Source organism: Neobacillus vireti (genome assembly GCF_036962465.1).
GTDB lineage: Bacteria > Bacillota > Bacilli > Bacillales > Cytobacillaceae > Neobacillus > Neobacillus vireti_B.
In genome coordinates, this window is record NZ_JBALNF010000021.1 from 369 (window position 1) to 115711 (window position 115343).

The 115343-nt window shown below is 39.8% G+C and carries 109 protein-coding genes, 2 pseudogenes and 2 riboswitches (1 of these 113 only partly in view); of the genes and pseudogenes, 69 read left to right on the top strand and 42 right to left on the bottom strand.

Going from position 1 to position 115343, the window contains the following annotated elements; all coding sequences use genetic code 11:
- A partial coding sequence (locus V7077_RS08655) for an immunoglobulin-like domain-containing protein (protein ID WP_335500443.1) occupies positions 1-860 on the top strand: 860 nt, incomplete at its 5' end.
- 403 nt (positions 861-1263) lie between these two features.
- Here the strand turns inward: V7077_RS08655 and V7077_RS08660 are convergent.
- The gene (locus tag V7077_RS08660; protein ID WP_335500445.1) at positions 1264-1770 is read right to left on the bottom strand and encodes a hypothetical protein; all 507 of its coding nucleotides are present in this window, start codon (positions 1768-1770) and stop codon (positions 1264-1266) included.
- 465 nt (positions 1771-2235) lie between these two features.
- On the opposite strand from V7077_RS08660, the gene V7077_RS08665 reads away from it, so the two are divergent.
- From V7077_RS08665 to V7077_RS08675, 3 genes and pseudogenes are all read left to right on the top strand, one after another.
- Positions 2236-2814 carry a TerD family protein gene (locus V7077_RS08665; RefSeq protein ID WP_335500447.1) on the top strand — a complete coding sequence of 193 codons (579 nt, stop codon included), beginning with the start codon at positions 2236-2238 and terminating at the stop codon, positions 2812-2814.
- 65 nt (positions 2815-2879) lie between these two features.
- Positions 2880-3650, top strand: a complete 771-nt coding sequence (locus V7077_RS08670; protein WP_335500449.1) for a TerC family protein — start codon at positions 2880-2882, stop codon at positions 3648-3650.
- 92 nt (positions 3651-3742) lie between these two features.
- A pseudogene (locus V7077_RS08675) lies at positions 3743-4366 on the top strand (TerD family protein); the annotation flags it as partial.
- Positions 4367-4502: 136 nt separating this feature from the next.
- On the opposite strand, the gene V7077_RS08680 reads toward V7077_RS08675, so the two are convergent.
- The 12 genes from V7077_RS08680 to V7077_RS08735 form a co-directional block, all read right to left on the bottom strand.
- Positions 4503-5300 (bottom strand): AIM24 family protein, encoded by a 798-nt coding sequence (locus V7077_RS08680; RefSeq protein ID WP_335500452.1) that lies wholly within the window; start codon positions 5298-5300, stop codon positions 4503-4505.
- Positions 5301-5663: 363 nt separating this feature from the next.
- Positions 5664-6926 carry an O-antigen ligase family protein gene (locus tag V7077_RS08685; protein WP_335500454.1) on the bottom strand — a complete coding sequence of 421 codons (1263 nt, stop codon included), beginning with the start codon at positions 6924-6926 and terminating at the stop codon, positions 5664-5666.
- Positions 6927-6947: 21 nt separating this feature from the next.
- Positions 6948-7871 (bottom strand): type II secretion system F family protein, encoded by a 924-nt coding sequence (locus V7077_RS08690; protein ID WP_335500456.1) that lies wholly within the window; start codon positions 7869-7871, stop codon positions 6948-6950.
- 3 nt (positions 7872-7874) lie between these two features.
- Entirely contained in the window at positions 7875-8867 is a 993-nt protein-coding gene (locus V7077_RS08695) for a type II secretion system F family protein (protein ID WP_335500458.1), read from the bottom strand.
- Between the two features lie 5 nt (positions 8868-8872).
- The gene (locus tag V7077_RS08700) at positions 8873-10156 is read right to left on the bottom strand and encodes a CpaF family protein (protein WP_335500687.1); all 1284 of its coding nucleotides are present in this window, start codon (positions 10154-10156) and stop codon (positions 8873-8875) included.
- A gap of 319 nt (positions 10157-10475) precedes the next feature.
- On the bottom strand, positions 10476-11306 hold the full coding sequence (locus V7077_RS08705; protein ID WP_335500460.1) for an AAA family ATPase: 831 nt from the start codon (positions 11304-11306) through the stop codon (positions 10476-10478).
- Positions 11307-11978 carry a Flp pilus assembly protein CpaB gene (gene cpaB, locus V7077_RS08710; protein WP_335500462.1) on the bottom strand — a complete coding sequence of 224 codons (672 nt, stop codon included), beginning with the start codon at positions 11976-11978 and terminating at the stop codon, positions 11307-11309. It abuts the gene before it with no gap.
- 10 nt (positions 11979-11988) lie between these two features.
- Complete coding sequence (locus V7077_RS08715) at positions 11989-12894, bottom strand: TadE/TadG family type IV pilus assembly protein (protein ID WP_335500463.1); 906 nt, start codon at positions 12892-12894, stop codon at positions 11989-11991.
- Positions 12895-12929: 35 nt separating this feature from the next.
- Positions 12930-13325: a TadE/TadG family type IV pilus assembly protein gene (locus V7077_RS08720; RefSeq protein ID WP_335500465.1), complete on the bottom strand. Its 396-nt coding sequence runs from the start codon at positions 13323-13325 to the stop codon at positions 12930-12932.
- Positions 13319-13822 (bottom strand): A24 family peptidase, encoded by a 504-nt coding sequence (locus tag V7077_RS08725; RefSeq protein WP_335500467.1) that lies wholly within the window; start codon positions 13820-13822, stop codon positions 13319-13321. Before V7077_RS08725 ends, V7077_RS08720 begins: the two co-directional genes overlap by 7 nt.
- Before the next feature lie 102 nt (positions 13823-13924).
- A complete protein-coding gene (locus V7077_RS08730) occupies positions 13925-14098 on the bottom strand; it encodes a Flp family type IVb pilin (protein WP_335500470.1) in 174 nt (57 codons plus the stop codon).
- A gap of 21 nt (positions 14099-14119) precedes the next feature.
- Positions 14120-14470 (bottom strand): DUF192 domain-containing protein, encoded by a 351-nt coding sequence (locus V7077_RS08735; protein WP_335500472.1) that lies wholly within the window; start codon positions 14468-14470, stop codon positions 14120-14122.
- 93 nt (positions 14471-14563) lie between these two features.
- A riboswitch (cyclic di-GMP riboswitch) is annotated at positions 14564-14649 on the bottom strand.
- A 412-nt stretch (positions 14650-15061) separates the two neighbouring features.
- On the opposite strand from V7077_RS08735, the gene V7077_RS08740 reads away from it, so the two are divergent.
- Positions 15062-15205, top strand: coding sequence for a hypothetical protein (locus V7077_RS08740; RefSeq protein ID WP_335500474.1), 144 nt, complete (start codon positions 15062-15064; stop codon positions 15203-15205).
- A gap of 108 nt (positions 15206-15313) precedes the next feature.
- Here V7077_RS08740 and tagU read toward each other — a convergent pair whose 3' ends face one another.
- Positions 15314-16246 carry a polyisoprenyl-teichoic acid--peptidoglycan teichoic acid transferase TagU gene (gene tagU, locus V7077_RS08745; protein ID WP_335500477.1) on the bottom strand — a complete coding sequence of 311 codons (933 nt, stop codon included), beginning with the start codon at positions 16244-16246 and terminating at the stop codon, positions 15314-15316.
- Positions 16247-16528: 282 nt separating this feature from the next.
- Between tagU and V7077_RS08750 the strand changes: the two genes are divergently transcribed.
- Positions 16529-17059 carry a hypothetical protein gene (locus V7077_RS08750; RefSeq protein ID WP_335500479.1) on the top strand — a complete coding sequence of 177 codons (531 nt, stop codon included), beginning with the start codon at positions 16529-16531 and terminating at the stop codon, positions 17057-17059.
- A 207-nt stretch (positions 17060-17266) separates the two neighbouring features.
- Positions 17267-17413 (top strand): hypothetical protein, encoded by a 147-nt coding sequence (locus V7077_RS08755; protein WP_335500481.1) that lies wholly within the window; start codon positions 17267-17269, stop codon positions 17411-17413.
- A 311-nt stretch (positions 17414-17724) separates the two neighbouring features.
- On the opposite strand, the gene V7077_RS08760 is transcribed toward V7077_RS08755, so the two are convergent.
- From V7077_RS08760 to V7077_RS08780, 5 genes and pseudogenes are all read right to left on the bottom strand, one after another.
- The gene (locus V7077_RS08760; RefSeq protein ID WP_335500483.1) at positions 17725-18117 is read right to left on the bottom strand and encodes a GtrA family protein; all 393 of its coding nucleotides are present in this window, start codon (positions 18115-18117) and stop codon (positions 17725-17727) included.
- A complete protein-coding gene (locus V7077_RS08765) occupies positions 18110-19093 on the bottom strand; it encodes a glycosyltransferase family 2 protein (RefSeq protein ID WP_335500486.1) in 984 nt (327 codons plus the stop codon). Before V7077_RS08765 ends, V7077_RS08760 begins: the two co-directional genes overlap by 8 nt.
- A gap of 44 nt (positions 19094-19137) precedes the next feature.
- Positions 19138-20493 (bottom strand): DUF6056 family protein, encoded by a 1356-nt coding sequence (locus tag V7077_RS08770; RefSeq protein WP_335500487.1) that lies wholly within the window; start codon positions 20491-20493, stop codon positions 19138-19140.
- Positions 20494-20857: 364 nt separating this feature from the next.
- Positions 20858-22033 (bottom strand): N-acetylmuramoyl-L-alanine amidase, encoded by a 1176-nt coding sequence (locus V7077_RS08775; RefSeq protein ID WP_335500489.1) that lies wholly within the window; start codon positions 22031-22033, stop codon positions 20858-20860.
- A 514-nt stretch (positions 22034-22547) separates the two neighbouring features.
- A pseudogene (locus tag V7077_RS08780) lies at positions 22548-22863 on the bottom strand (family 1 glycosylhydrolase); the annotation flags it as partial.
- Between the two features lie 381 nt (positions 22864-23244).
- Between V7077_RS08780 and V7077_RS08785 the strand changes: the two are divergent.
- The 18 genes from V7077_RS08785 (at position 23245) to V7077_RS08870 (ending at position 43756) form a co-directional block, all read left to right on the top strand.
- Complete coding sequence (locus V7077_RS08785; protein WP_335500491.1) at positions 23245-24282, top strand: zinc-dependent dehydrogenase; 1038 nt, start codon at positions 23245-23247, stop codon at positions 24280-24282.
- A gap of 39 nt (positions 24283-24321) precedes the next feature.
- Complete coding sequence (locus tag V7077_RS08790) at positions 24322-25146, top strand: class I fructose-bisphosphate aldolase (protein WP_335500493.1); 825 nt, start codon at positions 24322-24324, stop codon at positions 25144-25146.
- A gap of 15 nt (positions 25147-25161) precedes the next feature.
- A complete protein-coding gene (locus tag V7077_RS08795; protein ID WP_335500494.1) occupies positions 25162-26697 on the top strand; it encodes a xylulokinase in 1536 nt (511 codons plus the stop codon).
- A gap of 48 nt (positions 26698-26745) precedes the next feature.
- Complete coding sequence (locus tag V7077_RS08800) at positions 26746-28083, top strand: MFS transporter (RefSeq protein ID WP_335500496.1); 1338 nt, start codon at positions 26746-26748, stop codon at positions 28081-28083.
- 143 nt (positions 28084-28226) lie between these two features.
- On the top strand, positions 28227-29186 hold the full coding sequence (locus V7077_RS08805) for a D-2-hydroxyacid dehydrogenase (protein ID WP_335500498.1): 960 nt from the start codon (positions 28227-28229) through the stop codon (positions 29184-29186).
- Between the two features lie 142 nt (positions 29187-29328).
- Entirely contained in the window at positions 29329-30195 is an 867-nt protein-coding gene (locus V7077_RS08810) for a MurR/RpiR family transcriptional regulator (RefSeq protein WP_335500499.1), read from the top strand.
- A gap of 146 nt (positions 30196-30341) precedes the next feature.
- Positions 30342-31262: a ribose-phosphate diphosphokinase gene (locus V7077_RS08815; RefSeq protein WP_335500689.1), complete on the top strand. Its 921-nt coding sequence runs from the start codon at positions 30342-30344 to the stop codon at positions 31260-31262.
- A gap of 67 nt (positions 31263-31329) precedes the next feature.
- Positions 31330-32478, top strand: a complete 1149-nt coding sequence (locus tag V7077_RS08820) for a glycerate kinase (protein ID WP_335500502.1) — start codon at positions 31330-31332, stop codon at positions 32476-32478.
- Positions 32479-33231: 753 nt separating this feature from the next.
- The gene (locus tag V7077_RS08825; RefSeq protein ID WP_335500504.1) at positions 33232-34533 is read left to right on the top strand and encodes a pyrimidine-nucleoside phosphorylase; all 1302 of its coding nucleotides are present in this window, start codon (positions 33232-33234) and stop codon (positions 34531-34533) included.
- A gap of 75 nt (positions 34534-34608) precedes the next feature.
- On the top strand, positions 34609-35007 hold the full coding sequence (locus tag V7077_RS08830) for a cytidine deaminase (protein WP_335500505.1): 399 nt from the start codon (positions 34609-34611) through the stop codon (positions 35005-35007).
- 62 nt (positions 35008-35069) lie between these two features.
- A complete protein-coding gene (locus V7077_RS08835) occupies positions 35070-36251 on the top strand; it encodes a NupC/NupG family nucleoside CNT transporter (protein ID WP_335500507.1) in 1182 nt (393 codons plus the stop codon).
- A 97-nt stretch (positions 36252-36348) separates the two neighbouring features.
- Complete coding sequence (locus tag V7077_RS08840) at positions 36349-36966, top strand: AmiS/UreI family transporter (protein WP_335500510.1); 618 nt, start codon at positions 36349-36351, stop codon at positions 36964-36966.
- Positions 36967-37048: 82 nt separating this feature from the next.
- A complete protein-coding gene (locus V7077_RS08845) occupies positions 37049-37723 on the top strand; it encodes an SDR family NAD(P)-dependent oxidoreductase (RefSeq protein WP_335500691.1) in 675 nt (224 codons plus the stop codon).
- A 347-nt stretch (positions 37724-38070) separates the two neighbouring features.
- Positions 38071-38946, top strand: coding sequence for an SH3 domain-containing protein (locus V7077_RS08850; protein ID WP_335500512.1), 876 nt, complete (start codon positions 38071-38073; stop codon positions 38944-38946).
- Positions 38947-39325: 379 nt separating this feature from the next.
- Entirely contained in the window at positions 39326-40072 is a 747-nt protein-coding gene (locus V7077_RS08855; RefSeq protein WP_335500514.1) for a hypothetical protein, read from the top strand.
- Between the two features lie 4 nt (positions 40073-40076).
- The gene (locus V7077_RS08860; protein WP_335500516.1) at positions 40077-40910 is read left to right on the top strand and encodes a hypothetical protein; all 834 of its coding nucleotides are present in this window, start codon (positions 40077-40079) and stop codon (positions 40908-40910) included.
- 170 nt (positions 40911-41080) lie between these two features.
- Complete coding sequence (locus V7077_RS08865; RefSeq protein ID WP_335500518.1) at positions 41081-41698, top strand: hypothetical protein; 618 nt, start codon at positions 41081-41083, stop codon at positions 41696-41698.
- Positions 41699-41845: 147 nt separating this feature from the next.
- A complete protein-coding gene (locus tag V7077_RS08870) occupies positions 41846-43756 on the top strand; it encodes an Ig-like domain-containing protein (protein ID WP_335500520.1) in 1911 nt (636 codons plus the stop codon).
- A 195-nt stretch (positions 43757-43951) separates the two neighbouring features.
- Here the strand turns inward: V7077_RS08870 and V7077_RS08875 are convergent, their stop codons facing one another.
- Positions 43952-44992: a YeiH family protein gene (locus V7077_RS08875; RefSeq protein WP_335500521.1), complete on the bottom strand. Its 1041-nt coding sequence runs from the start codon at positions 44990-44992 to the stop codon at positions 43952-43954.
- A 150-nt stretch (positions 44993-45142) separates the two neighbouring features.
- Here V7077_RS08875 and V7077_RS08880 point away from each other — a divergent pair, with 150 nt between their 5' ends.
- Complete coding sequence (locus V7077_RS08880; RefSeq protein WP_335500523.1) at positions 45143-46030, top strand: LysR family transcriptional regulator; 888 nt, start codon at positions 45143-45145, stop codon at positions 46028-46030.
- 269 nt (positions 46031-46299) lie between these two features.
- Here V7077_RS08880 and V7077_RS08885 read toward each other — a convergent pair whose 3' ends face one another.
- The 5 genes from V7077_RS08885 to V7077_RS08905 form a co-directional block, all read right to left on the bottom strand.
- Positions 46300-46524, bottom strand: a complete 225-nt coding sequence (locus V7077_RS08885; RefSeq protein ID WP_335500525.1) for a hypothetical protein — start codon at positions 46522-46524, stop codon at positions 46300-46302.
- Positions 46508-47227, bottom strand: a complete 720-nt coding sequence (gene tatC, locus V7077_RS08890; protein ID WP_335500527.1) for a twin-arginine translocase subunit TatC — start codon at positions 47225-47227, stop codon at positions 46508-46510. The genes V7077_RS08885 and tatC overlap by 17 nt, the downstream gene beginning before the upstream one ends.
- A gap of 12 nt (positions 47228-47239) precedes the next feature.
- Positions 47240-47452 (bottom strand): twin-arginine translocase TatA/TatE family subunit, encoded by a 213-nt coding sequence (gene tatA / locus V7077_RS08895; protein WP_335500529.1) that lies wholly within the window; start codon positions 47450-47452, stop codon positions 47240-47242.
- 260 nt (positions 47453-47712) lie between these two features.
- Entirely contained in the window at positions 47713-49422 is a 1710-nt protein-coding gene (locus tag V7077_RS08900) for a GMC family oxidoreductase (protein ID WP_335500531.1), read from the bottom strand.
- A 25-nt stretch (positions 49423-49447) separates the two neighbouring features.
- Complete coding sequence (locus tag V7077_RS08905; RefSeq protein WP_335500534.1) at positions 49448-50215, bottom strand: gluconate 2-dehydrogenase subunit 3 family protein; 768 nt, start codon at positions 50213-50215, stop codon at positions 49448-49450.
- 866 nt (positions 50216-51081) lie between these two features.
- Here V7077_RS08905 and V7077_RS08910 point away from each other — a divergent pair.
- The 8 genes from V7077_RS08910 to nrdG all read left to right on the top strand — a co-directional run bounded on the left by V7077_RS08910 (position 51082) and on the right by nrdG (position 61385).
- Positions 51082-51777, top strand: a complete 696-nt coding sequence (locus tag V7077_RS08910) for a hypothetical protein (RefSeq protein ID WP_335500535.1) — start codon at positions 51082-51084, stop codon at positions 51775-51777.
- 14 nt (positions 51778-51791) lie between these two features.
- Complete coding sequence (locus V7077_RS08915; protein WP_335500536.1) at positions 51792-52400, top strand: TetR family transcriptional regulator; 609 nt, start codon at positions 51792-51794, stop codon at positions 52398-52400.
- A gap of 145 nt (positions 52401-52545) precedes the next feature.
- Positions 52546-54159, top strand: a complete 1614-nt coding sequence (locus tag V7077_RS08920; RefSeq protein ID WP_335500538.1) for a sigma 54-interacting transcriptional regulator — start codon at positions 52546-52548, stop codon at positions 54157-54159.
- Between the two features lie 184 nt (positions 54160-54343).
- Positions 54344-55780: a tryptophanase gene (locus V7077_RS08925; protein WP_335500540.1), complete on the top strand. Its 1437-nt coding sequence runs from the start codon at positions 54344-54346 to the stop codon at positions 55778-55780.
- A 115-nt stretch (positions 55781-55895) separates the two neighbouring features.
- Entirely contained in the window at positions 55896-56264 is a 369-nt protein-coding gene (locus tag V7077_RS08930) for a RidA family protein (RefSeq protein ID WP_335500542.1), read from the top strand.
- Positions 56265-56473: 209 nt separating this feature from the next.
- Entirely contained in the window at positions 56474-57862 is a 1389-nt protein-coding gene (locus tag V7077_RS08935; protein ID WP_335500544.1) for an amino acid permease, read from the top strand.
- Positions 57863-58313: 451 nt separating this feature from the next.
- A riboswitch (cobalamin riboswitch) is annotated at positions 58314-58492 on the top strand.
- Positions 58493-58590: 98 nt separating this feature from the next.
- Entirely contained in the window at positions 58591-60870 is a 2280-nt protein-coding gene (locus V7077_RS08940) for an anaerobic ribonucleoside triphosphate reductase (protein WP_335500546.1), read from the top strand.
- A gap of 17 nt (positions 60871-60887) precedes the next feature.
- The gene (nrdG, locus tag V7077_RS08945; RefSeq protein ID WP_335500548.1) at positions 60888-61385 is read left to right on the top strand and encodes an anaerobic ribonucleoside-triphosphate reductase activating protein; all 498 of its coding nucleotides are present in this window, start codon (positions 60888-60890) and stop codon (positions 61383-61385) included.
- Positions 61386-61541: 156 nt separating this feature from the next.
- Here the strand turns inward: nrdG and V7077_RS08950 are convergent, their stop codons facing one another.
- Positions 61542-62513: an NAD(P)H-dependent flavin oxidoreductase gene (locus tag V7077_RS08950; RefSeq protein ID WP_335500549.1), complete on the bottom strand. Its 972-nt coding sequence runs from the start codon at positions 62511-62513 to the stop codon at positions 61542-61544.
- 325 nt (positions 62514-62838) lie between these two features.
- Here V7077_RS08950 and V7077_RS08955 point away from each other — a divergent pair, with 325 nt between their 5' ends.
- The 6 genes from V7077_RS08955 (at position 62839) to V7077_RS08980 (ending at position 71932) form a co-directional block, all read left to right on the top strand.
- Positions 62839-63294 carry a hypothetical protein gene (locus V7077_RS08955; RefSeq protein ID WP_335500551.1) on the top strand — a complete coding sequence of 152 codons (456 nt, stop codon included), beginning with the start codon at positions 62839-62841 and terminating at the stop codon, positions 63292-63294.
- A complete protein-coding gene (locus V7077_RS08960; protein ID WP_335500554.1) occupies positions 63291-64157 on the top strand; it encodes a tetratricopeptide repeat protein in 867 nt (288 codons plus the stop codon). The genes V7077_RS08955 and V7077_RS08960 overlap by 4 nt, the downstream gene beginning before the upstream one ends.
- A complete protein-coding gene (locus V7077_RS08965; RefSeq protein ID WP_335500556.1) occupies positions 64144-65331 on the top strand; it encodes an AAA family ATPase in 1188 nt (395 codons plus the stop codon). Before V7077_RS08960 ends, V7077_RS08965 begins: the two co-directional genes overlap by 14 nt.
- A 337-nt stretch (positions 65332-65668) precedes the next feature.
- Positions 65669-66877, top strand: coding sequence for a DUF3298 and DUF4163 domain-containing protein (locus V7077_RS08970; RefSeq protein WP_335500558.1), 1209 nt, complete (start codon positions 65669-65671; stop codon positions 66875-66877).
- Between the two features lie 458 nt (positions 66878-67335).
- Positions 67336-67620, top strand: a complete 285-nt coding sequence (locus tag V7077_RS08975; protein ID WP_335500560.1) for a hypothetical protein — start codon at positions 67336-67338, stop codon at positions 67618-67620.
- Positions 67621-68347: 727 nt separating this feature from the next.
- Positions 68348-71932 (top strand): Ig-like domain-containing protein, encoded by a 3585-nt coding sequence (locus V7077_RS08980; protein WP_335500562.1) that lies wholly within the window; start codon positions 68348-68350, stop codon positions 71930-71932.
- A gap of 345 nt (positions 71933-72277) precedes the next feature.
- On the opposite strand, the gene V7077_RS08985 is transcribed toward V7077_RS08980, so the two are convergent.
- The 4 genes from V7077_RS08985 to V7077_RS09000 form a co-directional block, all read right to left on the bottom strand.
- Complete coding sequence (locus V7077_RS08985) at positions 72278-72463, bottom strand: DUF2187 family protein (RefSeq protein ID WP_335500564.1); 186 nt, start codon at positions 72461-72463, stop codon at positions 72278-72280.
- A 161-nt stretch (positions 72464-72624) separates the two neighbouring features.
- Positions 72625-72762, bottom strand: a complete 138-nt coding sequence (locus V7077_RS08990; RefSeq protein WP_215041678.1) for a YjcZ family sporulation protein — start codon at positions 72760-72762, stop codon at positions 72625-72627.
- Between the two features lie 116 nt (positions 72763-72878).
- Complete coding sequence (locus V7077_RS08995) at positions 72879-73076, bottom strand: hypothetical protein (RefSeq protein ID WP_335500567.1); 198 nt, start codon at positions 73074-73076, stop codon at positions 72879-72881.
- A 75-nt stretch (positions 73077-73151) separates the two neighbouring features.
- Complete coding sequence (locus V7077_RS09000; protein WP_335500569.1) at positions 73152-73283, bottom strand: YjcZ family sporulation protein; 132 nt, start codon at positions 73281-73283, stop codon at positions 73152-73154.
- A 303-nt stretch (positions 73284-73586) separates the two neighbouring features.
- Here V7077_RS09000 and V7077_RS09005 point away from each other — a divergent pair, with 303 nt between their 5' ends.
- Both V7077_RS09005 and V7077_RS09010 read left to right on the top strand, forming a co-directional pair.
- Entirely contained in the window at positions 73587-74111 is a 525-nt protein-coding gene (locus V7077_RS09005) for a type 1 glutamine amidotransferase domain-containing protein (RefSeq protein WP_335500571.1), read from the top strand.
- A gap of 552 nt (positions 74112-74663) precedes the next feature.
- Complete coding sequence (locus V7077_RS09010; protein ID WP_335500573.1) at positions 74664-75026, top strand: putative zinc-binding protein; 363 nt, start codon at positions 74664-74666, stop codon at positions 75024-75026.
- 104 nt (positions 75027-75130) lie between these two features.
- Here V7077_RS09010 and V7077_RS09015 read toward each other — a convergent pair whose 3' ends face one another.
- Together V7077_RS09015 and V7077_RS09020 are read right to left on the bottom strand one after the other, a co-directional pair.
- Positions 75131-76552, bottom strand: coding sequence for a LysM peptidoglycan-binding domain-containing protein (locus V7077_RS09015; protein WP_335500575.1), 1422 nt, complete (start codon positions 76550-76552; stop codon positions 75131-75133).
- Between the two features lie 422 nt (positions 76553-76974).
- Positions 76975-77481 carry a hypothetical protein gene (locus tag V7077_RS09020; RefSeq protein ID WP_335500578.1) on the bottom strand — a complete coding sequence of 169 codons (507 nt, stop codon included), beginning with the start codon at positions 77479-77481 and terminating at the stop codon, positions 76975-76977.
- 216 nt (positions 77482-77697) lie between these two features.
- Here V7077_RS09020 and V7077_RS09025 point away from each other — a divergent pair, with 216 nt between their 5' ends.
- The 5 genes from V7077_RS09025 to V7077_RS09045 all read left to right on the top strand — a co-directional run bounded on the left by V7077_RS09025 (position 77698) and on the right by V7077_RS09045 (position 84478).
- Positions 77698-79212: a response regulator transcription factor gene (locus tag V7077_RS09025; protein WP_335500579.1), complete on the top strand. Its 1515-nt coding sequence runs from the start codon at positions 77698-77700 to the stop codon at positions 79210-79212.
- A 17-nt stretch (positions 79213-79229) separates the two neighbouring features.
- Positions 79230-80990: a sensor histidine kinase gene (locus tag V7077_RS27715; protein ID WP_420489623.1), complete on the top strand. Its 1761-nt coding sequence runs from the start codon at positions 79230-79232 to the stop codon at positions 80988-80990.
- Positions 80991-81166: 176 nt separating this feature from the next.
- Entirely contained in the window at positions 81167-82453 is a 1287-nt protein-coding gene (locus V7077_RS09035; RefSeq protein ID WP_335500581.1) for an ABC transporter substrate-binding protein, read from the top strand.
- A gap of 290 nt (positions 82454-82743) precedes the next feature.
- Positions 82744-83667, top strand: a complete 924-nt coding sequence (locus V7077_RS09040) for a carbohydrate ABC transporter permease (protein ID WP_335500583.1) — start codon at positions 82744-82746, stop codon at positions 83665-83667.
- Positions 83660-84478, top strand: a complete 819-nt coding sequence (locus V7077_RS09045) for a carbohydrate ABC transporter permease (RefSeq protein WP_420489624.1) — start codon at positions 83660-83662, stop codon at positions 84476-84478. Before V7077_RS09040 ends, V7077_RS09045 begins: the two co-directional genes overlap by 8 nt.
- A gap of 27 nt (positions 84479-84505) precedes the next feature.
- Here V7077_RS09045 and V7077_RS09050 read toward each other — a convergent pair whose 3' ends face one another.
- Complete coding sequence (locus V7077_RS09050) at positions 84506-84700, bottom strand: hypothetical protein (RefSeq protein WP_335500585.1); 195 nt, start codon at positions 84698-84700, stop codon at positions 84506-84508.
- An 89-nt stretch (positions 84701-84789) separates the two neighbouring features.
- On the opposite strand from V7077_RS09050, the gene V7077_RS09055 reads away from it, so the two are divergent.
- Both V7077_RS09055 and V7077_RS09060 read left to right on the top strand, forming a co-directional pair.
- On the top strand, positions 84790-87810 hold the full coding sequence (locus V7077_RS09055; RefSeq protein WP_335500587.1) for a glycoside hydrolase family 2 TIM barrel-domain containing protein: 3021 nt from the start codon (positions 84790-84792) through the stop codon (positions 87808-87810).
- Positions 87811-88008: 198 nt separating this feature from the next.
- Positions 88009-90231 carry an alpha-galactosidase gene (locus tag V7077_RS09060; RefSeq protein ID WP_335500589.1) on the top strand — a complete coding sequence of 741 codons (2223 nt, stop codon included), beginning with the start codon at positions 88009-88011 and terminating at the stop codon, positions 90229-90231.
- Between the two features lie 384 nt (positions 90232-90615).
- Here V7077_RS09060 and V7077_RS09065 read toward each other — a convergent pair whose 3' ends face one another.
- Entirely contained in the window at positions 90616-91044 is a 429-nt protein-coding gene (locus tag V7077_RS09065; RefSeq protein ID WP_335500591.1) for a MarR family winged helix-turn-helix transcriptional regulator, read from the bottom strand.
- A gap of 118 nt (positions 91045-91162) precedes the next feature.
- Here V7077_RS09065 and V7077_RS09070 point away from each other — a divergent pair, with 118 nt between their 5' ends.
- Positions 91163-91750, top strand: a complete 588-nt coding sequence (locus V7077_RS09070) for an NAD(P)H-dependent oxidoreductase (RefSeq protein WP_335500593.1) — start codon at positions 91163-91165, stop codon at positions 91748-91750.
- A gap of 57 nt (positions 91751-91807) precedes the next feature.
- On the opposite strand, the gene V7077_RS09075 is transcribed toward V7077_RS09070, so the two are convergent.
- Positions 91808-92374, bottom strand: a complete 567-nt coding sequence (locus V7077_RS09075; RefSeq protein ID WP_335500595.1) for a TIGR00730 family Rossman fold protein — start codon at positions 92372-92374, stop codon at positions 91808-91810.
- A 308-nt stretch (positions 92375-92682) separates the two neighbouring features.
- Between V7077_RS09075 and V7077_RS09080 the strand changes: the two genes are divergently transcribed.
- The 3 genes from V7077_RS09080 (at position 92683) to V7077_RS09090 (ending at position 95410) form a co-directional block, all read left to right on the top strand.
- Positions 92683-93489 (top strand): REP-associated tyrosine transposase, encoded by an 807-nt coding sequence (locus V7077_RS09080; protein WP_335500597.1) that lies wholly within the window; start codon positions 92683-92685, stop codon positions 93487-93489.
- Between the two features lie 53 nt (positions 93490-93542).
- On the top strand, positions 93543-94346 hold the full coding sequence (locus V7077_RS09085) for a prohibitin family protein (RefSeq protein WP_335500599.1): 804 nt from the start codon (positions 93543-93545) through the stop codon (positions 94344-94346).
- A gap of 140 nt (positions 94347-94486) precedes the next feature.
- A complete protein-coding gene (locus tag V7077_RS09090) occupies positions 94487-95410 on the top strand; it encodes a glycoside hydrolase domain-containing protein (protein WP_335500601.1) in 924 nt (307 codons plus the stop codon).
- Between the two features lie 160 nt (positions 95411-95570).
- On the opposite strand, the gene V7077_RS09095 is transcribed toward V7077_RS09090, so the two are convergent.
- Positions 95571-95924 carry a DUF898 family protein gene (locus tag V7077_RS09095; protein ID WP_335500603.1) on the bottom strand — a complete coding sequence of 118 codons (354 nt, stop codon included), beginning with the start codon at positions 95922-95924 and terminating at the stop codon, positions 95571-95573.
- A gap of 170 nt (positions 95925-96094) precedes the next feature.
- Complete coding sequence (locus tag V7077_RS09100; RefSeq protein WP_335500605.1) at positions 96095-96556, bottom strand: hypothetical protein; 462 nt, start codon at positions 96554-96556, stop codon at positions 96095-96097.
- A gap of 81 nt (positions 96557-96637) precedes the next feature.
- On the opposite strand from V7077_RS09100, the gene V7077_RS09105 reads away from it, so the two are divergent.
- Complete coding sequence (locus tag V7077_RS09105; protein ID WP_335500607.1) at positions 96638-97519, top strand: VanW family protein; 882 nt, start codon at positions 96638-96640, stop codon at positions 97517-97519.
- Between the two features lie 83 nt (positions 97520-97602).
- Positions 97603-98604: a DUF3231 family protein gene (locus tag V7077_RS09110; protein WP_335500609.1), complete on the top strand. Its 1002-nt coding sequence runs from the start codon at positions 97603-97605 to the stop codon at positions 98602-98604.
- 71 nt (positions 98605-98675) lie between these two features.
- Here V7077_RS09110 and V7077_RS09115 read toward each other — a convergent pair whose 3' ends face one another.
- Both V7077_RS09115 and V7077_RS09120 read right to left on the bottom strand, forming a co-directional pair.
- The gene (locus V7077_RS09115; RefSeq protein WP_335500612.1) at positions 98676-99383 is read right to left on the bottom strand and encodes a slipin family protein; all 708 of its coding nucleotides are present in this window, start codon (positions 99381-99383) and stop codon (positions 98676-98678) included.
- A gap of 294 nt (positions 99384-99677) precedes the next feature.
- The gene (locus V7077_RS09120) at positions 99678-100979 is read right to left on the bottom strand and encodes a hypothetical protein (RefSeq protein ID WP_335500614.1); all 1302 of its coding nucleotides are present in this window, start codon (positions 100977-100979) and stop codon (positions 99678-99680) included.
- Positions 100980-101178: 199 nt separating this feature from the next.
- Here V7077_RS09120 and V7077_RS09125 point away from each other — a divergent pair, with 199 nt between their 5' ends.
- Both V7077_RS09125 and V7077_RS09130 read left to right on the top strand, forming a co-directional pair.
- A complete protein-coding gene (locus tag V7077_RS09125; RefSeq protein ID WP_335500616.1) occupies positions 101179-101628 on the top strand; it encodes a VanZ family protein in 450 nt (149 codons plus the stop codon).
- Between the two features lie 257 nt (positions 101629-101885).
- Positions 101886-103508: a diguanylate cyclase domain-containing protein gene (locus tag V7077_RS09130; protein WP_335500618.1), complete on the top strand. Its 1623-nt coding sequence runs from the start codon at positions 101886-101888 to the stop codon at positions 103506-103508.
- Between the two features lie 385 nt (positions 103509-103893).
- Here V7077_RS09130 and V7077_RS09135 read toward each other — a convergent pair whose 3' ends face one another.
- Positions 103894-104706 (bottom strand): alpha/beta fold hydrolase, encoded by an 813-nt coding sequence (locus V7077_RS09135; RefSeq protein ID WP_335500620.1) that lies wholly within the window; start codon positions 104704-104706, stop codon positions 103894-103896.
- Between the two features lie 301 nt (positions 104707-105007).
- On the opposite strand from V7077_RS09135, the gene V7077_RS09140 reads away from it, so the two are divergent.
- From V7077_RS09140 to V7077_RS09190, 11 genes are all read left to right on the top strand, one after another.
- Complete coding sequence (locus V7077_RS09140; protein WP_335500622.1) at positions 105008-105142, top strand: hypothetical protein; 135 nt, start codon at positions 105008-105010, stop codon at positions 105140-105142.
- Between the two features lie 216 nt (positions 105143-105358).
- Positions 105359-106297, top strand: a complete 939-nt coding sequence (locus V7077_RS09145; protein WP_335500624.1) for a LysM peptidoglycan-binding domain-containing protein — start codon at positions 105359-105361, stop codon at positions 106295-106297.
- Between the two features lie 535 nt (positions 106298-106832).
- Positions 106833-107636, top strand: coding sequence for a hypothetical protein (locus V7077_RS09150; protein WP_335500626.1), 804 nt, complete (start codon positions 106833-106835; stop codon positions 107634-107636).
- 41 nt (positions 107637-107677) lie between these two features.
- Positions 107678-108037, top strand: a complete 360-nt coding sequence (locus V7077_RS09155) for a hypothetical protein (protein ID WP_335500628.1) — start codon at positions 107678-107680, stop codon at positions 108035-108037.
- A gap of 188 nt (positions 108038-108225) precedes the next feature.
- Entirely contained in the window at positions 108226-108561 is a 336-nt protein-coding gene (locus tag V7077_RS09160; protein WP_335500630.1) for a hypothetical protein, read from the top strand.
- Positions 108562-108619: 58 nt separating this feature from the next.
- The gene (locus V7077_RS09165) at positions 108620-109498 is read left to right on the top strand and encodes an FAD:protein FMN transferase (RefSeq protein WP_335500632.1); all 879 of its coding nucleotides are present in this window, start codon (positions 108620-108622) and stop codon (positions 109496-109498) included.
- 1 nt (position 109499) lies between these two features.
- Positions 109500-110036: a ferric reductase-like transmembrane domain-containing protein gene (locus tag V7077_RS09170; RefSeq protein ID WP_335500634.1), complete on the top strand. Its 537-nt coding sequence runs from the start codon at positions 109500-109502 to the stop codon at positions 110034-110036.
- A gap of 190 nt (positions 110037-110226) precedes the next feature.
- Entirely contained in the window at positions 110227-110766 is a 540-nt protein-coding gene (locus tag V7077_RS09175) for a CBO0543 family protein (protein WP_335500636.1), read from the top strand.
- A gap of 171 nt (positions 110767-110937) precedes the next feature.
- On the top strand, positions 110938-111150 hold the full coding sequence (locus V7077_RS09180; protein WP_335500637.1) for an aspartyl-phosphate phosphatase Spo0E family protein: 213 nt from the start codon (positions 110938-110940) through the stop codon (positions 111148-111150).
- Between the two features lie 136 nt (positions 111151-111286).
- Entirely contained in the window at positions 111287-112483 is a 1197-nt protein-coding gene (locus V7077_RS09185) for a class I SAM-dependent rRNA methyltransferase (RefSeq protein ID WP_335500638.1), read from the top strand.
- A gap of 93 nt (positions 112484-112576) precedes the next feature.
- Complete coding sequence (locus V7077_RS09190; RefSeq protein ID WP_335500640.1) at positions 112577-112768, top strand: hypothetical protein; 192 nt, start codon at positions 112577-112579, stop codon at positions 112766-112768.
- 59 nt (positions 112769-112827) lie between these two features.
- Here V7077_RS09190 and V7077_RS09195 read toward each other — a convergent pair whose 3' ends face one another.
- On the bottom strand, positions 112828-113931 hold the full coding sequence (locus V7077_RS09195) for a 5-methyltetrahydropteroyltriglutamate--homocysteine S-methyltransferase (RefSeq protein WP_335500642.1): 1104 nt from the start codon (positions 113929-113931) through the stop codon (positions 112828-112830).
- Positions 113932-114163: 232 nt separating this feature from the next.
- On the opposite strand from V7077_RS09195, the gene V7077_RS09200 reads away from it, so the two are divergent.
- Positions 114164-115126: a bile acid:sodium symporter family protein gene (locus V7077_RS09200; RefSeq protein ID WP_335500644.1), complete on the top strand. Its 963-nt coding sequence runs from the start codon at positions 114164-114166 to the stop codon at positions 115124-115126.
- 148 nt (positions 115127-115274) lie between these two features.
- Here the strand turns inward: V7077_RS09200 and V7077_RS09205 are convergent, their stop codons facing one another.
- On the bottom strand, positions 115275-115343 hold the final stretch of the coding sequence (locus V7077_RS09205; protein WP_335500646.1) for a hypothetical protein. Its footprint extends 258 nt past the window's final position; 69 of the gene's 327 nt are visible here — the last part of the coding sequence; its start codon lies beyond the right edge, outside the window — the gene reads right to left on this strand; it ends in the stop codon at positions 115275-115277.

Sequence of the window (115343 nt, forward strand, 5' to 3'; positions counted from 1 at the left end):
TAACAGCAACAGATAATGTGGATGGAAATATTACATCAAGTATTGTTGTAACAGGCACTGTAGATAATAAGAAACTAGGAGTCTATTTATTAACGTATAATGTTAGAGATAGCTCAGGAAATACGACAACGGTAACAAGAAAAATTACCGTAGTGGATACAGTAAAGCCTGTTATGGTTGGAGTGGCAGGTAAAGTTATTAACATAAATACAGGTTTTGATCCTAAACTCGGTGTTACAGCCAAGGATAACGTAGATGGAGACCTGACAAGTGCAATTAAAGTAACAGGCTCAGTTAACACAAGTAAAAAGGGTGTTTATACATTAACCTATACGGTTGCGGATAAATCGGGAAATGTAACATCAGCCACCAGGAAAATAACCGTCATCGATAACGTTAAACCAATCATTTTTGGAGCGACAAACAAGACAATTCTAATTAACTCATCGTTCAACCCATTATCAGGAGTAACGGCAAAGGATAATGTTGATGGGGACTTGACCAAGCTAATGAAAGTGACAGGCACCGTTAACACGAAGAAAACAGGAACTTACACCTTAATTTATACGGTCAAGGATTCATCAGGAAATGTAACGACAGTTACTAGAAAAATAACCGTCATCGATAATGTTAAACCAGTAATTTCAGGGGCAACAAATAAAACCATAAAGCTAAACTCTGGATTTAACGCTAGAACTGGTGTGACAGCAAAAGATAATGCTGATGGTAATTTAACAAATGCTATAAAAATAACTGGAATCGTAAACACAAAGAAAAAGGGAACGTACACATTGATCTATACTGTTACCGATAAATCTGGAAACAAAACAATGGTAACTAGAAAGATCACCGTTAAGTAACGTGAAAAAAAGCTGATTGGATAAAATATGCTCCCGATAAGGTAGACAGATGAAATCGTAAAAATCTGTTGCTTTATTGGGGGTTTTTTCTATTCTTTGGATATTGGTTCGTTTCCCACGTCATAATTATCACTTAAAGACGTACATTTCCTTGCTCGTCCGTGACTATCCAATTATAAAACATAAAATTACGAATGATAAAGCGGTAAGGGAATAACAGGAATTTCTAGAATCATAGTGCTTTTTTAGTAATGAACCTTACAACATTTGAGAAGATATTTGAAGATATAGGTTAAAGTAGAAGGGGTCAAATTTGGCCTCTTTGTTATCGATGTATTATTTATAAAATGCTTAACATAAATAAGCCCATTATCTCTGTATCAGAAGTAATGGGCTTATTATGTTAAGGTATATATTGTTCTGTAATTTTTGTTACAATCCCATTTGTTATCTCGAGATGAAAAGGAATCTGATGGTGCTTATCCCGCTGATTCAAGAAAGTAATAAACTGGCTTCTGGTTACCTTTTCATTCCATTTGATTTCGTATAAACTGCGTGTCTGTAAGATATATTGGGCATTATTTGAAATGGTAAAAGTGCGTATCTTAGGATTAACGTTTCGTATCCAGTACCCGTCTGGGGCACCATCCATTTCCTTCTGGCATTTACAATCCTTAAAAAACTCTCTATCAGCAGACTTGCCGAAATACCATTGGATATAATCAAATTTCCCCACCCATTTTCCATTTATCTGGTTGAAGGAAGTTATGTAGGCGGTAGCATTTTCAACTTTTGGGGGTTTTGTAATGTTCGTTTTTGCATATGTTTGTGAATTCTGTGAGGGCAGTAATAGCAATGTAAAAATCATTAATACAGGATAGAATAGCTTCATTAATCTTTGTAACTTCATACAAATTTCCCCCTCGTATCACATTTCCTATGATTTGAATGTAATAGATTTAATTTAAAAACGTTGTCGACATTGGGATACCCCGAAAATATTTACTTGAAACCAAAATCATTATTTTTTACTTTTATGTGTCAACACATAGATTAGACATAAACTAATCAGAAATGTGAAATAAAACCCATGTCTCATCAAAATGGAAAACTTTGTGACAAAGGCTATACATTTGACAAGAAACAACAAAAATTGACGGCTTTTTTGTAAAAAGCTGGTATACGCATGAGGTGTATTATAGCTAAAATGGAGCTAGATTTTTTCTTTTTACATATATGTGGTGGAAATCGACAAGCTGTCATCATATTCTCCAAAACGTTAAAAATTATCGTGATAGTTAATATTTTGTGGCTTGTTTGATTCTCAAAAAATTTCACTTTAGGTGATAACACAAGAGAAGGAGAAGGATAAAACATGGCAATTCAGTTAAGCAAAGGTCAACGAGTTGATTTAACAAAAAATAATCCAACCCTTACAAAGATTATTGTTGGTCTTGGTTGGGATGTAAAGCAGTATGACGGCGGTGCGGATTATGATCTGGATGCCTCTGCCTTCTTATTAAACGCAGCTAGTAAATGCCGTACGGAATTAGATTTTATTTTCTATAACAACCTTCAAAGTATAGATGGTTCTGTTATTCATACCGGGGATAACCGGACAGGTGAAGGAGACGGAGATGATGAACAAATCAAAATTGACCTAGCTAAAGTTCCGTATGATATTCAGAAGATAGCGATTACGGTAACGATTCATGATGCAGAGGCTCGCAGTCAAAACTTTGGTCAAATTGCAAATGCCTTTGTAAGACTTGTAAATGAGGATACAGGTGCGGAAGTTTTACGCTACGACCTTGGCGAGGATTTTAGTGTTGAAACAGCTGTTGTATTCTGTGAAATCTATCGATACGGAAACGATTGGAAGTTTAACGCTGTTGGTGCAGGCTATCAGGGTGGACTAGCATCACTTGTTAATTCGTATGGATTAAGTATATAACGATTTAATATCTAATTAGAGAGGAATCCAACTTCCTCTCTCCTACTGTTATTGGGGGAATTAAATTGGACATCATTCATCAAATTTTACATACCTACGGGTTATTTTTTGACCTAGGCATGTGGGGGAAGGTTTTAACTGATCCTGTTGCATGGGGGTTAGTTGGTTCACTTGTCGTACTAGAAGGATTATTATCAGCTGATAATGCTTTGGTATTAGCTGTTTTGGTAAAGCACCTTCCGAAAGAAAAGCGAAAGAAAGCCTTGATGTACGGTATGTTCGGCGCGTATTTCTTCCGTTTCATCTTTATCGGTATCGGTGTCTATTTAGTGAAATTCTGGTTCATTAAGGTGCTGGGCGCTCTTTATCTTGGCTGGATTGTATTCAAACATTTCCGTGGCGGGGAAGAGGAAGAGGAGGGGCCGGAGTTTAAGGGAAGCTGGGCGGTTCGAATTTTCGGCCTGTTTTGGGCGACGGTTATTTCTGTGGAGCTCATGGATCTAGCTTTCTCGGTAGATAGTATTCTCGCTGCTTTTGCCGTATCCAATGAGGTTTGGGTGTTGTTTTTGGGTGGAATACTAGGCATTTTAATGATGCGAACCGTAGCAGGTTTATTCCTCTCGTTAATTGAGCGAGTCCCAGAATTAGAAGATACCGCATTTGTTTTAATAGGGATCATTGCCGTAAAGATGTTTGTTAGTGTATTCGGTTATGAATTGCCGCATATGGCGTTCTTTGCGATCTTAATCGTGGCATTTTTAGCTACTTTTGTTATCCATGCAATCAACAAATCAAAAGCAGTAAAATCAGAAGTTGCTGCCACAAAGGAAAAATAAATGACGAATAAATGATGCCTCTCCGTAGTTAATAAGTGAAATAAGTTTAATAAACTAGTAAAAATTTTTGCTGGATGGGGGAATGTTGGATGGTCAATTTAAATAAAGTTGAATTAACAAAAAAAGGGCAATCGATCAATCTTACAAAAGGCAATACACAATCTATTGGACAAATCTTAGTTAATTTAAACTGGAACCAACAAACAAGAAACTCAGGAGGATTTTTTGCCTCTTTGCTTGGCGGGGGTTCTAAGGGCGTTGACTTAGATTTGGGATGCTTATATGAATTAAGAAATGGACAAAGGGGCTGCGTCCAAGCCTTAGGTAATTCCTTTGGTTCCTACCATTCTGCTCCTTTCATGGAGCTTGACGGAGATGACCGAACCGGTGCCGTATCGGGCGGTGAGAACTTACGGATCAATGGAAATAAGCTCTCTGATATCAAGCGTGTATTAGTATATTCTTTCATTTATGAAGGAGTGGCCAACTGGTCAGAGGCGGATGGTATTGTTACCCTAAAATATCCCAACGGTGCGGATATTGAGGTAAGATTAAACGAACACCGGAACGGAAAAATAATGTGTGCAATTGCGATGATTGAAAACGTTAGGAATGAAACCTTCAAAGTAGAGCGCTTAGTAGAATACTTTAACGGTCATCAACAAATGGATCGTGCTTATGGTTGGGGTATGAATTGGGTAGCTGGCAAAAAATAAGCTTTTTGTTGTAAGAGAAAAAAATAACTATCAAAAAGAACCTTGTTAAATTTAACAGGGTTCTTTTTAGTCGTTATTCTACGTGTGTAATTAATGATTGGTCCCATTTTCAGTAACCTTATGCAATAGATCCTTTTTATTTTGATGGCGGCAGCGGGTTTAATAGATGTCCTAACTTTTCATAAACAGGTAACGTTGGTGCGATAAAGACTTTCCCCGTTCCTCTAAATGTTTGAAGCAGACCTTCGCCGGATGTAACAGAACCGAAAATACTTTTTGTTGATTTTTCAACGGTAAAATCAATATTTCCCAACCGGAAAAGTGTAAAGTTTCCATCTACTTGAACCATTTCATTTTGCAGTTCAAACTCCACTAGTTCATCCTCTGGAACAGGAATTTCAAATACGCAATATCCGCTTCCAGATACTTTTGTTTGAAATAACCCTTCGCCTCCAGCAATGGCAGAAGAAATGTTTTTCATTGCTTGGACTGAAATCGAAACAGTCGATTCACAGCAATAAAATAGTCCTTTATCCGCAATGATTTCTTCGTTATTAAGTTCAACGATCATAAAGTGTTTAAAGCTTGGTTCTAAATAAATGATTCCGCTCCCTTGGTATTGTGGTTTAATCATGGATTCATTGGTTAAAACACTGGAGGCTAATCCTTTTAAAAAACCCTTTGCACTAGTTCCTCCTAAACTTTTTAACGAAATATTTCCTTTCATAAACTGTAGGGCACCTGATTCAGCGGTAAGGGAGCTGTTTTTAAGTGTAATCCTTACTTGTCTTAATTTAATGTTCGATTTTTGCGCAAAATATAACTTTTCAGCTACAGAAAAATTATCATTCCCGCCTAATTTTTGATACTCCAAAATCTCAATCTTTATATTTTGGTTTTCAACAAAACTTATCACTTGATATGCTTCAGACATTGCATTTCTCCTTTTTATGTTGAGACCTGATTTGAACTTGCTTACGGATAACCGTAAATTAGCTTAACTTCAACTGTTCACGTGCTTATTCGATTTGTTTAATGTGTGGTTGTTCATGTTAAGGAGCTGCTTCAATTCACTGGTACGTACTATACTCATTACTAACTCAATTATACGACAGTACACAAAATGAAAACATATCATGGTCACCTTTGAAGGTGATTTTTAATAATCTATTATTCTCGTGAAAATTTGTACCGTACCGAAAATTAACATTCGGAAAAAACACCAAAACACCGCAGAAATCTGCGGTGTTTTTAATAGTAGATTCAGGTTTAGCATAGGCAGGAAAAACCATTTAGCTCAATCCCACTCCTCTTTCAATCGATAAACTATCCCTAGTATGAACCAAAAATAAGGAGCAACAGGAACAACGCTGATGTTGAAGAAAGCTTGGATGACGTAAGCGAAAATCAAGGCAAACAAGCCTGATAGAATTAATTGTTTTTCTCCACTTGCTTTTTTTATCGCTTTCCAGACTCCCCAAAATATACAGCTCAAAAAGCTTAAATAGAATAACAATGCTGGGATGCCCATTGTAATGGCGATTTGTAAATATTCATTATGGGCTTTATCAACGGAGCAATTCTTCTCCTGGAAGTATTGACAGACAGCATCCTGATCAATGACATATCCCAACGTGTCTGGTCCCGAACCAAAAATTGGGTACTCGGCAACGAGTGGCAGGGCTGTCTTCCAAATTCCCCAGCGGCCTGATCCGGCGAACTCTGAATCGTCGGAACCTAATACTTGATCCGCACTTAGAAAAATACTAAATATCCTTTGCAAATAGGTGCTATTCTCTAAAGCATTCACGAAAGTAAAGATAAGGGCAAAACTAACAAGTAACATGGCAAATCGCTTACGTAATGCGGGGAACTTCAGCCAAATAAACGGACTATAAAACAACAGTCCAGCAATTGTTCCTAAAAAGGCACTGCGTGTTCCGGTGTATAACATATTCAGCAATAAAAAGTTGGCTGCAAAGGAAAACCATCCTATCTGTTTTCTCTCTTTGGAATGGAGTACCAGGATGATAGCCAAAAAGAGCATGACCACTAGGTAGCTTCCATAAAAATTGGCATTTCCAAAGAAGGATTCAATCCGACCGGTTCCATCGATATAAGGTAAAAGGGGGTGATGGAACTTTTGATATAACCCGAACAGACAAGCGATCATCGAGGCACCTACTAGACCTGAAAGGATGCTTCGAACCTTCCCCGCCGGCACAAGCCGAAAGGAGATGACGAAGACGGTAAAGTAAGAATAAAGTGCTAATAGCCCTTCATGTCGTGTCATTTCACCAAATATTGAAATATAAGGGTGCTTTGATAGAACAGTCGACAGCCCAATCCAAATGGCCCACAGCAATAGAAGTTTCTCAGGCCAAGTAGGTGCGCCTTGGAATACACGTTGCCTTTGCCGATAGCTTTTAATTAAGATGTAAAGCCAGAGCGCGAAGCAAAGGTATGCTAATAATCCCATTTTTACTGTGGTAATATACTGATTAAACGGAAACACAAAAAAAGGAAATAACCATAAAAATAGATAGAGAATACGAAACATACCTTCATTGCTCCCGTCTTCTTATTTCATAAAATCGTTGTATAACTGGATGGCGACAGGGCCAAGAATAACAATAAACAGGCTCGGGAAGATAAACAATACAAGAGGAAACAGTATTTTGATTGGCGCCTTCATGGCCGTTTCCTCTGCTTTCTGTCGCCTTTGATCCCGCATATCAACGGTGAGAATGCGTAGTACTTGCACCATTCCAACCCCGAGCTTTTCTGCCCGCAGAACATTATTAATAAAAGTCGATAGTTCGTCTACTTCCAGCCGGTCACGCAAGCCGGTCAACGCTTCACGGCGGGAGCGCCCGAGCCGGAGCTCCTCGAGGCAGCGGCGAAATTCCTTCGCCAATACCCCGTCCTGTTTACCAATTACCTTGCTGAGGGCCAAATCAAACCCCAAGCCCGCTTCCAAGCTGACCAACAATAAGTCGACAAAATCCGGCAATTCCAATGTAGCTTGCTTTTTTCGCTGTTTTATTTTGGCAGTTAAATAGTAACGGGGGATTAAGAGTCCGATTCCCAAACCGACGACGAAAAAGAGAACTAGTTGATTGCTTGGAAATTCAAGCAGCATGCCATAGCCGACTGAGAGGACAGGCATGGCGATCAAGAAAACGAATTGGCTGATTCGAAAATCAGTCCCGGTCATGCCAAAGGGGTTGCCCGCTTGCATTAACAGCTTGTCGAGCTTATCCATCTGCTTGCCGGGCATACGTTTGGCAAGCCCTTTTTTTGCTCGCATCCAAAGTGGCAAAAGGACCCTTTTTTGAAAGGATTCTTTTTTATCCTTTTCTTCCGGGGAAAAGGGAGCTGGTTTATCTCGTTCATCTAATAAAACTTGGACCCGCTTCTTTACTCGGCTTCTTTTCTCCATTGGGATTAGCAATAGGCCATATAGGAGTAAAAAAAGAGCCGCAAAAAATATAAGGTACATCATGTATTACACCTCTATTTTGGTTAGCTTTTGAATCAAAACGAATCCCAGTAAACTCATCCCGAGTGCCACGGAGAGGAGAAGGATGCCCATTTTGTCCGTAAACAAAATGGTTATATAATTCGGCTGGATGAAATAGATAAGCACTCCCAATACAAGGGGAAGGGCACCTATCACCGCTCCGGACATTCTGCCTTGAGCGGTAAGGGACTTGATTTGCGCCTGGATTTTTTGCCGTTCGCGGATGGTATCCACAATCATCGCTAAAACGGTTGCCAGGTTTCCGCCCACCTGTCTTTGAATGAGCACGGCTTGAATCATAATATCTAAATCCTTGCTCGGCACTCGTTCATATAAACGGTGAAGAGCGTCCTCCATGTTGATCCCGTACTGCAGTTCTTTTAAAAGCAGTTCGATTTCTTCCTTCATCGGGGAAGAGGATTCCTCTGCTACCGCTCGTAAGGCCTGGTTAAAGCTGTAACCCGCCCGCATAGAGCTGATAATGGTGGAAATCATATCCTGCAGCCCATCATTAAATTGCCGTATGCGTTTTTTTTGTTTAGCGCTTAACAGCAACTTGGGGTACAGAAAACCAACGATAAAGCCAATCAATAAAAGTAAGAGCTGACCAGACAGCATGTAGAGTATGCCGCCAAAGATTCCGCCAAAAATCCAGCGGAAAGCAATGTATTCCCCTGGTGTCCAGGAGGAGGCTGCACTTTGCAAAAACAATTCTATTTTTTTATTCGATTTGCGATGATTGACTTTCTTTTTTAGGCGGCTGTTGTACATTTTAAGTGAATGGAAAAAGCTGAACGTTTCTTTCTCAATCTTCTTTTCAGGCTGTATTTCCTCACTGTTCGAGGCTGTTTCCTTCAACAAATAATGATGCAGTCTATCTTTCAGGCCCTGTTTTTTTGGTAAAAACAGCTGTAACAGAAAATAAAACAGAAGGAACACCGACAGGAGAAAACCAAACAATATAGCTAGCTGGTACATGGCCGTTACTCCTCCTCATTTTCGAAGAAGACAGATGCGGGAATATGAATACCGGCGTTCTCTATCCGCTCGTAAAATGCCGGACGTACCCTCGTCGGCACTAGTTTCCCGATAATTTTTCCATTCGCATCGACGCCGCGTTGCTCAAAGACAAAGACGTCCTGCAGGACAATGACATCGCCCTCCATGGATTGCACTTCGGTAATATTAGTAATTCGCCGCGACCCATCCTTTAGCCGGGACTGTTGAATGATTAAATCGATGGCTCCGGCTATTTGTTCGCGAATCGCCTTGATGGGCAATTCCATTCCGGCCATTAGCACCATTGTTTCAAGCCGGGAAATCATATCGCGCGGGCTGTTCGCGTGTCCAGTGGCCAAGGAGCCGTCATGGCCGGTATTCATCGCCTGAAGCATATCGAGTGCCTCTCCGCCCCGGACCTCACCAATTACGATTCGTTCCGGCCGCATCCTTAGGGAGTTGCGGACCAGATCGCGGATGGTAATCGCACCTTTGCCTTCGATATTCGGCGGCCTCGTTTCAAGGGAGATAACATGATCCTGGCTGAGCTGGAGCTCGGCTGCATCCTCGATTGTTACGATCCGCTCATCATTTGGAATAAAGGAAGATAATACATTCAAGGTGGTCGTTTTCCCTGAGCCCGTTCCACCGCTGATAAAGATGTTGAGTCTGGCTTTTACGCATGCCTCGATAAACAGCGCCATTTCTGTCGTCAATGTGCCGAACTGGATTAAATTATTGACGGTTAACGGATTGGCGGCAAACTTACGAATCGTAATCGTCGGACCATTTAAGGCTAAGGGAGGAATAATTGCGTTGACCCGTGATCCATCGGGGAGACGCGCGTCCACCATCGGGCTGCTTTCATCGACCCGGCGCCCTAAAGGAGCGACAATTTTTTCAATAATGTTCATCACATGCTCATTGTCTCGGAACTGGACATCCGTTAATTCCAGTTTTCCTTTCCGCTCAGCATAGACCTGAAAGGGACCGTTCACCATTACTTCACTGATATCAGGGTCGGCCAAGAGCGGGTTGATGGGACCGAAGCCGGAAATATCATTGTACAGTTCGTTAATGACGAGCCTGCGATCAATGTTCCCCTGAAGTGATTCCTCTTCCTGGATAATTTCAAGTGCCATTCCTTCCAGCTTGGAGGGAATTTCCTCCGGGGTATCATATTGAAAATTGGACAAAATCCGCTTTTGCAGCTCTTCTTTTAACTTTTGGTTTTTTTCGTTCATCTGGTGCTGATTTTTCTCGGTCATCGTATTGACACGTTTTTCTTTCCATGCTGAGGTTGATGATTTTTCTTTTTTCAAAAGATCAGAGGCCGCAGCCACTTCTTCGTTTGCTTTTTCCATCAACTGGCTCGGTTCATTTTTTCTCACCTCAGGCTTTTCAAATGAGGGGATCTGTTCTACTGGAACTTCAGTCAGGATCTGCATGGGTGGCGTCTTTTCTAAAGGCGGTTTAGAGGGTGCTTTATCCCTGCGGCTTGGCAGGATAGTCCCGACAGGCACTGGTTTCGAACCCGTTGTTGAATGCTTCGTTTTTTCGTTAATTCTGTCTAATAGTCCCATCAGGTTATCCTCTCCTTTTCTTCCTTGACATTGGCAGCAGTGTTTCTAGCAGTGACGGCTTTTTGACCGGCAAGTGGTTCGGATTGTCGGAGTCCAAATGTTGAGCGATTTGAAAGACCGCTTTGGCAATGTCGGAACTGGAATGACTTGCGACAAACGGATTTCCGATATTCAATGCTTTGGAGGCAATCGAAAAATTATTAGGAATATAAAAGGGATTTTCGATTTGCAAGATTTGCAGGACCTCATTGGCCTGAACCACGCTATCGATTGTCGAGCGATTGATGACGACTTTTACCTTTTCGATCATTTCTAATAATCGAAGTGTACGGAGCAATAATTTGGTATTTTTGATCGATACCAGCTCTAATGTGGTCATGAGCAAAATTTGATCGGCTTTTTCCATTAGGGTAAGGGTTTGATCGTTTAAACCAGTTCCTGTATCCACAAGCAGATAGTCATATTCTTCTAAAAGTAAATCTGTAATATAGGTAATCACCTCTGGGGTAATCAAATCAGCAAGTTCTGGTCTATCGGGAGCAGGCAGTACACGGACCCCGCTTGTATGGGTTGACATCAGACGGTTCAGACTGAAGGTATCCAAGGTTTGAAGGCTTTCGAGGGCATCATAGATGGAGAAGGAAGAGCCCAAATCCATGGCAATATCCACGTCACCAAATTGGAAATCCCCGTCGAGCAAGGCGACCTGTACATTCTTTTTCCTCAGGGCCATCGAGAGGTTGACGGACAAGGTAGTCTTACCGATTCCGCCCTTTGCGCTGCAAATGACCACCATTTTCCCTTTCCGGTTCTGGTTTGGTTCTGGGCCATTCATTTACGATCCCTCCACCTTTGTTTTACGTTTACTGTGCAAAATATATTGCAGGCTTCCTTTTTTGGAGGCCTTGATGAACTTGATTGCCTCTTCAGGTGTTGCTTCCACTGTGATCGAATCGTATTCGGCAAAGGCTTCTTTTGTTTGGATGCGCCTTCCGACCGCCAATACACGAACATTTGCCTGAAGCACAACGGTGTTTGATCCTGGTACTGGTTTGGGGTCCAATGAAGGGCCCGTATAGATGATATCGATCGTATCCTCAGGCTCAATCATATTGGCGAGGGATTCGACCGCTCCTGCCGACAGGGTGACAGCGCGGTGATCAGGCTGGATTTTATCTTCTAATTTGGTTGATTCCTCCAAGGACTGAAGGTGGTGGTCTAAGATGATTTCACCTGAGGCGATCTCGGCCGCGGCAAATTGGCCGACAATCTTAGACGGATCTGTAACAGCACCAGGATAAACGCTGTCTGCTGGTACCTCGACTGTTTTAATCATGTTCTCGGTTATTTCTTGATCGTTTTGAATGTCTGCGGCAGCGGCGATAACGGTTTTAACCTGTTCCGTGCTGGATGCTTCCTGGGATAATTGATTGGTATATTGATAGAATAGAAACGTTGCAATTCCTGCCAAGAAGATCGAAATGAGAAAAATGGTCCGTTTGTTCATGTTGATTCTCCTATTCTGTAAGCCGAGCCATATAGGCCCCGCGGTCTAGACTTCCAGGTCCATAGGTCCCGGTATCGACCCGCTTAATAAAGGTTCCCATAATGGTGGTGTCTGTGTTGCTCATCTGCTGCTGGATATAAAAGTAGGCAAATCCAGTGACTTTAATTTGGCTGCTACTATAGGTTTTATAGACAATAACGGTAATAATCCGGGCGCATTCCCTTATGGTCCAGTCTCCACTCGGATTTGGACACTGGCTTATCCGATAATTCACCGCGTTTTGGGTGGCTCCGGAAATATTACCGGTTTGGACGCCGATAATGTCACCAACGGAAACTTGGAGTTTGGCACCAACTTTTAGCGTTTCCTCATAGGTACTGGCCCCCTTTCCTTCTAAGGCGAGAATACCAAAAGATCCGGTATTGGCGTCGCCGGCGCCGACCTTGAGCGCAACAGTTTGACCGTAAGTGATGGGAGTCGATTCCGGTATCCCTAAGGGAGTGGCCCCGTAAAGTCCGCTAATTGGAAAAACCTTTGCCGTAGACTGCGCTTGTACTGTCATGCTGTTCAAACCGAAGATTTTAGCAAATCGTAAGGGAACTTGTTTTTTTAAGATGACCTTCACTTGCTGGTTCAAATCTGTTTGCAGGCTATTCAGGCTCGATTGTGCCTGATAAGAGGCCAGCACTTTGTTGACGACAGCTTGCACACGTGCCGCATCTCCATTGGTCAATTCCTGGGCGCCGGAGAGGACAGCGGTCGTTGCCGCTTTTTTTAAGTCGCTTTTTTCTTTGTAAACAAGACCCATATCCACGACAAGTCCGACGAGTCCAAGGAAGAATACCATAGAAAAGGCAAAAACTACCATAATATTTCCCTGTTCACTCCTTAGGAGGGAGTTGATTTTCCGTTTCATTGCTGTTCAGCCCTTTACAGATTCTTTTAAATGACTTACTCTACTCGAACCGTCGATGCTGCCTTTAGCTGATATGGAGAGAGCAGCTTGTCAAAAATCGGCGTGATCTCAGCGATTGGATAGGAGAGGGTTACGGTCACATAATCCCCTGATTTCCGGACGGTGGGAGAAACTGTTACGCTCATCTTATCGAATTTCGTTAAGGTTGTATGATCTTTTACATATGTGCTAATTTCTGTATCTGTTTTCCCTAAACCTGCCAGGCGGGAAGCCTCTTGAGCAGTCATGTTCAGATTTAAATAATGGAAAAGGATAATGCCGATGTTGATCATGCCGGCCACCATCAACAAAAAAATCGGTACAATCATCGCAAACTCGACCATCGACTGTCCTTCCTCTTGTTTAAGCAGTTTTCTTGAACCAGTTACCATAGGTTAACTCTTCCTTCAAGAAACAGGGCGAGGATGGCACCGGCTGCAATGGCCACACCATAAGGATAGGTGGTCTTCCGGTTAAACTGATTGGACCAGTTTTGCTTGTTTTTGATTCCATTAAGGAAGATGACTAGTTTTTTGAACATCCCTTTTCCGAACGCCAAAAGGAAGAGGGCAATTAGAGCGCCGAAGAAGGCCATGTAAATACCGGTATAAATGGCAAACACCCAGCCTTTACATGCTCCTACTAATGCTAGAAGCTTTACATCTCCTGCGCCGATTCCGCCCATGAAGAAGGGGATGATTAACAGCCCTAATCCAACCGCAAAGCCGCCAAGTGAAGTTAGTATTCCGTCCCAGCCTTGTAAGATGAGATGGGTGATAACAGCCATCAAAAGGGCTGGATAGATGACCTTGTTGTAAATTTTTCTGCTTTTTAAATCGGTGTATACGGAAATAGCTAAAGTGACTAGTAGGATTATGATGAGAAACATCTTAACCATCTCCTTTATTTGGAAAAGTGATTGTCTTTAAAATAGCTCTGCAACACCAGGTTGCAGAGCTAGGTTTCTAGTTATTTAAAAACTAGGATTATATTATTTACTAGAAGTTAATTTATCGCCAGCATTTGTGAATAGATCTTTAATTTTTCCACCCATAGTCGTTAATGCCACAACTGCAGCCAATGCTACAAGTCCTAAAATTAGTCCGTATTCTGTCATACCTTGTCCTTGTTCTTCTACTACTAGGGCTTTGAATTTGTTCATCATTTTGATTTCCTCCTCAAAATTTTAGGTTTCTGATAGTTTTATTAACTGTCCTTCTGTTATTTCGAAGGCCTTGATGCTGTTGATAGGTAGTTCAATTACTGCTGCAGCGCCTGGGAATCGTTTTCCTATCTTCCCTGGCTCAAGCTGCTCCTCGATTCCGACAATCTTCCCATGGTCGTTGATGTAGAGCACGTCAATGGGGAACTTCATAAAAAAAGTATGGATGGAATTGCAAGGACGTAAATAGAGTCCCGAATTTGGAGATAAATTTTTGCGAAACATTAAACCTTTGAATCTCTTAAAAAAAGTTTCTGCTGGTTCAATCGATTCGGCGATCACTTGTCCAGTACCCAAGTTAACCAATCGCAACAAAGATCCACCTCCTTAAAGAATACAAAAAACCCGAGCCTCTACCGAAGCCCGGGTGGAAAATTGCACAATAAAAATGCAACTATATGCCCATCTTTCGGTAGCTGGCTGACTTAGCGCATGGCGCTTTAGTCCCTGTAGCTTTGCGTCGCTGGTTTTCACCAGGTTTGCCGTTATCGAGATTTTCTTGTTTATTTCTACAAAAATTAACAATAATTGAAGAACTTACCCATATTTTATTATCGCTGTCGACAAATGTCAAAGACTTTTTTAGTATTTTTTTAAGAAATTTTATTTTGATAGTCAGTACGATTATCCTAGATGTTCTAAATTAAGGGGGACTTAATAAGGGTGACGTTTATAGAGTAATAGTCCTGCTAGAACGATATGGAATAATCTTTAATCGAATTCTTTCTATTCATCTATGGACACTTTCACACTCCATCAGTGGATAATAGGATGCCAGAAGGAATTTCCACAACTTCTTTAATGCTAATTTAATTCAATTTTAGTAGTTTTTAATCTGTTAGTAATAATTTGATAACATTCCACCACTATGCTTAATAAAGAGCAATCAAAGGAGGAATGATTCATATGATTAAAACCAAACTAATGGGACTAATTTGTTATTTCCGTAAACATCATAAATATAGCTACTACACAGACAAGTGCGTCACCTGTGGAAAGAAAAAAGAAAAGCCGGAGCAAGGGGACGGTTCTCATGCTTCCATTAATTAATTAATGGAACTATTTGCAAGCATCTGGTAATATTAACGTTTTGCTAAACAATTAGATGATTATAAAAAGCAAATGCTGGTTGGAATTAATCCAATCAGCATTTGCTTTTTATTTATTTAATTCTAACTGAGCTTTCAACTCATTTTGAACTCGTTGCTTCTCTGCATCAGATACTAACCCGTAATAAATGCCACCGATTTTAGTACCTGTCTCTTTGATCTCCATTTGGGTAATGTTGGACCCGGCAGATTTATAATTTTTTTGAATATCGATCATTTGATCAAAGGTAAGGTTGGTTTTAACGTTTTTACCAAGGGCATTAAAGATATCGGAGTAATTGGTCAAGCTTGAAACGCTTGCTCCTTCTTTAATAACAGCCTGAATAATTTGGCGTTGTCTTGATTGACGGCCAAAGTCACCTCTTGGGTCATCATTTCTCATTCTTGTATAACTTAGTGCTTTATCTCCGTTTAAAGTTACCTGCCCTATTGGGAAATGGTAGCCTCCATTGGAGAAATCTAAATCGTTTTGAACAGTGATACCTCCAACTGCATTTACAATGTCCCTGAATCCTTCCATGTTCACCTTCATATAATAATCAATCGGTATGTCTAAGAAGTTTTCAACGGTGTTAATCGACATTTGGACTCCGCCAAAGGCATAAGCATGATTAATTTTATCAACTTTCCCTTTACCAACAATTTCGGTACGGGTATCACGAGGAATGCTGAGCATCTTCACTGAATTGTTGTTTGGGTTAACGGTTAAAACGATCATCGTATCGGAGCGGCCTCTGTCGCCTGCTCGTTCATCGACACCAAGCATTAAGACTGAAAATGGATCTTTATCCGTTAAGGCAACCGGTTCCTGACGTTTATCTGACTGTTTTACGGCGTTTGGCTCATGCATTGTTGTGACAGCCGTTTTTAAGGAACTATATACACTATATGCGTAAACTCCTACACCAATAACAAGGACTAGAAGAATAATACCTGTGACTTTCAACCAAGTTCTCTTTTTCTTCGTCTTTTGAGACCTCATTCGAGTATACCTCCAAAAATTTGACAAATATTTTACACTCGTTTAATAGAATACCAAATATATAGGAAAATAGATATAAAAAAATTATGGGTTTATATTGAAAGAGGTTTATGAGATTTTTTTCGACAATCGTTGTTTACGAGGGAGTTTCTATCAGTGTATGATACGGAGAAATTTAGACGTTAAATCAGGACTTATCTACTAAAATATGTAAAAAAGAAGGGATTAATCATCATTACAGCGAAATTATAGCAATATATTTCAGGTAAGGGAGAGACCTCCATGAGAAGTAGCCGGCCCTATAAATCCCCTTTAGCTGCCATGTTATGGTCAGTGGTTCTTCCAGGATTTGGACAACTATACAATAGGGATTATTATATTGGTACTATACTGTTAGTACTAGAATTCTTAATCAACTTAAAATCACATTTAAATATAGTTTTATTAGATACTTTAACCGGAGACCTCCTGCGTGCGCATGATTCGGTTAATTACAATTGGGGGCTTTTCTATCCTTCTATCTATGGGTTTTCTCTTTGGCAGGCTTTGAATATGGCAATATCAAATAATAATAGATTAGAGGGAAACGTTGTTGAAAAACGAACCTACTTATCAGGATTCTTTATCGGTTTTGTTATCGGAATGGACTTCGGCTTATTCTGGCACGATACAGGCATAATCCAAAGATTTCCGTTTCTTGATTATCCCGTTTATAATGGACTAGTTTTTGGGCTGCTGCTTGGCTTTTTGTCCCATTTGGCCGAAATAAAAATATATCGAAGAAAACTAAAAAAACTGCTCTTTGAAGATTAAATCTAGATATAACACAAACCACCGCTTACGTTATGAAAGCGGTGGTTTGTGTTTTTGGCTAAGTGGGTATATAAATATGCAAATCAATTAAAACTTTTATCTATTACATCAAGATGTCACAATTTTCTATCAGAACTACATTTACAATTGTCGAAATTGATAGTAAAATGTAGGCTTACTAGATAAAGAGGAGGGAGAAATAGGAAATTGAACCTAGACGCAAAGCAGAGTCTTGTCGACTTTTCACAAATTGTCAAAAAAGCCTATGAAAAAGGCGAAAATGAAACCGAAATCACACTTGAAAAATTGATTGAAGAATTAGAAACTGACTTAAAACAACTAGTGATCTGCTAATAAATATAATAGATGGAAGCAAGGGGACGGTTCTCTTGCTTCTTTTTTGTGGAACCTTTGTGATTAAAATAGATTGAACAGTCGCATACGGAACCTCATCTATGGTTGTTTGAGAGGTCTAGGATTAGCATTCTCTGCTATGGCAAGCGTTATATTTAATCACAAAGCATAAAAAAAATCCAGCGCGATGGGCTGGATCTCCTCTTTTGATACGGGTACCCCTTCGTAATGATCACTTAAAGACGTACATTTCCTTGCTCGTCCAAGGCGATGCAGCTTTTCCTCTATTACGAGACCTATTGGAGTCATCATTATTCATATGATTTTTTAAAAACAGCATATTTGCTGGCAAAATAATTAGCAATTACGACAAATATATTAGTAATGATTTTTGCTATCGTACTATCAACATGAATGACTTCTACAAGTAAAACCATACCGGCTAAATCTAAAATATACGATAGTCCTCGGAAAAAGAAGAAACTAATCAACTCTTTGCGAACAGATTGACCTCCTGAAGATTTCCGGTTAAATACATATTTTTTGTTTGTTATAAATGCAAAGATAACCGATAAAAACCAGGCAAGGGTAGTGGCAATCTTATAATCAACACCAAATAACCCGTTTAAAACCCAAAAGCTCAATATATTAATGAACGTAGTTAAAATTCCAAAGAACAGGTATAAGACAACTTCCTTATTCATTTTTCGCCCCTACCGTAATTTTTTGTGAAGTTCCGTTATTCATGACCTTTTCTCTATTATACTCATCAACAAAATAGAGAGGGCGGTTTTTGGTTTCATTAAATATACGTCCCAGGTACTCACCAATAATTCCGAGTGAAATCAATTGAATCCCGCCTAAAAACAGCATAACGGTCATTAAAGAGGGATAGCCGGCAACATCTTTTCCGAACAGTAATGTTTTGGTAACAATCCAAATAATATAGATGAAACTAAAGAAAGAGATAATAAAGCCGAACAACGAAGAGATCCGTAATGGAGCAATTGTAAACGAAGTAATCCCTTCAATGGCCAGATTGATTAAATTTCGGTAATTCCACTTTGTTTCCCCTGCGGCTCTTGGATCACGATCAAATAATAATTCCTTTTTATTATAGCCGATCCAGCTGAACATCCCTTTTGTATACCGTTGTGTTTCGCGTAATTGTTTCAATGCCTCGATACAGCGGCGATCTAGAAGGCGGAAGTCTCCTGTATTTTCTTGTATATCGATCTTCGTGAATTTCTGAAGCAGTTTATAAAAGAACGAGGAGGTTGATTTTTTCAACCACGATTCTCCTGCCCGGCTTCTCCTTTTGGCATACACATCATCATATCCCAGTTCCCAATACTTGATCATTTCGGGTACTAACTCTGGTGGATCCTGCAAATCTGCATCCATAATAATAACAGCGTCGCCTGTTGCGTAATCCAGTCCTGCAATCATCGATATTTCTTTTCCAAAGTTTCGTGAAAGATTCACATAGGAAACTCTTTCATCTTTTGCACGTAAATCCTTAATCATCGATAATGACTGATCCGTGCTTCCATCATTGATAAATAAGATTTCAAAATCATATGAATCAATTTGGTTAATGACTTCGTTTATACGTAAATATAAATGATTCAGCACTTCTTCCTCATTATAAGTAGGTATAAGAATGGTGATCCTTACCAAGTTTTTTTATCTCCCTCAGTTTATGAATGTATTAAAAAGATAACTTATCTTAATGTATAAAACGTATTAAAAAACGATAATATAGCTAAAAATACAACGGTATTTATACTAAGAGCTTTAAAAATCTTGCTCTTTGAATCTAAAATAATTTGAAATAGAAGAAAGGTTAGCATGATAAACGCAACATACATAAATAAAAAAGTTCTAGGTCCGGAAGCCCATATGGTTGGAGAAAACGACATAATCATTCGAGAGCCGAAACCCAGTAATAAAATAAATAATGCGATTAGGGAAGTTTTCTTGTTTTTAAATAAGAAATACAAAGAAATGAGAACAGCTAATGAAATTATCACTAATAATAGATCAGGAACCCAGCTGGTGACAGAATTCATCCTAATACCTGTCCCGAATTTTGTCATTGAATTTTTTGCTTTTGTAATGGCATAAAAAGTTCCGCCTAGTTCATTACTAAAGATACCAAAAACTAAGCTTGCAGCAAATGGAATCCCAGCGATAAAGCGAAGGATTTTTTTATGATGGGTAAGCAGTACGCATAAAAGTAATAAAAAACTAAATAACGTAAAGATCAGATTGGGTTTCATCACAAATTCAAATAAAGAAGAGGAAAATCCCATCTCAATTTTTCTAGGAAGGGAAATCGTATTGAATTCCGGAAACCATCGGTTTACTTCCTTTACATTTCTAGCTGCATTTCCAGGACAAGTTAAAATAAATAGAAAGCTGAAAATAGAAATAATCGTTTGTACAATCATGAACCAGTTTACTTTTTTGATAAGGGCGGAATAAACGGTAAAGACCCCATATACCGATAAAAGGATCACACATAATTGCTCTTGATTGGCAGCGAAGATTAATGCAGGGATATAAAATAAAAACTCGAACCAGTGGACTTTTTCACTGCAGAGATACTTTTTGATAGGAATCATGGCAAATAATCCACAGGCTAACGGCCATATATAATTGAGAGTAGTGGCGATCCATCCGGCTGAAGCCATATGAACAAAGGGATACATAAATAAAAGGGCTGTAATGAGCCAATTTTTCTCTCTATTTTTCGCAGTTGGGATTAATTTTGACATACTGACCGCTATTAACACCATCATAACAGTATCCAGTAACCGCCAAACCGCGGGAAAATGGACGACAAAAATAAGTATAAATTCAATTAAGACCCTCGATGACCAGGTATGGTATCGCTCGGTGAGATAGGACAACGGGATCAAATGATCCTTACCTAAAACCTTCATGAAGGCTTTATCATCACCTGGGTGGTCTAAATTAAGCATGAAATGAAGCAGTAACATTCCTATTAATAAGATCATAAATGGAAAATAACTCGATTTATAAATGGTAAGCAGTTTACTTTCTAGAAACTTCATATCTGGTCTATATCTCCTCATGTGGAAATCTGTAAATCCATTATATCCCCGTCAAATCATAACAAACTTTGTATTCGTCAATCAAGTTCTGGAAGCGGAGGGACGGTTCTTTTGCTTCCTACTTTACCTTTTGTGGAAGTGAGTGGGAGCACAGGGACGGTTCTTCTGCTTCCCATCATACCTTTAAATCAGTGGATGGGATTCGTGGAACAAATCATAACACAGAGTGGCGAGCAGGATTCGTCCTTTTATCTGTTTTACCGGATTGAGTATAAGTTAATCCTAGTGGTTCTCAATCCGAAATCTGTGCCACCAAATGAAGCGGAAATAAATAAAAGAAGCATGAGAACCGTCCCCATGCTTCTTATTGAAAGTAATCTAGTAATCCAAGGTAGATTCCTTGGGCGACGTTGTTGCGGAATTGAGGGCTTTCAACGATGGTGTCATCTTGTTGGTTGGATAGGAAGCCGAGTTCTATTAGAGTGGCTGGTTGTTTGTTGTTTCGGAGAACATCTAGGTTGTTGAATCTTGTGCCAAGGTTTGTTAAGTTTGTTTCTTTTGCCACTTGATTTAGGATAGCGGTGGCTAGTGGGTTACTGGATTTTTGGTAGTAAAAGTCAGTTATGCCATTAACCGATGGATTATTGGACCAATTGTAATGAAAACTAATAAACGCATCCGCCTGGTTTAGGTTGGAGATTTGTGCACGTTGCTCTAAGGGGATATAGGTATCATCCGTTCGAGTCAAGATGACTTGGGCGCCTGCATTTTCAAGCTTTTGTTTAACAGCCTCGGCTGTTGGTAAGTTCAAAGATTTTTCAGGTGTGCGGGCAATACTGGTTGTTCCTCTATCTTTCCCTCCATGTCCCGGGTCCAGCACAATCGTTTTTCCTTTCAGCGGTGTCTGACTAATGGACATAACTACGGATTTTTCGGGTGGGGTAGTCATGAGGGCATCTGCTGCCTTGGCTACCTTCAATTCCGTTGTATCATTAGCCTTCTTCTTTGGTGTTGGAGCTGCAGTTTGTGTGTGTTGACTGCTAGGTGAATCTTTATCGATGTAGGTTTCGTTCACCCACCCGCTTACACCAGAAGAAGAGACAATTTTGGCCCATCCAGCTTGGTTCTTATGGATGGTTATTTTTGTTCCCGATTTTAAATAACCCACGACATTACTGGAGGTACTGGGACGTTCACGGACGTTTAGAGAATAGGTATTTATGGTTCCCCCGATTTTTTCAGTCGGGTTTAGATAGGCGTCGTAAACCCAGCCAGTTTGATTGTTTACTAGCTTAATTTGATCCCAATCATCTCGCTTTTGGATGATTTCAAATGTTTCTCCTTGATGAACGCGGCCAATTACCTTACTTGAAATATCAGCAGACTCCCGAACATTAAGCGTCGGAACCGTGACCGTGACCTGGGGAGAAGGCTTATCGGCATTCGCTGACTGCTGAAGATTCCATAACGGAACAGTAATCGCACTAAGAATCGTCAGAATTTTAAATAGACCATCATTCCGAATTTTAAATAGTACCATGTTAGCAACCTCCCTGTTTTAAAAACTCTAAAACTAGCATGGACAGAATTGGAACAAATCATAATCAATTTTCAAAATAAATTTGAGAAGCATTGGGACGGTTCTCATGCCTCTAAGAAAGGTGCCTGCATTAGGGAAGCTTTCGACAATTTATTTAGATCAATGGAATGTGAAAATCTGCAACCACGCGGATAGTGGCGTTTTTAAACAAACGTTTGATTACTTGCGAGATATGGGGAAAGTAAGGGAAAGGTCTTAGCTGAGTCGATAATTATAAAATTTTCTGGGAAATTGGAGAGATTTCTGTATATTATCCTAACCTGGCTCGACAGTATTTTTACTAGTTTTCAAGAGAATGACCTTTAAGAACAAAGTATACTGCTTTTTTAATTAAATGTTTGATTAGTAAAGTATAGAGAGAATATAGTCGAAATCAGGTTGTGAGTTAGCTTGAATTTAGGACCTTTTTAATTTTTATCACCGTGATCACCTTCGAATAAGAGAAGGTGGCTATCTATTCCAAATCTTCTCCATTGCTTTCAATTACTTTTTTCCCAAGTAGAAGGATCTTTTCGGCTGCGATTTATTGTGCCATTCCCTTCATCATCCTGATCTACATAAATAAAACAGTATCGTTTGGACATCTGAGATGTTCCTGCACCAATCAGGTCAATTGGTCCCCAGCTTGTATAATCAAACAGGTCGATCCCTTCTTCAATAGCTGCTTTCATTTTTTTGAAGTGTTCTCTAAAAAAATCATTCAATAATCATCATGGATGGATCCATCCATCACTTTCAACTGTATCAAAAGCACCCATACCATTTTCTAAAGTAGGGGGGAGCCACCTCCTAACTTTTCATAAACAAATCTTATTTTTTAATTATTATGGAAGCAGAAGAACCGTCCCTGTGCATTCTTTGAAAAAAATATTCATTTTTTATCAAATAAATATTGAAGGAAATTACCACCATATGATATGATGTGTTCATGGAAGAGTTGTTTGAAAATTCTTTAAGTAAATGGTATTTACACTGTTTACAAGAAAAAAAGCACAATCATTCTCTGGTTTAGCGAGGTGGTGGATTGAAAAAGGCAGATTAAGGAGATTTAATGGTGCTTCGAAAAAAAGTTACGCTATTTACAATCTTTTTATGAAGAAAATTTCCGCCACTGTAAATGTAATTAATTATATAAGGAAGGAGTGAAAGTAATGAAAGCAGCAATATTCTATGGACCCAATGACCTTAAGCTTGAAGTAGTAAACAACCCGACAATCAATGAATATGAGGTACTAGTCAGGGTTAAAGCAAGTGCAGTATGTGGTACCGATGTTCGTATTTATGAAGGAAAAAAGACAAAGGGTGTGAGAACCCCTTCAATCATAGGTCATGAACTTGTTGGGACGATTGAAGAAGTCGGGGCAAAGGTAAATGAATTTTTCATTGGAGATCGGGTAGGGGTTATGCCGGTTATTCCATGTGGAAAATGCTATTACTGCTTAAACGGCAGAGAAAATGTATGCGCAAACCGGACCGCTATCGGTTATGAATTTGATGGAGGATTTGCTGAGTATGTTCGAATCCCACGTACAGCATTAGAGGCTGGAAACCTAGTTAAAATTCCTGATCATATCACCTTTGAACAAGCAGTTGTCACTGAGCCGCTCGCATGTTGTCTTAACGGTCAAAGAAAAGCGAATGTGAAAATGGGTGATAGCGTTGTCGTAATTGGCGGAGGCCCAATTGGACTTATGCATGTTCAATTAGCAAAAATTGCTGGAGCAAACTCCATTATATTAAGCGAACCAATTGACCATCGCCGTGAAAAGGGTCTTATTGCCGGTGCTGATTATGTAATCGATCCTACAAAGGATTCTTTAGAGGATTTAGTTCTTCGTGAAACAGATGGGCTTGGGGCAGATGTTGTCATTATGGCTATTGGCGTTCCATTCCTCGTGAATTCAAGTGCAAATCTATTGAAAAAGGGTGGTACTTTAAATCTATTTGCCGGATTTACAAAAGGAGTACTATCAGAAATCGATCCTAATGTTATCCATTATAACGAGATTACTATAAATGGTACTTCTGCGCTAACTCGCTCTGACTATCATAAGTCACTTTCACTGATTGCTTCCGGTCAAATTAATACAGAGGTAATCACGACAACGGGATATACCCTAAATGATATTGAACGTGCAATTGCAGATGTAAAAAATGGAAATGGTATGAAAACTGTTATTACTCAATAAACCAAAATAAATTAAAGTTGGAAGAGGAGTGTTGTTGAAATGTCATTTTTAGGTAAAGAAATTCGTATGAATCGTCTAGTAAACCAGCAGGATGGAAAACTGTTAGCGGTAGCAGTCGATCAAGCAATGGCACGAGGTATTTTTGATGAGCTAATGCCAATCCAGCGAAAGATTGATGAAATTGTCGCAGGTGGTCCTGATGCCATGACCATGCACAAAGGAATTGCTGAAATGTGCTTCCGTCCACATGCTGGTAAAGCTGGGTTAATTTTAAAATGTTCAACGTTTTCACCTTGGCAGCCAAACTATGATGCATGGGTTACTCAAGTAGATGAAGTCGTTCGTTTAGGAGCAGATGCGGTCTCCATGGGTTGTATCGTTGGCGGCGATGATCAGCCTGAACAGCTTCGTAATCTTGGGATCATTGCCGGTCAAGCTGCCGCGCACGGTCTACCAATGATTGCTCATATTTATCCAAGAGGAAACCAAATTCCACAAGAAGATAAAGATAATTGGAGACATATTGCTTATGCTGTCCGTGCAGGAGCAGAGCTTGGTGTTGATATTGTAAAAACAAAATACACTGGAAATCCTGACACATTCCGTAAAGTGGTTGAATCTACTCCTGGAAAAGTAGTTGTGGCAGGGGGCGATAACGGCGGCGATATCGAAGATTATTTCCAAATGGTTTACGACGTCATTGATGCCGGCGGAACAGGAATTACCTTTGGAAGAATCGTATGGAACAACCCAAATCCAACAGCAGTGGTAAAAGCATTTAAAAATATTATTCACAATAAAGGAACTGTCAAAGAAACCATCGAATTATATAACGAGTTAATTCACACTCCAGTAAATATATAATGAAGGTGACAAACGATGTCTCATATTATTGGGATTGATATAGGTACGAGCGGAATTAAAGTCGGAGCCATGAATAATGAAGGAGTATTGCGGTACCTCGAGTACCAGCAATACTCCCTGATTTACCCTGAAATGGGTTTGGTAGAGATCGATTTAGAAGACGTTTGGCAAAAAACAAAAGCGCTTTTATTGAAAGTTTGGCTGCAGGTAGAGACAGTTGGCAAAGTTGAGGCGATTTCCCTATCCACTTTTTGCAATAGTTCCGTTTTTTTAGCGGAAAATGGAGAGGTGTTACATCAAGGGATTACCTATTTAGATCAAAGAAGTAGAGCTGAGTGTGATTGGATCAAGCGCACAGTCGGCGAAGACTTGATATTTAAGATAACGAAAAACCGGTTAGAACCTGGTATGCACACGCTCACAACGCTTTTGTGGTTTAAAAATCATTTTCCGGAAGCTTATAAAAACATGTATAAATGGGGTAATCTCTCCACCTTTATTATGCATAAACTTACGGGAAGATTTGTGATGGATTGGACGCAAAGTTCTTACTCCGGCATGTATGATATTGAAAATTACGAATGGTCTGCAGCTATTTATGAAAGCGTTGGCATTGATCGTGAAAAGCTGCCGGATGTTGTAGCGCCAAGTTCAATTGTTGGCCATTTGATTCTAGATGAAGCACCATTATCTCCTGTTCCCGTTATTGCCGGTGCAGCAGACACAGCATGTTCAACAGTGGCCCTTGGGATCGGCGTTAATGAAATGTTTGAATCCGTCGGAACCTCCAACGTGCTAACCACCTGTATGGATAACCCTGAAGTCTTGGATATCCGCTTTATGAATCGGTGCCATGTCTTAAAAGACCGCTGGTTATCTCATGGGCCGATGTCGTTTCCGGGTGCAGCCGTTCAATGGTTCTATGAACAATTTTTAAAATCGGAAGGTCATTCCAAAGAGATTTTATGTGAGCTGGCAAAGGATTCGATCCCGGGTGCCAACGGTGTTTTTTTCCTTCCTTATATGCAAGGAGAAAGGGCGCCTATTTGGGATGGCGATGCCCGAGGTGTTTTTGTTGGAATTCATTTGAATACAACGAAAGCGGATATGTATCGTGCTGTTTTGGAAGGGTGCGCATTTGGACTCAGACAAATCGATGAGATTATTAAAACGAAATATAAGCTTCATTTCGAAGGTTTTCCCTCCATTGGCGGCGGTGCCAAAAATAAAGAATGGGCACGAATTAAAGCCAATGTATTAAATAAGAAAATTCATCTAAAGGATATTTGTGAAACAGGTGTTTTAGGAACTTGTTTAATTGCAGGTGCAGCAATCGGTTGGTATTCGTCCTTGGAAAATGCTGCAAATGAAATTAGTAACAATACCATTCTTATTGTTGAGCCTGAAGAAGAACTGTTGAGATCGTATGACGAGTTACATCCGGTATTTAATGAGTTATATCCGTCCTTACAATCGTTCTTTGCGTTAAGTGCTAATGCGAGATCAAGGGCAAACAAGTTAAAGAATGTAGACAGTGAAGTATTTATTTAAAGAGAAATGAAAACCTTTACAAAAGAATAACGAACTGGGGGAAATCAAATGTCAGTACCTGAGGCAAAGGTCAGGGTCAATCATGCACTCAAGCAGAAATCGAATTATCGCTGGTTAGTTCTTGCACTCGTGTTTATTCTTTACACGGTTTGTTATGCAGACCGGGCAAATATTGGCGTAGTACTTCCGTTTATTCAAAAGGAATTTGCGTTAAATAATTTCCAGATCGGAGCCATTTCAAGTTTCTTCTTCTTAGGATACGCTTGTACCCAAATTCCAGCAGGCTTCTTGCTTCGTAAAAAAGGAACCCGTGGAATCGTTGCGATTGCCGTTATTGGTTTTTCACTTATCACGTTCTTACTTGGAACAGTTACAGGTGCTGCTTTCCTTGTTATTTTAAGGTTATTATTAGGTATAACAGAAGGACCTGTACCGGTTAGTATGACATCGACGATTAACCAATGGTTCCCGGCTAAAGAAAAAGCAACTGCTACAGGATTTTATATTGCTTCCACCCAGCTTGCCCCAATCTTTGTACCGATAGTGGCTGCGGAGATTGCCGTATCGTTCGGCTGGCGTTCTGTATTCTTCTATTTTGCTATTCCAGGGATTTTTATCGCAATTCTTTGGTATTTATTTGTTCGCTCAAAGCCAGAAGACAGTTCAAAGGTTTCACAAGCAGAATTGGACTACATCCGTCAAGAAGAAGTTGTTGCAACTACAACTACTGACGCTGACCAAAGATCACTTGGCTGGATCGATAAATTTATTCGTTATCAAAAAGTAGAACCAATTAGCACTCCAAAAAAGGTTTTCGCTTCTTGGAATATTTGGGGAAATACGCTTGCTTATTTCTTAATGAACAGTGTGTTATACGGGATGTTAACATGGGTTCCTATGTATCTAGTAAATGCTAAGCACTTCTCATTAATCAAAATGGGCTTCCTTGCTTCCACACCGGCGATTGGCGGACTATGCGGTGCACTTTTAGGTGGTTTAATTTCCGATAGAGTTTTCTTAAAGAGACGTAAACCAACGATGTTAATTACTGCGTTGGCAACAGCAGTTATGATGCTGGTTGTTACACAAATTCCTAACAATGGCACACTTGTCGCGCTTAGCTTAGGTTTGGCAGGTTTCTTCCTTAATATCGGCTGGCCTTCCTTTACAGCTTATCCAATGGGCTTAACAACTAGAGAGACGTATCCAATTGCAATTGGAACTGTTAACAGCGGAGGAAATCTCGGCGGATTCTTCTCTCCGTTGATAGTTGGTGCGATCCTTGATGCAACCGGCAATTACAACCTGGCATTTGGATTCTTCGGAATTATGTTAATTATTGGTTTCTGTGTGATCTTAACATTAAAAGAACCTAAACAAGCTTAATTAAAGTAATGGGATTTTTTTAAAATAATGATGAAGGAAATTACCACCATGCTATCTTGATATAATATGGTGGTAATTTTCGAAAATGTTTTTCCGCTGTAAACTGCCAAAGCAAAAAAACAATAAGTGAGGGATGGTTTTTTATGAATATTTGCGTATTAGATGGATATACCTTGAACCCTGGCGACTTAAGCTGGGATCAATTGTCACAGATAGGTAAGACAGATGTCTATGATCGGACTCCGGAAGATCTTATCATAGAAAGGGCTGCAAACGCAGAGATTATTTTGACAAATAAAACACCATTAAGCAGGGTAACACTTGAGCAGTTGCCTAAACTTAAGTATATAGGGGTCTTGGCAACAGGCTTTGATGTAGTGGATACAAAGGCTGCAGAAGAACGGGGAATCGTCGTTAGTAACATTCCGACTTATGGGACGGAATCGGTATCCCAAATGGTATTTGCTCTGCTGTTAGAACATTGTCATCATGTTCAACGCCATAGTGATGCAGTTATGGATGGACAATGGGGTAAGAATCCGGATTGGTGCTTCTGGAACTACCCGCTTGTTGAATTGTCTGGTAAAACGATGGGAATCGTCGGTTTCGGGCGCATCGGGCTTCAGACGGCAAGGATTGCTTCCGCTTTTGGTATGCAAATTCTCGCCTATGACGCTTATCATCGCGATATTGATCTGCCAAATTTCCAATGGGCAGAGCTGTCCGATTTAATGAGGCATTCAGATGTTGTCAGCTTGCACTGTCCGCTGACCCCGGAGACGGAAGGGATGATCAACGCTGAAAATTTATCCCTTATGAAATCGTCAGCCATTATTATCAATACTTCACGCGGGAAACTTGTCAATAACAAGGATTTAGCGGAGGCTCTTAATCAAGGAGTGATTTCCGGTGCCGGATTGGATGTTCTGGCGGTGGAGCCTCCAGAAGATACAAACCCACTGCTGCAAGCAAAAAATTGTATCATCACGCCTCACATTGCCTGGGCTACCAAAGAGGCACGCAGTCGCCTATTGGACTTGGCAGTCGACAATATAAAAGCGTTTGTAGTCGGAAGCTCCAAGAACGTGGTACATTCCAGTTAGAACTGTTTTTCTATAATTAATCGTAAGAAATTGGGGCATGGAGATTTCCATTGCCTTTTTTTTCAATTTTCGAGTAGAAAAATGTCGAATTAATATTATAGAATAAATATATGACAATATGACAGGAAAGCAGGAATTATCCGTGAATGAATTAAATATCAATACCAATCCGGGATTTACTACCAGAATAAATGCAGCAATGTCAAAGCTAAGGGAATCAGAAAAAAAGATTATTGAGTTTATTGAACAGAACCAAGAAGAGATTATCCATCTTTCGATTACTGAACTTGCTGAAAGGAGTGAAACAAGCGAATCCTCAGTCGTTCGCTTGTGCAAGCGGCTTGGATATAAAGGCTTCCAAGATTTAAAAATTCATTTGGCCAAGGAAGTAGTTGCTCCTGAAATGCAGATTCATGAAGCAATCAAAAAAGGTGACGATGTTGTCACGATTAAGAAGAAGGTTTTTCAGTCCAATATTCAAGCATTATATGATTCCATTGAAGTTTGCAGTGATGAAGAAATTCAAAAGGCCGTCGAAGTCATTTCCAATGCCCGTTTAATTGAATTTTATGGCACAGGGGGATCGGGAGCAGTTGCTATTGATGCGCAGCATAAACTTTTAAAATTAGGGATTAAATCCTTTGCCTATATTGATTCGGTTCTTCAGTCTATGTCAGCGAGTGTACTCACCAATCAGGATGTGGTTATTGGTATCTCCCATACCGGTTCCAATAATGATGTATTGGCCGCGATGAAGTTGGCAAAGGAAGCAGGCTCGACACTTATTTGTATCACAGATTCATCTAAATCACCGATTACAAAAATTTCGGATATCGTACTGCAGACCGCCTCTAAGGAAACTTTATTCCGTACTGACGCGATCTCATCAAGGATTGCTCAATTAACCATTATTGATGTTCTTGTCGCAGCCGTGGCCAATCAACAATATGATTATTACCAGGCTAACCTAGAGAAAACACGTAAATCAACAACGGAAAAAAAGATGTAGCTTATTAAAAAGTTACTCTTTTTTTAGAAATATATTGAAGGAAATTACCACCACGTGATAAGATAAAAATATGAAAAATATCTTCAAAAATTGAAATATTGTGTGGGGGACTTTAGGTGGCGTACCAATTAAAGAAGTGTTTTAAAATGTTTGCTTTAAATTCTAATCAAGAGCTAGCTAGTGAGATGGCTGCACTGTTAGGCTGTGAGTTGGGGAAATGCTCTGTATCAAGGTTTAGTGATGGTGAAATTCAAATTAATATTGAAGAAAGTGTACGAGGAAGTGAAATATATTTAATTCAATCTACTTCACAGCCCGGTAATGAACATATTATGGAGCTTCTCATTATGATCGATGCTTTAAGAAGAGCCTCTGCTCAAATTGTTAATGTTGTCATACCCTACTATGGCTATGCGCGGCAGGATCGGAAGGCTCGTTCCCGTGAACCGATTGCTGCTAAATTAATTGCAAACCTTTTAGAACGAGCTGGGGCTGATAGGGTCATTACAATGGATCTTCATGCTCCGCAAATTCAGGGCTTTTTTGATATACCTGTTGACCAATTAATTGGTGTTCCGATCCTTGCCGAATATTTTGAGAATAAAGGATTAGAAGATATTGTTGTCGTTGCACCCGATAACGGTGGTGTTGTAAGAGCAAGGAAAATGGCAAGCAGTCTAAATGCCCCCATTGCTTTTATCGATAAAAGACGCCCTCGGCCGAATGTTGCGGAAATCATGAATATTGTTGGAAATATTGAAGGTAAAAATGCCATTATAATCGATGATTTAATTGATACGGCAGGTACGATTACACTTGCGGCAAATGCCTTAGTTGAAAAAGGGGCAAAAGCTGTTTATGCCTGCTGTACCCACCCCGTTCTCTCAGGACCGGCCATTAGTAGAATCCAATCATCAGCCATTAAAGAACTTGTTGTCACCAACACAATTGAACTGCCGGTTGAGAAACGGATTGATAAACTTACATCTTTATCAGTGGCACCATTGTTAGTTGAGGCCATTGATCGAATTCATAATAATAAGTCAGTAAGTCCGTTGTTTGAATAAATTTTTACTAGAAAAATAGAAGACTAGATAAAGGATAAAACAAATAGTGTTTAACGAGGAGGTTGCCATGAAAATTGTAATTGCCCCCGATTCATTTAAAGGATGTATGAGTTCAGTAAAGGCAGCGAATTCCATCAATAAGGGAGTATTACGTGCGTTCCCTGAGGCTGAAACGATTCTGTTACCTCTTGGGGATGGCGGAGAAGGGACATTGGATACACTAGTTGCAGCTACCAATGGATCTACGGTTTCAGTTCATGTTAAAGGTCCTCTCGGAGACATGGTTGAAGCTGAGTACGGCATTCTTGGTGATGGAGAAACCTGTGTAATTGAAATGGCAAAGGCTTCTGGTCTTGTGCTTGTACCTCCATCTCAGTTAAACCCGTTAAAAGCAACAACATTTGGAACTGGAGAATTAATTAAAAAGGCTTTGGATGATGGATACAAATCATTTATTCTTGCCTTGGGCGGTTCTGCCACCAATGACGGAGGGGCAGGAATGCTGCAGGCCCTAGGGTTAAAGCTACTGGATGAGAACGGAGAAGAGATTGGATTGGGAGGTGCCGAGTTAAAAAGAGTGGTTTCTATAGATCAGTCAACTTTTGACTCAAGGATTACAGAATGCCATTTTCTAATCGCTTCAGATGTCCAAAATCCTTTCATAGGTCCGGACGGTGCATCAAAAGTTTTTGGCCCCCAAAAGGGTGCTTCTCCTAAGGATGTAGAATTTCTTGATGATTGTTTGAGGAACTTTGCAGATGTCATTGAAAAGGAAACTGGCGTACATCTTCATAATCTTCCCGGCTCCGGGGCAGCGGGCGGAATCGGTGGTGCTTTTCAGGCCTTTTTCCCTTCTAAAATGAAGCGCGGTATTGATGTAGTTATCGAATATACCAGGCTGAGCCAATTAGTTGAAGGAGCAGACCTTGTGATTACAGGTGAGGGAAAGGTAGATTTTCAAACAGCCTCAGGGAAAACACCAATGGGTGTTGCTCAGGCCGCCTCATCGAAAAATATTCCCACTATCATTCTGGCAGGCTCTATCGGAAAGGGCATCGAAGCGCTTTACCAGTACGGTGTTGTAAGCGTCAACAGTATTATCAACGAGCCCATGATGTTAACAGAAGCAATGGATAAAGCATGCGAATTAATCGAATTCACCTCTGAGCAAATCGTTCGCTCCTTTTTTTATCAAAAAAAATTAATAGAAATCTAAATTGAGAAGGATGGGGACGGTTCTCATGCTTCCATCTACTGCTTGCTCTAATTCAAAATTCCATAACAATCTCCTTCATTAGGAGTGGGTCTATTTTTTTCATGAGTATTTTAACATCCGTTGAAGCAGGGCCTATCAAATAAAGAATACGATAACCAATAAAGTATACCTAGGCAAGTCAAAGAACCTTAAACAGCATATTAAAAACTATTTCAGCAAGTTAAGAATATATTAAGAATAAAAGGCTAGTATTAAAGCGAGCTTTTCCCCCCTTTTATAAATTATTAATGGATGCCCTCAAGGACTGTTTTCGGACGGTCTTGAGGGTTATTTTTTTTGGTGAACATATTTCCTGTTTTTGTTGGAAGCAGAAGAACCGTCCCCGTGCTTCCTTTTTCAAACGCGGTTTTTTGAAAAATGATAAAACTATAACAATTTGGTAACCCCTTTACAAATTAGGTTACTACTTCTATAGTAATCACATGGAGTTTTAATAAATCTGGGGCGATAGTAAACAATAAACCTGATATTCACAGAAATGTAAACGTTCACTATCGGTAATTGATGGTTAAGTTTCAGTTTAGCGAGCAAAAAACTATTACCATTAATTTCAAAAGAAGAAAGGGTTTACAACTCTAGTGATAAAGGAGTAAAATCAAATCATTCGTTAGATGTCTGACATCTAACCTTTACGTTTTTGTGCTTTTATTAAACAAAATAGAAATGACTTTTATAAAAAAGAGGTGCGCTTCCATGAGAATGGTTGATGTAATTGAGAAAAAACGTGATGGTTACGAATTAACCAAAGAGGAAATCCAATTTTTGATAAACGGTTTTACAAAAGGTGATATCCCTGATTATCAAATGTCCGCTTTTGCCATGGCTGTATTTTTTCAAGGAATGACAAAAGAAGAACGTGTTTACTTAACGGAGGCAATGGTTCAATCCGGTGATCAAATCGACCTCTCAGGCATAGAAGGAATTAAAGTCGACAAGCACAGTACCGGTGGAGTTGGTGATACAACCACTCTTGTGCTGGCCCCGCTTGTTGCGTCTGTTGGCGTACCAGTAGCAAAAATGTCAGGAAGAGGCTTAGGCCACACTGGCGGTACCATTGACAAACTAGAATCCATTAAAGGATTTCATGTAGAGATATCAAACGAAGAATTTATCCAATTAGTGAATGAAAATAAAGTAGCAGTAATTGGCCAGAGCGGCAATTTAACACCTGCGGATAAAAAATTGTATGCGCTTAGGGATGTCACTGCAACGGTTGACTCTATTCCGCTTATTGCCAGCTCAATCATGAGCAAAAAAATTGCCGCAGGAGCGGATGCGATTGTTCTGGACGTTAAAACAGGCAGCGGTGCCTTCATGAAAAACCTTGACGATGCGAAAGAACTAGCAGAGACGATGGTAGAGATCGGCAATGGCGTCGGCCGTAAAACAAAGGCGATCATTTCCGATATGAGCCAGCCGCTTGGATTTGCAGTTGGGAATGCTCTTGAAGTGAAAGAAGCGATTGACACGCTAAATGGACAAGGACCTGAAGATTTGCAAGAACTCTGTTTAACCCTAGGAAGCCATATGGTGGTATTGGCAGAAAAGGCTGCTGATCTTAATCAGGCACGTGAAATGTTAAAAGAAGCAATTCAGAGCGGCCAGGCTTTAGAAACCTTTAAAACCTTCCTCGCGTCACAAGGAGGAGATGCATCGATTGTCGATGATCCAGCTAAACTTCCTACAGCGTCCTTTATGATAGAGGTTCCGGCTAAAACTTCAGGCTATGTGGCTGAAATTACGGCGGAAACTGTAGGAACGGCGGCCATGATGCTCGGTGCCGGACGAGCTACAAAAGACTCTGTCATTGATTTGGCAGTTGGTGTTGTCCTTCAAAAGAAAGTAGGCGACCGTGTCGAGGCAGGAGAGTCCCTGGTTACGATTCATAGCAATCAAGAAAATGTTGAGGAAGTAATTGAAAAAATTTACTCTGCTTATAATATTACAGAGGAAAAAGTAGACAAGCCTACACTCATTTATACAGAAATTCATTAATCGCTTATTAAAAACTAGTTGGCTGGCCGTTTGGTCAGCCTGTATCCTCACACATAACTGAAAGGGTGACCAAGTATGGATATGCAAGCATTACTCGAGCAAGCAATCGAAGCTAGGAAAAAAGCGTATACTCCTTATTCAAATTTTCAAGTAGGCGCAGTTGTTTTGACAAAAGATCATCGTGTTTTCCAAGGATGCAATATTGAAAACGCCTCCTACGGATTAGCCAATTGTGCTGAAAGAACTGCTATTTTTAAAGCGGTTTCTGAAGGGGGAAATGAAATTGATACAATCGTTGTCGTTGCAGATACGGAGGGCCCTGTTGCACCTTGTGGAGCCTGCCGGCAGGTAATGGCAGAATTCTGTGATAAAGATACGAAAATTATTTTAGCTAATTTAAAAGGAGAAAAGCTAGAGACAACCATTGATCAATTGCTGCCTGGTTCTTTTTCTTCTAAGGATTTAACAAAGTAACTATTTTTTGTTCGCAATGGAAGCGAATTCATCAACGATTTTATACCATCTGGAGGTCTGACATGAAATACATCATCGCGATTATTGGACTGCTAGTTGTTTTCGGACTAGCCTACTTGGCAAGCAATAATCGGAAAGCTATTAAATTAAAGCCGATTATTATTATGGTCATTATTCAAGTCATATTATCAGCATTATTATTAAATACCACGTTAGGGTTAGATTTGATTAAAGTATTTGCCGGGGTCTTTACTAAATTACTAGACTATGCCGGTGCCGGGATATCGTTTGTATTCGGCGGACTGGCCAATAAAGGAGAAATGCCATTCTTCCTGAATGTTCTGCTGCCAATCGTGTTTATTTCCGTGTTAATCGGGATTTTCCAGTATTTAAAAATTCTTCCGTTCATTATGAAAGCTATTGGATTATTGTTAAGCAAGGTAAATGGCATGGGAAAATTGGAATCGTATAACGCTGTTGCTTCGGCGATGATTGGTCAATCTGAGGTATTTATTACGGTGAAAAAACAGCTTGGTCTGCTGCCTGCCCATCGTCTATACACTCTTTGTGCATCAGCGATGTCCACGGTTTCGATGTCGATTGTTGGCGCCTATATGACGATGATTGAACCAAGATACGTGGTCACGGCCCTTGTTCTTAACTTATTTGGCGGATTTATCATTACTTCGATTGTGAATCCTTATACAGTTGATCCAAGCGAGGATATTCTTGAGATTCAGGAAGTAGAAAAACAAAGCTTTTTCGAAATGTTAGGGGAATATATTCTTGATGGTTTTAAAGTAGCGGTAATTGTCGGTGCAATGCTAATTGGATTTGTTGCCTTAATGGCTGCGATTAATAATATTTTTGATTTAATTTTCCATATTACTTTCCAGGAATTATTAGGATATGTTTTCTCACCAATTGCCTTCATCATGGGAATTCCATTCTCAGAGGCTGTCCAAGCAGGCGGAATTATGGCTGAAAAACTTGTAACCAATGAGTTTGTAGCGATGATGGACCTGGCAAAGGTGGGTAAATCCTTTAGCCCTCGTACATTAGGGATTATCTCGATTTTCCTTGTTTCCTTTGCCAACTTTTCATCGATCGGGATTATTGCCGGAGCCGTCAAAAGTCTGAACGAGAAAAAGGGTAACGTTGTGGCCAAATTTGGTTTAAAGCTTTTATACAGTGCCACTCTAGTAAGTGTATTGTCTGCTGTAGTAGTAAGTATCATTTTATAATCTGTGAAAAAGCATTTTTTCAGCCAAAGGTTGGAAAACTGCTTTTTCCTTTTTGAAGGAGGGAATGTTGTGAAAAGACTTTTTCACAACAGAGAATATGAGTTTTGTTGGACTATTTCTTTCGGGTGCCGTTTTATTTCTTAATAGCTTGATGTTAATAGGAAAAGCGGAAGCGAAAAGTGTTGGGGTCTTTAATCTGTTTGTAGGAGTCATTCAACTGATTATACCGTTTTATTTAATGATGGTCTCAGGTCAACATCATTGGGAGTTATATAATTACGCATCTATTTTTTTATTTGGCTTAACTTATTTATATGTTGGAGTCACCGCATTAATAGGATTGGATGGCAGAGGACTTGGCTGGTTTTGTTTATGGGTTGCGGTCATAGCGGTTGTTTATACGTTAACAGCTATATTCCATTTCCATGATGCGGTGGGTGCGATAACATGGGGTATGTGGGTTTTTCTTTGGTTTTTATTCTTTTTATCCAATTCACTGGAAATGAAGATTGATCATTATCTTGGAATGGTTGCCTTTATTCAATCTTGGGTAACATTAACTATCCCATCTTTATTGTATTTTTTAGGTGTTTGGAATACCCCGGTTGTTCAGCAAATATGGCTGATTGTTTTAATGGTATCGATCGCTTATTTTGCTATAAGCTTATTTAAGTTTAGGTTATTCGTCCCGTTAACCCATGTAGAAAAATCATGAAAAATTGGAGCCTGCTAGGGGACAGTTTTTTTAAAAGATTTGAAAAGGGTCAACGACAAATATTCTGGAAATTAGTATGGAGGTGCAGCTGTTGAAAACAATACTTATTACAGGGGCAGGCACAGGGCTGGGAAAAGAACTGGCTCTAGCTTATGCACAAGAGGGGAACAGGATTATTCTAGTTGGAAGAACCCAAGCACACTTGGATGAGGTCAGGCAAATGATTGATAAAACAAATGGCAGTGCTAGGTCAGTGGTTTGTGATATTACAGATACTAATCAGGTTAAACAAGTGCTCGCCCATTTGAATGAAACGGAAAAAATTGACCAAGTGATTAATAATGCAGGCATCGGTTATTTCGGTCCCTTGCAAAACATTCCGGCGGACCAGATTAGTCAGATGATTGATACAAATGTAAAAGGAACGATTTATGTATCCCAAGCTATATTGCCAACTTTCTTGGAACGGAATGCCGGGAAGATTATGAACATTATTTCAACAGCGGGATTACGCGGGAAGGTCCATGAAACTGCCTATTGTGCAAGTAAGTTCGCCATTCGTGGGTTCACTGAAGCCTTAGTGAAAGAGTTAGAGAATACTTCGATTACTGTTTCTGGTGTTTATATGGGTGGTATGGACACTCCTTTTTGGGATGAAAACCATTTTATAACTGACCGCTCAAGATTAAAATCAGCAAAAGATGTAGCATTGGAAATACTAGAAAGGGAACATGAAATTGAGTTGATTATTAGTTAGTATATCTTCATAATGTATAAAAGTTAACTAAAGGCAAGGCGAAGAGCTTAAAAACCTTACACAGCATATTAAAAATAACCTCAACAAAGTTAAGGTTATATTAAGAATAAAAAGCTACTATTAAGACAAGCTTTTCAACCCCCCTTTTTATATATTATTACTGCATGCCCTCAAGGATTGTTTTCGAACGGTCTTGAGGGCTATTTTTTTGTGAATAATCCATTGGTTTTACAGATAGCATCAAGCTGGCTAATGGTAGGGGTCATAATCCCTATTGAAATAGAGTGATATAATCGTTATATAATTAAAATGGAAAATAATATAACTAGAATGGGGAAGGTAAGTAGATGTTTAAAAAGGGATTGGCAATCTTTGCTGCCGTGTTTGTCTTATTTGCAGGGTTACTAGTAGTTAAACCGGTTCAAGCTGCGACAACCGTAACAAAATATGTAACAGCGACCACCTTGAATGTCAGAACAGGTCCGGGAACAACTTACTCAGTTGTCACAACCGTTAAGCAGAACCAGGCTGTAACTGTTTCACAAACTCAAGGTACTTGGGATAAAGTAACGGTTGGTGGGAAAACGGGCTGGGCATCCAATCAGTACCTAACCACTAAGAATTTGGCGGAAGGCTTAAAGACAGTAGGAGGCAACAAACAGTTAATCCTTGTAACAGCTAATGGTTACAATACTTCAAGTGCTGAAATTCGGACCTTTGAGAGAAATTCTCTGGGTAAATGGGTTCCTGTTCTAACCACCACAGGCTTTATTGGTAAATATGGATTTGCCACGTACACGAATATGAGTGAAGGTGGTAAACGGTCTCCAATTGGGAGGTATGCAATTGGAACCACATTTGGACGTTATGCTAATCCAGGCACCAAAATGCCTTACAGAAAAATTACAAGCGATGATGTGTGGGTAGATGATCCAACTTCTAAACTCTACAACACTTGGCAATCCAGAAGTAAAACACAAGGTCAATGGAAGAGTGCAGAAAACATGAACATCGCAGCCTATACCTACGGTTTCGTGATCAGATACAATGCACAACGAACTCCGTATAAAGGCAGCGCAATCTTCTTCCACATTGGCAGCAGCTATACATTGGGATGTACCGCCACTTCCCAAACCAATGTTGTCAACATCCTAAAATGGTTGGACCCTAATAAAAGTCCAGTCATCATTCAAACTCCGATTCAGGAGCTAAACAAGTACTGAAGCTCCAGAGGGTTGTTTTTAACAAATGTTTAATACGCATGTGAAATCACTTTTTGGAGATCACATTAAGATTTGTCCTTCATATCCGATGAAGGGCATTTTCTTGTTTTAAAGAACAGGCTGGGTACTCATATTTAGAGGCTGGGCTGGTGCTATGTTCACTTTGCTGCTCACTTCATTATTAAGATTGATCATAAAATGAGTTTTCTTATGCTACCATCTTCAGCTATAAAATTATAGTACTCTTTTCTAATAGAATTCCTCTACTGTAAATATTTTCGGTTCTCATCTGTAGGAAAGAAAGTTGAAAAAATATGGCAACGGTAAAATCAATTTGATAAACTGAATGTTGTTTGTATGTTTCAGATGAGGTGATTCTTTGATTAATATTACTTATAATACGTATTCCATATTGGATTTGATTACTATAGCCTCCTTAATATTAAACTTGTTTTTATCCATTCCTGTATCGATAAATAAATTTAAATCTTTCATTAGGAGGCGCTCATTAAAAATATTATTAGGAAATGATAATATTACTATACATATACCATCAAGAGCTATGATAGATAGAATTAAGCCTGTTGTTGCAATGGAAGACTATCAAACATTCGAAAATGTTAGAAATGTACTTGAAGAAAACAAATTTATGGTGGAATTGAAATACATACCCGTTTCCGGGGATATAGAAATTAATCCTCAAAATGCTAACATTGTAATATGTGGACCTAAAAATTCTTATATGGTTAAAGCAATTTTTGATAATTTAAGAGGGTTATCTTTTGTTGAAGAAGATGGTAAATGGTTCTTTATGGACGAGCAAGAAAATAAAATGTACTCGCCTATGGATGAAATACCAAAACAAAATGGCGATATTGCATTCCTTGGTAAAGTGAATTTAGATAACCGATTAAGTCATTCCATCCTTTTGATTTGTGGTATTCACGCCATCGGTTCACTAGGAATAGCCACTTTTTTAAATAATAAAAACTTATTGGATTCTTTACTTAAAAAAGTTAAGAAGAAGAAATTTTATAGCATAATCTACTCGGCTCATTCAAATGATAACAAGGACATTTATACATCGGCCATTCATTATGATGCTAGAGAAATTAATGAGGAGTGAAACTATGCAATATAGTTCAGGAATCCTAAAAAAACCAACTTCATTAAAATCGGAAGATATTGTAGGGTTCAATAATGATTATTTTTGGATACTTGATGGTGCAACTCCACCAGCCAGTAAAAAGAATAGGGAAGCTACGCAGCTCTATATAAAACTATTAAATGCAAGCTTATCTTACTTTTCTTTAGAAAACGTATGTCCAGCAGAATTATTAAAAAAAAGCATAAGAAATGTAAAACGAACTTACGAAAAAACCTATCCTTTAGATAACAGTGATTATTTACCATACTCTACAGCTATAATTATTAAGTTATCAGATGCATTGGAGTATTTGGTGTTAGGTGATAGTTTCTTATCCGTATGTACAGGGGATCAAACGATAGAAATTTGTGATGATCGATTAAAAAGGGTTGCAGTTACTGAAAGACAGGAAGTTCGAAGATTGAGGGAAAAGGGAATTGATGAAAGTACGGATATTTATATTAATGCTCGAAGAAAATTAATAGAAGCTGAAATGCAGCTCCAAAATAAAGAGAATGGTTATTGGGTGGCTGGTTTTAACGAAAGTGCAGCGGATAACTCCATTACCGGGAAAATTATCCTTAATGAAGGCCAAAAGACATTTTCTATAACAGCCATGACCGATGGATTAGCTAGATTAGTGACACATTTAGGTGCTTATCAGAATATAAATGAAATAGGTAAAGACATTGTAGAGCATGGCGCTAATAACATTTTTGAGAAATTAAGAACACTTGAATCCAACAAAACGAACTTTATTAAACCTATTTCAAGTCAACACGACGACGCATCATTTTTTATCATTTCAAACAGTTAGAAGCATGGGGACGGTTCTCATGCTTCTTTTTCTTTTGTTTCTTCAGAATATAAGTATAAAGGTTAAGGAAAGGGATTTGATTTAGGTGCGAAATTGAATATTAGATATTGCAATGCATAATCGAATATTATATAATGTAGTTACAAAAGTGATGGGGAGTGAATTGGTATATGAGAAGTCAGATTACAACTAAAATGCCAAGTAAAATTATAACTGCAATTGATATCATAGCAGCAAGATGTGAGATTAGTAGAAGCAACTTTCTAGAAATAAACTCCACTTTATCTATTCTTAATAATAAAATATGTCCCTTAAAAGATACGGACCTAAATGAAATTATTTCAGCATTAATCACAAAATCATCTTGCAGTGTTAGGAAAGAGTTCAAGGAATTACATCAAAGACTTTCATTAGATGTAAAAAAGGAGATAGTAAAATTTTTTTATGAAGCTAATTTAATTGAACACATTAGGTATTCATGTGTTAAGCAAGCAAATTTTTACAAAGGGGAAAATTATTTATTTTATTATGCAATCTTAGATATGAAGAATACTGATATAAATGTATTTGTAAATGATTTAGATCTACCAATGCAAATAATTGGACTATCTAATGCTCCAAGTAGTGAATATGTATTTTTAGGAAAGAGAAGATACTTTACTAGAAAGGACCAGGAATCAAATGAATTTAATAAAATATGTAATTTATTAGGGGTGCCTTCTTGTGAAGTAATAAAAATCCACTATAAAGATTTAAATAAACTTACAGTTGCGTTGAAATCTCTATAAATAGGAAGAAGCATGGGGACGGTTCTCATGCTTCTTTTTATTTGGAAGCACAAGAACCGTCCCCATGCTTCCTCTTTTCTAGTAAAATACAAATCTATAAGATAAAATGTATTATATTGTAAATGAAATGGATGGGAGAAGGAATGGATGAAATCAATGTTATGGAAAGCGGGAGTTTTAGCTTGTTTAATGCTCCTGGGTTGGTCATGTTCTTATAAAGAGGCTTCTGCGGAAGCTTTATGGCCGTCTAAATGTGCAAAAGTGAATGCAAATCAAAATCCAACTTTTCAGCAAATGAACTGCTTATTGACGAATGCGGCTTTAGAAGCAAATATTCCGCCCGAAGTAGTTAAAGCTGTGGCCACAAAAGAAAGTGGAGGTTGGAGACAGTTTGATGACAATGGGCAACCTGTTATTTCACCAGATGGCGGTATCGGTCTCATGCAAATTACCAATCAACCAACCTATGATCAACAAAGATTGAAAGATGATATTTACTATAATATACAGGCCGGCGTTGATATTCTAAAGAGTATGTACCAGCGTACCGATCTGCCTAAAATACAAGGGGCCGGACCAGAGGTTATTGAGAATTGGTACTTCCCAGTCATGGCCTACAATGGGACAAAGCCTATAAACAGTCCACTTAAACAGGCGGATGGGACTAGAAATACGAAAGCCTACCAAGAAAAAGTTTTTGGCTTTCTTCAACAAGAGAGCTTCCTGGGTGATACTAAATTAGCGCAGTATCCGTTCAGTACAGCTGACTTTCAATATGATCCTAACAGTGATGAAAATATTGAATTCAAGAAGCTGGAATATGTAGTATCTGACCAGATGCATGCTACTACTGCTCTTTTTCATACGGGGGACAAAGTAGTTGTAACCGAGGATAAGGCAAGGTTAAGGGCAGAGAACACTAGTACTTCTTCCTTATTAAAGGAATTACCACTAAATGCTACTCTGGTAATTTCAAGTGATTTTGTATATGACAAAAATCCTTCTAGTGTAAACCAATTTGTATGGTACCCAGTTAAAACGGAAGATCAAAAACTAGCAGGTTATATTAGTTCTGCTTATCTTACAAAAAAGTTAGAAGTCAGTCCGGTGGATGATAATGATCTATCCGTTTCCGGGAAAGCACCTGCGTATGGCCAGGTACAAGTAATGAACGGAACAAGCCAGATTGCCATTGCAGTGGCTGATGCAAACGGATCTTTCAAAGCAGGTATTGCTCCTCAAAAAGCGGGGTCAACATTAACGGTATCTTACGAGGATAAGCAGAATGCCCAAAGCTTTTTTACAACGATAACCGTAACAGATAAAACGGCGCCATCAGCCCCGGTAGTGAATACTGTTACGAATAAGTCTACTGAGATTACTGGGAAAACAGAATCCTATGCCATTTTAACGGCCACGATTGCAGGAAAAGCATATAGTATACAAGCGAACCTATATGGAAATTACAAATTAGCTATTCCAATCCAAAATGCAGGAATGACAATTTCGGTAAAAGCGAAAGACAGAGCAGGAAATGTAAGTGCGGCAAGGACCACTACTGTCGTAAAAGCGGCTCCGAATCTACCTGTTGTGAACACGGTTAATAATAAAGCTTGGAATGTAACGGGGAAAACAGAAGCAAATGCCATCGTAACCGTGGACGTTTCAGGAAAACTCTATACCGCAAAAGCCAATTCGTATGGAAACTACAATGTTGCTATTACGCCGCTAAATACAGGAACAAAGTTATCCATTACAGCAAAAGATAGTGCAGGCCGTATAAGCGCAGCAAGAGGCACTGCAGTCATTCGCGTAGCGCCAAACATGCCTACAGTGAACACGGTTCGATACTATTCTACGTCAGTGACAGGAAACACAGAGAAATATGCGATAGTCATCATCAAAATCGGATCAAAAACATACACAACACAAGCCAATCTTTACGGAAACTACAAAGTATACATCCCTAAACAACGCACAGGAACAAAACTATATGTATACGCAAAAGACGCAAAAGGGCAAACCAGCGCCGTAAGAACAGCTACAGTGTCAAATTAAGGGAAAGAAGCATGGGGACGGTTCTCATGCTTCTTTTTATTATTATTAAATCTCTAGTTTCATTACGGCTACATTCGGTTGGACAGGTTAGTAATGGAAGGACAATAAACGAACTTTAACTCTAATTAATACTGCTGTTTTTCAGTTAACTAATTAGATGAAACCTTTGTTAGTTAGTCCTCTAATTATGATTAGTTATATAGTGAAATATGTGATGAGAGTAAGAAGAACGGAGGTAATCGACATAGCAAGAAGTGGCCGTAACATCTTCGTGCGAAGATCCTTTAGACTAACATTCAAACCTAATCCAATCATAGCCATCGTTAAGATAAATGAGGTAAAGAAAGATATGCCTTTCATAACACTGGCTGAAATAATAATTGTATGACCAAGTACATAGCTTCCAAAGAAGCTCAAGATAATAAATCCTATAAGAAACCATGGGAATTCGACCTTTGTTTTTGAATCAGATCCTGTTTTACCTTTTCGTTTCGTCAAATACATAAGAATAAAGCTGAGTGGAACAAGTAAGAAGACCCTGCCCAGTTTGGCTAACAAAGCAATTGCCAGGGCATCTGGTCCAGCAGGTGTACTTGCAAGGGCTACGTGTGCGATCTCATGTAAGCTTACACCAGCCCAAATACCGTATTGTAAAGCAGTTAAAGGAATGAACGGTCTTATTATGGAGTAGGAAATGGCAAAAATGGTTCCAACCAAGGCAATTATGCCTGCACCAATTGCAGTATCTTCATTTTTTGCTTTCAGAATCGGTGAGACGGCAGCAATCGCCGCTGCACCGCAGACACCTGTTCCAATTCCCAATAATAAGGATAATGAAGCATCTGCTTTGAGTAATTTTCCAAGGAATATTGTAAGAAATACTGAAAAAATAATGGTTCCCACATCTCTAACAAGTAACACCAATCCTTGATGTAAAACAACATCAATATTAAGTTTTAATCCGAAAAGAATAATTGCAAGCCTTAACAGCCTTTTGGCAGAAAATTGTATCCCTGTACGCAATTGTTCCGGGAAACCCCATATTTGTCGATAAAGAACCGCGATAATGATGGCAAAGGCTAGTTGTCCGACACGATCTAATCCAGGTATTTTGGATAATCCAAAACCAGCCAACGCAATAACAAAAGTAAAGCCAATTCCCCCAAGGCAACATTTTTTTAAAGATGATTTCGGCTGCTTATCTATAGAATGATGTTTAGTTACAGTGGTTTTCATATTAAGATCCCCTCCCAAAGTTGATTTCCTTTTCAATCATATGCCCCTTATTATGATAAGTAAAATAAATTATAATAATTATGATGATAATAGATTACTTATCATAATTTTGTCTTTTTAGTTAAAAGTAAATCTAAAGGTGGAGTCGAAATGGACCAAGCATTACATGTTTTTATTACTGTGGCAGAACAACAAAATTTCACACGTGCTGCTGAAATTCTGCATATGACACAGCCAGCGGTTAGTAGTTATATACAGAACCTAGAGCGATCGATGGACATTAAATTATTAGAGAGAACCAATAAGTTTGTCAGGCTTAATAAGGCGGGAGAAATTGTTTATCATCATGCAAAGGATATTTTAGGTCTTTATACCAAAATGGAGAATCTTTTGGATGATCTAAAACATACTGCAAGTGGTAACCTATCTATTGGCTCTAGCTATACCTATGGGGAATACATTCTCCCACATAAAATCGCAACTTTACTTAAGTACTATCCGCAATTAAATCCAAGTATCACTATAAGGAATTCGAATGAAATTATTGAATTAGTCATGCATCATCAACTTGATGTGGGGATAATAGAAGGAGAATTTATAAATGAGAAAATTAAAATTGTACCATTTGCATGTGATCATTTATCTATCATAGCAACATCTAATCATCGCTTATTAAACACACAAAAAGTAAGCTGTTTTGATTTAAGCCAGGAGACATGGCTGATTCGTGAGGAGGGTTCAGGAACAAGGGAAATACAGGAAAAGGGTTTCCAGCAACTGGGGTTTTATCCGAAAAAAATTATGACCTTTGGAAGTACACAAGTGATCAAAGAATCAATTGAAGCTGGTTTAGGAATTTCTTTACTTTCACAATCGGCTATAAAAAATGAATTAGAGCTAGGAAAGTTAAAATTACTAGACATTAATGGGTTTCCCATCGAAAGAAATTTCTCGCTTATAACCCCAAATGTCAAATTCCAAACGAAAGCAACTGAGGTTTTTGTTGAATTATTAGTTAAAGAAGGTTTTAATATTTGAAGGCGGCAAGTGCAAACTGTTAGTTTAAATCCTAAAAAATTAATTTTATAAATACCTCATTTTGATACGTCACGGTACTCAAGATTCATAACTCATCTGAAATTTTTTGCGGAGAGAATCGTTAAAAAACAAACTTTTGATTCTGAGTCTGATTCTATACGAATCAATTGAGTCAATCGATGTTGAAAGAGGACGAAATTATTGAAAGTATTTCACGATTTGTCAAACAAAAACATGCAATTGTCTTGTCCAGACAAGAGAAAATCTATTTAATTATCCATATTCACTGAATATTGGGTGGTAATCGTAATCGATAATAAGAAGGTTAACTGATTAGAAGGTGATTCAATAGGTCGTTGAAAAATGACATTGAAATCAGCCTTTCTTCTATTATTAAAGCCTTTACTTTTTAAGGGCATTGCCCATTTTAATTGTTTTTCCTTTCTACTTTTTTTATATAAAGCACAGGGACGGTTCTTATGCTTCCGAAGCATGAGAACCGTCCCCTTGTTTCCATTTCATTTTTGATAAAAATACGCCCATTTCATAGAGTGCGATTAATGGTACCAGTACTATTAATTGTGAGAAAAAGTCCGGTGGGGTGATGACAGCTGATACCACTGCCAGTGCGATATAAGCGTATTTTCGTATCATTCCCAAAGAAGAGGGAGTGATTACTCCGATGGTGGTCAGGAATAAAAGCACCAGCGGAACCTCGAATAGAAATCCGAACGGAATCGTGAACATTAATAGAAACGAAAAGTATTCCTTGGCTGAAATGAACATTTTGAAATGTTCCTGCCCCATTTCAATCAGGAAGTGATAGATGGTTGGAAAGATCACGAAATATCCGAATAATAGTCCACCAATAAAGCTTAAACTAATCGCCGGCAGAAACTTAACAGCTGCATTCCGTTCTTTTTCCGTAAGAGCTGGTTTGACAAACAGCCAGAGTTGATGGGCAATAAAAGGCAGCGATAAACCCAGGCTCACGCTCGCAGCAATCCCTGTATAAAGCCGAATCACATCAAGCGGTCCCATCATCACGAGCTCGTGATGCTGCGTGATAATGGGAACTAGTTTATTGATGAAAAGTAGGGAGGCTGCGAAACAAACAACAAAAAAGACCAGAGAGCGGATCAGTGACTTTCTTAGGTCAATCAAATGCTCAACAAGGGGTTGTTCTTCCGCATCCATTTAGCTTCCTCCTCACTCTTTTAACAGGCTTTTCTTGTCATTATCGGCGCTTGAGACGGTGTCATGATCGTGATCATCCATTATATCCTTTGCTGACTTTTTAAATTCTGATAATGTTTTTCCGAATGCTGAACCGATCTCTGGAAGCTTTTTTGGTCCAAATACAATTAGTGTAATAACGAGAATAATAATTAATCCTGGTATACCAATTCCTGAGAATCCCATCGTTTATCGCTCCTTTATTAATAGTGTTAGTATTTATATTTGAGGATACTGCTGATCAACTTGCGGTTAGCAGAATCCAACTTGCGGTTAACAGAGGCCAACTTGCGGTTAGCAGAATCCAACTTGCGGATACCAGAATCCAACTTGCGGTTAACAGAATCCACTTGCGGATACCAGAAGCTAACTTGCAGTTAACACTCATCAACTTCCGGAAAGCCGGAAACTTATGTGACACTAGCCGGTAGCCTCTGCTTACTTTATTAAACTAACCTTCCGCCTTGCTTACTGTATTTTATAATTCCCTCTGAAGCCCGATAGGCAAGGGCACCTACAGTATCGGTTGGATTGTATCCGCTATTGTGTGGAAAGGCCGATGCACCTACCACAAAAACATTATCGGCATCCCACATTTGCAAATAAGTATTAACTGCAGACGTTCCTGGATCATCTCCCATGATGACGCCGCCTGTATTGTGTGTCGTCTGATATGGAACAATATCATAATGTTCAAGTGTCTTACGGTCATTTATTTTGGAAGCGCCCATCTCCTTCATGATTCTGTCCGTTTGTTTTCCGATAAAGCTGTATAGATTTTTATCCTGTTCCGTAAAATCATAGGTTAAGCGTAATAAGGGCTGCCCATACGCGTCCTTATAAGTTGGATCTAAATCAAGATAATTCATCCTGGTTGGCATGGAGGCTCCTTGTGCACCGATATTGATGGAACGGGTAAAATATTTAATCGAGGCTTGTTTAAATTCTTTTCCCCAGCTTGGCACGTCACTTGGAACTGGGTTATGTTGAATTGCTCGATAGCCCGACTGATTCAGGGTAATTGATCCTCCATGAATAAAATTAAGATTGGAATGGTCGAAGTTATCGCCATTATAATCATCAAGAGTTGCCCCAAGTGCACCGGCACCCATGAAGGTATTAAACTCTTCATCTTCAAAGAAGCCTTGTGTTCCAGGGTTGATTTGATAACAATAGTTTTTGCCAATCACACCCTCACCTGTATTAGGATTATAAGGTCTTCCAAGTTTAGAGGTTAATAGAAGGCGGGCATTGTTCATAACATAACTTGTTAAGACCACGATTTCCGCTGGCTGAATGAATTCCTCATTTGTTTGTACATCTATGTAGCGCACACCCGTTGCTTTTTTTCCATCATTAAGAATCTGAGTAACGTTAGAGTATGTCCTGTATTCAAAGTTTCCCGTGTTTTTTGCAAAAGGAATCACCGAAACAGTTGGATCTGCTTTTGCCCCATACTCACAGCCAAACCGCTCACAAAAACCGCAGTATTGGCAAGGAGCCATTTTTGCCCCATACGGGTTTTCATAGGCCTTTGTCATATTCGCTGATGGCATCTGGTAGGGATGAAGCTTCAGATTCTTCGCAGCTTTTTTAAAACGGTCCGTTAAGGGTGTGTCCTTCATGGGCGGATTTGGGTAGGGATTAGAACGTTTACCCCCAAGTGGATTTTCTTCCCCGCCGATGCCGGCCGTTTTTTCATATTTATCATAATAGGGTTCCAGTTCATCATAGGTAATACCCCAATCTTGAATCTGTAAATCTTTTACTTTCGCTGCCCCATATTTGTTGACGGTTTGAGTTTTGATTTCAAAATCATAAGGAAGGAAGCGGAAGGTATGTCCATTCCAGTGAACTCCTGCACCCCCGAGGCCTTCACCAAGCAGGAAGGATCCCAGCTGCCTCATGGGCAGTGCCTGTTCTTTTAAAGTGTTGCGGAAGGTGACCGTTTCTTTTGATAAGTCCTGCATTAATTCGTAGCGGATTCCATAACGGAGTTCATCATGAATCATGGTGTAGTCTTTGATACTGCGTTCTCTGCCGCGCTCTAGGCCCACCACTTTTAGTCCTTGCTTTCCGAGCTCAGCCGCGATAATTCCGCCTGCCCAGCCGACACCCACTATAACAACATCTGTTTTTGGTAATTGTTTCGCCATTTCTCATCCTCCGTCATCTGATTCATTATGAGTTAAAATGTTTGTTTAAACTTTGTGGTTTCATGGTTTTAAATTTCTTTGACTCGATTTGATTGATATAGGCCATTTGGCTGCCAGGGAATTTTTTCATTTTCCAGCCCTGCATGTTACGGTTTCCGCCATATAATGGATCCGAATATACCCCTTCTAGTGTAAGTGCTCGGAGAATGGTGAAAAATGTTTTTGATGTGACCCCTTTTAGCGGGACTTTATCTTCTGCGAACGCCTTCAACACCGTATCCTTTTGGTCGTCCGTGATGTCAGGGAAGGCCTTTTTGTATTGGCTCTGACTGTAAGTCTGTAAGGCATCGAGGCCAACGTCGAATACTTGGTGGCGTTTGAGTGGGGACTGATACCCTTGGAAGTTGGAGCCCGGTGCAAAAGGACCTTGCATATATTCCCTTGCATTATGGCCGTAGGTCCCCGCCAGTTGGTGGTCAATGAAGAAATGAACGCCAAGCCCGGTTGCACCCGGTCCGTTTTCGTCTTCCGGATAGATTCGGTCGATAGCACTTTTGAGAACCTCGAATTGGGCTGGGTTTGTAAAATACATAAAAGCATGGTTATAAGATTCGTCGGCAACTTGTTTTGGCTGGGTAGCAGTTGTGGTGGCTGTTTCATGCCCAAAAATGTTTCTGCCAACGATTCCTCCTAAGCCTCCTAGGAGACCCCCTCCGATTATCCCGCCAGCTACATAACTGGAATTTTGAATGAATTTCCGTCGAGACAACGAACTTTTTGTCTTTTGTGACATTTGCATCCTCCCCGGTAACTAATTTTTACTCTCCCTTTTGTAGCTTCCACACTATTAATTTACTAAACCTATTTTTTAGAAAAAAATTTATTTCTAATAGAATTCTAATAATCCTGCAGCAGTATAAACCTAATGAAAGGTTAGGAGGGTCCGGCAGGATGGTTTCAGGTAATTTGTTTCATTCATACGAAAGGGAGGTATTCGGTTTGAAGATTTAAATGCAGACACCATTTAATCAATTTCTTCAATCTCCTAGCTGGCTTAGGGTGTCTAAACCATTTTTAGTGTATAGTTCTCGACTTTTTTTTTAAGATCATTGGTGAGGGATATACAGAATTGATGCGGGGTTAATTCACTATTAATCAAACGCTTGTTTAATAGCGAATTAGTGGGAAATGGGAAGAATGATGAAAGGTGAATCAATTTCTATAGAATTTTATGGGAAATTGTCATTTTTTCAATAAATGTTCGAAAATATATTCGACATTCTTTTTTGGAGTTTGAAGGATAGATTCATGATGGACATATAGTTTTGGTATTTTTAAATAAACGTTTGATTAGTATTGGATATAGGGAATGTGGTCGAAATCGTGTCGTTAGATGGGAGATTGGTTGATAGAATTTCATTTTATTATATGTAAGGAAGCAGGAGAACCGTCCCCGTGCTTCTGCACTATAATTTCTTTTAGAAAAGAGGAATTTGAGGTTATTTCTTCAAGCTCAAGTAAACACCATGGTAATTTATAGAATCATTGACTAAATTTGTAACACGCAGTAATATAAGAGTCATGAATGACTCTTATAAAGGAGGATAATTTTTTCATTCCGGCAAATAGGTTCAAAATAAATTTCCACGGAGGTATTTTATGAAAAAGACAAGATTAGGCGGTATATCGGCCGTTATTGTTGGTGTTTTGTATCTTTTAACAGTTGTCATTGTTTTAACTTCCCCACCCGGCGAAAATCCAGTGATAGACCATATAACATATATGAATAAATTAATTGCGGTCCATTATGTTCTTGGTATATTAGGAGTCCTAGGGATTATGGTGGTGTTGGCTATTTCCAACAAGATAGAGCCCTATACCCTATCGAGCGAATGGTATCCTTATACAAAAGTAATGGCTATAATTGGATTTGCTTTACTTGCATTAAATAACCTCCGGCAGATCGGTCTTGACCATGAATTAAGTCATAAGGCAATGGCAAAAGGAGGAGTTGTTTTCGATACCATCATTCTGGCTTGGGCAGGACTTGTGGAGCTAAGTCCTCAAGGGTGGTTAGACTTCGGCTTTGTCGGTCTATGGATCTTTACGGTTAGCCTGATCACTTTCACACACACTAAACAAAAATTTCTGTCGGTCATAGGGTGGATTGGTGGTTCTTGTTTCATCCTTACCGTAATTGGAAACGTGACAGGGATTTCTCTTCTGGTTATGATTGGGATGGGATTAGGCGGACTAGTGGTTGTACCACTTTGGTTTGTTCTATATGGTACTATTTTAATAAAAAAGAACACCACACTCGAAACCACCGAATCAAGTATTATATCCAGTAATTAAAGGAGAAAACTCTATTGACGCCAATCGTATCAAATGAACACAGGGAAGAGAGAAAGCTTATTATCCTAAATGCGGCAAAAGAAGTATTTATTAATAAGGGATTTAATGCAACGACCATTCAAGATATCATCAATCACTCTGGAGTCAGCAGAGGTGGAGTATATACGTATTTTCAAAATACGGAAGATATTTTCATTGAGATTCTGAAACGAAGAGACTTGGAAGATGTTCTCGATCTTAAAAAAATTTATGGTGAGGGAAAGACAAACTGGGAAGCACTTACCTTTGTATTAAAAACAATCCAGGAAGCTATCGAAAATCAATCGGATGATTTGGTTCCTGCGATTTATGAATATTACTTCACAACAGGTTGGGGAACCAAAAAACATCTTCCCTTATTAGAAAACCGGATTGAACAAACAAAGAATAGTTTTGTTTCTATCCTCCAAAAGGGGATTAATGATAAGGAATTCAGTCCGAAAATTCCTATCGAGGATATAGCAAGAACTATTATTACATTTTGTGATGGGATGTATTTAGGAAGCTTCCACTTAGGACCGGAAAAGGTAAAGTTAAAAAATCAATTTCAAGCCTTTCTTCACTATTTGTCATCGGCATTATAAGAGAGAAGCGTAAGTTTTATACAATAATTGTTTTCAGACGAATAATATTTCATGTCCATGCCTCCATGAAGGTATGGACTATTTCACGTTTAATGTATTCCTAGTATAATTTAAGTATCAAATAAAACAAAAACGGGAGAATCATATGAATCTAGATGAAATCATTATCAATATAGATTTTGAGGACAGAACAGGTTTAGGGTATGAAATATTCGAGGTTTGTGAGAAAAACGGAATTGATAAAATCAGCATGGAGGTCATTCCAGATCAGGGAATGTTTATCAAAATGCGGGCCATTGAGGAAAATAAATCAACCTTTCTACAGAATTTAAGGGAAATAAAGGGTGTAAATCATATTTCATTGCGCAACTATATGCCCTATGAATCTCGTGAACATAATTTAAATACGATTCTTAATGCGATCAGTGAGGGAGTCGTTGCTGTAAGCGAAAGCGGGGAAATTAAACATATAAACAAGCTAGCCTGTAAAATTTTTGAATGTACAAGTGACGAGGCATTAGGCAGAGGGGCTGACGAGTTATTTGGCAAAAATCCGCCAATTCTTGAAACACTCCGAACCGGACGTCCTTCTCGACTAATCGAATGCAAAATTAGAAGAAATCAAAAGTTCATTCGGATTCTGACTAGCAGCGACCCAATTCTGGACTCAACAGGAAATGTGATTGGTGCTGTGGCAACCATTAAAGATTTTAAAGATGTAGAGGAGATTATTTCAAAGGTAGATTTAAAGAATGGTTTAACCACCTTCGACGATATTGTTTTTCAAAGTTCAAAAATGAAATACTTAATTGAGATGGCTAAAACGGTGGCTCGTGGTAATTCAACCATTATGCTTAGGGGAGAAAGTGGAACCGGCAAGGAGCTATTTGCAAGAGCCATCCATATGGAGGGAAATCGGGCAAATGCGCCATTTATTGTCATCAATTGTGCTGCATTGCCCGATTCATTATTGGAAAGTGAATTATTTGGTTATGAAGAGGGAGCCTTTACTGGTGCCTTAAAAGGTGGTAAAAAGGGGATATTTGAACAAGCCAATAACGGGACTATTTTTTTGGATGAGATTGGAGAAATATCGCCGTCGGTTCAAGTCCGTTTATTAAGGGTGCTACAGGAGGGAACACTCCGAAGGGTTGGAGGAATCAAGGAAATTCAGGTAGATGTTCGCATTATAACTGCTACACATCGGAACTTGGAAGAAATGATCAAAAAGGATCTTTTTAGAGAGGATCTCTATTATCGCTTAAATGTCATTCCCTTAACGCTACTTCCTTTACGAGAACGGGTTGAAGATATTCAACCAATGGCGGAACACCTTTTAAGAAAAATTGCAAAGAAGCTGGGGAAAAAGGAAGCCTGGTTAACGGCTGAAAGCATCCATCTGCTAAAACTGCAGTCTTGGCCAGGAAACGTACGGCAGTTGGAAAATGTGCTGGAACGCGTGATGAATATGGTGGAGGGACAGGCCATAACGCCGCAGCATTTTTATGATTGGACTGATCTTTCAACCCCTCTTCCCAAGATTGAGAACCATGACGGCGAGGTATTTACCGTAAAGATCCCCGTCAATCAGCCATGTTCTAGTTTAAAGGAAATCATTGCTCAGGTGGAATATCAAGTTCTCGTACATGTATTAAAAGAACATAAGTCGTCGAGAAAGGCTGGGAAGGTTTTAGGTGTATCCAACACGACCATCTTAAATAAAATAAACGCCTTGGGTATTACGAATACAGATAAGTGATAACTTTTCTTATCAGTGATAAATAATATTGTCACTTTTTTTTATCACTCCTCCAAACGTCTATGAAAAATGGTGTTTTTATAGCACTTTCATTTTGGCATGGAACTTGCTTAATAGTTAGTGTAGAGCTAATGGCGCCAATTTAGTGGCATTAATCTAATTAACTTTCGGGAGGAATTTGAACATGGCTATTAAATATGTTGCAGAACCATTCAGAATTAAATCCGTTGAACCGATTAAAATTTTATCACGTGAAGAAAGAGAAGAGAAAATTACAGACGCAAAATTCAATTTGTTCGGATTAAAAGGTGAAGATGTTTATATTGATCTTTTGACAGACAGCGGAACGAATGCCATGAGTATTGAGCAGTGGGCAGGCATTATGAAAGGCGATGAGGCATATGCCGGGGCCTCCAGTTTCTTCAAGCTTCGTGATGCAGGTATCGATATCTTCGGTTTTGAATACATACAGCCTGTTCACCAAGGCCGTGCAGCTGAGAAAGTATTGTTCCCGACATTTTTGGCTCAAGGAAAATATGCGATCTCCAATATGTTCTTTGATACTACCCGTGCCCACGTAGAACTTGCCGGTGCCAGAGCCATTGACTGTGTCGTTGAAGAAGCGAAAGATCCATCGATTCGCAGTCCTTTTAAAGGAAATATGGATGTGGAAAAGCTTGAAACACTAATCAATACCTACGGCCCAGAAAATATCGGCCTGGTTGTTATGACCATCACCAATAACTCAGCGGGCGGCCAGCCGGTTTCGATGAAAAATATGAGAGACGTGTCCGAAATTTGTAAAAAGTATGCTATTCCTCTGGATATTGATGCTGCTCGTTATGCAGAAAATGCTTACTTTGTGAAACAAAGGGAAGAAGAATGCAAGGATATGTCCATAAAGGAAATCATCAAGCAAATGTTCAGCTATGGCGATATGTTCACCATGTCTGCCAAAAAAGATACCATCGTTAACATGGGCGGTTTAATTGGAATTAAAGATGGCAATTCTCCATTAATCTTAAAAATTAAAGCAAACTGTATTTCTTATGAAGGTTTCTATACGTATGGTGGTCTATCCGGACGTGACATGGAAGCGCTCGCAATTGGTATGTACGAAGGAATCGATGAGTCTTACCTTGCCTATCGTGTTGGTCAAAGCGAATATATTGCAGCGCGTTTAGATGAAGCAGGAATCCAGTACCAGGCACCGGTTGGCGGACATGGGGTGTTTGTCGATGCACAGGCTATGTTCCCGCATATTCCTTACAATGAATATCCTGGTCAAGTGTTAGCGATTGAATTGTATAAAGAAGCTGGAATCCGCACCTGCGATATTGGGTCCTATATGCTCGGAAATGACCCTGACACAAAAGAGCAGTTGAAGGCTGACTTCGAATTTACTCGTTTGGCTATCCCTAGAAGGGTATATACACAAGCCCATTTAGATGTTGTAGTAGATGCATTAATTAACATTAAAGAAAGAGCACATGAAATCAAACGTGGCTATAAAATTAGTTGGGAGCCGCCAATTCTTCGCCACTTCCAGGCAAGCTTAGAGCCAATCACAGAACCAGCCGAAGAAACGGTTAAAAAAAATGAAGATTTAGTTTCCATTTAATAGAATAGTAGTCAACGATAGCTGATCTTTGGTATGTTAGTAAAAGTCAGTGGCTGTCCAAATAGGTAGCCGCTGACTTGTTAGTATCCAAAATGTTAAGAGAGGATAAAAATATATGAAACAGATTGAAACAGCCAATGCTCCAGGGGCAATTGGACCATACTCCCAAGGATATGAGGTTAATGGCATGGTTTATACTTCAGGACAGATCCCGGTTAATCCTGAAAATGGGGAAATTCCAGAAGGCATTTGGGCACAAACAGAACAGTCCTGTAGAAACGTCGGTGCCATATTAGAAGCCGCTGGGCTTAATTTTGAAAGCGTTTTAAAAACAACGTGCTTTTTAACCGATATGAATGATTTCACGGCTTTTAACGAAATCTATGCCAAGTATTTCGTGTCAAAACCGGCGCGAAGCTGTGTGGCCGTAAAGGAACTTCCTAAAGGAGTATTGTGCGAAATAGAGGCAATCGCTGTTAAATAGTAAAATGGATTTTTTGAAAAGCTAGTTTCCTAGAAATGAAAGTGTTTGAAACAAGATAGGCAGCCAATATTCACCTTGTCACACGGCCCTTCAAGGATGTCTATTTTTAGGATACTCGTTCAGTCCGTCTTACCTGATTTTCTTTTATTTCAGATCCAAATTTGCTTTGCTAATCATTCGTTTGAAAAACAAATTGGAGAGTGGGAAATATGGGGGAAAACCAAGAATTGAAAAGAGGACTCAAAAACAGACATATTCAGTTGATCGCTCTTGGAGGGGCAATCGGGACAGGTTTGTTTTATGGCTCGGCATCGACCATCGGGATTGTGGGACCAGCAGTCATGTTATCGTATGCACTTGCCGGGTTTTTTATTTTCCTTGTTATGCGCTGCATGGGTGAAATGACTGTGCATACACCGGTTTCCGGTGCGTTCAGTACGTTTGCTCATAAATATTGGGGAGACATGGCGGGATTTATTTCCGGCTGGAACTATTGGTTCTGTTATGTGGCTGTATCGATGGCTGAAATAACCGCGGTGGGGATTTATGTGAACTATTGGTTCCCTAATATTCCGCAATGGGTGTCCGGATTTGTCATGTTTCTGATTATTACCGGTATAAACCTAATTGGAGTAAAGGCTTTTGGCGAAATAGAATTTTGGGGAGCTATTATTAAAGTTTTAGCAGTTATTATGATGATTCTTTTCGGTTTTGCCATCATTTTCTTCGGCTTTGGCCACGGTGGAGAAGCAATTGGGTTTTCGAATCTATGGGAACACGGCGGATTCCTGCCGAAAGGGTTTAAGGGATTAATGTTGTCGTTAGTAGTCGTAACCTTTGCATTTGGCGGTGTCGAGCTGATTGGTATTACTGCCGGTGAAGCGGAAAACCCTGATAAAACCATTCCTAAAGCCATCAATCAGGTACTTTACCGAATCCTTATTTTCTATGTTGGTTCCATGCTTGTATTGGTAACGTTATTCCCTTGGGATAAAGTAGGTTTAAAGGGAAGCCCTTTCGTCATGATTTTTGATCAGTTGGGAATTCCAGCTGCGGCATCCATTTTAAATATTATCGTCCTTACTGCCACATTCTCTGCTTATAACAGTTGCTTGTACAGTAATGCCCGCATGCTTTTCGGTCTGGCTAACCAAGGCAACGCACCGAAGTTTTTGAAAAAGGTTGGAAAAACTGGCGTTCCAACTTACTGTGTATTATTCTCATCCGTTATTGTAGGGATCGCGGTTATTTTAAACGCATTTTTACCGGGACAAGTATTTGGGATTGTCATGGCCATAGCGGTTTTAGCCATTATTATCAACTGGATTATGATTTTAATTACTCATAATAAGTTCAGAAGAATCATTGGTCCTGATGAAGTGGGCCGGTTAAAGTTCAAAATGCCTCTTTACCCGATTTCCAATTATGTAACATTGGCTTATTTGGGAATGCTTATCGTATTAATGTGGTTCATTCCGGATTTCCGTGTATCCCTTTATCTTGCTCCAGCATGGTTAGGATTTCTAATTGTGGCCTATAAGATTAAGAGCCGTGACAAAGGAAAGAACGATAACGAATATCTTAAGAAAGCCAATTAGACCTTTGGCCCGCCAACAGGTTATTACATAATCGGCATTTTATGATAGGGGCTGCCCAGTGACAAAAGGGCAGCTCCTTTTTAAAAGGAAAAATCATAAAATTTTGGGCATGCCACAGCTTATTCTGCTGTGGTATTTTCAATATATGGTGAAAAACATTCTTAAACAAACATTGGCGCTGCATGCACTGTGGATACGATTCGCCCATACTGTTGTCCCATTCAGTACAATAGGGAATTGGAGGAATCACGATTTTTTCAAATTTTGTACGAACTGCTGGTTAAACGGGTGCGGTGTTAGAGATGAATTTAGAGAAAACCCCATCTAGATGCGTTACGAAAGAACTGTATCATAAGTAAAAGTAGAAAAAGCAACCTTAAGGAGCCTGCTATATAAAGATTTACTTTTAATTTGATGGGTGATACACTTAATACGATTAAAAAACTATATATGCTATTCGTTTTGTATAGGTACTACTAGATGTAGTTTAATAGGGAAGTTTGGTGCAATACCGACGCTGTCCCCGCAACTGTAAAGCTGACGATGATTCAATGCCACTATGCGTTCGCGTGGGAAGGGAATCGGAGAATGAAGCAAAGCCAGGAGACCTGCCTATAAAAAACAGATTAAACATTTCTTCGGGGGTTGGGAAATGGAGACGTAGTCATTTTATATTACTGAACGTTTCCATTTTTAGGCTATCTCTTTTTGAAGAGGTGGTCTTTTTATTGTTTCATACATATTTTTTAAGAGAGAATGTGACGATTTTGCCAACGACAATTAAAATACTAGAAGTAATCAAACGGGACAAATATATTGTTCCATTTTGTCCTGAAAAAATAATACAGGCTGTTGAAAAGGCTCAACAAGCTACAGAACAAGGAGTTACAGCAAACCTTGCAGAACAGGTATTAGAAGGGTTGAATAGAAAAATCAAAAAAAGTCAAATTTCAGTAGAAAAAATCCAGGACTTAGTAGAAATTGAACTAATGAAGAGTGATAGAACAGACGTAGCAAAAGCCTATATTTTATATCGTGAAGAAAGAACAAAAGCTAGAAATGCAAAATCATTTGATACGATGGCATCGATTATAAGAGCGGAGTCAAATGATATTACGAAGGAAAATGCCAATATGAGTGCAGAGACGCCTTCTGGTATGATGATGAAGTTCGCAAGTGAAACGACAAAAGCTTATTCGTTAACTGAATTACTGAAACCGGAGCATCATTTCTTGCATCGAACGGGCGCGATCCATATCCATGACCTTGATTATTATCCAACTCGAAGTCTAACTTGTGTACAACATCCGCTTGATAAAATACTCGAAAATGGAATGGAGGTTAATCATGCTGCACTGCGTCGCCCTAATGGTATTCATGGGGCAGCCGTAATGGCATGTATTTCTCTTGAGACTGCGCAAAATGAAATGCACGGAGGGCAAGCGATTCCAGCTTTTGATTTCTATATGGCTCCATTTGTTAAAGTAACGTATGAAAAAGAATTGAAGAAGGCTTGTGAATTTTCGGGAAGTGATTTTGACAAATTAATAGCTGTTCCTATTTCTATGTATAAAGAAAAAGATTTGGATGGTTTGGCCGGAAATGAAAGAGTTATTCAACATGCTTTAAATCGTACAATTAATACTGTATATCAAGCGATGGAAGGGTTTATTCATAACATGAACAGCATTCATTCGCGCGGCGGGAATCAAGTCGTTTTCTCTTCCATTAATTATGGGACAGATACTTCTCCAGAGGGGCGCTGTGTGATGGAGCAGCTGCTCCTTTCAACAGAGCGTGGCGTTGGCAATGGGCAAACGGCCATTTTCCCGATTCAAATTTTTAAAATAAAAGACGGTGTCAACTTAAAAAAGGGCGATGCTAACTATGATTTATTTCAATTAGCATGTCGTGTAACAGCAAAACGTTTTTTTCCTAACTTTATCAACCTAGATGCGCCTTTTAATCAGCATGAAAAATGGACGATTGAGGACCCAAGCTGTTATAGATATGAAGCAGCTACAATGGGTTGCCGTACTCGTGTCTTTGAAAACATTCATGGAGAAAAAACATCAATCGGTAGAGGTAATGCTTCTTTTACTTCTATTAATCTAGTGCGGATTGCATTAGAGACACTCGAAGAAGTAGAAAAAGAAGGGCTCTCCGAAAATGAGAAATGGGCTCGTTTCTATGGGAAGCTAGAGTATTTAGTAGAAGAAGTCGGAGAACAATTAAAAATACGCTATGATTTCCAAACACAAGCTTTAGCGAAACAATTCCCAACCGTCATGAAATATTTATGGCGAGGTGGAAGTGAATTAAAACCGGAAGTTCCTATTAAAAAAGTGATGAATCAATCTACTTTAGGGATTGGATTTATTGGATTAGCAGAATGTTTACTTGCATTAATGGGAAAACATCACGGAGAATCGGATAAAGCACAAACAAAAGGGTTGGAAATCGTCACCTTTATGCGAGATAAATGTACGGAACTAAAAGAACGTCATCAACTTAACTATAGCTTACTTGCTACACCCGCTGAATCGTTATGTAAAAGGTTTCCCAAACTTGATCGAGTGCGTTTTGGGAAAGTTGCAGGAATCAATACTCGAGAATATTATACCAATTCAAACCATATCCCAGTTTGGTATCATATTTCCGCTGTTAAGAAAATGACCATTGAAGCACCATATCATGCTTTAACATTAGGCGGACATATTGCCTATATCGAATTAGATGGAAAAGCCTCTGAAAACTGGCAGGCGCTAGAAAAGATGGTGCTCATGGCACATCATTTGGATATTGGCTATTTCAGCTTAAATCATACGATTTGCCGTTGCCTGGATTGTGGACACGAAACGAGCGATGCCGATGCAACAGAATGTGAAGGATGTCATAGCGATCATTTGGATGTGATTCAACGTATTACAGGTTATTTGGTTGGAACAACAGGCAAATGGAATGAGGGAAAAAAGGCAGAACTTCGAGATCGAGTCATTCATTCCTAAAAGGGAGGGAAAAGAAATTGAAAATCGGCGGATTTTATTCTGATTCTATCTCGAATGGTGAAGGGTGGAGAGCGGTTCTTTTCGTATCAGGATGTCCTCATCATTGCCTAGGATGTCATAATCCAGAATCTTGGGATCAAGACTATGGTGAACCTTATGAGGAAAATAATATTTACAATCAAATTATGATGAATCCGTTTTTAGATGGATTAACACTATCCGGTGGAGAACCTTTTCTTTATTGTAAAGAGCTATTTTCGTTAGTGAAACGTGTAAAAGCAAAGGGATTAAATATTTGGTCTTATACAGGCTTTACATTTGAAGAACTTTTACGTTGGGCTGAAAGGAATTCTGATGTACAGGCATTTCTAAAGGAAGTAGACATTGTAGTAGATGGAAGGTTTTTAATCGAGAAGATGGAACCGAAGAGACCTTTTCGCGGAAGCAGTAATCAGCGTATTATAGATGTACAAGCTTCATTGATGAAACAAGAGACGGTATTATATATTGCTTGAGTGACATAATTCCCTGACTAAAAAGGTTAAATGAAAGGCGACACAAATCACTGTATCGCCTTTTTAGCTATTCTCCTTTTATAAAAAAATAGCCCCAAATGGATCCCCTTAGAAACTTAAAACCAACAGCATAATAGGGGGAAATACCTTTCAAATTCACAGACAAGCTTTATATTCACTCATAATATTGTTGATGATTGTTTTAACTGGAAGTATATCTTTGATTTCATGTACTCTAGAACCGGCAAAAACAAGACCGTTGTCGCAATCTCCATTCATGGAAGTTACTAAGGAATCAAGTGTACAAAAGCGATAAGAACAATTTTTTAGGCAATCCAGGCACTTCTTAATTTTTACCTTATTATCATCAGATACAAGTTTAGTAAACTGGTTCTTAATGGCACGGCCCTGGAGACCAACGGTTGTTTTTAGCAAAATGGTGTCTTCTTGTTGAGCCTGTACATACTTTTCTTTAAATGATAATGGTGCGTCACATTCTTCACTGGCTACGAATCTAGTTCCCATCTGAACCCCAGAAGCCCCTAAACGTATGGCTCGTGCAAGATCCTCCCCGGTCATGATTCCTCCAGCAGCAATAACCGGTATTTGAACGGCTTCAATTACTTCAGGCAAAATATCAAACAAAGGTCTATCCGTACCAAGGTGTCCGCCTGCCTCATGGCCTTCTACGACCACTGCTGCAGCACCAAGTCGCTCTGATAATCTAGCAAGCTTGGCGGAAGACACAATCGAAATGACTGGAATGCCGGCTTCCTTGCCCCAAGCATACATATCTCTTGAAATTCCAGCGCCTGATATGATGAAATCAACTTTCTCTTCAATGGCTGCTTTCATTTTTTCAGCAAAGTCATTCATTGCGAAAAGAACGTTAACTCCAATATAGCCGGATTCCTTAATACTGGCTTTTGCTTTCCTTATATGCAATCTCATTTCATCGACGCTAATTCCGGTTCCTGAAATAATTCCAATTCCCCCAGCATTTGCAACCGCAGACGCGAGGCCGCTTAAAGAAATTCCTACACCCATACCGCCTTGCATGATTGGAAATTTTGGTATCATATGTCCTATTTTTAATTGTGGATTGATCAAAATAAAACCCCATTTCATCGATTTAATAGTTCCCTTACTATTTATTAATTGTAATCATAGAATTTATAGGGAATAGTTACGTATGTAATGGTTCGTTCGAAAAATGAGACGTATATTGCTTATTGGCACAGAATGTTCAAATTTAACGTCTTTAGAAGACCTCCGGACATTGCACACTCAAGTTATATCAATAACCGAAACCATGGTCATCATTGACACTCTTCACTTTAACCTACCATAAATAGGGGCATTTTTTTTAGATAGATTGTCAAAAAATTAGATTGCATTCTTTCCATAAATAAGTAATGTTAGAATTGTAGATTTGCAATATAAGGGGGACATTATGTCTAATATGAATGAATTATTACAGCCGTCCATTGAGAAAGATTGGAGGGAAACGAAAACCTATGATATTAATCGCCTATTATGGGTCGCTTTTATCGGCGGACCGATTCCTTTGATGGCTTTAGGTACAAGAAACGCAAAGTGGCTGAACGTCCGACAGCTGCACATTAATCTATTAATCATCCTAGGCATTATTTTGGAAATTGGCGAATGTGCCGTCATTTATTTATTCGCCAATGGGACGTTATCAATGGAAGACAGGGCAATGAGATACCTCTTGAAACTTTCATCCATTTTGCTCTTTTTAGCTTATCGAGCCATTCTGACAAAGCCATTTCAACAGCATATGGTGACGAATGGAACAATCACTAAAATATTAAAGCCGGCCATTGTATGGATTTTGCTTGGCGGGGTAGTCGAACTCATTGTTTTGGCCTTAGGTTTACTGGGATGATAAAGGAAAAGGAAACGAGGGTAATAGAACATTATTTTGAAATGGGTCACTACGAGAAGGCGGTTCCTTCCATTGAAAAACTGTTTGAAGTTAATCCCTTGGATCCGGATGCTTTTTACTATATGGCTGTTGTTCACTTTTCAAAAAATTATTATGAATCAGCTAGGAGAATGTGTGAGCAGGCGCTTTACAACGGTTTTGATACGGTCCAATCCTATTACCTGATTGGACTTACGTATGAAGAGGAAAAAAAATTTAAAGAGGCTGAAGAAGCTTATTTATCTGCACTTGCGCTTGAACCTGAAAATGGTGATATCCTTGCCACATATGGATACATGATGTTGAAGGCTGGTTTTGAAGATAAAGCGCTACAATTACTGGAAGAAGCGAAAAGGGTTGCACCATATGGTGAAAAAGTAAATCAGCTTATTCTTCAGTATTATTTTGCAAAATCTGACCAAAATCAACAATTGCATTTTATTCAAAATGTAATGGAAAGTGCAAGCAGTGAAATTATGAATCTGGTAAATTTAGGCCTTTTCCATGCCTTGAAAAATGAGGACAAAGCCGCCATGGAGTATTTTCGGCAAGCTTTTTTACTAGATCCAACCAATTCGGATCTCCTTAAAATTTTGGAAGAGTACGACCGATTGACACATCCACTATTTTTTCCGCAGCGTTTAATCAAAAAAGCTGGAGGACCTGCTGTCATCTACTCGTTGTTTTTGGTTATCGCCATTCTTTTCATCTTCTTGAAGCAATATATCGTGCTTTTACCATTTTCAGCAATCTATATTGTGCTGTGTATCTATACCTGGATTACTCCATTCTTTTATAAGAGGTTTTTCTATGGGAAAATATAAATTATATCGTGCCATGCTTGAAAAGGACCCGGAAAATGTGCAGGCTTGGTTTTTATTGGGGGAAGAATTTCTCGAAAAGAATCAGCTTGCTGAAGGCTTGAATGCCTTTTCCAAATCTTTGAAGGATCGTGAAATGGAAGATTTGGTGATTGCTAGTCTAAAAAAATATTTGCTAGAGAGCGAGCCCGAGCCCGAATTCGAATCTGAAGCCGAGCCTGATCCGGAACCCGAACCCGAACCCGAACCCGAACCCTTACCGGTTCAATTGGAATTGATACATGGCAAAGTAGTTTCAATCGAGGAGCGGCTGCCAAAAAGGGTTACTTTTTCAAATGTTGGCGGACTTGACGAGTTGAAAAAAACAATCGAAATGAAAATTATCAAGCCCTTTGTGAATCCAAGCCTGTTTGCAAAGTTTCGCAAAAAGTTGGGGGGAGGCATTTTATTATATGGACCCCCCGGATGTGGAAAAACCTTTATTGCTGAAGCGACTGCTGGGGAATGTGGAGCAGCTTTTTATCCGATCCATATTACCGATATTTTGGATCCTTACTTTGGTGTCAGTGAGCAAAAGATGCGCGATGTGTTTGAGACCGCCCGCGCCAATCGTCCAGCTGTATTGTTCTTTGATGAGCTGGACTCATTAGGCTACAGCAGGACCAAAGCGCATTCTGAACACATGAGTACACTTGTGAATACAATGTTGGCCGAGATGCAAAGCATTAACACGGGAACGGATAAACTGCTTGTTATTGGTGCTACCAATATGCCATGGGATGTTGACGTCGCTTTTAAGAGACCAGGACGATTTGATAAGTTGGTTTTTGTGGGCCCGCCTGATCATGAAGCCCGAAAGGTTATTTTTAAATTGAAATTAGCAGAAAAGCCCGTCGAGAATGGACTGGATTTTACTATTCTTGCTGAGAAAACAAGGCATTTTTCCGGAGCGGATATTGAGAATGTAGTTGAAAGTGCGATTGAAAATATCATAGCTGAGATTATGGAAACTGGTGTAGAACGTCCTCTTGGGATGGATGATTTGCTGGAGATTATTGAAAACACCAAGCCCACTACGATTGAATGGCTGAACACCATTAAAAATTATATTAAGTATTCCAACCAAAGCGGCTTGTACAATGATGCCGCGAAATATCTTAAAGAAAATTATATGTAATTAATGAATCGAAAAATGCCCGACACTTATAAGTGCTTAGGGCATTTTTTGCTTGGGTATAGGAATACTGTCTCTATTTATAAACGGTTCCCCGCACCGACTATATCGGAAGCTAAAAATTATGCCTCCGTTACTTTATCCTGAACAAAGGGGAGAGTGAAAGCTTATTATCCTAAATGTAGAAAAAATGAGACCAGGGAGGAAAACATTATTTTTATAGACAGTTAGAGATATAACGAAGACCGGATAACATATCATAAACTGAGTAACTTTGTATGATTACCTATTCTAGGGAAACTGGAAATTTACTATGATGATCCTAAAAGGAAGTGAGCGGATGAAACTGAAATGGACATTAGCGATGGCAATTGTTGTCTTTTTCATTGCAGGCTGCAGCGGTACCCAAGAAAAAAAGCCTGTTTCAGAACAACCACAAGCAATTGAAGACAATCAATCGGAAAAAACCGGAGGACAGCAGGAGAAGCCTGCCGATGGAACAGAAAAACCTGACGCTCAACCGGGAAAAACGACTGATCAACAAGTAAAACCTACCAATCAATCGAAAACCACCAACCAAATCATAAAAATTCATGATGAGTCCATTGTGAAAAGCTCCCCGATTATCAATATTACTTATCCGGAAATTGAAGGCATGAAGGATAAAAACGCTCAAGCGCAAATTAATGATACTTTGAAGAAAAAAGCGAATGCGGCCGACGAGAGTCAAATGACAAATGAGGATCCAAGTACGCCATCATCATTTGATTCAACATACAAAATCACTTTTCAGAATGACCATCTGATCAGCTTTGTTTATGACCAATATTTTTATCTAAGCGGGGCTGCACATGGCATGCCGTCTCGTGTTCCGATCTTGGTTGACCTGGATAATGGCAGAATTGTTGAGCCAAAGGAATTATTTAATGGCTCGCCGCAAACCCAACCACTCATTAGCGAACTCGTCCTGAAACAGGATGTTTTTCATACGCTGGAGGGGATGGGGGAGTTTAAACAAATTAGTTCGGATGATTTAGAACAGGTGTATTTAACGAAGGACGGCTTAATGATGTATTTTCCACCTTATGAATATGCCTCTTTCGCTGAAGGGACGCTTCAGTATCATCTTTCTTTTTCGGATATTCAAAGCGTATTAAACGCTGCCTTTTTCCAAAGTCATGGGATTAATATCGCAAGACCCAATGATTCTAGGATGATTTATGTGTCGGAAGGCTTCCATTTTGCGGTTCCAAAAGAATGGCTCGATCGTTTGACGTTTGAGAGAGCCGATTACTCAGAGGGGCAGGGATGGTTATCTGAAATCAAAATATATTACAAGTCTGCTGATAAACCTTTATTGGTTAGTTTCCATATGTATGAGAAACAAGAGTGGGCTTCATTGAACGCTGGAGTGGAAGTTAAACTTGCTGAAGAAAATGATATTATTTATTCGTATTCAGTAGCACCAATCCCGCAGAATAACCTGCAAGCCAATGATTTCATAAAGAATGTCGTTCCTGGAATGGTGCAAACATTTCAAGTTGATTAAATGGAAGCCAGAGAAGCATGGGGACGGTTCTCATGCTTCTTTTTATGGATTGCTGATATATCATCCATTTACGAATGGTCCACAAACTTCAATAAAAGGCCGGGTTCAATGAGCGTTCCTTTCAACTGATTCAGACAAGGTACAAGGAGATAGCGGGATTATATTTTATAATCAACCAAAGAGCTCTTCTGGTGTAGCTAACCTTATTCCACCTAGTTTTAGTGAAGGAGCTTAAAAGAAGGAATATACTAAACCAATAATCTATGCAACCCTTTATTTTAATAAGAAGAAAATAAAAACAGAAAAACTCTCACACGAAAAATACGACTAAAATCCTAAATCTACTAAATATATTTGTTTTTCAACAATATTCGACATTTTAAATTTGGGAATTATGCTATGTTAATAATGTAATTATTCCCAATTTATTAGATACTATGTAGGAGTGAAAAATTTTTATGGCAAAAGTTAAGCTAAAAAATACTGTAGGGGTAGTTAAGGAAGTAAAAGTAGGATTTTCGTGGACACAGTTTTTCTTTGGAGCATGGGTATATGTTTTCAGAGGTATGTGGTCGGAGTTCTTCAAGTGTTTCTTTTTACACATCATTACACTGGGAATTTATAACTTAGTCCAGTGTTGGACTTGTAATAAGAAGACAATTGTTACTTTTATTGAAAAAGGGTATGAACCAGCATCAAATAGTGACAGAGAACTTTTAGTAAGCAAGAATATTGTTGCTTAACAAATAAGGGTCAATCTCATTCGAGAGGGACCCTTATTTTTATTTAAGCCTAGGTTTTTAAGTGTAATTGAATATAAAGAATGACGATTCGAAAATTTATGGCTTAACCAACTTGTAGATATACACCTATATCAAAATCAATAATACAGGACAGTCATTATATTTTCTTAAACTAAATTGCCATGTTGGTTAAAAAAGCTATTACAAATACTTTAAACAGTCCTTCTGAAAACGTGCAAATGCGTCCCATTCAACCGAAAACCCTAAGTCGTTAGCGTTTTAATCAGGAACTCTAAAAAAAACTGAAAGGAAATGGGATGATTTAGTAATTCTCTCTGATATTTTTAATAGTTGAGGGGTATATTGCGGTAACTAATACATATGTATAACTTGCAGTTACGGGTGTGACCCTTATTTTTTAAACGGAAAACACAAAATAGCCTAGGGCGACTCTGGGTTGATTTTATTGAAATCTATCTCTTATTTGTTACTTTTTGAGGTGAAGAAGATCATCGATACAATTAGGTCAAGGGAGGTAAAATAACTTACAGACTAATGGTTGCATAGAGAATGTCGTTCCTGGAATGGTGCAAACATTTCAAGTTGATTAATAGGAAGCAAGAGAACCGTCCCTATGCTTCTAATAATTTCCTTAAGGAATCCGCTTCCAAGTTTTCAAATAATTGATTATTATTAATCTAGGAACTTTGCAAATAGGAGATTAAGGATGAAATATTCACTGATTTATAGAAAGATTGTTTCTTGGACATTTATTATTGTACTTGTTCTTTATTCCCTTCCCTGCACGGCGGAGGCCTCAACTGTGACTGGAACATCCCTTTCCGGGACCATTTCAACAGATACCGTTTTAACCAAAAGTAACTCTCCCTATGTTATGAGCGGTTCTGTAACCATTTCACCTGGTGCAACGTTAACGATTGAACCAGGCGTTCAAATTATTGGTAAAGGAAACTCCTTTGTTGTGGATGGTACCCTAAAATCACAAGGGACAAAAGAGGAACTTATTACTCTGGACAATATTTATATTTCCAGCTGGAATGCAGGTACCATTTTTCTTGAATACGTTGACTGGAATAAGAGTGGAATTGCAGCCGTGGTGAGGAAAAATTCAACCTTCACGATGGTACGGAGTAAATTTTCTTTGGGCACTATTGATCTATCAGAGCTGAAAAGTGATAGTTTCATTGAAGAAAACCTCTTCCATACTCAAGGAACATTGAATCTAACCAGTGGAGCAGGCAGAATTACTATTACAGGCAATACTTTTTACAATGAAGAGGTAACGGATATCATTCATTCGTGCAATCGGTATACTTGTACTGAACCTAATCTACTGATTGAAAAAAATAATTTTTTAAATAAGAATACGCATATTGACCTTAGGGGTGACAGTGCTAAAACTATTATCGCTCCAAACAATTATTGGGGCACCACCATTTACTCAAGAATCTATGCATCCATCTTAGATGGTAATGATTACAGTGGTTCCAGAGATAAACTTTTGGCGGAGCCAATCGCTGCAACACCGTTTCCAATCGACTTTGAATTGCCAAAAATTGATGAACCCTATCTGGAGGAAGGGGTTATTACAGAGGGGAATTCCACGTATATTAAGGGAGTTGCCAAGAATGCTGCAAAAGCTGTTTTAAAGGTGACGACCTCTGGAGGGCATGAAGTTTGGTATGAAGAATCTGTTCGTGCAGGACGATTCACCTTTATCCTTCCAAGGCAGCAAAGGGGAACTAAGGTGGAGCTTTATTCTAATAATTCGAATGAAGTCAGTCATTCCGTGTTTTTTACAGTAGAAAAAACGTTCTTTCCTGTGAAGCCTTTTGTTTATTCCGTGACCCCTGACGATACGGCGATTAAAGGTGTAACGACACCAGACACCACTATTGAAGTCGCAAAGAATAATGAAGTGCTGGCCTCGGGGATTTCTTCTGCAACCGGCGAGTTTGAAATTCCGATTGCCTCTCAAGTAGAGGGAGACGTACTTACGGTTTACGCTGTTAACGGAGAAAGTAAGTCGGAGCAGGCATCTGTTACAGTTGGTACACCATTAGAGCAGGAAGCGCCTGTATTTAAAGAGTTAAACTATCTGTATCATCAAAGCTATTTGCAAGGAGTAACAGAGCCGAACATAAAAATCCAGGTTCGAGTGAATCATCTTCTCACCGATGAATATACAACAGATGGGAACGGGTGGTTTGGGTTTGGACTTACGGGGCAGCAAGATGATCTTGTTGAAGTGACTGCTGTTGACCAGAATAATAATCGAAGTACACCGGTTGTCTATACTTTACAGGACTGGATTAAACCAATCTTTCACCCATCCGAATTTTCAAATGATCAGGATCTGTATATCGGGCAGTCGGAATCGGGTGTGACTATTACTGTTCAAAAAGGGGACCAATTGCTGGCATCCGGTCTGACAAATGCTGACGGCAGTTTTGCCCTTCCAATTACACGCCAGGCCGCAGGAACACAACTAACTGTAAAAGCGACAGACCAAAACGGAAATGTTTTTGAAATCATCCAAACGGTATCAGACGTGGTTCCCCCATCAATTGATAAGGTTTCCACTTTTTTCGAAGGGGATACGGTTATAAATGGGAAAGCCGAACCGGCTTCTACCATTATCTTATTTATTAATAACGTGCAGCAGCCAAACACAGTGAAGGTCAATGCTGATGGAATGTTTAAGATGGATGTTCCATTGCACACGGCCGGTGATGAAATAAAACTGCTAGCGGTTGATCAAGCAAGAAACATGAGTTCACCATACGTGTTATCGGTTCAAAAGCTTGAACCACCGAAGTCTCCGGTTGTTAACAGTGTTTCCGATTATAGTAATCTCGTAACTGGAACTGTGGCAAAAGAGAATTTGTTAGTGAAGGTCTTTAAAGGAACGGAAGTGTTAGGAGAAGGAACATCCAATGCTAAAGGAGAATTTTCGATACCGATTTCAACTCAAGCGGCGGGTAGCACTTTGTCGGTTACAGCCTTCAATGAGAGACAGCAGCCTAGTGAACCAACAACCGTTGTTGTAGAGGACCGGACTGCACCTATGACACCAACAGCTTCACAGGTTACCGATCAGTCTACATCTATTACTGGGACATCAGAGCCCTTTTCGACCGTTGTTATTTTAAAAGACGGCGTTGTTCTGACTCAAGCAAATGTGGGGGAGAATGGAAACTATGAAGCGAGTATTTCTAAACAACCTGCTCATTCCACATTAGAACTTTTTGCAAGGGACTTAGCTAATAATGAAAGTACAAAAACCTTGATTACGGTTAAGGATGTGACAGCACCGACTGTGTTCGTTGATGCTATTACAAATAAATCCACTTCCATAACCGGTATATCCAATGAAGATGGCAGAATCGTCGTTAAAAATGGTTCCGAGATGATCAAATCTGCTGAGATGACGGCTGGAAATACATTCACGATCAAGATTCCCGCTCAAAAGGAAGGTACAACCCTTACACTGTTTGCAAGTGATGTAGCAGGTAATGAGGCAAGTCCTATTAGCACCCTGGTAAAAGATGTCATTGCGCCCGCAGCACCTCAAGTGAATAAAGTGGGGGACAATGCGAAGGAGGTAACCGGTAAAGCGGAATCAGGGGCAACGGTAAAAGTATTTTCCGGTACAAAGCTACTAGGCTATGCCTCCTCCAGTGGTTTGTTTAAAGTGGTGATACCGATCCAAAAAGCTGGTACGGTTCTTAGTGTGAAGGCATATGATCCTGCTGGAAACGTAAGTACGGAAACCAAAGTCACCGTAACCGATGTTACGGCACCAGCTAAACCTATCGTAAATGTCATTAAAAATACGACTGCCTATGTGACAGGAAAAGCAGAACCAAAATCAAAAGTGAGAATCTATAACGGTTCCGTTCAGATTGGCTATGGTGATACCAATACTTTAGGCAATTTTACTATCAAGATTCCCGTTCAGAAAATAGGGGTGATACTAACGGCAACCGCAACTGACTTAGCGGGAAATAGAAGCAGTGCTACTACGATGGTGGTTCAGGATGGGATTGCACCTGGCGTTCCAAAAGTAAATGCTGTGTATTCGACCTCCAGCTATGTCTCAGGAAAAGCAGAGGCAAACAGCACGATCACAATAAAATCCGGCAGTAAAATCATCGGAACAAGTAAAGCAGACAGATATGGAAACTACAAAGTGAAAATCGTAAGACAAAAACGAGGAATCACCCTAGTGATCACAGCAACCGACGCAGCAAAAAACACAAGCAAACCCGCCTACACAAAGGTAAGATGATGGAAGCATGCGGACGGTTCTCATGCTTCTTTTTTTTAGTGAAGGCAGGGTGCATAGGGACGGTTCTTTTGCTCCCTAGACCTACAATAGGATAGCTTACGACGTTTTTTTAGACTAAAGGATAGAGAAAATCCGAAATCACACGGATGGGTTCAGTTTTAAACAAATGTTTGATTAATAGCAAACCATGGGGAAAGGTGTCATAGGTGTCGATAACCATAAAATTTTCCGGGAAATTAGGGGAATTTCTGTAAATTATTCTACCTAACTCGACAATCTTCTATACTAGATATCAAGAAAATGTCATGAGGGCCAAGTGAATTATAAGTAGTAGTTTTATATCCCCTATAGGACTACATATCTTTTATGAGAAACAACTGTCCTATTATTTTCAAAGTTTCGGCCTGAGAAATTTTCGAGAATTTCAATTATGACTGAGTTCTCTCCAACTTTCTCCACCTTACCTTTAATGCCATTAATTGATAAAATTTGGTCTCCTACCATTGCTTTTTTCAAATGCATGATCACCATTCCTTACCTGTTTATATAGTGAATTTTTATTTATTAATTGGCATTTTACTTGGAAAAGGATGCTATGTCTTAGGAACTGTAAGATTATCTTCCAAAAAAACCACGGGGACGGTTCTCTTGCTTCGGAAGCAGGAGAACCGTCCCCATGTTTCTAACATGGATTAATAGAATGATGCACCGACGATTATAAGAAGAATAAACAATACAACAATTAACACGAAAGTGCTGCCACCGTAACCGTAACCGCCGTAGCCATAGCCACCGTAGCCACCAAAGCCGTATCCTCCAAACCAGCCCATTATTTTCACCACCAATCATTCCAGATATCTGATTTCACTTTAGTATATTTTTTGAAGCTAAAGAGGGTTTGGACAAATGTCCGTATGTAGGACAAAATTAGGAATTTACCTAAATGTTAAAAACGCCTGCTTGGCAGACGTTTTCGGGAGGAAGAAACAATATGTTTGTCGGGTGTAGTAATAGCATATGTATAAAAGGTAAAACGGAATGGACAAGAGCTGATTTGCATTAAAATAAAATAAGGCTTAACCGCCTGGGGATTTATATAATCAGTTGCATACTCTAAAGTGTAGCCAGCCAAAACCATATTCAAAGCGTAGACTTCCATCCATGAAAGGAAAGTCTTCCATGAAAAGAAGCCCTTTTTCAAGGGCTTCCTACATAGATATTAGAAACAGATAACTGCTCCTACGATAATTAACAAGATGAATAATACGACGATTAAAGCGAAACCGCCGCCATATCCATAGCCACCGTAGCCATAGCCACCGTATCCACAGAAACCTCCATAACCAAACATTGTATAGACCTCCCTTATAAACTTATTCATTAATAACATATGTTAAGAAGTTTAAAATGGAAGGGCTCTTTCCCTAATTTGTAAGCAGAGGGACGGTTCTTTTGCTTCCTTGCAGGGGAAGCTTTTTCCTTAAATATCATCTTCTTCGCCATTGCAACACCAATTTTGAGATTATAGAATGAACATAGTGTTAGAATAAATTGTCGACCATTATTTAACATGGACGATGAATAAGCGAGTCTTGGTACATAGGATTGGCTTTTAAACAACGAGAGTACTAATAATGGAAGGGGATTGGGTTTCATGCGATTACAAGGAAAGAAGGTTATCAGTTTAGTCCATCACGAATTTGAGGATTTAGAGCTTTGGTATCCTATTTTACGACTTCGCGAAGAGGGGGCCGTGGTCCATCTTGCCGGAGAGAAAGCAAATGAAAAATATATAGGGAAGTATGGTGTGCCTGCGGAGAGTGATTTCGCCTACGGTGATGTGAAAGCAGCGGATTATGATGCGATTCTAGTTCCAGGTGGCTGGGCTCCAGATAAGATCCGCCGTTTTCCAGAAGTTCTTACGCTGATTCAGGAGATGAATGAGAGCGAGAAGGCAATTGGACAAATTTGTCATGCGGGCTGGGTGTTGATTTCTGCTAAAATTCTGAACGGAAAAAAGGTTACGAGTACACCTGGTATAAGAGATGATATGGAAAACGCAGGAGCTATTTGGTATGACGAACCTGTCGTAACCGACGGACACCTCGTGTCAAGCCGCCGTCCACCTGATCTACCTGACTATCTGCGGGAATTTATTCATGTAATAGAACGAAATTAGAATTGAAAGGAGCCGAACTAATGTTGGGCTCCTTTCGCATTTTTCATGAGGCTAAGGGGCGCAGAGGGACGATTCTTATGCTTGAAAGCAGGAGAAAAACGAAATCGTTATCGCAATGGCTTTTTAAAAGCTCTTTCAGATCAAAAAAGTATAAAAACATGAAAAAGGTGCTCTTTGTGATATTGTTTTACCGCCAAGCCCGACTAGCTCTTATCCGCTAGTTGGGCCTTTTTTACGTGCAAACCTTCCGATTGTCGCCCATAGAGAGTCGCTCCCGTAAATTCCACAACTCTGTAATGGATCGACAATCTTTTTATAGTTTTGGAAAGAAAATCACGATTAGACCAGTACTTGCAGCTTTTTTAATCAAACGATTGAATAGTATAGCACATAACGAAAGTAGGCGGAAATCTGTCGAAACTCCATAAAGAATTATGAGAGTTGGTAAAGGTAAAGAAAGAAAATACAGAATTGTGTGAGATATCACAGACGGTCTATCCGGCAAGAATTAAAATAAACAACAAATCACATGCTCTTGAAAGGAGTAAACAGATGAAAAAGAATCATTTGCCACTTGTGTATTCATGTTCCGGATGTTCCTCTGCCGCCCAAACTGCAAATATGATTGCTATAAAAATGGATCGAGAGAATGTTGCTGAAATGTCTTGTATTGCTGGAGTCGGAGGCGACGTGAAACCCCTGGTCCGAACTGCAAAATCAGAACGAGATATTATTGCAATAGACGGCTGCCCTTTGTCATGTACTAAGAGTTGCTTAAATAGGCATAATGTTGTGCCGAAATATCACTTTATTTTATCCGAGTTTGATGTTCCAAAATTGAATGGACAGGACCCCGACCTTACTATTGTTATGAATACTTATAAACGAATTCTTGAAGCTGCGAATACTTTTTAAAGGACTGTGATCCGGAGTTGGCATGGCTTATCCTCAATACCTGGAATAGATGCCATTATAGGACGATTCTCATGATTTGGAAGCATGAGAACCGTCCCTTTGCTTCATATTGTCGGCCTACCTTTTCTAATCGTAAAATTATCCTCCAGCAACGCCCAGTTTGACGGATAAGGATATCCTAATGCCCAGTAACTGATTCCTCGAAGGTTAAATTCCTTGGCCAGGTCGAACTTCGCTTGAGCACTCCGAGCGTCTTCAAACCAGACTTCATGGCCGCGGCCTTGTTCATCCGTGTAACGGAAAAACGGTGACTGAGTGGTGGTATCATATTGAATCGCCGCCCCGTATTTGACAGCACGGGCAACCGCTTCTTGTGTACTAAATGTTTCGGCTTCTTGTCCCTGAACATGTGGAAGGAGCCAATCGCGGGCATAAATTTGGAAGCCTAAAAAGATTTTTTCTGCCGGCATGACACTTCTAGCGTATTCCACGACACGCCTCATTTGGTTAATCGGTGAAATTGCCTGTGGCGGCCCGAGTCGGTATCCCCATTCATACGTCATCAATACTACAAAGTCGGCAATTCTGCCATGTGCCTCATAATCATGGGCTTCGTACAACAAACCTGCTTGTGTCGCACTGGCTTTTGGAGCCAAGGCTGTGGAGACAAAATATCCTTTAGGATGCAGACGATCTACGGCTAGTTGAAGGAAAGTGTTGTAATTCTCACGATCCGCTGGTAATACATTTTCAAAATCGATGTTGGCGCCCTTATACCCTTTTTGGTCCATAATCTGAAGCATATTTGTCAGGACTTTTTCGCGTAAACTAGGGGTGGATAAAAGAGTATGTGCAACATTGGAGCCGGCAGCTGATGAGGTGAAATTTGTAATCGACATCATTGGTACCACATTTTTGGCTATGGCAGCTTGAATGGTTAACTCATCATGAGCTGGAGTAAGATCCCCAGTTTCACTTATCAGGTAAGCAAACGGACTAATATAGGTTAGATAAGGGGCCAGCTCATTTACCGTATCTGCGGCTGCTTGGTCGGGTTGATACGTGTAGGCATTGACTTCAATCGTCGGTTTTCGCGTCGGTATTCTTAAAGGGGTACCTTGATAAATGACGTTTGGATTTTGAATCTGATTTTCAGTGATTAAGGCTTGAACGGTAACTCCATAACGATTGGCAATTTGCCAGAGCGTTTCCCCGGCTTGAGTGATATGAACCCTTGGAGGGATGATTAGTTTTGTACCTGGATATAAGACAGAGGGGTTGGTGAGCTGATTGGATTGAATGATAGAGTTAATTGACACACCATACTGTTGGGAAATCGCCCATAACGTATCTCCATACTTTACAATGTGTGATGTACCAGGGACAGGGATGACTAACGATTGGCCTATTACCAGTTGATTTGGATTTTGTAACCCATTTAATTGAACAATCTGGTTCATATTGACTTTGTATTGATTGGCAATTTGCCAGAGTGTTTCTCCGCTGCGGACCACATGTATGACCACGAGCATCTCCTCCTGCTTTTTTTCAATAATGTACTATATGCATCGAATTGGGGCTTCGACTCATATTAGGTGAAAGTTAATTGCAGGACTAATTATCTCTATTAATATGAAAAAACACGGAGTCTAGCGTGTTTTGCGCAAGTTCTTTATTATGTAAAAATGAATGTTTGGCAGAAAAGCTGAAATAGTTTTCTCTAGTGGGTGACTGTGCTGGCGTTCTAAAAAAATAGACAAATAAAAAAAGAGCTTCATAGCTCTTACCAAAAAATAGTAGTATCAGCTCCGCCTACGCTGTATACCATGATGACCACGTTTGCCATCCGACCTATTTATAATATAACTGAAAGCGTTTACAATTTCAAGTGTTTTTTTAAGAAAAGGGGGAAGCATGAGAACCGTCCCCCTGCTTCCCCCTTCTCCTATTAAGGAATATATTGTTCGGTAATCTTGGTGACTACTCCGTTTTTTACTTCGATATGAAAAGGAATTTGGTGGTGTGTATCTCGTTGTTTTAAAAAGGTTATAAACTGGTTTCTTGTTACATTTTCATTCCAGGTAATTTTGTATAAATTTCGTGTTTGTAAAACATAGCGGGCTGTTTTTGAAATGGTAAAGGTCCGTATTTTGGGGTTAACGTTTCGAATCCAGTATCCATCTGGAGCATGATCCATTTCCTTAGAGCATTTACAGTCCTTTATAAACTCTCTATCAGCAGCCTTGCCAAAATACCACTGGATATAATCAAATTTCCCCACCCACTTACCTTGGACCAGATTGAAGGAAGTAATATAGGTGGCCGCCTTTTCTGTTGTGGGATGCTTTACAACCTGAGTTCTTGCATATGCATTTGATAGAGAGGAGGGCAGTAATAATAAAGTGAAAAGCATAACTACAGGAAAAAAGAGTTTGATAAATTTTGGAAACTTCATTCATAATTCCCCCTATTTATATTAGTCCTATAGATAGACTATAATTGGTATAAGTTAAAAACAGTGTCGATATAGGGGTAAAGGGAAAAATTTTTTAAGCAAGGGTAAGCATGGGGACGGTTCTTGTGCTTCTTTTTGATAGAATAATTAAGCGAAGGGACGGTTCTCATGCTTCGGAAGCATGAGAACCGTCCCCCTGATTCTGGAGGGATTTCAATGACAGCTGGGGAACGAGGCCGGGTTCTTATTGTTGATGATGAGATTTTAATTAGGCAAGGGATTAAGCATTATCTTAATTGGGAGCAGGAAGGCTTTGAGGTGGTCGGAGAAGCCTCACATGGGCTCGAAGCGCTTGAAATGATTGAGTTTGTAAGACCGCATATTATCATTACCGATATCGCCATGCCGATTATGGATGGAGAAGAACTGACGAGAATTGTGAAGGAACGGTATCCTTCTATTGAAGTAATTGTCTTAAGCAGTTATGGTGACTTTGACTACGTCCGATCCACGTTTCAAAGTGGTGTGGTTGATTATATATTAAAGCCAAAGCTTGACGCAGAAGGACTATTAAACGTGCTCAAGAAGGCAGCTAGCAGAATTCCGTCGCTTACATCGGCGGACAAGCCAGTAGACGCAAGTCCTTCTAGTGAACAAATCATTACTAAACTGATATCTGGCTATCAAACAGAATATGATTCTACTCAACTATCTGCAGTCTTTCCAAATCAAAGGTTTTGCTTATTGGCTGTGAACCTTAAAACTGGACAAGCGGAACTGCCTAATGACTTTAAGAAAAAAATGACCACAGATTTAACGGGACAAAACTATTCCTTCTATTATGAAAAAAATATCATCATTGTTAACGGTGATGATTTTTCTGGATTGATTCCATTTGTTAAAAACTTAGCAGAGTCTGAAACCAATCTCAGTTTTGCTCTCAGTGAGGAATTTGAAGACTTTTCAAGGATTGGTGCTGTCTACAAAGAGGAATTATTAGTGCTAGTAAACTATCAGTTTTATTTTCCTAAGCAGCTGGTTCTTACAAAAAAAGATTTGCCGATGCCTTCGCCTAAAGTAGAGAACTTTAATTTAGATTGGTTTACTAGTGAATTTAAGCGGAAGCACTTTGAATCTGCATTTGATTATTTACAGGAGCATGTAAACGTATTTTCAACCTGCTATACAACCGATGTGTATGAATACAAGGCTTTTTTTGGCAACATTATCTTTAATATCCTGATTCTGCTTAGTAATATGGAATACGATGTAAAGGAACTAGAGCAAGCCAAGTATACTTATTTTAAGGCTTTTGAGGATGCCGGGTCTGCGGTGGAAGCGGTAGAACAATTGGATGAATTTATTGCTGAAGCCAAAAAAACGATCAATTCGACTGCATTTCAACCGGAAAATGTTCATATCAAGAAAATACTAGATTATCTGAATGACCATTACACCGAGCCGCTGACACTGACCGGCGTGGCCCAATATTTTCATTTTAATCCTTCCTATCTGTCCAGTTATTTTTCAACCCATCATGGCGAAGGGTTTATTGAATACCTGAATCGGATCCGGATTGAAGAAGCAACCAAGCTGCTCATTCAAGGAACTGCCCGCATCTCGGAAATCAGCGGGATGGTTGGTTATTCAGACCACAGTTATTTTTGCAAGGTATTTAAAAAAATCAAAGGACTGTCACCGAGCCAGTTCAGAAGAAAACAATTGATGTGAAAAGTGATGGTAGCCTTATGAGATTCATTCCGGAACGTTTTAGACATAACAATTTATTTATCACGATGTTTTTGATAACCGTCATGATGATTGTCACCGTTTCAATCACGATCACGTGGACGACGATTCGCATGTCGGAGCAGTTCTTTTTTGAAAAGTTCAGCATTACCAATGCGAAAGTAATGGACCAAGTACAAGACAGTTTTGAGAAGTACCACTACTCGGTGGTAATGGCCTCTAACAGTATGCTGCAAAGTGTGGCCATCAAGGACGTTCTAACCACGAAAGAGGAATCGAACGTCGATCGTTTAGCGTCTATTTTCACCTTGAGTCAACTGACAAAGCGGATTGAACCGATTTTGGCTTCTTATGAGGTTGGTATCATGGTTAGAGGGGAAAATGGCGTGAACTATGCAACCAATGAACGTACCTATTGGCCGATCACCGACGAAGAGTTAAAGTATAGCATCTTGACAAGGAATACAATGGAAAACCCGAAAAGATTGCTCTATCAATATGATCACCGTACAGGGACAAAGGAAGGAAATTACATTATTGCATCCAAGGCATTAATGGATCGTTCTGGAACGGTCTATGGATCCTTGTATATTACCATCCGAGAGAGTGAATTTAGAAAATTTTATTCCAGTTACACCACTCCAGGTAATAATGTTTTTTTAATTAATAAGGAAGGGACGATTGTATCGAGTAATCTGTCTAACCTTATCGGTAAAAAATCCGCCGAGCTGCGGGATTACGCCGTCGAAATCGGGAAGAACGAAAAGGATAATCAGGTCATCGGAGATTTTATGGGTAAGAAACAAATCATTATGATGGAATATCTCCCATCCTTTGATATGTACATGCTTAACATCATCGATAAGGAAACCGCGTTTGGAGATTTAATTGACAAGAAGAAAATTCTGCTTATTTCAATGGGAATCGTTTTTGTTGCTCTATTTTTCGTGCTATTCGCCTCAAGGCGGTTAACAAATGCCTTGTCAAAGCTGGTCAAGCAAATTAAAAGTGCATCAGAACATAATTTTGACGAATATGTTTCGGTGTCCGGTACGTATGAAACAAGGCAGATTGGCACGGCGTTTAACTCGATGCTGGATGAGCTCCACGAATATGTCGATCAGTTAGTTTTATCACAAAAACAGCGTCGTAATGCCGAACTCGCCGCACTGCAGCAGCAAATTAACCCGCATTTTTTATACAACACATTGGCTTCGATTAAATTTATGGTGGGACAGGGAGGTAAGGAGGAAACCGAATTAATGATTCAGGCGTTAATTTCCTTATTGCAGAACACGCTTGGTAATGTCAGTGAAACAATTACAGTAAAGCAGGAAGTCGATAATTTAAGAAATTATGTCTTTATTAATCAAAAACGATACGGAGAGCGGATTAAAGTTAACTACTTCGTTTCACCTGATTGTATGGACCTGCAAGTACCAAAACTGCTTCTTCAGCCTTTTATGGAAAATGCCTTTTTTCACGGGTTCAATCATAAGCCTGAGGGATATATTCATGTCCTCGTCTGGCCGGAGGGAGACCAGTTGATTTGCGAGATTGTCGATAATGGTGATGGAATGGAAGTTTCAGAGGAAAGCCATCTGCCTAGTACGAAGCGGAAACAGGCATTCTCCGGTATCGGGGTAAGAAATGTTCATGAGCGTATTCAACTGATTTATGGTGAATCCTATGGGGTAACTATCACTAGTGAGCTAGGCAAAGGGACAAAGGTGCGAATTTCCCTTCCTATGCAAAAATAATCCTAGAATCTAAAAATAATCCTAGTTTTAAAATAGTAAGCGGATTCATTTTGTGAAGATAGTACAAATTTATAAAAATATCGTCCTAACGGATTCCCCTTAGAGGGTGCTAACATAGTACATGTAAGCAGGATAACGCTTACAAAGATACTGAATTATACTTGGGGGGAAATTAGATGAAAAAGGTACTTGCACTATTATTAGTCAGTATCCTGATGTTAGCTGCCTGTTCTTCAGGTTCGAAAACAGAAGAGACTTCAGGAGCTTCAAAGGATACCAATAAAGTAACAGTATGGGCATGGGATCCTAATTTTAATATTAAAGCTATGAATCTAGCGAAAGATGCCTATAAGTCTATCAATTCAGACGTTGATATTCAGGTGATTGAAAATGCCCAAGATGACATTATTCAAAAGCTGAATACTAGCTTAAGTTCTGGTACGACTAAGGGTCTGCCAAATATTGTTTTAATTGAAGATTATCGTGCACAAAGCTTCCTTCAGGCTTATCCTGATATGTTCTATGATTTAACTGGAAAATTTAATGCAAAAGATTTTGCTCAGTATAAAATTGCTCCAACAAGCGTGGATGGTAAAAACTATGGCCTTCCATTTGATACGGGTGTTGCAGGACTTTACGTTAGAACGGACTATTTACAAAATGCTGGTTACACAGTAGCCGATTTACAAAATATTGACTGGAAAAAGTACATTGAAATTGGTAAAAAAGTAAAAGCAGCAACTGGTAAAAACATGCTGACACAAGACCCTAACGACCTTGGTCTGATCCGTATGATGATTCAATCAGCTGGTTCTTGGTATACAAAAGAAGATGGCAAAACACCTAATTTAGCTGGAAATAAAGCATTGAAAGTCGCTTTTGAAACGTATAAAGAGCTTTTAGATGCAGATTTAGTCACACCTGTTTCTGACTGGAGCCAATTCTTAGCTGGATTTAACAATGGTGATGTTGCAACTGTTCCTACAGGTAACTGGATTACTCCTTCTGTAAAGGCAGAAGCATCACAATCTGGTAAATGGGCAGTTGTTCCAATGCCGCGTCTTGATATTGAAGGGGCAGTTAACGCTTCAAACTTAGGCGGAAGCTCATGGTATGTTCTAAATGTTCCTGGAAAAGAAAAAGCAGCTGAATTCCTTGCCAAAACATTTGGTTCAAACGTTGATTTCTATCAGACATTAAACAAAGAAATGGGTGCCATCGGTACTTATGCGCCTGCAACTAAAGGGGAAGCGTATCAGGCAGCTGACGAATTCTTTGGTGGACAGAAAGTTGTTTCTGATTTTGCGAAATGGACAGAGCAAATTCCACAAATCAATTATGGTTTGCATACGTATGCGATTGAAGATCTTTTAGCGGTGGAAGCTCAAAACTATATTAAAGGTAAAAAGCTTGATAAGGCGTTAGAAGATGCTCAAAAACAAGCTGAGGCGCAAATTAAATAAGCCAAATTTAATAAGAAATTAAGCCTCGGGAACTCACCGGCTTCTCCTAATTGGTTTAATGGAGCGATAACATGTGTCAGGTGGGTGGTTCCGGGGCTTCTTCTTGAAAAAATAGTAGAACTGTCTAGCTTCAGCGTCCTAGCGGCTAGTGTCCTTCGCGCTTTTCCCTACGATAAGTCAACATCGAAGCGCTTTCGCTCTTCGTGTTTCCTTTATCTCAGTCAAAGCACTCCAGGCCATACGCCGCTGAACAGGACGCTTACGCTTTTCTAATAGGGAGTTGAATGAGTATGATCACCGCAAAAACAAAGCAGAATATCCAAACTGTCCATTCTACCCGAGGCTTTCGGATTAAAAATACCGCGATTGGCTGGTCGTTTATTGCCATTGCTGCTGTGATGATTTGTATATTTTATTTTTATCCGATGGTTCAGGCTTTTATCATGTCGTTGCAATCCGGCACCGGTACAAACCTTACATTTGTAGGCTTTGAAAATTATGCCCGCTTATTTAAGGATCCAACCTTCCTTACAACTGTGAAGAATACGGTCATTTATTTAATTATTCAAGTACCGGTGATGATTCTTCTGGCCTTATTTATTTCCGTTATGTTGAATGATAAAACGATGAAATTGAAAGGCGTTTTCCGTACGGCAATCTTTTTGCCATGTGTCACCTCACTGGTTGCTTACTCGGTTATCTTTAAATATTTGTTTGGACAGGAAGGGATTATTAACATTTTCCTTTTGAAGTTTTCGCTGATCTCCGAGCCGATTCATTGGCTGACCGATCCTTTCTGGGCAAAAATCGCGATTATTGTGGCGATTACCTGGCGCTGGACCGGCTATAACATGATTTTCTACCTTTCTGCACTGCAAAATATTGATCAATCGATTTATGAAGCGGCCAAGATTGATGGTGCTTCAAGTTTTCAAACCTTTTTCAAAATTACCATCCCAATGTTGAAGCCAATCATTTTATTTACATCTATTACGTCAACAATCGGTACCCTTCAGTTGTTTGATGAGGTCATGAATATTACTCAAGGTGGACCGGGCAACGCGACGATGACGATTTCCCAGTATATCTACAACTTGTCGTTTAAATACACTCCTGACTTTGGGTATGCAGCAACTGTATCGTACGCAATTGTGATTATGATTGTGATCTTCTCGATTATCCAGTTCAAAGTGGCAGGTGATAAAAATGATTAAAAAAGTATTTAGCTATGGATTTCTAGCTGCTTGTGCCATCGTTTCCATTTTTCCTTTTTTGTGGATGATTGTCAGCGCCACCAATAAATCAGTCGATGTGACAAAGGGCCGTCTCTTACCAGGCAGTCATTTTGGGGAGAACTTACACAATCTGTTGGACACGGTCGACCTTGTACCCGCTTTAATGAATTCAGCCAAAATCTCTATTACGACAACCGTTCTATCTTTGCTGATTGCTTCCTTGGCGGGATATGGATTTGAGATTTATCAAAGTAAAGCAAAAGACATGGTGTTTAATTTCTTGCTGCTGTCGATGATGATTCCGTTCGCGGCACTAATGGTTCCTTTGTTCAGAATGTTTGGGATGATTTCTCAAACTGTACCGCTTATAGGAATTGACACGTTTGCTTCTGTTATTTTACCAACGGTGACGACGGCGTTTCTAATCTTCTTCTTTCGCCAAAGTACGAAAATGTTTCCGAAGGATATTTTAGAAGCGGGCCGAATTGATGGTTTAACTGAGCTTGGCTGTTTTTTCAGAATTTATCTGCCAACGATGAAAACAACTTATGCTGCCGGTGCGATTATTACGTTCATGGCTAGCTGGAACAGTTATTTATGGCCGCTTGTCGTGTTGCAGTCTCCGGAACATCAAACGATTCCGCTATTGATTTCTGTTCTTGGGTCTAGTTATTCACCTGATTTCGGAATGATTATGACGGCAATCGTGATTGCCACATTGCCGGCAGCGTTAATCTTCTTTATCATGCAGAAGCATTTCGTTGCAGGGATGATGGGATCTGTGAAGTAGATAATTTTTTAAAAATTTCAGTTGTTTTTAATATGGCTCATGGACGAAAATTGGGGTATGAGTGCCGCTTTGGAGTGAGCTGATTTGGAGATGAATAGAGGCAATTTGCGGATAAGAGGCGCCAACTTTCGGATAAGCGTCTCCAACTTGCGGAAGAAGAGAGCCAATTTGCGGATAAGCAACTTCAACTAGCGAAAGGCGCATCCATTTTGGGGTTTTCATTGCCCCGAAAGGGAATCTGAGCGCCACTTTGGTAAATCGAAAGCCGTTCAACCAAACAGAACCAAAAAATAAAAGGAGTAAGAGATAAAATGATTCCAACTATTAATTGGCTTACGGATTTAAATGTATTTGCGGTCAATCGTCTTCCTGCACATTCTGACCATCGATACTATGAAACGATGGATGAAGCAAAAAGCGCAGCTCCCATGAAACTGCGCCATTCGTTAAATGGCGATTGGAAATTTCATTATGCGGTGAATCCAGACAACCGTCCGGCAGATTTTTATAAACTAGATTTTAATGTTGCTGGATGGGGGAATATTACCGTTCCTGGCCACATTCAACTCCAAGGTTACGGTCAGCCGCAATATGTGAATACGATGTACCCATGGGATGGACATAACGAGATCCGCCCCCCAGAAATTCCGACAGATCATAATCCTGTTGGCAGCTATGTAAAAACTTTTACCGTGCCAGCCAATATGGAAAAAAAGCCAGTGTATATTTCCTTTCAAGGTGTAGAGTCCGCTTTCTATGTATGGCTGAACGGAGAATTTGTCGGCTACAGTGAGGACTCTTTTACACCGGCGGAGTTTGAACTTACACCCTTTTTAACCGAAGGAGAAAATAAGCTCGCGGTTGAGGTGTACCAGAGAAGTACGGGAAGCTGGCTTGAAGACCAAGATTTTTGGCGGTTTTCGGGAATCTTCCGTGAAGTATACCTTTATACCGTACCGGAAATTCATGTGGCTGATTTACATGTCCGTCCGGAACTAGACGCCACTTTTACAAAGGGGACGTTAACTGCAGACTTAAAACTGCTCGATTTGGGTGCTTCAAGTGTGATTGCTGAATTGTTCAATCAAAATGGTGAAATGGTTGCTTTCGCCAATGTCGAAGAAGCGGACGACCAATGTTCGTTCACCATGAATATTGATAAACCAGAACTGTGGAGCGCTGAAAGTCCCTATCTATACCAATTATATGTGCAGCTGTTTAATGAAGCGGGCCAGCTGGTGGAGGTCGTGCCGCAAAAGCTTGGTTTTAGAAGATTTGAACTTGTGGATAAGATTATGCGCCTTAATGGAGAGCGAATCGTATTCAAAGGGGTGAATCGTCATGAATTTAACCCAAGAAGCGGACGTGCGATTACAAAAGAAGATATGTTATGGGATATTAAAACGTTAAAGCGTCATAACATTAATGCCGTTCGTACGTCTCATTATCCAAATCAGAGCTATTGGTACGAGCTATGTGATGAGTACGGAGTTTATGTGATTGACGAAATGAATCTTGAATCTCACGGGTCTTGGCAAAAGATGGGTGCGGTCGAACCGTCTTGGAATGTTCCAGGGAATAAGCCGGAATGGCAAGATATTGTCATGGACCGCGCGATTTCCATGGTAGAGCGGGACAAGAATCATCCATCAATATTAATTTGGTCGTGTGGTAACGAATCCTTTGCAGGTGAAGTGATCCTGAACGTATCGAATTATTTTAGGAGCACAGATCCAAGCCGTCTGGTGCATTATGAAGGGGTTTTCCATAACCGTGATTACGATGCGACCAGCGATATGGAAAGCCGGATGTATGCGAAGCCGGCGGATATTGAAAAATATTTAACCGAAAATCCAGAAAAGCCGTACATCAGCTGCGAGTACATGCATGCAATGGGAAATTCGCTTGGAGGTATGTATAAGTACACGGATTTAGAACAAAAGTACCCGATGTACCAAGGCGGATTTATCTGGGACTATATAGATCAGTCGATTTTTAAGAAGGACCGCTATGGTCATGAATACCTTGCTTACGGCGGTGATTTCGGCGATCGTCCGACCGATTATGGTTTTTGTACAAATGGAATTGTGTATGCGAACCGTGAGCTATCACCAAAGATGCAGGAAGTGAAATTTTTATATCAAGACTTTAAACTTCTGCCAGATCAGACGGGTGTTACGGTTAAAAATGAGAGTCTTTTCTCGAATACGGATGCCTATGAATTGGAATATGTGCTATTGCTGGAGGGCAGGGAAGTCTATCGAAACAGACTTTCAGCCAAAGTGGCACCGCAAAGCGAAGCCCGTTTCGAGTTTGCTTTGCCTAAAGACGTCGCAGCTGAGTCAGGTGAATATTGTGTTCAAACTTCTCTCAAGCTGAAAGAAAGTACGGTTTGGGCAGAGTCAGGATATGAGATTGCGTTTGGACAATTTGTTTATCAAGTGGATGCTCCAGAAGAGGCTCCTGTAAAAGGCGAGCTGCGGGTCGCCCATGGTGATGTCAATATCGGCGTTCACGGTCGGGATTTCACTGTTATGTTTTCAAAACAGGTGGGAAGTCTCGTTTCTTTGAACTATGCAGGAAGAGAAATGATTGCCCTTCCGCCGGCTCCGTTATTCTGGAGAGCGACGACGGACAATGACCGCGGCTATTCGCAAAGCTTCCATTCCGGGCTTTGGTATGCGGCCAGCCTGGCAAGGAAATGTGTTGATTTCCAAGTGGAAGAAAGCAGTAGTCAAGTACGCGTGGCGTTCACGTACCAATTCTCGATTAACAGCGAGATTGAAGTGAAGACGGTGTATACCGTGTATCCAAATGGAAATGTTCAAGTGAAGTCAGCTTATAAAGGTGCTGAGAATTTGCCGCAGCTGCCAATTTTTGCGGTGTCGTTTAAGGTACCGGCTGATTATAACCAGTTGGAGTGGTATGCGATGGGTCCGGAAGAGAATTATTCTGACCGTGCGATGGGAGCAAAGCTTGGAATCTTTAAAAATCAAGTCACTGATAATCTATCAGGCTATGTGATGCCGCAGGAGTCTGGAAATCGGACTGGAGTCCGCAGAGTGAGTGTGACGAATGAAAACGGACGCGGTCTGCGCATTTCTTCTGTGGGCAAGCCGTTGGAGTGCAATTTCTCACCATATACAGCTTTCGAACTTGAGAATGCACAGCATCTGTATGAGCTTCCGAATGTTCATTACACCGTTGTCACGGTAGCGGGCAGGCAGATGGGGGTTGGCGGTGACGATAGCTGGGGAGCACCGGTACATGATGAACACCTTATTAAAGCAAATGAAAATAGTGAATTTGAGTTTATGATTCAAAGAGTTTAACACGAAAAGCGCAAGCGCCTTGGTCAGCCCCGACAAGCACAAGACAATCCGGCCGAAAGGTTGTTCTTTGACCTTTTGGCCGGATTGACTTGTGACCTCGAGGGGCTAGGCGCTGGAGCTAGACAAAAAGGAAGAGTCCCGTTATGTGAGGGGCTCTTCACTTGTAGTTATCTATCATTTTGAAAAAGGGGATGCTTTATGTTCATACATACCAATCATGAAAACAATCAATTTCATTTAACCAACGGCAAGGTCAGCTATATTTTTCATGTGATGAAAAATGGCCAGCTGGGTCATCTTTATTATGGGAAAGCATTAAGGCACCGAAGTGATTTCTCCCATTTGCAAACGTATGATGTTCCAACCCCTGCCAGCTGTCATCCGTATGAAGATGATCCTGCGTTTAGTTTAGAAACGCTGCGTCAAGAATACCCGGCATATGGGAACTCCGATTTCCGGGAACCTGCGATTAGTGTCGGGAAAGAGGATGTACCGCATGTTCCTAATTTTATCTATAATTCTTTTAAAATCACGGAAGGAAAACCTCGGCTTGTTGGGCTGCCTTCCACCTATGTTAACGAGGATGAGGAAGCAAGCACCCTTCAAATTGTCTTGAAAGATGCATTTTTACAAGCGGAATTGACACTTTTTTATACGATTTTTCGCGATCAACCGGTGATCGCAAGAAGTGCTTCTTTAAAAAATAATGGCACAGAGAGTTTGGTGATTGACCGAATAATGGGGGCATCTGTCGACTTGCCGGATAAAGATTTTATTTTTACCCATTTAGCCGGGACTTGGTCACGGGAACGGCATGTGAGGGAGCGGAGCTTGGAAATGGGAATTCAGTCTATTTCCAGTCTACGCGGTGCCAGCTCGCACCATCATAATCCATTTTTAGCGCTTAAACGGCCGGCTGCCACCGAGGATTCAGGGGAAGTATACGGCTTTAATTTTGTATATAGCAGTAATTTTCTGATGCAGGTAGAGGTTGACCATTATGACATGGCGAGGCTGACAGTCGGAATTCACCCAATGGGTTTTAAGTGGAATCTGCAGCCAGATGAAAGTTTCCAAACACCGGAAGTGGTGATGGTTTATTCAGATCAAGGTTTGAACGGGATGAGCCAGGCTTTCCATACGCTTTATCGTCAACATCTGATCCCTAACAAGTGGAAGACGGAAGATCGTCCGATTTTGATTAACAATTGGGAAGCGACTTATTTTGATTTTAATGAAGAAAAGCTTGTGAATATTGCCAAGTCAGCGAGTCAATTAGGAATCGAGTTGTTTGTCCTGGATGACGGCTGGTTTGGCAAACGAAATGATGATACTTCCTCATTGGGGGATTGGCACGTCGATTATGATAAGCTGCCTGATGGTCTGGAAAGTTTAGCGGCAAAGATTTCGGAAACGGGCATGAAATTTGGACTTTGGTTTGAGCCGGAGATGATTAGCCCAAACAGTGAGCTGTTTAGAGAGCATCCGGACTGGGCTGTTGGGATGCAGGGCCAGCCATATACGCTTGGTCGGAACCAGCTGGTGCTTGATTTTTCGAGAGCTGAGATTGTTGATTATATTTATGAGAAGATGTCCGATATCATGAAACGGACGAATCTTTCGTATATTAAGTGGGATATGAATCGAAATATTACGGAGGCTTTTTCGCAAGTCTTATCTGCCCGTCAGCAGGGGGAGTTTTTCCATCGTTATATTTTAGGGGTCTACCGTCTTTATGAGCGCCTAACTAGTGAGTTCCCGCACGTGTTATTTGAGTCGTGTGCAGGCGGGGGCGGACGTTTTGACCCTGGGATGATGTATTACGCTCCGCAGGCATGGACAAGTGATGATACGGATGCTGTGGAAAGATTGAAGATTCAATATGGTACATCATTTGCTTATCCCGTTTATAGTATGGGTTCACATGTGTCGGCTGTACCGAATCATCAAACGTTACGGGAGACGCCTTTATCAACTAGGGCCAATACTGCTTATTTTGGTACCTTTGGCTATGAATTAAATCCGTTGTTGTTAACCGATGAAGAACGGGAAGCAATTAAAGAGCAGGTGGCTTTTTATAAAGAACACCGCCGCTTAATCCGTGATGGACAGTTCTATCGCTTGTTAAGTCCGTTTGCAGGAAATGAGACCGCCTGGATGGTGGTAAGTCCTGATCAATCCGAGGCATTGGTCGGGTACTATAAAGTATTGGCTGCGCCAAATGGACGGAAACATCAGACCTTACGTCTAAGCGGATTAGACGAAGGGAGAGTCTATCAAGCAGCAGGCAGGGACTACTATGGAGATGAGCTGATGCAAGTGGGTCTGCCGCTCCCAACCGAATTTAATGGCGCCAATAGCAACCAAGCAAAACGCGGTGGAGACTACCAATCACAGGTTTTTTATATCAAGAGTAGATAGAAGGAAGCAAAGGGACGGTTCTTATGCTTCCGAAGCGCGGGAACCGTCCCCTTGATTTCATAAATAAAAGCCGGCATTAACGTTTTTCAATGTTAATGTCGGCTTTTATATTTCATAAAAATCCAATGATATACAGTAAGATTTTAACCGCAAAAGAGCTCGAAAAGTCTTGCTTTAATTGTATCAGCCCCGCCTACGCTAAATACAGTGATGTACACATTTACCATCCAACCCAGAATAATTATACAAAATAATGTTTATATATTCAATAACTTTGTATGGATCAATTTTATCCATTTTCAATAGAAGGAAGCATGGGGACGGTTCTTTTGCTTCAGAAGCACAAGAACCGTCCCCATGTTTCCCCGTGTTTCTACCATATTTTTAATAAAACACTTTTGTCTGAAGGATATCTAGGGCATGTTCGATTTCTGCCAGATCTTCTTCTGAGGCGTTTTGCATTCGGGTTAGGAAACGTGATTCGATATAGGAAAAGGCTTCGTTCATCATCGTTTTTCCTTTATCTGAGAGACAAACAAATTGTTTCCGTCGGTCTTCTGTATCTGTAATTTTTTCAATTAATCCCTTTTCCATTAATTTTCTAAGTTCCCGACTTGTATTTGGCATGGATATATTCTGGCATTCGCTCACTTCGCTGGGGGTCACTGATTGATTAACGGCAATATATTCAAGAATTTTATATTGAACTTGTGTAATGAGTTCCGACTTTACATCTTTGGTCAATTCAGTGGTCACACGGTGGACTGAGGATGTAAATAATACAAGTTTATGAAAAAGAGCATTTTTGTTCATTTTTCTCACCTCTTACTGACAAGATAACAAAGTTGTTATCAAAATACAACTATCAATTGATAAATAAATGAGTTAATGGTATTATTTGGTTATCGAATGATAAGTAAGGGGTGCGGTTATGAAACTGCTTGTGATTTACACTTATCCAAATCATAAAAGTTTAAATTACGCATTTTTACAAAAGGTGATTCAAGGTAGTCATGAAAATCCTGCTATCAAAGAGTTACAAGTTCTAGATTTATATGAGGAGAACTTTAATCCACTTCTTATCTTTAACGAACAAAAACGCAGACGAGATATGCACACCGATCCTAGTCTTGAAAAATACAGAAAACAACTTATCTGGGCGGACAAAATCGTCTTTATCTATCCGATCTGGTGGGGGAGACCTCCCGCCATGCTTATGGGTTATATAGACCAGCTATTTGCTTCCAATTTTGCCTATAAAGACAAGAAAGGACTATTACCGGAAGGGCTTTTGAAGGGAAAATCAGTGGTATGTGTATCCACCATGAAAGGGCCTGCACACTATCCTTTACTCTGGCTGCATAATGCTCATAAAATACTAATGAAACGAGCGTTATTTAATTTCGTGGGGATTAAAAAGGTGAAGTTCTTTGAGTTTGGCAATATGGAAAGTCCGAAGGGAAATCAGAGGAAAAAGCTTGAAAAGATCTATAAATATTTTAGAACAGTAAATTGTTAGGGGAAGCACGGGGACGGTTCTCTTGCTTCGGAAGCATGAGAACCGTCCCCATGCTTCTTAATCATACGATTTTATGGTCGGTGCTGTGTAGTGGTAGAATCGGTCGATGAGTGCAGCGGGTTTTTCTTCGGTTAATAGCATGGAGCGGAATTTTTCTTGGAGGAATTTCTGGTCGAACATGTGGTCAAATAAGCTGATAAGCGGGTCATAGTAGTGCTGAATGTTCAGCAAGCCACATGGTTTTTGATGCAGCCCAATCTGACCCCATGTAAATATTTCGAAGAACTCTTCTAATGTTCCAGTCCCTCCAGGCAGGACTACAAACCCATCGGCTAATTCAGCCATTTTTGCTTTTCGCTCATGCATAGTGTTAACGGTAAATAACTGTGTTAACCCAGTATGTGAAATTTCACGGTCGCCCAACACTTTGGGAATAACCCCAATAACTTGCCCGCCTTCATGCAATACTGTATCGGCCACAGCCCCCATCAAGCCATTACTAGAACCACCATACACTAAAGTCATATTCCGTTTCGCTAACTCTTTTCCTAACTCAATCGCTCCAACTCGATAATCCTCTGAAGCACCAAAACTAGAACCGCAATAAACAGCTATTCGTTTCATGACCGGCCTCCTTTTCGAAGCAAAGGGACGGTTCTTTTGCTTCTTTTTTGTTTATATTAAATAAGTGATGAAAGGTCTGATAATTTAGTATATGATAGATTTGTATAATTATCCTCACAAAACCTGAAACCTTGTCAAGGCCTCTTACATCCTTTCCATCTTACTTCACTCTTTTTTTATGTAAACTTCACATTGATTTAAAAAGCTCCATTTATTAACCAATAGTTTGTTTCCCCTGATTCTTATTTTTTAATCCCTTCCTTTTTTTCCAACTTTAAAAAAATTATCTTTAGTGAGTGGTGATCAATATGCCTCGAGTTGCTCGCGAGAAGAGTCGCAGCGGTATTTACCATGTCATGTTGAGAGGAGCGAATAGACAGGAAATATTCCATGATGATGAAGACTGCCTAAGATTTCTTAGTATTGTCGAGAAGTATAAACTAAAAGCGGAAGTGGGCATCTATGCTTGGTGTTTAATGGGCAACCATGTTCATCTGCTTGTAAAAGAAGGAAATGAAGAACTTTCCATTACCATGAAACGGATTGGTGTAAGCTTTGTTTTCTATTATAACGAGAAATACCAAACAACCGGCCACCTTTTTCAGGATCGATTTAAAAGTATCTGTATAGATAGTTTTCTGAGTTTATTAAACGTAGTTCGATATATTCACCAAAATCCCGTCAAAGCGGGAATGGTGGACAGAGTCGGTGATTGGAGGTGGAGCAGCTGTCCTGGGTATTACGGTAAAAAGCCTTTTCCTCACAAGTTGTATGATACCGATTATATCCTCAAGTTGTTTTCGGACGATTCAGCTATGGCTAAAGCTCGCTTCATTGAATTTAATGAGCAGGATTTTCAAGGACAATATCTGGATGAACAAGAGCTTTATAAAAGAAGGTTTACAGATGAAGAGGCAAGAATAGAAATAAAGAAAATACTCGGTACAATCGAGATTGCCCAGGTAAAGAGCTTACCTAAACTGCAAAGAGATGATCTGATACGAGAAATCAAAAAAATCAGAGGTGTGTCACAGCGGCAGGCAGCTAGAATTTTAGGTGTATCGGCTAGTCTGATATTCAAGGTGCAAGGGGACGGTTCTCATGCTTCGAAATAAGCATGAGAACCGTCCCTTTGCTCATATATTCTTAAGAGGAGGGGGGAGGCATCATGAGAAACAGCAAATTAATGGTAAGCGGCTTGATTGCAGTTGTGGTGATTGTGCTTTTTATTTTTTCGGGCACTACGGTGGCATCTGGTCATAGAGGGGTTCTATTGCAATTAGGAGCAGTAAAGCCAACGATCTTAACGGAGGGTTTTCATTTTAAAATTCCGTTCATTCAAAATGTGGAACAGGTGGAGGTTCGGGTCCAAAAAGAAGAAAGTTCGCAAACAGCCGCTTCAAAGGATTTACAAATGGTCACAGCCAATGTGGCTGTCAACTTTTCGGTTGACCCGGGTGCGGTCAATAAGCTCTACCAAGAAATCGGTCCTGATTATCGTTCTCGTATCGTCGACCCTGCAATTGCTGAATCCTTAAAAGCAGTAACAGCTCAATATACCGCCGAAGAGCTAATTTCCAAACGTCCAGAAGTGTCAGCTAAAGTGAAGGAGATGCTGGCCACAAAGTTAACCAAGTATTATATGTTTCTAGAAGACATCAATATTAAAGAGTTTGCCTTTAGTGATGAATTTAATAAAGCGATTGAATTGAAGCAAACGGCAGAACAAAATGCGTTAAAGGCTCAAAGGGATTTAGAGAGAATCAAGATTGAAGCGCAACAGCAAGTCACGCAGGCTGGTGCAGAAGCAGAGGCATTACGATTGAAAAAGCAGGAAGTCACACCGGAGTTGATCCAATTGAAGCAAATCGAAGTTCAAGAAAAGGCCCTCGAAAAGTGGGATGGACGCCTGCCGAGTGTCACTGGTGGAGCCACACCATTTATTGATTTGAGCGGGCTTGAGAAAAAATGAAAACAAGGGGACGGTTCTCGTGCTTCCGAAGCATAAGAACCGTCCCCTTGCTTCGTCCCTTGCTTCCCGATGCCCACACGTTCATACGACATTCTGAATATATTGGCTCTTGAGATTGCCGTATGGAGGGAATGGATGTTATGAAGAAACCCCAATGGATTTCGAGCATTGTTGTAACTGCCATCTTGGTACTTCCGTTACTTCTTGTTTTCTTTCACCATAATCCCACTCAAGTTCCCGTAAATTCTCCAAAAGTAGCCCAAGAGGTTCCAGCAGCCGGAGTGGCAAAACCCCAAAAGGATCAAGCCGAAGAAGGTACACCAGCCAAAGACGGAATGAAACAAAGCCAACAGCCCCCAAATGATACACCTCCTAAGGGGAATCAAACCCAAGAAAAACCAGCTCAAGAACAAAAGCCTGCGATTGTATGGGGGGTAGATACCGCTTCTCGTGTTGACCAAGCATTCCTGCAGTGTGTAAAGGACAACTATGGCGCACCGGCAGTGTTTGGAAGATATTTAGAGACAAAGGGCGACGTGTCAACCGGTTTGTCCAAAGAAGAAGTCAATTTACTTCATCAGCAAGGCATAAAGATCCTTCCAATTTTCAATCACTTTAAAGAAGCTGTCGGATACCAAAATGGTGTGGCTGAGGCCAAGGAGGCAATTGCCTACGCCCAAAAAATAGGAATTCCTAAGGGAGTCGCAATTTTTGCAGATATAGAACCAACATATCCCGTCGATGAAGCATTTATAAGAGGATGGGTGGAGACTTTAGCCAACTCACCTTATAAGCCAGGGATATATGGAGTTTTTACCCCAAATAGTAAACTGTCCGCTGCTTATCAAGCGGCTGTTTCAAAAAATAAAAATGTCCAAACTCAAGCCATCCTTTGGAGCAGTAATCCGGACCCGGGTGTTACCGCGAAAAGTAAGGCCCCAGCCTTTCAGCCAGGTGCACCAAAAAATGTGAAGATCTCAATCTGGCAATATGGAATAGACGGGAAAGCGTGTAATATCGACACGAACCTTATTCAGTCTACTGTGCTGGAGCAATTATGGTGAAGCAGGGGGACGGTTCTCTTGCTTCTTTACATATAAAAGAAGCTGCACAAAAAAACTCCACTTGGAAAGCATTTAATTGAAGAGAGTCATATCTCAATGAAAGAACTGGTTAAAAATAAAATAAAGCCTTCCAATCGGAGGCCTTATTTATACTAAGCGTTTAATTAGCAAATGAAGTATGTTTTGTTTTCCATTTTTCCATTGCAATAAACAGCCAAAAACTATAAATTCCTAAGGTAATTAAGCATAGAAACCACCATTTTATCCAGTTCCCAAACCATCCAACTGCAGATCCAGTGAATTGTAATCTTCTCCCATTGATAACTGTGTGTCGTGTTTTCCATCCTAAAATCATCGTAATCGCCCAGGGGTAGCAAATTCCCAATGTGCAGACCGTTACAAGTCCTCCTAGGATAGACCAGCCTATGTACTGAATTAGACCTCCATCAAAATAAGATTTTTCTTGAGGATGTGCAGCAAAATTATGCTCTACGTTTGCTGTTAATTCACTCACTAAATTTCCCCCTAAGTATAATAAATAATATAGGAGAATTGTACCATAAACGAATGAGTAAAAAACTATAATTGGATAATGCCAATTAGAATGACACTTTTTCCATATTTGTTTGTCTTTTTAAAAAATATCTTCTCAAGTCCTAATAGAGGGGGGAGCAATGCTGATTTTTAATACTTCACAAATGTGGTAATCCCATAATGGCTCAAATAATTTCGATGACTCAGTTCTTCTACCCACTTTTTTGCGTTGAATTGATACAAACCATAAATGTCTTTGTACGTGAAACTTCCAACATTAACTTCAATCGGCTCCGGGTGTGCTTCCATTCTTTGTTTGTATTCCTCAAAGGCGTGTTGATTTGGCACATAGTAAATTTCCAACACCTCTCCGACTTCCATATACTTTTCAATGTATGCTAAAAATAAACGGTTTCCAACTCCATTGACCTCATAAATATAGGGCAAAGAAAATAAACCATCCACGATCCTTTCCCAATATTTATCTACTTCCTGAACAGAGAAATAAATAGCATCCTCCTCACGTTCAAAAACGGTTCGATTATTGTATTCTTCGATTTCAGCGGGGATTTTAAACGGTCTGGATGAAGCGAGAAATGTAATTTGTGTCATTTATATTTCCTTTCTTGGCTTACATTGAATTACATGAAATTGACCATTTTACTCATAATAAAGGTAGGGAGGTTTCAGCGTATGAACTTTACTTGGTTACTTGGACTAATCATGCTAACGCAGCAAGTGAATATGCCAGACGAATTATTAATCACGAACAATGGGCAGCCTATCTCAGTGGTAAATCGTACGAACTTTTCGACCATTATGCCGGAATTACCTATTATTAATCCGGAAAAATTAAAAACATATATGGACGAATTGGACAAGCAGGTGTCTTCCATGCCTAGAAATGCCATTATTGATCACAACGGAACAATCATCCCAGAGCAGGTCGGTTATCGTTTAAATCGAGAGCTTTTTACTGAAAAGGTTCTTTCTTATTATTTTAATAAGGGATCATCAGAAGTGGAAGTTCCTTTACAAATGATTTCTCCTAAGGTCGATAGTGAATTACTAGGAAATATTAAAATTGAAAAAATTGGGCAATACCTAACCTACTTTAATTCCAATAATAAAAAAAGAAATCATAATATTTATCTTGCCGCAAAATCGATTAATAATTTTGTTCTTTTTCCGGGTGAAACCTTTTCCTTTAATCAAGTAGTAGGGGAAAGAACCGCAAGAAAAGGATATGTGCCTGCTACTGTAATTGTTAAAGGGGAGTATTCAGAAGACTTTGGCGGCGGCATTTGTCAGGTGTCATCCACCCTCTTTAATGCCATTGATAGTGCCGGTTTGAAGGTGATTCACCGATACTCACACAGCAAAGAAGTTTCATACGTTCCTCCAAAACGGGATGCCACGGTTAGCTGGAATGGCCCAGATTTGATCTTTAAAAATCAATACAACCAACCCATCCTCATTCAAGCCAAAATGTTACGCGGCAAATTAAAAATAGAAATTTACTCTTCCGACGTCATCACCTACAAGCCAAAAAAAGTTCCGTATCTTTCTTATTAATCATGAGCAAGGGAACGGTTCTCTTGCTTCCCGTTTGAAAGCAAAAGAACCGTCCCCATGCATCTAACAGGAGGGGTTATCATATGACTTTGAATGGAATTCCGATTACATCATCAGAATTAGCTAATTTGTGGATGGCTTATCAAGAAAAAACGATGATTATGAGAATTTTAGAGCATTTTATTGAGCATGCCGAAAATGATGAAAGACAATTGTTACAAACCCATTATGATGGGGCTTCCACGACGATAGAGATCATTAAGGAAATTTTCAAACAGGAAGGGGCCGTAATTCCTCTTGGTTTTACAGAAGAGGATATTCATAAAGGCGCGCCAAAGTTATTTGATTACTTGTTCAATATCATGTACTTACATATGATGACGAAGGTGGAAATGAGTCTTTACTCCCTTTTTTGTGGCATGTCCTATCGGAAAGACATTAACGATCTCTTTATCCATTTGACTGCAGAATCGGAAGTGATCAACAGGGATACCACCCAATTCCTTCTAGAAAAAGGGGTTTTGGTACGTCCAGCTTATGTATCGATGCCGAAAGAAGTGCATTTTGTTCAGGATACCAATTATCGGAGTGGTTTTAATTTACTACAAGAGCAGAGGTCTCTTAACACGATTGAGGTTTCCCTGATCCATCATGCAATTGAAACCAACCTTGTCGGAATGCAATTAATGATTGGATTTGCTCAAGTCGCTTCAAATGAGGATGTTCAAGACTATCTTGTCAAGGGAATGAAATTGTCAAGAAAGATTGAAATGGACTTAGGTGAATTTTTACGCCAAAGTTTCATTGAACCTCCAGCTACACATGCCGGAAAAGCAACAGCGTCAAAAATTGCACCATTCTCAGATAAATTAATGTTGTACAATACCAGTTTGTTAACCACCTTTGGACTTGGCAGTAATGCATTAGGCGGTGCTTTTAGCTTACTAAATGACCTGCCTGCCAAAATGGCGCTACTTGCAGCAGAAATTTTCAGATTTGCTCACCAAGGAGGGAAAATTATGATCCAAAACGGCTGGATGGAAGAACCTCCACAAGTTGAGGACAGGACCGAACTCACGAAATAATGTGAGCGGCAGAGCATAGGGACGGTTCTCTTGCTTCCATGCAGGAAGCAAGAGAACCGTCCCTACGCTCCCTACTTTTTGCTACTATTTAAAATATCAATAATAAAGGTGTTTCCCTGCGAAGCTTCAATTGTTTGAATTAACCGAAGTTGGGCTAATTCTGGGTTGTTTTCCAATATCTTAGCGGTGTTGGCTAAGCTTCTTAAGGTGGCCGTTTCCCCGCGTGCTTTCTCTAATAACGAAAGGGCCTCTTTTTTTGCTTTAAGCACTTCTGAATAAACCTTCTTTAATTCTGCTGAAAACATAATATCCTTCAAATCCACTGTGTGAATAGAAAATCCAACTAAAGATCTGTCTTCCAATAGTAAATTTCTGACCTCATCGTTTATTTTTTGACGGCTCTTCAATAGCTCATCCATTTCAATTGAAGATATGACTTCTCGGAGTTTAAATTGTACGCTCATATATAAAGATTCTTGGAAATTTTGATACTCTGAAATCAGTGCTTGGGGATCTAGAATCTGATATTTGACAGCTAAACTAATTTTCACACTAACATTATCAGCTGTTAATAATTCTTGGTCAAAAACCTCCAAATGGGTGGTTGAAGTAAAATAGGTATACTTTCCCGGCCCTATTACTTCTTTAAACTTTCCCTTGTAGAACTTTATTCCACTTTCATATTGAAAAATGGTAACCGTTTTTATGAGTCTCTTGATTAAAATAAATAGAATGAAAATTAAGATAATTAATGACGCAACCATCATAATATCAAACATTCAATCACCTTCTTTCAAAGATTTTGAATCTGCTCACAGCTTGGATTAGCCAATGGAGGTCTTACCTGCAAAATTGGCTAAAACATAAATAACTGTGAGCAGATTCCCTTTAGGGATTAGAACCCTAGATGCACTGGCTCCAAAAGGACACCAGTATCCACAAAGGAGAATGCAAATCAGCTACATCTCTTAAAGATTTTAAAAAATGGCTTAACACTTCTCCAATTATGATTATACCACGGGAAGCATGGGGACGGTTCTTACGCTTCCGAAAAGGAAGCAAAAGAACCGTCCCTATGCTTCGTCAAGCTTCCGCAGAATATCTTCTTGGTAGTGTCTAATTTTAGTATTGCTCCCTAGATACGGTTTTTTTATGAAACGGTCGTTTTTTAACCCGGTATACTGCGGCGCATGGTATCGGCTGATGTTTAAGGTGTCGTTGATGTCTTCATCTTCTGCGATCAGGATATTGATTTTGACCAATCTGGCCAGGTATTCTTGATAATTAAATTCCTCTTGCAGGAAAGTTGGCGACGCTCCTTTTTCGTACAGGTCCTTTATTAGATAATTCAGTTTGCCACGGGCGATAATTGCCTCGTTCATGAGGACATTCCAATCTTCCCCTTGATACTCAGGTTGAACGAGCTTTAAAAAATAGGTTGACCGTGCATCATTATATTTAATAAATCCTTCCCACATGACATCGTTTTTACAATTTTCTAAAGCATGTTGAAAGGCTTTCTTGGATTCCTTCAAATACATCGTGGCAAGCTCGACACTCTCCGTATCTAGCGATGGCATTTTTTGAATCACCTCTTTAAGTCTGTCAATCTCAAAAATATCGCCTTTTCCTAGGTTCAGATTGTCAAATAAGATCGCCATAGCTTTTTTATTGTAAAACAACCCCAGGTAATCAAAGTAAACCGTTTGTGTTACAGGGTTTTTTAACATCGTTCCCCTAACATCAAGTAAAGAAGAGGACATCTTAATTTCTTTCGTGGAAATTAATTGTTGATAGTTAATGACACTATTAATCAACTTAACGGTTTCTTCTATTAAAATTAGATTTCCGGTACTGACCGAAAGGAGATCCTTTTTTCGCTGCTCAATTAAGGAAAGAACGGTTTCCATGTTTTTGAAATTTTCCTGCTGCCGGCCATTTTCTGATTTAAAAAGTGCAGGGAAGAAGATAATAATATCGATAAAATATTGTAAGTTATCGGTAAAATCAATGGCCGTTCTTGATTTCTTTTTAGTAAAGATATCTTTTAACTTTTTAAAAATAGCATCCTCAACCTCTAGTGGATTTGTCATGGGAAAATCTTTTAATAGACTCGTAATAGAAATGACGTAATTTTCATTCTCTAAAACATTTCCCTCCATCTGGGTGATCACATTTACACTGTCAATCGATATGTACGTTTTCATCGCGATATAGAAGGCAATGGTGGACACAACCAATGATAAAACTGTTACAATAAACGTTGTCTTTTCCTGTGTGGAAGTCATCGGATAGATTTCATAGCTAATATAGGTTGAAACGACAATAATGATAAAAATAACATAATAAAGAATAGGCAGTTTAAAATACTTCATCAAGAACACCTTTCACCGTTTATTAGAAGACGCATGGGAGCATGGGGACGGTTCTTATGCTTCCGGACGGAAGCAAGAGAACCGTCCCCATGCTCCTATTTTACTAGTTTACGGCTTTCGTTTACAAGAACTGTTGTCCTTTTAAGTAGCTAGGTAGTACTATAGTAGTTATGGATAGGAACGGAGGAAGATGACATAGATGAATAGAAGAAAATGGTGGATTGTTGCGGCAATCCTGTGGATGGCAGTGATTTTTATTTTTACACAGGCTCCTTACTCTACGGGGAAAAGTACTTCCGATACTCTCCAAAAAATCCTTATGTTTTTCCATATAGACGGAGTGAACCATACAGTAGTAGAACAGCTCAACTTTATCGTGCGAAAACTTACCCACATTACGGTATTCGGCTTCCTTGCCTTCTTATTTTTTAAATGTCTTGAAGTCTACCGATTCGCCTATATCCTTTCGTGGATACTAACAGTTATATATGCGATGACGGATGAATATCATCAATCCTTTATGCCAGGCAGGACTGCTTCGATAAAGGATGTCTTTTTATTTGACTCTGTCGGGGCCTTCGTCGTCCTGCTGGTGACGTTTTTGCTTGTTAGAAAAATAGGAAAGAAGACGAGGTCAAAGATAGAGTAAATCGGCTTTCTTTTTGATTGCGGAGAAATCCAATCGTGCCCCCGGTGTAAAAATTAATCAAACGTTTAATTAGTTGTGCCGACTTTTGCGGATCTCAGTCTAAAAGGAGAAAGAGGAGGATTTCAAAACCCTCCTCTTTCTCCTTTTTCTAAGTTCAAATAAATCCATAAAAAGGCACTGTTCGAAAAAGGTCGAACCTTAGTATAATATGAAATTGGTAAACTATCTTTTCTCCCAGTAAGAATGGAGGAGTTCAAGTGAATTTAAAACTACGCACCTATGTAGCGGTCCTTTTTGCAGTTGGAATCTTTGGAATTACCGCTATTTTAAGTATGATGATTGGAACGCAATCAAGTCAAAAAGTCGAAGAACAGATTGGAAATACACTATCTGCTACAGCTTATAATATGGCCGATAAGTTAGATCATTTTATGTGGTCGAGGGCTGGGGAAATTAATGTGATCAGTCAGTTGAAGGATATCCAGAACCCGGCTGACGCCCAACAGGTTCAAATTCTTCTTAACAAGCTGCAAGAGAGCATTCCTGCCTTTTCATGGGTCGGTGTAACGGATGTCAACGGGAAGGTCTTAGCGGCAACCAATGGAATCTTAACAGGCGGTGACATTTCGAAACGCCCTGTCTATCAAGAAGGAATAAAAGGTTCATTTGTCGGGGATGTTCACGATGCGGTCTTACTGGCTAAACTGCTGCCAAATCCTAGTGGCGAACCACTACAATTTGTTGATATTAGCAGGCCAATTGTCACAGAGGACGGCAAACTTACCGGCGTTATAGCAGCCCACCTCAGCTGGGAATGGTCCCGTGAAGTTGAAAAAGAAATCTTGAAACCGTTAAAAGAAAAGGTAGACGGGGCAGAAATCTTTGTGGTCAGCCAGAAAGATCAACTTGTTCTACTAGGTCCATCTGCTAACATAGGCAAGCGGTTAAACTTAGAAAGTTTGAAGCTTGCCAAAAAGGGTCAGAATAACTGGCGAGTCGAAACCTGGCCAAACGGTCAGAAGTATTTAACTGGCTATGCGTTTGGTGACGGTTATCAGAACTATCCTGGTTTGGGCTGGTCCATTTTGGTCCGTGTGCCAGAGAAGACAGCCTTTGCTCCTGTGCATGACTTACAGAAGTCCATCTTACTGATCGGAGTCGTCTTATCGATTATTTTTGCCTTACTAGGCTGGTTTGCCTCTGCGTTAATCACAAAGCCGCTTCAACAAATCTCTCACTCTGCCAATCGGTTACGAGCAGGCGAGAAGGTGGAAATACCTCATTATAAGGGAATTAAGGATATAGAGATGCTGTCTTTATCACTTCGGGATCTGGTGGAATCATTAGTTCGCACAGTTTCGGACTTGGGTAAGATGGAAAATCTAGCGCACCATGATACGCTTACAGGATTGATGAATCGGATTGCTCTCGATCAGTTTCTGGAAGGAGCGGTGGAAACAGCTAAACAAATGGGGAATCGGCTTACCTTCTTGTACCTGGATTTGGATGGATTTAAACAGGTCAATGATACCTTAGGCCATCAGGTCGGGGATCGTTTACTGCAAGAAACTGCTAAGCGATTGAAAAATTGCGTCCGGAGTAATGAAGGAGTGTTCCGTCTGGGTGGAGATGAGTTTTTGGTTATCTTGTTTACCACTTTCGATAATTCGGTCCAGGAGGCAACGATGGTGGCTGAAAAGATCATCAACAGTCTGAATCAACCGTTCGACCTTCATGATCAAAAAATCAAGGTAGGCTGCAGTATTGGAGCGGCCGTATGGGATGACCAACAGGTTCCATCTTCGGAAATAATTCGTTCCGCTGATGAAGCGCTCTATGTATCCAAACGAACAGGGAAAAATAAGGTTACTTTCTCGTAAGCAGCAGGGGAGTTTCACCATTCTAAAGCCGGTTGCCTATAATTACAGGCGCTGGCTTTAGGATTACGTGTCTCGACAATTCCTTCAGGTCTTTTTAGAGAAAGAGTCAGTGTTGGTACGGCTTTGCTCATTTTTAATCAAATGTTTGATTAAAGGGGAAGGATAGGGGAAAAGGGAGAATGCTGTACGTCCAAACGAAAGTAAAAGAATTTTCCGGGAAATTGATGTTTTTTCTGAAAAAACTTTAAGCTAATTTCGACAATGTTCTTCACCTGATCGATTTAAAATATCAAGAATGACATACACTTGAACGTTTTTAACCAAACGTTTGGTTAAATAAATCCCTGTGGAACATAGTCGAATCGAGGTCGTTAAAAGACCCATTTTATCCAATAAAATGGGCTAGTTCTCGATTCAATTTATCCCGTTCATCGTAGAACAATCCGTGTCCGCTAAATTGAAAAGGGACAAGTTTGGCGTTCTTTATTCCGTTTCTTTGGGCTTCAGCCAAGGGAAAGTGACAAACTCGATCATGAACACCATGAAGAATGAGGGTGGGAACTTGAATTTGTGCTAAATCATAAAACAGCTTTTCTTCGGTTAACCAAGTGTTTGCGATGGCAGCCGTTGCCCAGCCTGCTGCTTGGAGTCCTAACTGGAAAAACCAATCAGAAAATGCTGGCGTTACATGTTGGAAGAAAAACATATCTCCAAACCCGCGCAGCATGTTTGGCCGATCCTTATAGGTGCCTTCAATGATGGTTAATACTTCTTCCTTTTTAAGACCGTAGGGGAAATAGGGGCGTTGAATCAAACTTGGAGCTGCTGCCGCAAGCAGGGTGAGTTTGGAAACCCCATAGCCGCCATGGCGGGCCATATATCTGATCGCAATCGCTCCCCCGGTGGAATGTCCCGCTAGCGTGATGTTTTGTAAATTTAGTGCCGCGATCACGGCCCGGACATCATCCGCCAACCGGTCATAGTCATACCCTCTCCAGGGTTTATCTGACTTTCCGAATCCTCTTTGATCCCAGCCGATACAACGATAGCCCATCTGTGGCAGTTGGGTAAACTGATATTCGAACAATTGGTGGTTTCCCGGCCAGCCATGAAGGAACAAGATTGCCTTGCCGCTCCCTGGATTAACGTCTTCTACATAAAGGGACACGCTGTCTTCCACTTGAATATAGCAGCCCATACGGATTCCTCCATAAGTTGAGTCTTCTTTTAGACTATATTCTTGATTAGGGAGTAAATGAACAAGAAAGTGGGAGCACGGGGACGGTTCTCATGCTTCCGAAGCATGAGAACCGTCCCCGTGCTCCTTCAAAGTGAAAAATAAAGAAAAACGGCGAAAAAGTGAGAAAACACTGTAAAATATACGCTTACAAGGGAAATGTTCCCGCTTTTTTGGTGAATGTTTCCGTTTTCCATGACTTTGTCAAATGAGCTCCTTTTGAACGATAATAAGGATATAAATTATGGAAGGTGGTAATCAAATGATTAAGAAAGTGGAAAACTTTATGAATACTTACGGAAAATACATGGCGGCTACTGCAATAACTTTAAAACCAATGAGTAAAGATGAATTACAGTTTGTGGCTGATTTGTTTAGAAACGACTCTCAAAGATAAGGTTGAGAATCGTTTTTTTTTTGTTATTTTATCCGTATTCCCCCCTTTTCCTTCATACCTTTCCATTTCTATGGAATAGACCATTTCCTCTGTATTTACATAAATAAAACCATATATGTTCTTTAAGCGGAATGCTAAGAATATTATTTTCCAGATTAGCTCTCATCACAATTATCCATGTTGATAGATAGCAGGGGAAGCAAAAGAACCGTCCCCATGATTACCCATGATTACGAGGTGATCCTTATTCGAAATTTAAATGGTGTTGACTGTGCGACAAAACTTAATCGTCCGTTAGCTGCAGGCCTCAAATCCGAGGGTGTACAATACGTTGGACGTTATCTGGGGGATAGTTGGAAGTCAATGGATAAAACGGAAGCCGATGCTATCCTCAATTCGGGGTTACAGTTGGTGAGTATATGGGAAACCAATCCGACTAACGCTGCTTATTTTACCAGGGCCCGAGGGATTTTAGATGCACAGGAAGCCTCACGCTATGCAAAGGCGCTTGTACAGCCAGAAGGCAGTGCGATTTACTTTGCTGTTGATTATGACGCGCAGCCAGCTGACATGGGCTCGATCTTATCCTATTTTGCGGGTGTTCGTAATGCAATTGACCAAAACTTTAAAGTAGGAGTTTATGGCTCCTATTCTGTACTTACCATGCTTTATGATCATATGGCAGTGGATTTTTATTGGCAGACTACTTCTTGGTCCCGCGGCCATGTAGCAGATTTTCATCATATTCTTCAATACCAACATAATCTACCATTAGCAGGTATCCAAGTTGATTATAATGATTTCGTCAATCGTGCAGGATCATGGAGCAGAGGAACATCACAATCCGAACCTCCATCTACCTATACCGTTCAACCAGGCGATACCTTAAGCAAAATTTCCGCCAGATTTGGAACAGCGGTGGATGATTTAGTGAAATTAAATAACATCAAAAATCCTAACCTTATCTATAGTGGACAAATTTTGAAGTTAACTACAGAGCATTCGTCAGAGCCTGTGTATTATAATGTGAAATCCGGCGATACGTTGTCCCAAATCGCTTTAGTTTTTGGGATACCTGTCGCACAGCTGCAAGCTTGGAATGGAATTCCTGATCCGAATGTAATTATCGCCGGTCAAAAAATACGTGTGAATTAAGACTGTGACCAAGTTATTAGATTGTATGGTTTACGAGACAGTCCTCGACAATTCTTTCAAGCATTTTGTGAGAGAAATCCAGTAATGATGCAGTTAAAATTATTTTTAATCAAATGTTTAATTAAGGTCGAATCAATGCGAAAAGATGAGATTGATGGAAGTACCAACGGAAACAATAGAATTTCCCGGAAAATTGACTTTTTTTCTGCAAATATGACAAACAATTTTCGACCCAATTTTTCATTAGTTTAATAGTAAAACTCATATGGAACGTGAATGTTCGCTTTTTTAACCAAACGTTTGATTAAGATAACCTTTAGAGAATAAAGTCGAATTCATGTCGATTACACAAGAGGGAGTAGCTCATTTTATCTAAAAAATGGGCTATTTCTATTCTGTATCATCCATTAGATATCTCTTATAAATAAATGGCTAGTTCAAAAAGTATTCACAATAAAACCCAACCATATAGAAAAGGTAGTATGTTAAAATCAGTGAAAAAGGTAACTGTTTTCAAAGGAAGCAGGAAAATCAATTGTCTAAATCAAAATGGATCAAACTTATTATATTGGTCATTGTCTTCTTTTTTCTTTGGAGTAGTTATATAAAATGGCATGTTAGGTATTCGATTAAACAGTATCTTTCCGAACGCTATGGGATAAAGGAAGATTTTACGTTCATCAGTTATAACAACAATTGGCTTGAAGGGATCGACTATCAAACGATGATCGAGCTAAAAAACCCATACCACTCTTACCTCTACTTTAAAACAGATCGAAATTCCTATGAAATTTTACAAGATCAAAGCGATGATATGTACTTGGGGATATTTGCTGGGGCCTATATGGAACAGCATCCAAAGGTCATTTCATTCACAAAGGAATTAATTCGTAAATACGGATTCATTCGATATCCTAATCAATACAAACCAGATGATTATTTCTTTCCTCGCGATCTCATTGATATCAATATCGATTCCAAACAGCAAAAAAACTTAGAAAAAGAATTCAGAAAGAACCTAATAATAAATACCACAACGCTTCTGCCTAAATTAAAACCGAATAACCCACCAACAAGGATTGCAGATGATATAGGAGTGATCAATTTTACTTTCACTTTTGACCTATCGAAAACTAAGCATCCGGTTCCAAAGGCCGAGGATATCGTAACTGATTTTCAAAAGAGCAGAGTCTTAACCACAGGGATTTATAACGTAAAGGTTCATGTGTTTAAATCTGAAAGTTTTATTGGGAATGATTTTGACAGCATTGTATCCTTCCGAGTTGATGAAAAAGGGACATATACCATCATCTCTAGACCCAATTCTGATGATCTGTAAGCTGTCTCGTAAGATAAAAACAATATATAGGAGTGATTTTAGTGAAAACAGCTGAAGCCTTAGCGTGGCTCAAACGTAACCATAATCCATCGGCATTTGCTTCGAATCGGTTCGGTGAAACGGTTAATGCCATCCAATTCGTTGAAAAGCTATATGAACTTGGCGCAGTTAAGGTAAGTGTTATCGATATTCTGGATGAACCAGAGCGAATGGAGGAGGAGGGAGGTCCCTATGCTGCGTCCTTACTCGTAGATTTGCCTCCAGACAACCAAAGCCGAAATAAGATTATCGAATTTTATAAAAAGGAAATGGAAGAGCAGGGCATTGGTGAAGGAGAAGGCATTTTAGAATGGAATGAAAGTAAAATGAAAGAAGGGTTACTGGGGTTTGGATGGGACTAATTTTTCTCCAAATATTTTATAAATATAAAATTAAAAGCCAATTTCTACTACTTGTAGCAATTGGCTTTTTTTACTATGAAGAAGTTCTTTTCAATTTCTGGGATTTTTTAAGGTTTAGTTAAGATTGTCAATTCATAATACAGACATGGACATAAAGAAAGCATTTAAAACTGAAAGGAGTTCTACCAATGAAAAAACAGAAATTTACCTCTTGGGGAGTGAGTTTTGCAAGTCTTGCTCTCGTTGCCGGAATGATGTCATATATGGGAATAAAAAAAGATACAATAGCCAACACAACCACTGTGGCGACAACACAAACTACAACACAATCAGCTCAAAGCAGTAACCAAGATTCATCGATCACCTATGATATCCCTAGTCAATCAACTGATACGAACACATCTACTGATACAACTGGTTCTACAGACACCAATGGAACTCAGCAGTCAGATCAACAAGTTTCGCAAGACAATTCGTTTCCAAGGCAACATGGAGGCTTTGATACTACCACTGGTGGAACCTGATGAGTTTAAAGGATCATCTCATTTGATCTTTTAATACTACTACAGGAGGAACCCGATCATGAATAAGTATAACTTCAATTCTATGAGTACATTGGTCCAACTATCGATCAATCAAGAACTGTTTGCCAATGATCTCATGCCCGTATACAAATTATTCGCATCTGTCGAGGACACGTGCAGCCGGTTTAAAGAAGACAGTGAATTATCCCGGTTAAATCAACAGCTAGAAAAAGAAGTCGAAGTGTCAGACGCATTATTTAGCATTTTAAAAGAGGCACTTCGATTTTACGAAGAAACAAATGGAGTGTTTAATCCTGGGATTTTGTCAGCGATTGAAAACAGCGGCTATACCAAATCAATTGAGTTGATTAGAGGGCAAGAGTTGACGGCTCCCTTCTCAACAGCCCCAGTGTTTACAAAAATGAGACCTTATCAGTTAGATGAGGATCGCCAAACGGTGGTGCTTTATACTCGAATTGATTTAGGGGGAATTGCAAAGGGCTGGGTGGTGGATCGCACAGCTGATGTCCTATCCCAGTATGGATTTGGGTTTGTGAATGTCGGCGGAGATATTCGGATTTTTGGAAGTCTGCCGCGGCCCTTAAATATTGGCATTGAAGATCCTTTTGATTCATCGAAAATGCTTTCGTCCATCCAAGTATCGGATGGGGCGATTGCTACTTCTACTTCAATGAAAAGAAGATGGAAGGTGAACGGGAGAAGCAAGCATCACCTGATTGATGCGACAACAGGCGAACCATCTGCGAGCACGATTATCTCTTCAACTGTAACAGCGCCAACGGCTGTCGAAGCAGATGTATTAGCAAAAGTGGTCCTTTTATTGGGAGAAGAGCGCGGGAAAGCCTTGCTTTCTGTCAAAAAGAAGACAGCGGTTATTATTAATGAGTTAAAAGAAATCTGGAGAGGTGGCGAATAAAATGGAGTCTTTAGAATGGTACGCAATCCGGGCAACTGGGGTTGTGGCATATCTATTATTATATTTGGCGGCATTAAGTGGATTATATTCGGCGGTACAGAAGAAACGGAAAAAGAAAGTGAATAATCTCCTTCATTTTCATGAAGTAGTCTCGGACTGGTCACTGATTATGACGGGCGGTCACTTAGGAATTTTATTGATTGATGCTTACATGAAATTCAGTTGGTCTGATATCGTGATTCCATTTAGCGGCAGCTATGAAACGATTTCGATGGGATTAGGATCAATTGCGACTTATTTCTTAATTTTAACGATTGTCACGTCTAAGTTCCGTAAGAAAATTGGTTACCAACGTTGGCAGAAGCTGCATGCGCTTAACCCTATTCTGTATATTCTCGTAACAGCACACGGGTTAATGAGTGGTACAGACTTCCAAGGGACGGTTTTGGCTGTTGTTAATATTGTGCCAGTTGTTCTAATGCTTGGAATGTTTCCTTCAGATAAGAAGAAGCTAACGGAAGGAAATGGGGTCATTTAAAAATGGGTTGGAGATTTCTCCAAGCCATTTTTTTATGCTGTTTTTGGGTTGGGCGATTATATTAAGAAAAAGAGCATGTTTCGCTTCGGACCTTTGCTGAAAATAACGATTATATTCTAATCGTTTAAACGCCCTTAATATGAATAATACTATAATGTAGAGAATGAGGTAGAAGGGGGGGGGACGTCTCATGTTACATACGACTATATCATATCTAAGAATGGTGCTGCCTTTTATCTACTTGATTGGCGCCTGGCGGTTTGCTGATTGGAGAAATTGGAAAAAGTATTATCCCACGATCCTTTTCATTATAGCTGTGGATTTTTTTATTTCTGTCCTTATGTCCGAATACCCATTATGGACTTTTGAAGGTTCGATAATCGTTCCCAACCATACCATTGCGGAGTTTATTTTAACCTTTATTACCTTCCCCAACCTGACCTTACTTTACTTATCCTTATACCCGTATCAATCACGTTGGCCTAAGCAAGTCTTCTATATTGGCATCTGGTTTATTGTTGAGGTGATCATGGAGTATTTGTTTAAGAGTGCCAAACTGATCTCTTACTCTCATGGATGGAGCTTTGGCTGGTCATGCCTGGTTTGGCTATTTCTGTTCATTGGCCTACGCCTCCACCATACCCGGCCCCTCTGGGCCTGGCTCCTATGCTTTGTCTGTTCTGCATTTTTGATCCTATACTTTCACATTCCAGTTACGAAGTTTCGATAAGAAGCATGGGGACGGTTCTTTTGCTTCCGGATGAATTCCGAAGCAGGAGAACCGTCCCCATGCTCCCTCCTTGTTAAGGATTTCTTAAGGTTTTTAGTGTATATACTATCAGAGTGGATTTTACAATATCATACAAAAATTACTATAGATGTCATTATGCGGAGAATAGATATGATCAAACCTGGAGTGAAGGATGAAAAGGAAAAGATAGAAAATGCTATTGAATTGTTACGGGCTGAAATGATTCGAATAGGGATGACAGAAGGATTAGGCAGTCAACAAACACTTCAAATTAGTAAAAAGCTTGATCGTTATATCACAAAATATCAAACACTTCATTTAAACTATGAACCTCCTCGCACCAATAAAAACGGTTTGTCTTAACTTAATCGGTTAAACGGCCTCATTATGATTTATAATAATAGTAGGTTGGAAGCATGGGGACGGTTCTTCTGCTTCCAAAAAGGAAGCAAGAGAACCGTCCCCATGCTTCTCCAAAAAAATTTGATTGGATGAAAAGATGAAAAATGATGTTTGTTTTACGGTAAAGGGCAAGTTTGTTGCTAAGTATAAAGGCGGTTATCCGCTTATATTAAGGGAAGCTTTGATTAATTTGGACGAAGGTACGGAAGAAGGAACGATTGTCCGTTTGGTTGATGAAAGGAATCAGTTCATCGCAAAAGGCTATTTTGGCAAACAAAATAAAGGTTATGGGTGGATTATTAGTCGAAATGAGAATGAACCAATTGACCAAAGGTTTTTTGTGAAGAAATTGAAGGAAGCAATCCACTATCGAGAGCGGTTTTTTAAAAGCCCAGATACCAATGCCTTCAGAGTCGTAAATGGCGAGGGCGATGGTTTAGGCGGATTAACGATCGAATATTTTGATGGCTACTATTTAATTACCTGGTATAGTAAAGGGATTTACCGCTTTCGGGAGTATATTATCAATGCTCTGAAAGAATTAGCTCCATTTAAAGCCATTTATCAAAAGAAAAGATTTGCTGTCAGCGGGAAATATATTGAAGAAGATGATTTCGTCGCGGGAGAAAGAGGAACCTTCCCGATTATCGTAAAAGAAAATGGAGTAAACTTTGCGGTTTACTTAAATGAAAGTGCAATGGTTGGGGTCTTTTTAGATCAACGAGATGTCAGAAAACGAATCCGCGATGTGTATGCCGAAGGAAAGAAAGTACTGAATACGTTTTCTTACACAGGAGCATTTTCAGTTTTTGCTGCCGTAGGAGGTGCGCTTAAAACGACCAGTGTGGATTTAGCCAATAGAAGCTTACCTAAGACCGTTGAGCAGTTTAGAGTGAACGGGCTGGATGATGACGCACAGGAGATTATTGTGGAAGACGTATTCCATTACTTTAAGTATGCCGTGAAAAAGCAGTTATTGTTTGATATGGTTATCCTCGATCCGCCAAGTTTCGCGAGGTCAAAGAAGATGGTATTCAGCGCGGAAAAAGATTACAAGAATCTTTTAAAGGAAGCTATTGCGATTACAGAAGATGAGGGGATCATCGTAGCGTCTACCAATTCTAGCTCGTTTAATATGGCAAAGTTTAAAAGTTTTATTGATCAGGCCTTTAAAGAAACAAACAGAAACTATCAGCTAGTGGAGGAATTTTCCCTACCGAAAGATTTTAAAACCATAAAGGAATTTCCCGAGGGTAACTATCTTAAGGTTGCGTTTATTAAGAAATTTTCATAGAAACGAACCTGTTTTTCGCTCCCAACCCATGATGCATGGAAAAATGCTATACTTGTCGGATATATCTAGGTTTAGAAGGGAGTTACAGCGATCATGAAGTTTATCAAATCTCAAATGAAGCAGCTGCTCAAAGACAATAAGGAATTGCAAACACGATTAAAAGAGTTGATGGAAGAACACAAGCTTGAGAAAAACTTTGCCCTTAAGGCTTTGTACCATGCAGAGGTGGCGGAAGGCGGAAAGTATCAACTAGCATACCAAGCGCTTGACATGCCAAAAGGGTGAGCATGGGGACGGTTCTTTTGCTTCCGAAAAGGAAGCAAGAGAACCGTCCCTATGCTTATTTATTTCCAGACATCATTGGCAATCGAGATAACATGTCGAACTTTATCCCATTGCTGTTCCTCGGTAAGTAAGTTTCCTTCTTCGGTAGAGGAGAATCCGCATTGCGGGCTTAGGCATAGTTGGTCTAAATCCACATACTTTGCTGCTTCGGCAATTCGTGCTTTAATTAGTTCTGGGTCCTCCAAATCACCGAACTTTGAAGTAATCAATCCTAGAACAATTTGTAAATCTTTACGATTCACGTGTTGAAGCGGAGCAAAGCCGCCAGAGCGCTCGTCGTCAAATTCTAAGAATAAGCCATCCACCTTTAATTCGCCAAAGATATATTCAGATGCGTTGTCATAACCGCCGCTTGCTGTATAAGTAGACTTAAAGTTTCCACGGCAGATATGCATTGTGATCACCATATCTTCCGGCTTGCCCTCAATCGATTCATTGATAGCCCGAGTGAAAATCTTAATTAAGTCTTCTGGAGTATAGCCTTTATCAGCAATTTGTTGTTGGCCTTTTTCAGAGAAGAAGACTGCCCATGACGTATCATCTAGCTGTAGATAACGGCAGCCCGCCTCATAAAATGCCTGAATTGCTTTTTGGTAAGCCTTAATTAAATCATCGAAGAATGCCTCTTTGTCAGCATAAGCCGCTTCCTCAATAATTCCTCTGAAAAACAGCATATTTGGACTAGGAATCGTAAATTTTGCTGTATGGTCGCCCGCAATACTATGCAGGAACTTATAGTCCTCGATAAATGGATGCTGGCCAAAGTCAAGTTTACCCGTTACTTTTACACCGTGGGCTCTTGTTTGGACTCCATTAAATTGAATTCCCGTGTCTGTTTCAAAAAACTCAACGCCTTCAAGTCCCGCTAGGAAGTCAAAGTGCCACCAGGCCCGTCGTAATTCGCCATCGGTTACGGCCTTAAGCCCTACTTCTTTTTGTTTTTCTACTAATTTAATGATTTCTTCATCTTCAATCGCACGAAGCTGTTCCGCGCTGATTTCACCGTTTTCTTTTTGAAGACGGGCTTGTTTCAATCGTTCTGGACGTAAAAAGCTTCCGACATGATCGGCTTTAAAGGGTGCTCTCGTAAGTGTTTTTGGCATTTTGTCTACTCCTTAAAAAAATTATAATTTTAATTATATAGAAAATTTTCAAAAAATGCACAGATGAACGATTTACTAAAATCATCCTTCAAAGCTGTAAGCCTTTGCATTTTGTTCGGCTTTTTCAAAAAAGAATTATTGTATAGAAAATATTGATTTTTTTAAATATTTATTCTACTATATTAAAAGATTATTTATTTAGATAAACGAAAGAAATATAGGGGGTACATTTATGGGAGTCATCGAGAAAATCAGCGGCTTTGCTGGAAAAACCTTTACGTTATGGGTGCTGATCTTTGCCGCCATTGCGTTTAATTTTCCAACTCACTTTGTCTGGCTTGGAGGCTATATTGTTCCACTGTTAGGGATTGTGATGTTTGGAATGGGGCTAACGCTGGAGTTATCAGATTTTAAAGAAGTATTTAAGAGACCAAAAGAAGTGGCGCTTGGGGTCGTTGGTCACTTTGTGATCATGCCGCTGCTAGCGTTTTTATTGGCAGTCGGCCTTCATTTACCAAAGGAAGTCGCGGTAGGGGTTATTTTAGTAGGCTGCTGCCCGAGTGGAACAGCTTCGAATGTGATGGTGTTTTTAGCAAGAGGAAACGTGGCGCTGGCTGTCGGGATTGCCTCTGTTTCTACGATTCTTGCACCCATTGTCACACCCTTGTTAATTCTCCTGTTTGCAAGCAAATGGGTTGATGTTAGTGTGGCATCCTTGTTCCTTCAAATTATACAAGTGGTCATCGTTCCATTGGCAGTCGGCTTTATTATTAAAAAGTTATTTGGCAAACAGGCGAGAGCTGGTGCGAAAGCTTTGCCGCTTGTTTCTGTTATTGCGATTGTGTTGATTGTATCGGCTGTTGTAGCAGGCAGCGCGGCTAAAATTGCCGAAACTGGGCTGCTTATTTTTGGCGTTGTTATCCTTCATAATCTATTAGGATTCTTGATTGGCTTTTTCTTTGCCCGTTTATGCGGGATGGATTTGGCAAAACAAAAAGCGGTGGCAATGGAGGTTGGTATGCAGAATTCCGGCTTGGGTGTTGCAATCGCAACGGCTCATTTCTCACCATTAGCAGCGGTCCCAAGTGCGATTTTCAGCGTGTGGCATAATTTATCTGGTTCCGTTTTGGCTAATATTTTCAGCCGTATGAAAGAGAAAAATCAAAATGAGGAAACGATTAAACACGTAGGCTGATTTTGAAGCTTCGTTGATTGACGGAGAGCAGCACTGCAATCAGCAAATCATTTAAAGGACCAATTCGCATAGCGATTTGGTCTTTTTTATTGATAAATGCTGATTTGATAGGGTTTATATTTTAAGAATTAGCAGCAGTTATAGCTATTCAATGTGAGTATCTATAAATACTTCCCACAACCATTTCTCCATCGTGGTAATAGGATACATATTTCTT

Excerpts from the sequence above, each read along its gene's own strand:
- V7077_RS08660 (WP_335500445.1), bottom strand. The coding sequence starts at position 1,770 with ATGAAGTTACAAAGATTAATGAAGCTATTCTATCCTGTATTAATGATT.
- V7077_RS08665 (WP_335500447.1), top strand. The coding sequence starts at position 2,236 with ATGGCAATTCAGTTAAGCAAAGGTCAACGAGTTGATTTAACAAAAAAT.
- V7077_RS08680 (WP_335500452.1), bottom strand. The coding sequence starts at position 5,300 with ATGTCTGAAGCATATCAAGTGATAAGTTTTGTTGAAAACCAAAATATA.
- V7077_RS08685 (WP_335500454.1), bottom strand. The coding sequence starts at position 6,926 with ATGTTTCGTATTCTCTATCTATTTTTATGGTTATTTCCTTTTTTTGTG.
- V7077_RS08690 (WP_335500456.1), bottom strand. The coding sequence starts at position 7,871 with ATGATGTACCTTATATTTTTTGCGGCTCTTTTTTTACTCCTATATGGC.
- V7077_RS08695 (WP_335500458.1), bottom strand. The coding sequence starts at position 8,867 with ATGTACCAGCTAGCTATATTGTTTGGTTTTCTCCTGTCGGTGTTCCTT.
- V7077_RS08700 (WP_335500687.1), bottom strand. The coding sequence starts at position 10,156 with ATGACCGAGAAAAATCAGCACCAGATGAACGAAAAAAACCAAAAGTTA.
- V7077_RS08705 (WP_335500460.1), bottom strand. The coding sequence starts at position 11,306 with ATGAATGGCCCAGAACCAAACCAGAACCGGAAAGGGAAAATGGTGGTC.
- cpaB (WP_335500462.1), bottom strand. The coding sequence starts at position 11,978 with ATGAACAAACGGACCATTTTTCTCATTTCGATCTTCTTGGCAGGAATT.
- V7077_RS08715 (WP_335500463.1), bottom strand. The coding sequence starts at position 12,894 with ATGAAACGGAAAATCAACTCCCTCCTAAGGAGTGAACAGGGAAATATT.
- V7077_RS08720 (WP_335500465.1), bottom strand. The coding sequence starts at position 13,325 with ATGGTAACTGGTTCAAGAAAACTGCTTAAACAAGAGGAAGGACAGTCG.
- V7077_RS08725 (WP_335500467.1), bottom strand. The coding sequence starts at position 13,822 with ATGTTTCTCATCATAATCCTACTAGTCACTTTAGCTATTTCCGTATAC.
- V7077_RS08730 (WP_335500470.1), bottom strand. The coding sequence starts at position 14,098 with ATGATGAACAAATTCAAAGCCCTAGTAGTAGAAGAACAAGGACAAGGT.
- V7077_RS08740 (WP_335500474.1), top strand. The coding sequence starts at position 15,062 with ATGATTAAAACCAAACTAATGGGACTAATTTGTTATTTCCGTAAACAT.
- tagU (WP_335500477.1), bottom strand. The coding sequence starts at position 16,246 with ATGAGGTCTCAAAAGACGAAGAAAAAGAGAACTTGGTTGAAAGTCACA.
- V7077_RS08750 (WP_335500479.1), top strand. The coding sequence starts at position 16,529 with ATGAGAAGTAGCCGGCCCTATAAATCCCCTTTAGCTGCCATGTTATGG.
- V7077_RS08760 (WP_335500483.1), bottom strand. The coding sequence starts at position 18,117 with ATGAATAAGGAAGTTGTCTTATACCTGTTCTTTGGAATTTTAACTACG.
- V7077_RS08770 (WP_335500487.1), bottom strand. The coding sequence starts at position 20,493 with ATGAAGTTTCTAGAAAGTAAACTGCTTACCATTTATAAATCGAGTTAT.
- V7077_RS08775 (WP_335500489.1), bottom strand. The coding sequence starts at position 22,033 with ATGGTACTATTTAAAATTCGGAATGATGGTCTATTTAAAATTCTGACG.
- V7077_RS08785 (WP_335500491.1), top strand. The coding sequence starts at position 23,245 with ATGAAAGCAGCAATATTCTATGGACCCAATGACCTTAAGCTTGAAGTA.
- V7077_RS08790 (WP_335500493.1), top strand. The coding sequence starts at position 24,322 with ATGTCATTTTTAGGTAAAGAAATTCGTATGAATCGTCTAGTAAACCAG.
- V7077_RS08795 (WP_335500494.1), top strand. The coding sequence starts at position 25,162 with ATGTCTCATATTATTGGGATTGATATAGGTACGAGCGGAATTAAAGTC.
- V7077_RS08800 (WP_335500496.1), top strand. The coding sequence starts at position 26,746 with ATGTCAGTACCTGAGGCAAAGGTCAGGGTCAATCATGCACTCAAGCAG.
- V7077_RS08805 (WP_335500498.1), top strand. The coding sequence starts at position 28,227 with ATGAATATTTGCGTATTAGATGGATATACCTTGAACCCTGGCGACTTA.
- V7077_RS08815 (WP_335500689.1), top strand. The coding sequence starts at position 30,342 with ATGTTTGCTTTAAATTCTAATCAAGAGCTAGCTAGTGAGATGGCTGCA.
- V7077_RS08820 (WP_335500502.1), top strand. The coding sequence starts at position 31,330 with ATGAAAATTGTAATTGCCCCCGATTCATTTAAAGGATGTATGAGTTCA.
- V7077_RS08825 (WP_335500504.1), top strand. The coding sequence starts at position 33,232 with ATGAGAATGGTTGATGTAATTGAGAAAAAACGTGATGGTTACGAATTA.
- V7077_RS08830 (WP_335500505.1), top strand. The coding sequence starts at position 34,609 with ATGGATATGCAAGCATTACTCGAGCAAGCAATCGAAGCTAGGAAAAAA.
- V7077_RS08835 (WP_335500507.1), top strand. The coding sequence starts at position 35,070 with ATGAAATACATCATCGCGATTATTGGACTGCTAGTTGTTTTCGGACTA.
- V7077_RS08840 (WP_335500510.1), top strand. The coding sequence starts at position 36,349 with ATGAGTTTTGTTGGACTATTTCTTTCGGGTGCCGTTTTATTTCTTAAT.
- V7077_RS08850 (WP_335500512.1), top strand. The coding sequence starts at position 38,071 with ATGTTTAAAAAGGGATTGGCAATCTTTGCTGCCGTGTTTGTCTTATTT.
- V7077_RS08860 (WP_335500516.1), top strand. The coding sequence starts at position 40,077 with ATGCAATATAGTTCAGGAATCCTAAAAAAACCAACTTCATTAAAATCG.
- V7077_RS08865 (WP_335500518.1), top strand. The coding sequence starts at position 41,081 with ATGAGAAGTCAGATTACAACTAAAATGCCAAGTAAAATTATAACTGCA.
- V7077_RS08870 (WP_335500520.1), top strand. The coding sequence starts at position 41,846 with ATGAAATCAATGTTATGGAAAGCGGGAGTTTTAGCTTGTTTAATGCTC.
- V7077_RS08875 (WP_335500521.1), bottom strand. The coding sequence starts at position 44,992 with ATGAAAACCACTGTAACTAAACATCATTCTATAGATAAGCAGCCGAAA.
- V7077_RS08880 (WP_335500523.1), top strand. The coding sequence starts at position 45,143 with ATGGACCAAGCATTACATGTTTTTATTACTGTGGCAGAACAACAAAAT.
- V7077_RS08885 (WP_335500525.1), bottom strand. The coding sequence starts at position 46,524 with ATGCTTCGGAAGCATAAGAACCGTCCCTGTGCTTTATATAAAAAAAGT.
- tatC (WP_335500527.1), bottom strand. The coding sequence starts at position 47,227 with ATGGATGCGGAAGAACAACCCCTTGTTGAGCATTTGATTGACCTAAGA.
- tatA (WP_335500529.1), bottom strand. The coding sequence starts at position 47,452 with ATGGGATTCTCAGGAATTGGTATACCAGGATTAATTATTATTCTCGTT.
- V7077_RS08900 (WP_335500531.1), bottom strand. The coding sequence starts at position 49,422 with ATGGCGAAACAATTACCAAAAACAGATGTTGTTATAGTGGGTGTCGGC.
- V7077_RS08905 (WP_335500534.1), bottom strand. The coding sequence starts at position 50,215 with ATGTCACAAAAGACAAAAAGTTCGTTGTCTCGACGGAAATTCATTCAA.
- V7077_RS08910 (WP_335500535.1), top strand. The coding sequence starts at position 51,082 with ATGAAAAAGACAAGATTAGGCGGTATATCGGCCGTTATTGTTGGTGTT.
- V7077_RS08920 (WP_335500538.1), top strand. The coding sequence starts at position 52,546 with ATGAATCTAGATGAAATCATTATCAATATAGATTTTGAGGACAGAACA.
- V7077_RS08925 (WP_335500540.1), top strand. The coding sequence starts at position 54,344 with ATGGCTATTAAATATGTTGCAGAACCATTCAGAATTAAATCCGTTGAA.
- V7077_RS08930 (WP_335500542.1), top strand. The coding sequence starts at position 55,896 with ATGAAACAGATTGAAACAGCCAATGCTCCAGGGGCAATTGGACCATAC.
- V7077_RS08935 (WP_335500544.1), top strand. The coding sequence starts at position 56,474 with ATGGGGGAAAACCAAGAATTGAAAAGAGGACTCAAAAACAGACATATT.
- V7077_RS08950 (WP_335500549.1), bottom strand. The coding sequence starts at position 62,513 with ATGAAATGGGGTTTTATTTTGATCAATCCACAATTAAAAATAGGACAT.
- V7077_RS08955 (WP_335500551.1), top strand. The coding sequence starts at position 62,839 with ATGTCTAATATGAATGAATTATTACAGCCGTCCATTGAGAAAGATTGG.
- V7077_RS08960 (WP_335500554.1), top strand. The coding sequence starts at position 63,291 with ATGATAAAGGAAAAGGAAACGAGGGTAATAGAACATTATTTTGAAATG.
- V7077_RS08965 (WP_335500556.1), top strand. The coding sequence starts at position 64,144 with ATGGGAAAATATAAATTATATCGTGCCATGCTTGAAAAGGACCCGGAA.
- V7077_RS08970 (WP_335500558.1), top strand. The coding sequence starts at position 65,669 with ATGAAACTGAAATGGACATTAGCGATGGCAATTGTTGTCTTTTTCATT.
- V7077_RS08975 (WP_335500560.1), top strand. The coding sequence starts at position 67,336 with ATGGCAAAAGTTAAGCTAAAAAATACTGTAGGGGTAGTTAAGGAAGTA.
- V7077_RS08980 (WP_335500562.1), top strand. The coding sequence starts at position 68,348 with ATGAAATATTCACTGATTTATAGAAAGATTGTTTCTTGGACATTTATT.
- V7077_RS08985 (WP_335500564.1), bottom strand. The coding sequence starts at position 72,463 with ATGGTGATCATGCATTTGAAAAAAGCAATGGTAGGAGACCAAATTTTA.
- V7077_RS08990 (WP_215041678.1), bottom strand. The coding sequence starts at position 72,762 with ATGGGCTGGTTTGGAGGATACGGCTTTGGTGGCTACGGTGGCTATGGC.
- V7077_RS09000 (WP_335500569.1), bottom strand. The coding sequence starts at position 73,283 with ATGTTTGGTTATGGAGGTTTCTGTGGATACGGTGGCTATGGCTACGGT.
- V7077_RS09005 (WP_335500571.1), top strand. The coding sequence starts at position 73,587 with ATGCGATTACAAGGAAAGAAGGTTATCAGTTTAGTCCATCACGAATTT.
- V7077_RS09010 (WP_335500573.1), top strand. The coding sequence starts at position 74,664 with ATGAAAAAGAATCATTTGCCACTTGTGTATTCATGTTCCGGATGTTCC.
- V7077_RS09020 (WP_335500578.1), bottom strand. The coding sequence starts at position 77,481 with ATGAAGTTTCCAAAATTTATCAAACTCTTTTTTCCTGTAGTTATGCTT.
- V7077_RS09025 (WP_335500579.1), top strand. The coding sequence starts at position 77,698 with ATGACAGCTGGGGAACGAGGCCGGGTTCTTATTGTTGATGATGAGATT.
- V7077_RS27715 (WP_420489623.1), top strand. The coding sequence starts at position 79,230 with ATGAGATTCATTCCGGAACGTTTTAGACATAACAATTTATTTATCACG.
- V7077_RS09035 (WP_335500581.1), top strand. The coding sequence starts at position 81,167 with ATGAAAAAGGTACTTGCACTATTATTAGTCAGTATCCTGATGTTAGCT.
- V7077_RS09040 (WP_335500583.1), top strand. The coding sequence starts at position 82,744 with ATGATCACCGCAAAAACAAAGCAGAATATCCAAACTGTCCATTCTACC.
- V7077_RS09045 (WP_420489624.1), top strand. The coding sequence starts at position 83,660 with ATGATTAAAAAAGTATTTAGCTATGGATTTCTAGCTGCTTGTGCCATC.
- V7077_RS09050 (WP_335500585.1), bottom strand. The coding sequence starts at position 84,700 with ATGAAAACCCCAAAATGGATGCGCCTTTCGCTAGTTGAAGTTGCTTAT.
- V7077_RS09055 (WP_335500587.1), top strand. The coding sequence starts at position 84,790 with ATGATTCCAACTATTAATTGGCTTACGGATTTAAATGTATTTGCGGTC.
- V7077_RS09060 (WP_335500589.1), top strand. The coding sequence starts at position 88,009 with ATGTTCATACATACCAATCATGAAAACAATCAATTTCATTTAACCAAC.
- V7077_RS09065 (WP_335500591.1), bottom strand. The coding sequence starts at position 91,044 with ATGAACAAAAATGCTCTTTTTCATAAACTTGTATTATTTACATCCTCA.
- V7077_RS09070 (WP_335500593.1), top strand. The coding sequence starts at position 91,163 with ATGAAACTGCTTGTGATTTACACTTATCCAAATCATAAAAGTTTAAAT.
- V7077_RS09075 (WP_335500595.1), bottom strand. The coding sequence starts at position 92,374 with ATGAAACGAATAGCTGTTTATTGCGGTTCTAGTTTTGGTGCTTCAGAG.
- V7077_RS09080 (WP_335500597.1), top strand. The coding sequence starts at position 92,683 with ATGCCTCGAGTTGCTCGCGAGAAGAGTCGCAGCGGTATTTACCATGTC.
- V7077_RS09085 (WP_335500599.1), top strand. The coding sequence starts at position 93,543 with ATGAGAAACAGCAAATTAATGGTAAGCGGCTTGATTGCAGTTGTGGTG.
- V7077_RS09090 (WP_335500601.1), top strand. The coding sequence starts at position 94,487 with ATGAAGAAACCCCAATGGATTTCGAGCATTGTTGTAACTGCCATCTTG.
- V7077_RS09100 (WP_335500605.1), bottom strand. The coding sequence starts at position 96,556 with ATGACACAAATTACATTTCTCGCTTCATCCAGACCGTTTAAAATCCCC.
- V7077_RS09105 (WP_335500607.1), top strand. The coding sequence starts at position 96,638 with ATGAACTTTACTTGGTTACTTGGACTAATCATGCTAACGCAGCAAGTG.
- V7077_RS09110 (WP_335500609.1), top strand. The coding sequence starts at position 97,603 with ATGACTTTGAATGGAATTCCGATTACATCATCAGAATTAGCTAATTTG.
- V7077_RS09115 (WP_335500612.1), bottom strand. The coding sequence starts at position 99,383 with ATGTTTGATATTATGATGGTTGCGTCATTAATTATCTTAATTTTCATT.
- V7077_RS09120 (WP_335500614.1), bottom strand. The coding sequence starts at position 100,979 with ATGAAGTATTTTAAACTGCCTATTCTTTATTATGTTATTTTTATCATT.
- V7077_RS09125 (WP_335500616.1), top strand. The coding sequence starts at position 101,179 with ATGAATAGAAGAAAATGGTGGATTGTTGCGGCAATCCTGTGGATGGCA.
- V7077_RS09135 (WP_335500620.1), bottom strand. The coding sequence starts at position 104,706 with ATGGGCTGCTATATTCAAGTGGAAGACAGCGTGTCCCTTTATGTAGAA.
- V7077_RS09140 (WP_335500622.1), top strand. The coding sequence starts at position 105,008 with ATGATTAAGAAAGTGGAAAACTTTATGAATACTTACGGAAAATACATG.
- V7077_RS09145 (WP_335500624.1), top strand. The coding sequence starts at position 105,359 with ATGATTACCCATGATTACGAGGTGATCCTTATTCGAAATTTAAATGGT.
- V7077_RS09160 (WP_335500630.1), top strand. The coding sequence starts at position 108,226 with ATGAAAAAACAGAAATTTACCTCTTGGGGAGTGAGTTTTGCAAGTCTT.
- V7077_RS09165 (WP_335500632.1), top strand. The coding sequence starts at position 108,620 with ATGAATAAGTATAACTTCAATTCTATGAGTACATTGGTCCAACTATCG.
- V7077_RS09170 (WP_335500634.1), top strand. The coding sequence starts at position 109,500 with ATGGAGTCTTTAGAATGGTACGCAATCCGGGCAACTGGGGTTGTGGCA.
- V7077_RS09175 (WP_335500636.1), top strand. The coding sequence starts at position 110,227 with ATGTTACATACGACTATATCATATCTAAGAATGGTGCTGCCTTTTATC.
- V7077_RS09180 (WP_335500637.1), top strand. The coding sequence starts at position 110,938 with ATGATCAAACCTGGAGTGAAGGATGAAAAGGAAAAGATAGAAAATGCT.
- V7077_RS09185 (WP_335500638.1), top strand. The coding sequence starts at position 111,287 with ATGAAAAATGATGTTTGTTTTACGGTAAAGGGCAAGTTTGTTGCTAAG.
- V7077_RS09190 (WP_335500640.1), top strand. The coding sequence starts at position 112,577 with ATGAAGTTTATCAAATCTCAAATGAAGCAGCTGCTCAAAGACAATAAG.
- V7077_RS09195 (WP_335500642.1), bottom strand. The coding sequence starts at position 113,931 with ATGCCAAAAACACTTACGAGAGCACCCTTTAAAGCCGATCATGTCGGA.
- V7077_RS09200 (WP_335500644.1), top strand. The coding sequence starts at position 114,164 with ATGGGAGTCATCGAGAAAATCAGCGGCTTTGCTGGAAAAACCTTTACG.